Genomic DNA, 114,750 nt, shown 5'->3' on the forward strand with positions numbered 1-114,750 from the left:
AGTTTTCCAACAAGAACTACCAGTTCTCCGGCGGTTTGCACGGGGTGGGTATTTCCGTGGTCAACGCCTTGTCCACCGAAGTGCGGGTACGGGTCAAGCGTGACGGCAACGAGTACCAGATGACCTTCAAGGATGGCTACAAGGCCACCGAGCTGGAAATCATCGGCACTGTCGGCAAGCGCAACACCGGCACCAGCGTGTTCTTCGCGCCGGATCCGAAATACTTCGACTCCCCTAAATTCTCCATCAGCCGCCTCAAGCACGTGCTCAAGGCCAAGGCCGTACTGTGCCCGGGGCTGCTGGTCAGTTTTGAAGACAAGGCCACCGGCGAGAAAGTCGAATGGCATTACGAAGACGGCCTGCGTTCCTATCTTGTGGACGCGGTCACCGAATTCGAACGCCTGCCGGACGAGCCGTTCTGCGGCGCCTTCGCCGGGAACAAGGAAGCGGTCGACTGGGCACTGCTGTGGCTACCCGAAGGTGGCGACGCGGTGCAGGAAAGCTACGTCAACCTGATCCCGACAGCCCAGGGCGGCACTCACGTCAACGGTCTGCGCCAGGGCTTGCTCGATGCGATGCGCGAATTCTGCGAATTCCGCAGCCTGTTGCCGCGCGGCGTGAAGCTGGCGCCGGAGGACGTCTGGGAACGCATTGCCTTCGTGTTGTCGATGAAGATGCAGGAGCCGCAATTCTCCGGCCAGACCAAGGAGCGCCTGTCGTCCCGTGAAGCGGCGGCGTTCGTCTCCGGTGTGGTCAAGGATGCGTTCAGCCTGTGGCTCAACGCCAACCCGGAAACCGGCATGCTGCTGGCGGAGCTGGCGATCAACAATGCCGGTCGTCGCCTCAAGGCCAGCAAGAAGGTCGAGCGCAAACGCATTACCCAGGGCCCGGCGCTACCGGGCAAACTGGCCGACTGTGCCGGGCAGGACCCGATGCGTTCCGAACTGTTCCTGGTGGAAGGTGATTCCGCCGGCGGCTCGGCCAAACAGGCGCGGGACAAAGAGTTCCAGGCGATCCTGCCGTTGCGCGGCAAGATCCTCAACACCTGGGAAGTCGACGGAAGCGAAGTGCTGGCCAGCCAGGAAGTGCACAACATCGCCGTGGCCATCGGTGTCGATCCGGGCGCGGCGGACATGAGCCAGCTGCGCTACGGCAAGATCTGCATCCTCGCCGACGCCGACTCCGACGGCCTGCACATCGCGACATTGCTGTGCGCCTTGTTCGTCCAGCATTTCCGTCCGTTGGTGGATGCCGGTCACGTCTATGTCGCCATGCCGCCGCTGTACCGCATCGACCTGGGCAAAGAGATCTACTACGCCCTCGATGAAGCCGAACGCGATGGCATCCTCGATCGCCTGGTGGCCGAGAAGAAGCGCGGCAAGCCGCAGGTCACCCGATTCAAGGGTCTGGGTGAAATGAACCCGCCGCAGCTGCGTGAAACCACCATGGACCCGAACACCCGGCGCCTGGTGCAGTTGACCCTGGAAGATTTCGAGGCGACCTCGGAAATGATGGACATGCTGCTGGCGAAGAAGCGCGCCGGTGACCGCAAGACCTGGCTGGAGTCCAAGGGCAACCTGGCCGAGGTGCTGGGCTGATGCGTCTGGGCTTTGCCCTGGCCTGTGGGTTGCTGCTGACGTCGATCACGGTCTGTGCCGAACCGGCGCCAGAGTTGCGCCTGTTGTCCGGGCATGTCGTCAACGGCATGCGCGGCGGCAACCTGTCCGGGCTGGCGCAGTGTGGCAACGATCTGTGGGCGGTTTCCGATCGTGACGATGATCAGATTTATCGACTCGATACCCGCGAACCGGACTGGCAGGCTGAAGAGGTGCGCATTGAGGTGCCACCGGTGCCTGACAGCGGTTTGCCCTGGGGGCTGAAGTCCAGCGTCTGGGGGGCTTCGTTCGTGCGTGGCGGCGATCTGGACTTCGAAGGCATCACCTGCGACAGCGCCGGCAATCGCTACATCGTCAGCGAAGGCCATGCCGCAGTCTTGCAGGTGCCGCCAACGGGGTCGCCCGCTTGGCTGAAGATCTCGCCGATGCTGGTGCGCGAGGCTCGGGCCAGAGGCCTGTTGTTGCAATTCAATGCACTGTTCGAAGGGCTGGTGATCAATCCGGCGGGGGATCAGATGTGGCTCGCCGCCGAGCGTCAAGGCCGGGGGCTGCTGATGATCAAGCGCCAGCAGACGTTATGGGATTGCGACGGTGGCTGCGTGCTGCTGAGCGAGGCCGGCATGGAAATGCAACCCGAGCAGTTTCCCCGCGCCAGAGCCGTCTCGCGGGATTTCTCTGACGTGTCGCTGTTCGACGGCAAGCTGTTCACGCTTGAGCGCAACAGCTATCAGATTTGTCGCCGCGATGCACAGACGGCCAAGGTCGAGCGCTGCTGGTCGTACGCCGCCGAGTTGCTGCAGGAAAACCGTCGTTATCCACAGAACTACGGGTTGGAAGAAGCGTTGATCGTGGATGCCGATGGCGCCTGGATCGGTGTCGACAACAACTTTGGTGCGCGTGCCGATGGTGAAGTGCGTCCAGTGGTCTGGCGCTTCGCGGCACCGGAAGGCGGCTGGAGTGCCAAGCCGTGAAACAACAATCGCCGGGTCAGCGCATCGGCCGAGTGTTCATGGTGCTGGCCTGGTGCGCGGCGCTGTTCCTGGCCACGCGGTTTTTCGGCCAGTGGGAAGCGCGGCAGCAAAATCCGAATGTGGTGGTCAGTTCGGAGCAGGGCGAAGGCTTCATTGAAGTGAAGCTGGTCAGCAATGTGCAGGGGCATTTCGTCGCCAGCGGTCAGATCAACGGCCAGCCGGTGGACTTCATGCTCGATACCGGGGCGACCGATGTATCGATCCCTCTGGACCTGGCCAAGCGTTTGAAGCTCGAAGAAGGATTCGGCGTGACCCTGAGCACGGCCAATGGCCTGAGCCAGGGTTATCGCACCCGTATCGAACGCCTGCAACTGGGCGACATCGTGTTGCACGACGTTCGTGCACTGGTGGCCCCGGGGCTGCATGGCGATCAGGTGTTGCTCGGCATGAGCGCACTGAACAAACTTGAATTTACCCAGCGCGGTGGCACCATGCTGCTGCGCCAGACAACGAACCGATGAGGCCCGCATGAGCGACTCCCTTGATCTCAGCCTGGACGGTGTAGAACGCCGGTCACTGGCTGACTTCACCGAAAATGCCTACCTCAACTACTCCATGTACGTGATCATGGACCGTGCCTTGCCGCATATCGGCGACGGCCTGAAACCGGTACAGCGCCGCATCATTTATGCGATGAGCGAGTTGGGGCTGGACGCCGATTCCAAGCACAAGAAGTCGGCGCGTACCGTCGGTGACGTGCTCGGTAAATTCCACCCCCACGGCGACTCGGCCTGCTACGAAGCCATGGTCCTGATGGCCCAGCCGTTCAGCTATCGCTACACGCTGGTCGATGGCCAGGGCAACTGGGGTGCGCCGGATGATCCCAAGTCATTCGCCGCCATGCGTTACACCGAGGCGCGGCTGTCGCGCTATTCCGAAGTGCTGCTCAGCGAACTGGGCCAGGGCACGGCGGACTGGGGGCCGAACTTCGACGGCACGCTGGACGAGCCGCTGGTCTTGCCGGCCCGTCTGCCGAACATTCTGCTCAACGGCACCACCGGTATCGCCGTGGGTATGGCCACCGATGTGCCGCCGCACAACCTGCGCGAAGTCGCCACGGCGTGCGTGCGTTTGCTCGATGAGCCCAAGGCCACGGTCGAACAGCTCTGCGAGCACATCCAGGGTCCGGACTACCCGACCGAAGCGGAAATCATCACGCCGCGCGCCGACCTGCTGAAAATGTATGAAACCGGCAAGGGCTCGGTGCGCATGCGCGCCGTGTATCACATCGAAGACGGCGACATCATCGTCACCGCGCTGCCGCATCAGGTGTCCGGTGCCAAGGTGCTGGAGCAGATCGCTGCGATGATGCAGGCCAAGCCGTCCAAGGCGCCGCAAATCGCCGACCTGCGTGACGAGTCCGACCACGAGAACCCGTGCCGGATCGTGATCATTCCTGGGGCGCGGAAAAACTTCGACCACGACGCCTTGATGCAGCACCTGTTCGCCAGCACCGAGCTGGAGTCGAGCTACCGGGTCAACATCAACATCATCGGCCTGGACGGCAAGCCGCAGCTGAAAAACCTGCGTGCGCTGCTGGTCGAATGGCTGGAGTTCCGGGTGCAGACCGTGCGTCGTCGCCTGCAATTCCGCCTTGATAAGGTCGAGCGTCGCCTGCACCTGTTGGACGGTTTGTTGATCGCTTACCTCAACCTGGACGAAGTGATCCACATCATCCGTACCGAGGAGCACCCGAAAGCCGCGCTGATCGAGCGATTCGCCCTGAGCGAAATCCAGGCCGACTACATCCTCGACACCCGTCTGCGTCAGTTGGCGCGCCTGGAAGAGATGAAGCTGCGTGCCGAGCAGGATGAACTGCTCAAGGAACAAGCCAAGCTGCAAGCCCTGCTGAGCAGCGAAGCCAAGCTCAAGAAGCTGGTGCGCACCGAGCTGATCAAGGACGCCGAAACCTATGGCGACGACCGTCGTTCGCCAATCGTCGAGCGCGCCGAAGCCAAGGCCCTGACCGAACACGATCTGCTGCCGAACGAGAAAGTGACCGTTGTTCTGTCGGAAAAAGGCTGGATTCGCTCCGCCAAAGGCCACGAGATCGATGCCACCGGCCTCTCCTACAAGGCCGGGGACGGTTTCAAGGCGCTGGCAGCCGGGCGCTCCAACCAGTTCGCGGTGTTTATCGACTCCACCGGCCGCAGTTACTCGGTGGCCGCCCACACCTTGCCGTCGGCCCGTGGCCAGGGCGAACCGTTGACCGGTCGCCTGACGCCGCCGCCGGGAGCGAGTTTCGAATGTGTGCTGATGCCCGAAGACGATGCGTTGTATGTCATCGCTTCCGACGCCGGTTACGGTTTCGTGGTCAAGGGTGAAGACCTGCAAGCCAAGAACAAGGCAGGCAAGGCGCTGTTGAGCCTGCCGAACAATGCCAAGGTCATGTTGCCGCGTCCCGTGGCCGATCGTGAGCAGAACTGGCTGGCATCGGTGACGACCGAAGGTCGCCTGTTGATATTCAAGATCAGCGACCTGCCACAATTAGGTAAGGGCAAAGGCAACAAGATCATCGGGATTCCCGGTGAGCGAGTGGCCAGTCGCGAAGAGTATGTGACGGACATCGCTGTATTGCCGGACGGTGCAACGCTGGTGTTGCAGGCCGGTAAACGGACCTTGTCGCTGAAAGCGGACGACCTCGAACACTACAAGGGTGAACGTGGCCGTCGTGGCAATAAACTGCCGCGGGGCTTCCAGAGGGTCGATGCGCTGCTCGTCGAAAACTCGATCAATTGACCGAAGAAGGCGATTTAGAGCCGCCGATCTACGATTTAACCCGTAGTTCGGCGCTTTGCGCTGGAGTCGGAACGCATATTCACGGATGATATGGCCTTTCAAGCGCCGGCACTGCCGCGCGTTCTTCATATTTATTGAGTATTTTCACTGTGATCAGCCTTTTATTGATCACCTGGATGGGACGATGACTGCTCTGCGCCTTCCTTTTATTCTTATGCTCGCCGGCGTTCTTGGCCTGGCGGGTTGCAGCGTTCACCAACCGGTGTCGTTGTATCAACTGGACGCTGGAAGTCCGGTTCAGCCTGCACAGAACGCGGGCATGGCGGTATTGTTGGGCCCGGTCACCGTGGCCGACTACCTGCAACGCGAAACCCTGTTGCAGCGTCAGCCGGATGGCAGCTTGCAGGCTTCGACCGACGGTCGTTGGGCCGGCAGCCTTTCGTCGGATATCGATCAGTTGTTGCTGCGTCAGGTCGCAGGTCACCTGGATAGCCAGCGCGTAGTGCTGGCCCCGGCGACACTGGGCTTCACCCCGGACGTGCAGGTGCTGCTGACCATCACGCGCCTGGACTCGGGTGCAAAGCAACCGGCGATCCTCGACGCGCAATGGCGCCTGATCGACCGTCGCGGGCAGGTCCGCGACAACCGCATCATCCATTTGCAGGAACAGCATGCCGGTACCACGGCGGCTCAGGTCCAGGCACAGGGTGTGTTGCTGCAACGCCTGGCCGAGCAACTGTCGGTGGCGCTCAAGCCGCTGGCCAATCAGCCGCCGATCGCCGAAGTCCCGCGCAAACCGGCCGCCAAGCCGGCAGCACCGGCGGTAGAGCAGGAAAAGCAGCCGAAAATCCCGATGGCCGCGCCTATTCGTACGGATATGGAAGTGTTCCGCTTCTAAGCCCGGATGGATTTGAAACGAAGCCCGCCTTGTGCGGGCTTTGTTGTTTCTGCAGCCGGGAGATCTTCAGGGCCTGTTCTGGCCTCATCGCGGGCAAGCCCGCTCCCACAGTGTCCGCGCCGTACACAAATGATGTGAACGCCCCTGAACCTGTGGGAGCTGGCTTGCCAGCGATGAGGCCAGAGCAGGCAACAAAAAAGCCCGCAGACGATCACTCATCTGCGGGCTATGTGATTGCTTCTGGCGGTTACGCGCGGCGCTCGTGCATCCGCGCCAGTTGCCGCTCCAGCATCGACGGATATGGCTCCATCAACCGCTCCACGCAGCAAGCACCTTCAGGGCTGGCAATCGGGCGGATCCGTGCGCGCTGGCGAATTAATGCGTCGTCGCTGATCTTGCGCTCCACCAGCAGCAGGTTGCGGCTGTGTTGCGACAGGGCCAGGGCGTCCTGGGCGGGGTCGGTCAGCAGCAGGTCGATCTGGCTCAGGCCGAACAGTTCGTCGCCGAGCGTCAGGCCCAGCTGCAATTGCAGGGTGATGCCGCTGTCCGCGACTTCGATCTGCAACTGGTGGCCCAGGGCCCGCAGCAGTTCGCCACAGCAAATGGCGTTGGTCAGGTAATCGTCGCCGCTGTCTTCGGTGTGGAACAGCATCAACGTGCTGCCATCGTTCAGGGTCTCCACTTCGCCTTGATACAGCGAAGCGGCCTGGTCGAGGCAATCGCGATAGCGTTCGAGCAGTTCTTCAAGGCGCGCCCGCGGCAGGCGTCGAAGTTGCTCCTGGGAACCCAGTTGCACCGCCAGCACCGCGCTGTGTTGCGGCACGCTCGGCGTGGCCTTGCGGATCACCGGTTGCGGGGGGCTGCTCAGCGATTCATCGCGCAGATCGGCGAACGGGTCTTCGTCATCGTCGTCTTCAACGGTGCTGACGATCTGCCGTGGCGCAGGCTTGAGCGCGGCTACCGGGCGGCTCTCGTCGAAACTCGGATCGCGCAGGTTGCGGACTTCGAATTCCGGTTCGTCTTCGACGTCGTCGAGTTCGGGTTCCGGCTCCGGCACAGGGGCGGGCTGCGGGGCGAAGTTGGCGTGCAGCTGGCGCGCCAGGTCGCCGATTTCGTCCTGACGGTCGGTGGCCGGGGTGTATTCGTCGATATTGCGCAGCCACACCCGCAATTGCAGCAGCGGCGTGGAGAGATACCGCCCCATGCGCAGGCTCAATGCCAGGGACAGGGCCAGCAGGATCGCGCTGAGGATGCCCATGCTTTGCAGGCTGATGGTCATCGGCTGCTGGAACTGGTCCATGTCCAGGCTGATGCGCAGTTGCCCGGCCGTCACGTCCTGGAAGGTGATCTTGCTCTGGTACATGCCCTCGGCTTCGCCCAGCAGGCCATGCTTTGGCCGCTGGCCGGATTCGGCGAGGATGCGATTGTCCGGGCTGTAGATGGCGGCGTGGGCCACCAGCTTGTTCTTGGTCAGGTTATTGAGCAGCACGTTGAGGCTGAGGATGTCGTTGGACACCAACAGCTCGGTGGCCGAGGTGGCCGTCTGCGTCGTCAGGCTTTCGCCCAGCGCATCCGCCTGCTCGTGCATGGCCTGCTTGAACTGCAAGCCCATCACACCGGCATAGATGACCAGGGCCAGGGCGACCAGGATCACGTTATGGCTGGCGATGCGCAATGCAATCGGTACACGGCGGTGGCGCAGTGCCCGGAAGATCAGCAGGAAGAAGTTATCGGTTTTTACTGGCGTGGGCCGGTTCACTTGAGCTCGGCTCTTTTGTCCGTGAAGTTGACGCGCAGTATAGCGACAGGCCTAGGACCGTCAAAGCGCTCACGGTGCCCGATGGTCACTGAAAGTGGGTAGAATGCGGTTTTTTTCCACCTGCGGGGGTGCGCCTTGCGCGAAATCGTCCTGATAAACATCACGGGAGTCGACCGTCCGGGTCTGACTGCGGCCATTACCGGCGTTCTGGCCCAGGGTGGTGTGAACATTCTCGACATCGGTCAGGCGGTGATCCACGACACCTTGTCGTTCGGCATCCTGGTTGAAATTCCCGACACCGAACAAGGCAAGTCCGTGCTCAAGGACATCCTGTTCAAGGGCTATGAGCTCGATCAACAGGTGCGTTTCACGCCGGTGTCCGAACAGGATTACCAGCAGTGGGTCGGCAACCAGGGCAAAAAACGCCACATCGTGACCCTGTTGACCCGCAAGGTGACAGCCGGGCAGTTGCAGGCCGTGAGCTCAATCACCGCCAAGTATGGCCTGAACATCGACCACATCGATCGCCTGTCCGGGCGCATGCCGCTGGACACCCCGGCCGACAAGGGCAAGGGCTGCATCGAGTTTTCCGTGCGTGGCGAGGCGGCTGATCCGCAGGCGTTGCGTGCCGAATTCCTCAGCGTCGCCCAGGAACTGAACGTCGACATCGCCTTCCAGGAAGATTCGCTGTTCCGTCGCAACCGTCGCCTGGCGGTGTTCGACATGGACTCGACGCTGATCGAAGCCGAAGTGATCGACGAACTGGCCAAGGCGGCTGGCGTCGGTGACAAGGTCTCGGAAATCACCGAGCGGGCGATGGCCGGCGAGCTGGATTTTCGCGCCAGCTTCAAGGAGCGTCTGGCCTTGCTCAAAGGTCTGGACGTCAATGTGCTGGATTCCATCGGCGCCTCGCTGCGCCTGACCGAAGGTGCCGAAACCCTGTTCGCCGAACTCAAGCGCCTGGGCTACAAGACCGCGATCCTGTCGGGTGGCTTTACCTACTTCGCCAAGCAACTGCAGGCCAAGTTGGGTATCGACTATGTGTTCGCCAACGAACTTGAAGTGGTTGACGGCAAGGTCACCGGCGTCGCGGTCGAGCCGATTGTCGATGCGCAGCGCAAGGCTGATCTGCTGAAGGAACTGGCACACAAGGAAGGCTTGCGCCTGGAGCAGACCATTGCGGTCGGCGATGGCGCCAACGACTTGCCGATGCTGGCGATTGCCGGGTTGGGTGTGGCGTTCCGTGCCAAGCCGCTGGTCAAGCAGTCGGCCAAGCAGGCGATCTCGACCCTGGGGCTGGATGGCGTGCTGTATCTGCTGGGCTTCCGCGATCGCGACGGCCAGCTCTAACACTGCAAGCTACTGTAGGAGCCGGCTTGCTGGCGATGGGGCCCTTGAGGACGCCATCGCCAGCAAGCCGGCTCCTACAGGTTTGCATCGGCGGTGGACCAGGTGAGCGCTTAGGCTTTTGGTGAGCCCATACCCTGACCCATCTGCACCGCCGTGCCGGCGGTCATTTCTTCAGCCCACTTGACCTGATCCGGCCCGAACAGCACGACAGCGGTCGAACCCAGCTTGAAGCGACCCAGTTCCGCACCTTTTTCCAGGTGGATCGGCGCACGTGCGGCTTCGTCGTAGCGGAAGGTTTTCAGCTCGCGTTTCGGCGGGGTGACCAGGCCGGCCCAGACGGTTTCGATCGATGCCACGATCATCGCGCCCACCAGCACCACGGCCATCGGCCCGCGCTCGGTGTCGAAAATGCACGCCACGCGCTCGTTGCGGGCGAACAGTTCCGGAACGTTTTCGGCGGTAGTCTGGTTCACCGAGAACAGGCGGCCCGGGATGTAGACCATTTCGCGCAGAGTACCGGCCAGCGGCATGTGCACGCGGTGGTAGTCCTTCGGCGACAGGTAGATGGTCGCGAAGTCACCGCCCATGAACGGCGCAGCATTCGCCGCATCGCCACCCAGCAGTTCCAGCACGCTGAAACTGTGACCCTTGGCCTGGAACACGCGACCGTGCTCGATCGGGCCGAGTTGGCTGATCGCGCCGTCGGCCGGGCTGAGGATCGCGCCCGGGGTCTCGTCCAGCGGGCGGGCACCGTCTTTCAGTGCGCGGGTGAAGAAGGCGTTGAAGTGCTCGTAGGCGGTCAGGTCTTCGACCAATGCCTGGGACATGTCCACCTGATAGCGCTTGGCGAACCAGGCGGTAAAGGCGTTCTTGAACCAGCGCACGCGGCATTCGGCAACGCAGCCGGCCAGTCGCGAGAGCAGGTTGTGGGGTAGCAGGTACTGGCTGATGATAAACAGACGCTTGTTCATTTACTGTCCTTAAAAACCTTAGATCTCTACGGGCGTATCGGGATGGTTGCCCCATTCGCCCCAGGAGCCGGCGTAGCCCTTGACCCGCGGATAACCGAGAGCCTTGGCCACCAGATAGGTGAAGCCAGAACGATGATGGGTCTGGCAGTGGGTAATCACTTCTTTGTCTTTGCTGATCCCGAGTTGTTCGAGGATCTGCGGCATGTCGGTGCGGATGCGCAGCTGGCGCGACTTGTCCATGCCGGCGGTCCATTCGAAATTGACCGCGCCGGGAATGTGCCCGCCCTTGGCTGCCAGGACCTTTTCACCGGAATACTCCAGTGGCCCGCGTGCATCCCAGATGGCCAGGTCGGCGGCGCCGAGACGGCTTTGCAGGTATTCGCGGGTGGCCGTGGGTTCCTCGTGCAAGGTCAGTGGAACCGGGCCGCCCACGGGTGGCGGGATCTGGATCGACATCGGCAAGCCTTCAGCCAGCCAGGCCGGCAGGCCGCCGTCTATATAGTGGTACTGGCTGTGGCCGATGACATCCAGCAACCAGATGAAGCGCCCGGCCCAACCGCCGCCTTCGTCGTCGTACACCACGTAGACCGCGTCGGGGTTGTGGCCCAACTCGCCAAACAGTGTTTCGAGTGCTGCCGGCGGGGGCATCAGCCCCGGGGCCGGGGCCTGGCCGAGCTGCGTGCGTTTCGGATCGACAAAGCGCGCGCCGGGAATGTGCCCTTCGGTATAGCGGGCGGTACTGGTCAAGTCCACCAGGATCAGTTCGCGGGCATCGAGGCGAGGGAGCAAGTCGCTCGGCTCGATCACCAGCGGCAAGCCAGAGAAGTCAGACATGTGAGGTCTCCAGAGCACAAAAGGGAGGATTGTAGCGCAGCCTTATTGGCCTCGGTTGCTAAAGCTGTGCAGGGCTTTTTCAATGCACTGCGCGGTTTTGCCGAAGGCTTGTACGGAAATTTCCGAAAACGGCCCGCCGCCCTGGTCCGCCACGACGATCATGATCACCCGGCCATTGTTGACCAGCGAGCGCAGCAGCAGGTGTTCGCCACTGAACTGCGAACGCAGGCTGTTGGGCAGCAGGGCCGAGAATTGCGCGTTGTTGGCTGGCGTCAGGCGCACCTGGGCCTGTTGCGTGAGCAGGCGTTGCAACACGTTGCTCTGGCTGACCACGAAATTCAGCCCGGCCGCTTCCTTCGCCAGGCCGGCCGTCTGGTGCACGCGCAGGTTGGCGTGGGTGCGGTCGGCCATCAGGATCATCACCCGACGCATGCCGCAGGCCACGAGGGCGTCCCGTGCGGCGATGGTCAAGTGCATGGCATTGGTGAAGCGGCTCGGCTCGACCAGCAATTCGGCGCATTGCCTGCGCCATTTCGCCAGATCTTCGGCCGTGGGTGCCGCGGCCGGCAGCAGTCCGGCGTGGACACGGTTCATGCCCCACGGCCAGATCAGCGATTCGGCGGGGTGCCAGAGGTCGGGCATGGCGTGATTGCGCGCGCTGTTGGCGGCTTGCTGGTGCAACTGTTGTTGCACATCGTCCATCGGCATTTGCAGGTAAAGGCTGGTCAGGTACTGCCAGCGCTCACTGTGCGGACTGTCCCAGGCGTGTTGCGCCGACAGCGCCAGACCGTTGGCCAGCAGCACTGTGTTGGCTGGCTGGTTGAGCCAGCGGCGCAGGGTCGGATCGTCATCGAGGCGGTTCTGCTGGCGCAATGGGTGCTCGCTGTCGCGGGCGATGCGCAGGACTTTGACCAGTTCCCGCTGTTCCGTGAGCAACAGGCGATAACCCTGCTGCACCCAGATCGGCAAGCGCCAGATATCCACCAGGGCCTGGCCGATGTCCAGCAGGCGTACACCAAACAGTTGTTGTTCGACCTTGCGTGCCGACTCACCTTTATGGATGACCCGCAGTTCCCACTCTTCGAGCAGTTTTGGATGGGTCAGCGCCAGCGGCCACAGAGGCGAAAGAAACAGCAGGCTGCCCCAGTGGATGTCCTGCCACAGGCGCGCCAGGCGACTGGCAAAAAAACCGTTGGCCTGTTGCGTGGCGTGCTGGCTGATCATCTGCAGCTGCCGCAAGGCTTTGGGAATCTCGGCGTGAGGTTCGGCGGGCAGGCGCTCGAGCAGCTCTTCGGTGCGCTTGAGGCCAAGGCGGTTGATCGCGATCTCGAGGTTTTCCGCAGGCTCGGTCATGCCGCCGTGGCTGTGCCGGTTGGCCTCGCGAATCACGCTCAAGGCCAGGGCCGGGCTGCCTTGCATGAGGTCGGCGATATCGCGCAGCGAGCTGCGATTGTCGCGGATGGCCTTGCAGACACGGTCGTGGCTGGCTTGCGGAACGGGAAGACGTACGCCATCGAGCAGCTTGATCCAGCCCTCGAGCGTTGTCGGTTTTGGTGTTGGTACGTTCGTTTCGTTAACCATGGTGGGAGGCGATCATCGTCAACATTACCTGTGCCCGGATTGGGTCGAATTAGCTTTTCGCCTGAACTGGCTATAGTCTGGCGCAGTTTTGCCGATAAGTAGAAGAAGAGATTTTTTAACTTCCGAATATGACCTTGAACCCGACTCAGTAAGTGCTCTCCTACCTATGGCTAAAATTATCGGCATCATCGTCGTATTCGCGAGCGTGCTCGGCGGATACGTGCTTTCCCACGGCAAGATTGCCGCCCTGATCCAGCCTTTCGAGGTCATGATTATCGGCGGCGCGGCCCTCGGCGCATTCTTGCAGGCCAACCCCGGCTACATGACGATGCACGTGCTCAAGAAGTCCCTGAGCATGTTCAGTTCGCGGTTCAACCATGCCTTCTACCTGGAAGTGCTGGGCCTGATCTACGAGATCCTCAACAAGAGCCGCCGCGAAGGCATGATGGCCATCGAGGGCGACATCGAAGACGCCGCCGCGAGCCCGATCTTCGCCAAGTACCCGACAGTGCTCAAGGACGAACGCATGACCGCGTTCATCTGCGATTACCTGCGCATCATGTCCTCCGGCAACATGGCTCCGCATGAGCTTGAAGGCCTGTTCGACATGGAGCTGTTCAGCCTCAAGGAAGACCTGGAACACCCATCCCACGCGGTCAACGGCATCGCCGACGCCATGCCCGGTTTCGGTATCGTCGCGGCGGTACTGGGTATCGTGGTGACCATGGCTTCGCTGGGTGAGGGCGACCAGAAGTCCATCGGCCTGCACGTGGGTGCGGCGCTGGTAGGTACCTTCTTCGGTATTCTCGCCGCCTACGGTTTCTTCGGCCCGCTGGCCCATTCCCTGGCCCACGATGCCAAGGAAGAGCTGAACGTCTATGAAGCCATCAAGGCCTCGCTGGTGGCTTCGGCTTCCGGCATGCCGCCATCGCTGGCCGTGGAGTTCGGGCGCAAGGTTCTGTACCCGGCGCACCGTCCAAGCTTCGCCGAGCTGGAACAAGCGGTTCGCGGTCGTTAAGTCATGGAAAATAATCAGCCGATTATTATCAAGCGCGTCAAGCGCATTGCTGGCGGGCACCACGGGGGCGCCTGGAAAATCGCCTTCGCCGACTTCGCCACGGCGATGATGGCGTTCTTCCTGGTGTTGTGGCTGCTGTCCACCGCCACGCCGGAGCAGAAGATTGCCATCGCCGGTTACTTCAAGGACCCGATCGGCTTTTCCGAAAGCGGCACGCCGTACATCATCGATCTGGGCGGCACGCCGACCCTGGCGCCGGAAAACACCCTCAACCCCGAGGTGAAGTCCCAGCCGCAGCCGGACAAGGTCACCGTCGATACCGACCAGGTCGAAGGCATGGCCGAGCAGGTCGAAAAGGAACGCCTCGAACTGTTGCTGCAAGAACTGCAGAACAAGGTCGAAGAAAACCCGCAGATGCAGAAGTTCAAGGATCAGATCCTGTTCGAGATCACTCAGGACGGCCTGCGCATCCAGATCATGGACGCGGAAAACCGCCCGATGTTCGACTCGGGTTCGGCTCGCTTGAAGCCGTATTTCGAAGACATCCTGCTGGCCATGGCCGACACCATCAAGGCAGTGCCGAACAAGATCAGCATCAGCGGCCACACCGATGCCAAGCCCTACACCGGCACCGGCGATTTCGGCAACTGGGAGCTTTCGGCCAACCGTGCCAACGCCGCCCGTCGTGCGCTGGTGGCGGGCAGTTATCCGGATGCACAGGTGGCACGCGTGGTCGGCTATGCCTCGTCGGCCCTGTTTGACCGCGAGCATCCGTTCAACCCGGTCAACCGTCGTATCGACATCGTCGTGCTGACCAAGAAAGCCCAGCGTGCGATCGAAGGGTCGCAGGGCGCAGAGCCGGCACCTGATGCACCGCAAGGTTCGACCGCGCCGGCTGCACCGGTCGACCCGAATGCGCTGCCGGCGGACAAGCAACCGCTGCCGGCCCACGAACTGCGCGAGCGTCTGAACCTGTTCGAAGACCCGGCACCGAAACCGGGAGAGCCAGCCAAGCAGTGACCAACAAAAAAGCCGACAGCGATGTCGGCTTTTTTGTGCGGCGTTCTCGCCCCCCCTGTAGGAGCCAGCTTGCTGGCGATGGTCGTTAACGATTACGCGTACTGTCTGGAACCACTCGACGAATTTAAATCCATCGCCGGCAAGCCGGCTCCTACAGAGCGTCAGAACCCACGGAGGATTCGCGTCTTGAGCTCGGCGTGAAAGCGATCCGCATTGGATTTGTTAACACTGCGCACCGATTCGCTGCCGGTCACCGATTCCAGCCCCATCGCGCGCTTTTGTGTCGTTTCGTTTCGATAGGCATCGATAAAGAAGTCGATGTCCCGCTCGTTGGTCAGCTTTGGCCACTTGTCCAAGTACAGCGGCAGCTCGGTCGGGCCGGTCTTGAACGAGCAGATGCGCCGGTTGGTGATGGTCGCCTCGCCGATTTCGAACGGGACCCACCACGACCGTGCGGTTCTCTCCGACACCACCGCGAGCAGGTGCGTGCATTCGCTGATGTTGCGGGTGATCACCCCGGTGATGTCGTCGGTGGTCTGGGATTCGGGGTCCAGTACGTCGAGGTAGGTCTTGATATTGGCCTGGATCAGGCGGGTGTTGATGTTGATCGCATAGGCGCGGTCCATGTGGCGGTAGCTGATAAATACTGGCATCAGAAATGTCCCTTGATCGCGAGTTCGCGGTAATAGGCGCCGAGGGCGGTGAGGCGGCAGCCAGTGGAGTGGATGGCGGCGTAGTACATGTGTTCGGCGTCCACCGGTTCGACCAGGCTGTGACGATTGCACTTTTGCAGTTGGGCGAAGACATCGCCGTGTTCCGGGTTGAACTCGGGTTCGGTCGGTTCGAAGCTGGGGGCGAGGGGGTATACCGACTCGGCCTCTGCGAACCACTCGGGGAGTTTGCGCAGGATTTCCTTGGGGATCAGCGGTGACACTTCGCGCAAGGAAATGAACTGCGACACGTTGGTCTTGAACACCGGGCGCTGTTCCCAGGCATCAAGTGCGTTGTCGACAAATGAATAAAGGCTGCCGGGGGTGATCTTGCCCAGGATGTTGGCTGCCCCGCCGTGCAGGGCCTGAAGCAACAGCCCGGTGAACACGCCGTGTTGCGCGCCCTCCATCGCAGGCTCTTCCTTTTTGCAGGCAGTCAGAATGGTCATGCCTTCGCCGACCACGCTGCCCTCGCTGCGCAAGGCGCGCAGTTCGCCGGCCGAGCCGCTCTGGCAACAATCGAGAATGATCACTTTGTTTTTGATCTTCGTGGCCTTGCTCGCCCAGTTGAGGATGTCGCTGAGGCGAATCCCGTCCTTGGCGCTCTTGTAATCCTGCGGGATCAACATGCCTTCGTCGGTGTCGGTGTCGAAGCTGCCGTGCCCGGCGAAATACAGCAGCGCGACATTGCAGTCCCCGGCAAACAGCTCGCGAATCTGGTCTTCGAGTTTTTCCCGGCTAAGGTAGTCCTCGGCGGAGGTCAGCACGATGTTCTTGAAGTTCGGATCGCCGTTGGCGTCAGTCTTGAGCACGGACGCCATGGCCATAGCGTCATTGCTGCAACCGCTCAGTCGCGAAACGTGGGTGTAGTCGTTGATGCCGATAAACAGTCCCTTGCGCATGGCTACACCGCCGTATGCTGGCGAATCGCGCTGATGATGCTGTTGGTGTTCCATGCACATTCGGCGTGTGCCGCATCACGTACCACCGTGGAAATGCGTTCGGCGCCGAACGGCTTCACCGCAATGATCACTTTGCCCATGCGTTTGGCGATCTCGATTTCCTTGTTGATCCACTTGCTGTAGGTGGAATACATCCCGGCCATGATCAACACCGCCGAGCATGGGCGGATCTTGTTTTCGATGGCCTCCTCAAGTTGCTTGTCGGTTTTCGCGCCGACAATCGGGTTGTCCGTGGGGACTGAAAAATTCTTGTAGGTGAAGCCGGGCTTGGCGTTGAGCAGGCGCACGAGATTGTCGTGGGCATGCGGATAGTTCCACGAGTGGCTGATGAACAGATGGTAGGTTTGCATGGGTTTTCCCTCGGTCTCGCGGAGTGCGAAGAGGGTTTGAACTTAGGCGATTGCAGTGCGGCTACAAGAGGCAGCCGCGGAAAGAGAAATTCCCTACAAGCTCGCGGGCGCGCGTCCTACAGAAAGGTCTGACGTGTAAATGAGGGAAGGATTCGGCCGCCGACCGACCTGCTCAAGGCAGGGCGGTCGGTGCATCTGTTTAGTAGCCGTTTTCCGGCAGGCTGGCGATGATCGAGCGGTAGCTGTTCATCCGTTGCTGCTGCACGCGGCCGTCTTCAAGGGCCTTGAGCAGGGCGCAGCCGGGTTCGCGGTCGTGCTTGCAGTCGCGGAAGCGGCAGGTGCCAAGCAGGTCGTTGAACTCGATGAAGCCGGCTTCGACATCGGCACGGCTGACGTGGCCCAGGCCGAATTCACGGATGCCCGGGGAGTCGATCAGCTCACCGCCGCCGGGGAAGTGGAACAACCGCGCGGTGGTGGTGGTGTGGGTGCCCTGGCCGGACAGCTCGGACAGCGGGCCGACGCGGGTTTCGACATCCGGCAGCAGGCTGTTGACCAGCGACGACTTGCCGACACCGGACTGGCCGACGAACACGCTGATGCGCCCGTCCAGTTGCGCCTGCAATTGCTCCATGCCGTTGCCGTGGTGCGCGGACACTTCCAGCACCGGATAGCCGAGGGTGCGGTACACGGCGAGCAAGGCGTTCAGCGCCGGAGCGTTGTTTTCGTCGATGAGGTCGAACTTGTTCAGCAGCAACAGCGGCTTGATGCCCGCATGCTCGGCCGCCACCAGATAGCGGTCGATCAGGTTGGCGTGGGGCTCGGGCAGCGGCGCAAACACGATGACGATCATGTCGACGTTGGCCGCAACAGGCTTGAGCTGGCCGCGGCTGTCCGGACGACACAGTTCGGTGTTGCGCGGCAGTTGCGCCACGATCACGCCGATGCCCTGGTTGCCGGCACGCCACACCACCTGATCGCCGGTCACCAGCGCCGGCAGGTTGGCACGCAGGTGGCAACGGAACACCTGTCCGGCCAGTTCGCCGTCCCGGGCCTCGACCTCGACCTGCACACCGAAGTGCGCGATCACCAGGCCGTGCTGTTCCGGGCCCAGGTCGCCACCTTCGAGTGCCTCGACAGCCGAGGACTCGCGTTTGGCGGCGCGGGCAGCGCGTTCGCCCTGAATCTTTTCGATGCGCCAGTTTTGACGACGATTGAGTTGGCGTTTGGCCATGGGTGTTCCGTATCAAGAATGCAGCGATTAGGTAAAACGGCCGCGAGTTTAGCACGCCCGGCTACCGGCCTAGGCTAAACTGCGCAGCATTGCCTAGGAGCCGAACATGCAAAACCCACAGAACCTGATCTGGATCGACCTGGAAATGACCGGTCTGAACCCGGACACCGACGTCATCATCGAAATGGCCACCATCGTCACCGACAGTGACTTGAACACCCTGGCCGAAGGCCCGGTGATCGCCATTCATCACAGCGACGAAATCCTCGCCGGCATGGACGAGTGGAACACCCGTCAGCACGGCGGTTCCGGGCTGACCCAGCGAGTTCGCGACAGCCGCATCAGCATGGCTGAAGCTGAAGCACAAACCATCGCCTTCCTCGAGAAGTGGGTGCCGAAGGGCAAGTCGCCGATCTGCGGCAACAGCATCTGCCAGGACCGTCGCTTCCTTTATACCCACATGAAATCCCTGGAAAGCTATTTCCACTACCGCAACCTCGACGTGTCCACGCTCAAAGAGCTGGCCGCGCGCTGGGCGCCGGACGTGCGCGACAGCTTCAAGAAGGGCAGCACCCACCTGGCGCTGGACGACATCCGCGAATCGATCGCCGAGTTGCAGCATTACCGCAAGCATTTCATCAAAGCCTGATCTTGAAGCCCGACCTTGTAGGAGCTGGCTTGCCAGCGATGGGGCCCCATGAGGACGCCATCGCCGGCAAGCCGGCTCCTACATGTCGTGATGCCCTCTTTTGGTGCTCAAGCGAACTGAGTAGACTGCGCGCCTTTGTGCAAGGACCGCCACCATGCTACTGATGCTCTACCTGATCGCTATCACCGCCGAAGCCATGACCGGCGCCCTGTCTGCCGGGCGCCGCGGCATGGACTGGTTCGGTGTAGTGTTGATCGCTTGTGTCACGGCACTGGGGGGCGGTTCGGTACGCGATGTGTTGCTCGGGCATTACCCGCTGACCTGGGTCAAGCACCCGGAATACCTGGTGCTGACCACGGCTGCCGCGATGATCACGGTGTTCACGGCGCGCTGGATGCGGCATTTACGCTCGCTGTTCCTGGTGCTCGATGCCATGGGGCTGGTGGCTTTCACCCTGATCGGCTGCATCACCGCCCTGGAAATGGGCCATGGCATGTTGGTCGCCGCCGTCAGCGGCGTGATCACCGGCGTCTTCGGCGGTATCCTGCGGGACATTTTCTGCAACGATATTCCGCTGATCTTTCGGCGTGAGCTCTATGCCAGCGTGTCGTTTGCCGCGGCGTGGACCTACATGCTCTGCATCTATCTGCAATTACCCGATGAGCAATCGATTCTGATCACCTTGTTCGGCGGATTTCTGTTGCGCCTGCTGGCGATCCGTTTTCACTGGGAAATGCCCAAGTTCGTCTATAACGACGAAGCCTGACGTTGGGCATGGTGCCGCAACGCCCACTCGACATGTTCACGCACCAGTGCCGAAGGATGCTCCCGTCGCGCCTTCAGCGCTTCCAGGACCGGGATCGTTGAAGGCGCGTTCCCCAATCCTACCGCCAGGTTGCGCAACCAGTTTTCGTAACCGGTCCGGCGCAATGGCGAGCCTTCGGTGCTGCTCAAGAACTTCTCTTCATCCCACATGAACAATTCCGCCAGCCCGGCATTGTCCAGGTTGTGCCGCGGCTTGAAATCGCTTTCACCGGTCGGGCGGGCGAAGCGGTTCCACGGGCAGACGATCTGGCAGTCATCGCAACCGAACACCCGGTTGCCGATCAGCGGTCGCAGGTCTTCAGGGATGGCGCCTTTGAGTTCGATGGTCAGGTAGGAAATGCAGCGCCGGGCATCCAGCACATAGGGGCCGACGAAGGCGTTGGTCGGACAGATGTCGAGGCAGGCGCTGCAACGGCCGCAATGTTCGCTGGCGTGGGGCGGATCGACCGGCAGCGGCAGGTCGACGAACAGTTCGGCGAGAAAAAAGTAACTGCCGGCCTTGCGATTCAACACCAGGGTATTTTTGCCGATCCAGCCCAGGCCGGCCTGTTCGGCGATGGCTTTTTCCAGCACCGGAGCACTGTCGACAAAGGCACGGAAGCCGAACGGGCCGATTTGCGCCTGAATCTTGTCCGCCAGCTGTTGCACGCGCTTGCGGATCAACTTGTGGTAGTCGCGGCCCAGGGCATAACGCGAGACGTAGGCTTTTTCTGGCTGGGCGAGCATTTTCGCCATGTGGGTATCGCCCGCCAGGTAGTCCATGCGCAGCGAAACCACGCGTAAAGTGCCGGGCACCAGTTCGTCCGGGTGCGAGCGTTTGCTGCCGTGGGCACCCATGTAGTCCATTTCGCCGTGGTAGCCGGCGGCGAGCCAGCGCTCCAGGTGCTGCTCGTGCTCGCCCAGGTCGAGGCCGCTGATGCCGACTTGCTGAAAGCCCAGCTCGCGGCCCCAGTCCTTGATGGATTGGGCGAGGGCAGGCAGGTCTGTGGTAATAGCGGGCATGAGACGAGAGAAACCGGAGCTGAGGTGCGTATAATTCTGCCAGACATCGGAGCCCGAAGACGCATGCCGCACACTAAAGATGAATTACCCGACGCGCTGTACAGCGCCGCGCAGGTGCGGGCACTCGACGCGAGCCTGATCGCGGCCGGCACACCGGGCTTCGAATTGATGCAGCGCGCGGCGCGAGCGACGTGGCGGGCGCTGGTGCGGCAATGGCCGACAGCGAACGAACTGAGTGTACTCGCCGGTCATGGCAATAACGCCGGAGATGGCTATCTGGTGGCCGTGCTGGCCCGGCGCGCCGGATGGTCCGTGCGGATACTGGCGGTCGCAGATCCGCAGCGCCTGCAGGGGGATGCCGCGTTGGCCCACGCCGAAGCGGTGTCCGAAGGCGTCGCCATCGAGTCCTGGGGCGTGCGGCCCGAGTTGCGCGGCATCGTGTTGGATGCGTTGCTGGGCACCGGCCTGACCGGTGAGGTGCGCGAGCCGTACGCCAGCGTTATCGTTGCGATCAATGCCAGTGGGCTGCCAGTGGCGGCGGTGGATATCCCCTCCGGGCTATGCGCCGATACCGGTCGCGTCCTCGGTTGCGCGGTGCGAGCGGATCTGACGGTCACCTTCATCGGCTTGAAAACGGGGTTGTTCACCGGTGATGCGGCGGATGTCGTGGGTGAGCTGGTGTTCAACGACCTGCACGCCGATCCGCAGCTGCTCGAGGGTGCGCCGACCAGTGCCCGTCGCCTCACGGCCGGCAATCTGCCGCGCCTTGCCGCGCGCGCGCCGACTTCCCATAAAGGCAGGTTCGGCCACGTGCTGCTGATCGGTGGTGATCGCGGGTTGGGTGGCGCGATCCTGCTCAGCGCGCAAAGTGCGCTGCGCAGCGGTGCCGGCATGGTGTCCGTGGCGACTCGCAGCGAACATGTTGCGGCTGCACTGGCCAGAACACCCGAGGCCATGGTGCTGGGGACTTCGTCGGCGAATCAGCTGATGGCGTTGCTTCAAAAAGTTTCCGTGCTGGTGGTCGGCCCCGGTCTGGGCCAGGCCGCCTGGGGGCGCAGTCTTTTGTCTGCCGCCGCCAACGCGCCGCTGCCACAGGTCTGGGATGCGGATGCATTGAACCTGTTGGCCGAAGAGCGGGTGAGCCTGCCCCAGGGGTGTGTCATCACTCCGCATCCGGGGGAGGCGGCGCGCTTGCTTGGCATCGGCACCGCCGACGTTCAGGCTGACCGTCCCGCTGCGGCCCTGGCATTGAGTAAAAAATATACAGCGGTCGTCGTCCTCAAAGGTGCCGGCAGCCTGATTGCCCACCCCGATGGGCGTCTGGCGCTGTGTCATCAGGGGCATCCGGCCATGGCCACTGCCGGTTTGGGCGATGTGCTGGCCGGTTTGCTCGGCGCATTGCTGGCCCAGGGCATGGCGCCATTCGACGCGGCCTGCCTGGCGGTCTGGCTGCACGCCAATGCCGGCGAGCAACAAGGAATATCGGGCCGTGGGCTGGCGGCCAGTGATCTGATCCCAGCCATTCGTCAGTTGTTGGAGGAGCAAGCACCGTGTCTGAAGTAACCCTGTACCTGGCCGATGAGCAGGCCATGAGCGACTTTGGCGCACGCATTGCCCGAATCACCGGGGGCCATGGCCTGATCTTTCTCGAGGGCAACCTGGGGATGGGTAAAACCACGTTGTCCCGAGGCATCATCCGCGGCCTGGGGCATGTCGGGGCCGTCAAAAGCCCGACCTTCACCCTGGTCGAACCCTACGAGATCGGCGACATTCGCGCCTTCCATTTCGATTTGTACCGTCTGGTCGATCCGGAAGAACTGGAGTTCCTCGGTATCCGCGACTACTTCGAAGACGATGCCCTGTGTCTGATCGAATGGCCCGATAAAGGTGCAGGCTTTTTGCCAAAGCCTGACCTGACCATTACCATTAGCCCGCAAGACAGCGGGCGTTCGCTGAAAATTTTATCCCAGGGCTCGCGTGGCGAGGCCTGGTGTGCCGCTTTGGCATTGGAATCCAAATAGATGATGGGGTTAGGTATGCGCTTTCGCGCGTTGGTGGCTGCCGTAGGGGTGTTGTTTTTGGCGGTGACCGTCGACGCTGTGGCCGATTCGAAGGTCAACAGCGTTCGCCTGTGGCGGGCGCCGGACAACACGCGACTGGTGTTTGACCTGACAGGTCCCGTGCAACACAGCGTCTTTACCCTGACGGCGCCGGATCGCCTGGTCATCGACATCAATGGCGCGACCCTCGGCGCGCCGCTCAACGTCAACACCTCGAACACCCCGATTACCTCCATGCGCTCGGCTCAGCGCACGCCGACCGACCTGCGGGTGGTCATCGACCTGAAAAAAGCGGTAACGCCGAAGAGCTTCTCCCTGGCGCCGAACGCCCAATATGGCAACCGCCTGGTGGTCGATCTGTTCGATAACGCCGCGGATGCCGCGCCTCCTCCCGCGCCCACGCCTTCGGTCGCCACAGTGCCCGCCGTTCCTGTCACGCCCGTCGAGCCGGCAATCAAGCTGCCACCGGCCCCGGCCGGCAAGCGCGACATCATAGTGGTGATCGACGCCGGCCACGGTGGTGAGGATCCGGGTGCATCGGGTTCTCGCGGTCAGCGCGAGAAAGATGTGGTGTTGCAGATCGCCCGCGAATTGCAGCGCCAGATCAACGGTATGAAAGGCTTCCGCGCCGAACTGACCCGTACCGGCGACTACTTCATTCCATTGCGCGGCCGTACCGAAATTGCCCGCAAGAAAGGCGCCGACCTGTTCGTCTCGATTCACGCCGACGCCGCGCCCTCTGCCGCCGCTTTCGGGGCCTCGGTATTTGCCCTGTCCGATCGCGGTGCCACTTCCGAGACGGCGCGTTGGCTGGCCGACAGCGAAAACCGTTCCGACCTGATCGGCGGTGCCGGCAACGTCAGCCTCGATGACAAGGACCGCATGCTCGCCGGCGTGCTGCTTGACCTGTCGATGACCGCGTCCCTGACGTCCAGCCTGAACGTTGGCCAGAAGGTATTGAGCAACATTGGCCGGGTGACGCCTCTGCACAAGCAGCGGGTCGAGCAGGCCGGGTTCATGGTGCTGAAGTCGCCGGATATTCCGTCGATCCTGGTGGAAACCGGGTTCATCTCCAACGCCAACGAAGCCTCGAAGCTCGCGGCTTCAGGTCATCAGCAGGCGCTGGCGCGTTCGATCAGCAGCGGCGTGCGCCAGTTCTTCCAGCAGAACCCGCCACCGGGCACTTACATTGCCTGGTTGCGCGACTCCGGCAAGATCGTCCAAGGTCCGCGTGACCACCGCGTCAACCCGGGCGAGACCCTGGCGATGATCGCCGTGCGTTATCAGGTGTCGCCAGCTGCGGTGCGCAGCGCCAACAACCTGTCGAGCGATGAGCTCAAGATCGGTCAACACCTGACCATCCCGGGTACTGACCTGGCGGCCAAAGAATGAATGAGGTCCTGAACAGTGGAGCTCGAATCGAGCTGCTCAGCCCGCGCCTGGCGAACCAGATTGCTGCGGGTGAGGTGGTCGAGCGCCCGGCTTCGGTGATCAAGGAGTTGCTGGAAAACAGCCTCGACTCCGGCGCCAGGCGCATCGATGTCGATGTGGAGCAGGGCGGCGTCAAGCTGCTGCGGGTGCGCGACGATGGCAGCGGCATTTCCGCCGATGACCTGCCGCTGGCGCTGGCCCGTCACGCCACCAGCAAGATTCGCAACCTCGAAGACCTGGAACAGGTCATGAGCCTGGGCTTTCGCGGTGAGGCCCTGGCATCGATCAGCTCCGTGGCGCGCCTGACCCTGACTTCCCGCACCCGCGACGCCGATCAGGCCTGGCAGGTCGAGACCGAGGGCCGTGACATGGCGCCCCGCGTGCAGCCTGCGGCCCACCCGGTCGGCACGTCGGTTGAAGTGCGCGACCTGTTCTTCAATACGCCGGCGCGACGCAAGTTTCTCAAAACTGAAAAAACCGAATTCGATCACCTGCAAGAAGTGATCAGGCGCCTGGCCCTGGCGCGCTTCGATGTGGCGTTCCATCTGCGCCACAACGGCAAAACCATCCTCAGCCTGCACGAGGCCCATGATGATGCGGCCCGTGCCCGGCGCGTGGCGGCAATCTGCGGGCCGGGCTTCCTGGAACAGGCGCTGCCGATCGAGATCGAGCGCAACGGCCTGCATCTATGGGGCTGGGTCGGCCTGCCGACCTTCAACCGCAGCCAGGCAGATTTGCAGTATTTCTTCGTCAATGGCCGTGCAGTACGCGACAAGCTGGTAGCCCACGCGGTACGCCAGGCCTATCGCGACGTGCTGTTCAACGGTCGGCACCCGACCTTCGTGCTGTTTTTCGAAGTCGATCCGACTGGCGTCGACGTCAACGTGCACCCGACCAAGCACGAAGTGCGCTTTCGTGAAGGGCGCATGGTTCATGACTTCCTCTACGGCACCTTGCACCGCGCCTTGGGCGATGTGCGGCCGGACGATCACCTGGCGGCGCCGGTTGCCACGGCCATTGTCCGGCCAACCGGCCTCGAAGCCGGTGAATTCGGGCCGCAGGGCGAAATGCGCCTGGCCGCCAATGCGCTGCTTGAACAGCCTCAGGCCCAGCCTTCGTTCAATGCGCCGGCGGGTTCGGGTGCTGGCGCGGGTTATCAATATCAGTACACGCCGCGTCCGCAGTCCGGTGTGCCTGTCGCCGAAGCCCAGGCCGCCTATCGCGAGTTTTTTGCGCCACTGCCCGAGGCCAATGCCGTCGCACTGCCGGCCGGCCAGGACGATATCCCGCCGCTCGGTTATGCACTCGCTCAGCTCAAGGGCATCTACATTCTTTCGGAAAACGCTCAGGGCCTGGTGCTGGTGGACATGCATGCCGCCCACGAGCGGATCATGTATGAGCGTCTGAAGGTGGCGATGGCCAGCGAGGGTCTGAGCGGCCAGCCGTTACTGGTGCCGGAGTCCCTGGCCGTCAGCCAGCGTGAGGCCGATTGCGCCGAAGAGCACGTTGCCTGGTTCCAGCGCCTGGGCTTTGAATTGCAGCGCCTGGGCCCGGAAACCCTGGCGATCCGGCAGATCCCGGCCCTGCTCAAGCAGGCCGAAGCCAATCGGCTGGTCGCCGACGTCCTGGCCGACCTGATGGAGTTCGGCACCAGCGACCGCATTCAGGCGCACCTGAACGAACTGCTCGGGACCATGGCCTGCCACGGTGCGGTCCGGGCGAATCGACGTTTGGCCCTGCCGGAAATGAATGCACTGCTGCGTGACATGGAAAACACCGAGCGCAGCGGTCAATGCAACCATGGCCGACCGACCTGGACCCAATTGGGCCTGGACGATCTGGACAAACTGTTCTTGCGCGGTCGTTGATGAGCCAGCTCCCACCTGCGATTTTCCTGATGGGCCCGACCGCCGCCGGCAAGACCGACCTGGCCATCGAGCTCAGCAAAGTCCTGCCATGCGAGTTGATCAGTGTCGATTCGGCATTGGTTTACCGTGGCATGGACATCGGCACCGCCAAGCCTTCCAAGGAATTGCTGGCGCAGTATCCCCATCGCCTGATCGATATTCTCGACCCGGCCGAGAGCTATTCGGCTGCGGATTTCCGTCGCGACGCCCTCGAAGCCATGGCGGATATCACCGCACGGGGAAAAATTCCGCTGTTGGTAGGCGGCACGATGCTCTACTACAAGGCTTTGCTCGAAGGCCTGGCAGAAATGCCGGCGGCCGACCCCGAGGTCCGTGCGCAAATTGAAGAAGAGGCTGCACGCCTTGGCTGGCAAGCCCTGCATGACCAATTGGCGGTAATCGACCCGGTGTCGGCGGCGCGGATTCACCCGAACGATCCGCAGCGTCTGAGTCGAGCGCTGGAAGTTTATCGCGTAAGCGGTCAAAGCATGACTGACCTGCGTTTGAAACAATCTGTGCAAAGTACTGAAGCAGCCGCTTCGGGACGGCAACAATTGCCCTATACTGTCGCAAACTTGGCTATTGCCCCGGCAAATCGCCAGGTACTGCACGAGCGAATTAAACAAAGATTCACTTTAATGTTGGAACAGGGATTCATTGACGAGGTCGTAGCCCTGCGTAAGAGAAGTGACCTGCATGCCGGGTTGCCGTCTATACGTGCAGTAGGCTACCGCCAAGTCTGGGACTACCTGGATGGCAAGCTGACGTCAGCCGAGATGCAGGAGCGTGGAATCATTGCCACGCGCCAGTTGGCGAAACGCCAGTTCACCTGGCTGCGCAGCTGGACTGACCTGCATTGGCTGGACAGTCTGGATTGCGACAATCTGCCGCGCGCCTTGAAATACCTTGGGACCATCTCCATATTGAGCTGAGTCCTTGCAATTGCCGTCTATCCTTGGGGGTGTGGCGGCTAAAGCCATCTGTTTACCTATTTTTTTATTATTGAATCCTTAAAGGAGTGCGGCACATGTCAAAAGGGCATTCGCTACAAGACCCTTACTTGAATACTTTACGTAAAGAGAAAGTTGGGGTGTCCATCTACCTGGTCAACGGTATCAAACTGCAAGGCACGATCGAGTCGTTCGACCAGTTCGTTATCCTGCTGAAAAACACCGTCAGCCAGATGGTCTACAAGCACGCTATCTCGACAGTGGTGCCGGTTCGTCCAATTCGTCTGCCTAGCGCAACCGAATCCGAAGCGGGTGACACTGAGCCAGGTAACGCCTGATAGGAGTCTCCTTTGTTCTTTGAGCGCCACGGTGGTGGTGAGCGAGTCATCCTCGTTCACTTGGATGGACAGGACCCTGAGGCGCGCGAAGATCCGCAGGAGTTTCAGGAGTTGGCTAATTCGGCCGGCGCCGAGACCGTTGCGTTTTTTAACGTGCCGCGTCATCGGCCAACCGCCAAATACCTGATTGGCAGCGGTAAAGTCGAAGAGCTGCGTGACCTGGTCAAGGCCGAAGAAGCCGATCTGGTGATTTTCAATCACATCCTCACACCCAGTCAGGAACGTAACCTCGAACGTGTTTTCGAGTGTCGCGTGATCGATCGCACCGGTCTGATTCTCGATATTTTCGCCCAACGCGCCCGTACCCATGAGGGCAAGCTCCAGGTTGAACTGGCCCAGCTTGACCACATGAGCACCCGGCTGGTTCGTGGCTGGACTCACCTTGAACGTCAGGGTGGCGGTATCGGCATGCGTGGCCCGGGTGAAACCCAACTGGAAACCGACCGTCGTTTGCTGCGGGTTCGCCTGCGACAGATCAAGGGCCGGCTGGAAAAAGTGCGCAGCCAGCGCGAGCAGTCGCGACGCGGTCGCTCCCGTGCGGATATTCCTACCGTGTCTTTGGTGGGTTACACCAACGCCGGTAAATCCACGCTCTTCAACAACGTGACGAAATCCGACGTCTACGCCGCTGACCAATTGTTCGCCACGCTGGACCCGACCCTGCGTCGTCTGGAAATAGGCGATCTGGGGCCGATCGTCCTGGCGGACACCGTGGGTTTCATTCGTCACTTGCCGCATAAGCTGGTCGAGGCATTTCGGTCTACCCTCGAAGAGTCGAGCAACTCCGACCTGTTGTTGCACGTGATCGATGCGGCCGAACCGGATCGCATGTTGCAGATCGAGCAGGTGATGGTGGTGCTGGGTGAGATTGGTGCCCAGGACTTGCCGATCCTCGAGGTCTATAACAAACTCGATTTGCTTGAAGGCGTTGAGCCACAAATCCAGCGCGACGAAAACGGTAAACCCCAGCGGGTCTGGCTGTCGGCGCGTGATGGCGCTGGTCTGGAGTTGCTTGAGCAAGCCATTGCCGAGTTGCTGGGCAGTGATTTGTTCGTGGGTACCTTGCGCTTGCCGCAACGATTCGCTCGACTGCGTGCGCAGTTCTTCGAACTCGGTGCGGTGCAGAAAGAAGAACACGACGAAGAAGGCATCAGTTTGCTGGCCGTTCGTTTGCCCCGGGCCGAGTTGAATCGACTGGTAAGCCGCGAAGGATTGCAGCCGATGGAATTCATCGAGCAACACACTTTGCAATAAAAGCCTGAGAAAGCGGTTGTGTCGTGGTGACAGGCATTCTGTAGCATTGGTCGGCGCGCCGTGGGTGCGTCTTTGCTTTATCAGATGGAGAGCGCTATGGCTTGGAATGAGCCGGGTGGCAACTCGAATAATCAGGACCCTTGGGGTGGCAAGCGTCGTAACAACGGCGACCGCAAGGGACCACCGGATCTCGACGAGGCCTTCCGAAAGCTGCAGGAAAGCCTGAACGGGTTGTTCGGTGGTGGTAAGAAACGTGGTGGCGACGACGGCGGTGGTTCGGGCAAGAGTGGCGGCTTTGGCGGCCTGCTCGGCATCGGTCTGGTCGTGCTGGCCGCCGTTTGGCTGTACAGCGCGGTTTATGTCGTCGACGAGCAGGAGCAAGCCGTGGTGCTGCGCTTCGGCAAGTACTACGAAACCGTCGGTCCCGGCCTGAATATCTACTTCCCGCCGATCGACAAGAAGTATATGGAAAACGTTACGCGTGAGCGTGCGTACACCAAGCAGGGTCAAATGCTGACTGAAGACGAAAACATCGTCGAAGTGCCGCTGACCGTGCAGTACAAGATCAGCAACCTGCAGGACTTCGTGCTGAGCGTCGATCAGCCGGAAATCAGCCTGCAGCACGCGACCGACAGCGCCTTGCGCCATGTGGTGGGTTCCACCGCAATGGACCAGGTACTGACCGAAGGTCGTGAATTGATGGCCAGCGAGATCAAGGAGCGTCTGCAACGCTTCATGGATACCTATCGCACCGGCATCACTGTCACCCAGGTCAACGTACAGAGCGCAGCGGCACCGCGCGAAGTCCAGGAAGCCTTCGATGACGTGATCCGTGCCCGTGAAGACGAGCAGCGTTCGCGCAACCAGGCTGAAACCTATGCCAACGGCGTCGTGCCGGAAGCCCGTGGTCAGGCCCAGCGCATCCTCGAGGATGCCAATGGTTACCGTGACGAAACCGTCTCGCGCGCCAAGGGTGAGGCCGATCGCTTCACCAAGCTGGTTGCCGAGTACCGCAAGGCACCTGAAGTCACCCGCCAGCGTCTGTACCTGGACACCATGCAGGAAGTCTTCACCAATACCAGCAAGGTACTCGTGACCGGTAACAAGAACGGCCAGAGCAACCTGCTGTACCTGCCGCTGGACAAGATGGTCGAAAGTGGTCGCAGCACCAGCACTCCGGTGACCGGCGCAGCCGCCAGCAGCAATGAAGCGAATGCGCGTGCGGCAGCAGATCTGCAGCAACAGCAAGCACGTACCAGGGAGAGTCGCTGATGAGCAATAAATCGCTGATCGCCCTTATTGTCGGCGTCGTCGTGGCGATCGCTGCCTGGAACTGCTTCTACATCGTGGCTCAGACCGAGCGTGCGGTGTTGCTGCAGTTCGGTCGCGTGGTCCAGACCGATGTTCAGCCAGGCCTGCATGTGAAAGTGCCTTACGTTAACCAGGTGCGTAAATTCGACGCACGCCTGATGACGCTGGATGCACCGACACAGCGCTTCCTGACGCTGGAAAAGAAAGCCGTGATGGTCGATGCCTATGCCAAGTGGCGCGTGAAGGACGCGGAGCGTTACTACACCGCGACTTCCGGCCTCAAGCAGATCGCCGACGAGCGTCTGTCCCGTCGTCTGGAATCGGGGCTGCGTGACCAGTTCGGTAAGCGCACCCTGCACGAAGTGGTGTCGGGTGAACGTGATGCGCTGATGGCGGATATCACGGCTTCGCTGAACAAGATGGCCGAGAAAGAACTGGGCATCGAAGTGGTCGATGTCCGGGTCAAGACCATCGACCTGCCGAAAGAAGTGAACCGCAGCGTGTTCGAACGTATGAGCACCGAGCGTGAGCGTGAAGCTCGCGAGCACCGCGCCAAGGGTAACGAGCTGGCCGAAGGCATTCGTGCCGACGCCGATCGTCAACGCCGCGTGCTGCTGGCTGAAGCCTATCGTGAATCCGAAGAGGTTCGCGGTGACGGCGATGCCCAGGCCGCTGCGATCTACTCCAAGGCCTACGGTCAGGATCAGGAGTTCTACGCGTTCTACCGTAGCCTGCGTGCCTACCGTGAAAGCTTCGCGAACAAATCCGACGTATTGGTCCTCGACCCAAGCAGCGACTTCTTCCACTACCTGGAAAAAGCCAAGCCTTGATACGGCGTTGACCTGAATCCTCCCGCCGGGCGGCTAAAACCTCTGGCGGGGTGATCCTTTGGGAAAACGTGTGTATGATGCGGCAGCCGGGAAATTCCCGGCTTTTTTGCGTCTGCATGTTTGATTGCGGTTTTTAAGCAGATGCCGGGCCGACTGGCTCGACAGTTTTTCGAGGAAAGTGGTCAGCGAAGCCGGTAGAAGGGCTTTTCGCTCCGTCGCTCATGCGCGTGGATTGTGCATGGGCCGATCATTTTCTGCTTCACTCAAGGCTCGCCGACAGGCTGGCTGCCCGGATATAGGGGAAGGCGTAATGGCAACGGTAGACCGCTGGCTTCTGCCAGATGGCATCGAAGAAGTACTGCCACCGGAAGCTGCGCGTATTGAAGTCGCGCGTCGTCAGGTGTTGGATCTGTTCCAGAGCTGGGGTTACGAGTTTGTCGTGACTCCCCATATCGAGTACCTGGAATCCCTGCTGACCGGCGCGGGCCAGGACCTGGATCTGCGCACCTTCAAGGTCATCGATCCGCAATCGGGTCGGCAGATGGGTTTTCGTGCCGACATCACGCCGCAAGTGGCGCGCATCGATGCGCACACCCTGCGCCGCGAAGGTCCGAGCCGCCTGTGCTATGCCGGTAGCGTGCTGCATGCCCAGCCTCGCGCCTTGTCATCCTCGCGCAGTCCGATTCAACTGGGCGCCGAGTTGTATGGCGACGGCAGCCCGAGCAGCGACGTCGAAGTCATCAGCCTGATGCTGGCCATGCTGCAACTGGCCGATGTGCCGGATGTGCACATGGACCTCGGCCATGTCGGCATCTACCGTGGCCTGGCCCGTGCGGCCGGTTTGTCCGGTGAAGTCGAGCAGCAGTTGTTCGATGCCTTGCAACGCAAGGCCATCGATGAGGTCATTACCTTGACCGAAGGCTTGCCTGCCGATCTGTCGGGCATGCTGCGTGCGTTGGTCGATCTGTGTGGCGGTCGTGAAGTATTGAGCGCTGCCCGTGAGCGCCTGGCCAAGGCGCCGGCTCCTGTTCTGGCAGCGCTGGACGACTTGCTGGCGATTGCCGAGCGTCTGTCCGTGCGCTTCCCTGAACTGCCGCTGTACTTCGACCTCGGCGAGCTGCGTGGCTACCACTACCACACCGGCGTGGTGTTTGCCGTGTTCGTGCCGGGTGTCGGCCAGTCCATAGCCCAGGGCGGTCGTTACGACGACATCGGCGCCGACTTCGGTCGTGCCCGTCCGGCAACCGGCTTCTCCACCGATTTGAAAACCCTGGTGACCCTGGGGCGTGCTGAGATCGAGCTACCGTCTGGCGGTATCTGGATGCCTGACAGTACGGATGCGGCACTCTGGCAGCAGGTTTGCCAGTTGCGCAGTGAGGGTCAGCGTGTCGTTCAGGCCTTGCCTGGACAACCTTTGGCCGCCGCCCGTGAAGCGGACTGCGACCGGCAATTGATTCAGCAGAACGGGCTTTGGCAAGTATCGCCACTGGCTTCTTGAGTTTTCCCGCCGGCTGCCGCCGGCACCAAGTTTGCGCGAATGAGGACAAGTGTTATGGGTAAGAATGTCGTAGTCCTGGGCACCCAATGGGGTGATGAGGGCAAAGGCAAGATCGTTGATCTGCTGACCGAACATGCTGCCGCCGTAGTGCGCTACCAAGGTGGCCACAACGCTGGCCACACCCTGGTGATCGACGGCGAAAAAACTGTCTTGCACCTGATCCCGTCGGGCGTGCTGCGCGAAGGCGTGCAGTGCCTGATCGGCAACGGCGTGGTGGTTGCACCTGACGCCCTGCTGCGCGAGATCACCAAGCTGGAAGAGAAAGGCGTACCGGTGCGCGAGCGCCTGCGTATCAGCCCGTCCTGCCCGCTGATCCTGTCTTTCCACGTAGCGCTGGACCAGGCCCGTGAAAAGGCCCGTGGCGAGCTGAAGATCGGTACCACCGGTCGCGGCATCGGCCCGGCGTACGAAGACAAGGTTGCACGTCGTGGCCTGCGTGTGGGCGACCTGCTCAACATGCCGCGCTTTGAAGACAAACTGCGTGAACTGGTGGATTACCACAACTTCATGCTGGTGGGTTACTACAAAGAGCCGGCCATCGACTTCGACAAGACCCTGGCCGAATGCAAGGAATACGCTGAGCTGCTCAAGCCGCTGATGCTGGACGTGACTGCCGAGCTGCACGACCTGCGTCGCGCTGGCAAAGACATCATGTTCGAAGGCGCCCAAGGCTCCCTGCTGGACATCGACCACGGCACCTACCCGTACGTGACCAGCTCCAACACCACCGCTGGCGGCGTTGCTACCGGTTCGGGCGTTGGCCCGATGTTCCTGGACTACATCCTGGGCATCACCAAGGCTTACACCACCCGTGTAGGTTCGGGTCCGTTCCCGACTGAGTTGTTCGACGAAGTCGGCGCGCACCTGGCCAAGCAAGGTCATGAGTTCGGCGCGACCACCGGCCGTGCTCGTCGTTGTGGCTGGTTCGACGCCGTTATCCTGCGTCGCGCTATCGATGTGAACAGCATTTCGGGCATCTGCCTGACCAAGCTGGACGTACTCGACGGTCTGGAAGCCATCAACATCTGCGTCGGCTACAAGGATGCAGAGGGCAATGACGTTGCCCCGACTGACGCCGACAGCTACGTGGGCCTGCAGCCTGTGTACGAAGAAGTGCCGGGCTGGACCGAGTCGACCGTGGGTGCCAAAACCCTGGAGGAGCTGCCAGCTAACGCCCGTGCTTACATCAAGCGCGTCGAAGAGCTGATCGGCGCGCCGATCGACATTATCTCGACGGGCCCGGACCGCAACGAAACCATCGTTCTGCGTCATCCGTTTGCTTGATAAGTCGTTGATGTAAAACACAAAGGCCCCTTAATCGGGGCCTTTGTCGTTTATGCCTGTCGAACGGCATGACCTTTGCTGTAAATATTCTCAAAAGAATGCCATCAAATTAATGGCGTCCAAGTAGAGGGATTCACAGTGTCGGCCGTTCTCTCACTGTTACAAAGCCGTTTGTTGCGGCCCGTGTTCGTTACCTTGGGTATCGCCCTTTTGGTGCAGGTGCTGGTGGCTGTTGCTCTGACCCGGAGCACGGTGACTGCGCTGGAAGCCGATCTCGGCCTGCGTCTGGGGGCGGACAGCCAAAAGCTCTCTGCCGAGCTCGAGCAGGCCGGGCGCGAAGTCACGTCCAGTCTGGACAGCCTCTCTACCAGTACGCGCCAGCGCCTCACGGCCGGTTTGTCCTCGCGCCTTGAAGAAGAACAGGCGCAATTGCGTTCGACCCTGGAAAAGGACCTGAAGGACTCCGCCAATGATATGGCGCAGCTTCTGGCTTCGGTCGCACCCCGCGCCATGTGGGACAACGACGTTCCGACACTGTCCGAATTCGCCCGCCGGGCCCAGCGCAATCCCAATGTGCTGTTCGTGGTGTATGACGACGCCACCGGTCAGCACCTGACGCGCTATCTCAATCGGGAAAACCCGATCAACAAGGCGTTGCTGGAAAAAGGCCAGGGCGAGCGGGCGCTCGACAAGGTGCTGGATGCGGCGAAGAACGATCCTTCGGTTTTCTACATCGAGGCCTCGATCAACCCCAATGGCGTGGAAATCGGCAAAGTCCTGATGGGGGTCTCGACTGCTTCGGTGGAGACTGATCTCGCAGCCCTCGACAAGCGCTTCTCGGCCCTGATCGCCAGCAGCGATCAACTGGTCGGCGACAGCCTCAAGGGCGCAGCAGCCGACAGCGCAACGGCCATGCGTGCGCGCCTGCAGTCAGCGCAGGCCACCGCGGCAGAAATGAAAGCCAACACCACCAGCACCGTCCAGGAAGCCGCCGCGACATTGCGCTGGCGCATCGGCGTGTGCCTGGCCGTGGTGGGGTTTGGTGTCCTGCTGTTGCTGGCGGTGGTGCTCGGTCGTCGAGTGGTCAATCGCTTGAAAATGCTGATTGTTGCCATGGATGACCTGGCGGCGGGCGAGGGCGATCTGACCAAGCGCGTGCAGATCAGCAGCAAGGACGAAATCGGCGACATGGCCTCGGCGGTCAATCGCTTTGTGGATAAGTTGCAGCCGATCGTGCGCGAGGCGGGCGATGTGGCTCAGCGTACCGGTGTGGAGATCGGCGCCATGACCTTGCGCAACGCCGGTGCGGATGCGGCGGCGGGCATGCAGCGCGACGAGGTGGCGGAGAGTTTGCGAGCGCTGTCGCAAATGGCGGATGAGGCGCAGTCGGAAAGCCACGCCATGCAGGCGGCGCTGAAGCAGGTGGTGGACATTCGCCAGGCCACCGATGAAAACACCCGGACCTCGGCGAAGGTCGGCAGCCTGATCGAGGAGCTGGCGGGTCAGGTCAACACCGGGGCTCAAGTCATCGAGCGCCTGGCGCAACAAAGTGAGCAGATCGAGGTGGTGCTGACGGTGATTCACGGCATCGCCGAGCAGACCAACCTGCTGGCGCTCAACGCGGCGATCGAGGCGGCGCGTGCCGGCGAGACCGGGCGCGGCTTTGCCGTGGTGGCGGATGAGGTGCGGGCGCTGGCGAGCAAGACGCAGAGCTCCACCGGTGATATTCAGGCGCACATCGTGGCGCTGCAGCAAGGCGCGCGTGAAGCGGTGGCGGCAATCGGTCAGGCCGGGCGCCAGGCCAATGAGGGGTTGCTGGTGCTGCGTGACAGTGCGCGGTTGCAGCAGTCGGTGCAGGCGTCCGTCGAGCAGGTCCATGCGGCGATCGGTCTGGCTACCCAGGCTGCGGCGCATCAGGCGCAGGGCGCGCAGGCAGTGCGCGGGCGGGTCCAGACCATCCACGCCCAGGCCGAAAAAGCTGCGCAGGCAGTCGTGGAGACCACGGCGAGCGGCAAGGTGCTGGATGGGCTGGCGGCGCAGTTGAAGGCGAGCCTGGGGCAGTTCAGGGCGTAAGGTGTTGGCGCATCTGACGCCATCGCGGGCAAGCCCGCTCCCACAGGGATAACTGTCGTGCACAAATTATGTGTTCACAGAGGAACATTGTGGGAGCGGGCTTGCCCGCGATAGTGATTTCAGCGACTCAGATACATCCGCGTCGTCAGCAAATAGACCGGCAACCCCGACACCACTATCAACAACGCCGCATAGGGCGCCGCCGCCGCAAACTCCACGTTCGCGGTATGCGCCCAGACTTCCGTTGCCAGTGTATTGAGCCCGGTTGGACTCAACAGCAAGGTCGCCGTCAGTTCCTTCATCGCATCCAGGAACACCAGGGCAAAAGCCGCTCCCAGCGCCGGGAAAATAATCGGCAGCGTCACTCGGCAGAAGGCACTGAACGACGAGGCGCCCAGCGTGCGTGCCGCCTCCTCAAGCTGCGGCGCAGCCTTGTTCAGGGCGGTGCGAATCGGCGCCTGGGCCAGCGGCAGAAACAGCAGGGCATAGGCGATCAGCAGCAAGGCAGACGTCTGGTAAAGCATCGGCACGTAATGCAGGGCGAAATACACCAGGGTCAGCGCAATGACCAGTCCCGGCAACGCATGCAACAGATACGGCAGGCGCTCGGCCCAGATCGCCAGTTGACCTTTGTAGCGAACGACCAGCAGGCCGACCGGCACCGCCAGCACCAGGCACAGTGCGGCGCCACCCAGTGACAGTGCGAGGGAGGACAGCAGGGCTTCGCCGATTGCCGCCATGGGAAAGGCTGCTGACGATCCTACAGCCAGCCAGTAGGCCAGCATGCCCAGCGGAATCCCGCTGCCAACGACTGCCAGCAGCAGGCAGTAAAACTGTCCCGCCACGGCCCACGGTCCCAGTTGCACCTGTTCCGCGCGCCGCGCCGCCCCCTGGCCGGTGCGCACGTGCCGACCCTTGCCGCGCACGCGCAACTCCAGCCACAGCAACGACAGGCACAACATCAGCAGTACGGCGGAGAGCATCGCCGCGTTGGCATTGCTGAACTCCAGCTCGAACTGCTGATAGATAGCCGTGGTGAAGGTTTGCAGGCCGATGATCGACAGGGCGCCGAACTCCACCAGCATGTGCAGGGCAATCAGCAACGAACCCGCCAGCAGCGAAGGCCAGAGCAGGGGCAGGGTGACCTTGAAGAATACGCCCCAGCGGTTCTGCCCCAGCGTGCGCGCGGACTCTTCGAGGGACGGGTCAAGGTTGCGCAGCGTTGCCGCCACGGGCAGGAAAATCAGCGGGTATTTGGACAGGCTCATCACCAGGATGGCCCCGCCAAGACCCTCGAAATGAGCGCTGAGCGAAACCCAGGTGAAGCTGCTGACAAAGGCCGGAACGGCGAATGGCAAGCAGAGGATTACGCCCCACAATCGTCGGCCCGGCAGGTTGCTGCGCTCCAGCAGCCAGGCCAGCGACAGACCGATTACCCCACAAGCCACGGTGACGCCAATCATCAATGCGAGTGTGTTGCGCAGCAAGCCGAACACATAAGGTCGCCACAGCAAATGCAGCGCCTCGGCCCAGCCTGCTTGCCAGGCTTTCAGGCCGACATACAGCAGAGGCAGGAGGCTGAGCGCCACCAGCAACAACACGGGCAAGATCAGCCATATGGACGGCCGCTTGCGCCGCGGCGCGTACGTGTGATGCGGGGACGGTGAGGCAGCCATCAATTCAGGCCAACGTCACGTTCCAGGTCCAGCGCTTCTTCGGCGTTGCCGAGGTCGGCAGGCGTGACTTTTGGTGCTTCCAGTTCGCTGAACGGCTTGAGCCCGCGATCAGATGCCATGCCTTTGTGCAGCGGGTATTCGGCGGTGGTCTGGGTGATCACACGCTGGCCTTCTTCGCTGGCCATGTAGGCGAGCAGTTGTTGGGCTTCTTTTGGATGTTTGCTGGATTTCAGGACGGCAGCGCTGGAAACGGTGATCAGCCCGCCGACGTCGCCGCCAGTGAAGTAGTGCAGCTTCGAATCGAGCTGGCCTTTTTCACGCTGCAGGGCGAACCAGTAGTAGTTGTTGACGAGTACCGTAGCCACTTCGCCATTTTCCACGGCTTTCAATGCAACCATGTTGTTGCTGTAGGTCTTGCCGAATGCGCGCAGGCCGGTCAGCCATTCTTCGGCGGCTTCCATGCCGTGGACCTTGATGATCGCCACCGCTTGTTCCTGGAAAGCGCCGCTGGTAGGCACGAAGCCGACCTTGCCTTGCCATTTCGGATCGGCGAACTCCATCACCGAGGTCGGCAGGTCTTTTTCATCGATCAGCTTGGGGTTGAACGCAACGACGCGCACCCGGGCGGTCACGCCAATCCAGGTGCCGTTACTGGCGACGTATTCCTTGGGCAGAACGGCCAGCGTGGCGTCATCCGTCTTGGCCAGCAGGCCTTGCTCGCCCAGTTTATTCAGTGGCGGCGACTCTTCGGTGTAGATCACGTCGGCGGGGGAGCGATCGCCTTCTTCGACGACCTGGCTGGCGAGCTGGTTGCTGCTGCCTTTGCGCACATTGACGTGGATGCCGGTCTTGGCTTCGAAGGCCTTGGCGACTGCGTCACCGACTTCTTTGTGCTGACCGTTGTAGAGGGTCAGGGACACCGGGTCGGCGGCTTGGGTGAGGGGAGTGGCGAGTGCCAGGCCGAGCAGGGTAACGGTCAAGCCACGGCGCAGGGTATTTCGAAACATCATTCGCAGGGTTCCTCACTGTCACATTGCAAAAACTTGCAACAATGATAAACGATATTGTTTCTCAAATGCCTCGATAAATCCTGTAGGAGCGAACCTGCTCGCGATGGGCGCGAACGATGACGCGTGCTGACTGAAAAAATGCGTTGTTTGAAAGTTCTTCGCGAGCAAGCTCGCTCCTACAGAGGGGGGTGTGCTGCTTTTTAGAAGGCAGAAACGCAAAAACCCGCTTTCGCGGGTTTTTGTGAAACTCAAGGTCGTAACCTTGAATTTGAATTGGTGCCCAGAAGAAGACTCGAACTTCCACGACCTTGCGGTCACCAGCACCTGAAGCTGGCGTGTCTACCAATTTCACCATCTGGGCATTCATCGTAAGCGTTGCCGCTGTTGATGTGGCGCACTATACGGAGAGCATTTTGATCTGTAAACCCCTGATTTTAAAAATTAATAAACCAGCGGCCGAAAATGCAAAAACCCGCTTTCGCGGGTTTTTGTGTGAGCCTTGAAATTGATCTAATCTCAAGCTCGAAATTGGTGCCCAGAAGAAGACTCGAACTTCCACGACCTTGCGGTCACCAGCACCTGAAGCTGGCGTGTCTACCAATTTCACCATCTGGGCAGTATCGGCAACGTTGCCGTCGTCGATGGCGCGCACTATACGGAGCGTCTTTTTAACTGTAAACCCCCAGCATCAAAAAAACCTGGAAAATTTCGCCAGTGGTCTTCAAATCAGCTTTGCAGTGTCGATAAAGGGCTTTAGACGGGCTCCCTTAGCCTGAAATTTCCCGTTTCATTACGCCTATGCCAAACTAACCCGCATATAGACAAGGTGAAAACTCTCTAATGGCCGATTGGCAGTCCCTCGATCCCGAGGCCGCTCGTGAAGCGGAAAAATATGAAAACCCCATTCCTAGCCGCGAACTGATCCTTCAGCATCTTGCTGATCGAGGTTCGCCCGCAAACCGCGAGCAACTGGTCGAAGAGTTTGGTCTGAGCACTGAAGACCAGATCGAAGCCCTGCGCCGCCGCCTGCGCGCCATGGAGCGCGATGCTCAACTCATCTACACCCGTCGCGGCACTTATGCGCCGGTGGACAAGCTCGACCTGATCCTGGGCCGCATCAGCGGTCACCGCGACGGTTTCGGCTTCCTGGTTCCGGACGACGGCAGTGACGACCTGTTCATGAGCCCGGCGCAGATGCGTCTGGTGTTCGACGGTGACCGTGCCCTGGCGCGTGTGTCCGGTCTGGATCGTCGTGGTCGCCGTGAAGGCATGATCGTCGAAGTGGTGTCTCGCGCTCACGAAACGATCGTCGGTCGCTACTTCGAAGAGGGCGGCATCGGCTTCGTGGTTGCCGATAACCCGAAAATCCAGCAGGAAGTGCTGGTGACGCCGGGCCGCAATGCCAACGCGCAGATCGGTCAGTTCGTTGAAGTGAAGATCACTCACTGGCCGACGCCACGCTTCCAGCCGCAAGGCGACGTGGTTGAAGTCGTGGGCAACTACATGGCGCCGGGCATGGAAATCGACGTCGCCCTGCGTACCTATGACATTCCTCACGTCTGGCCTGACGCCGTGCTCAAGGAAGCCGGCAAGCTCAAGCCGGAAGTCGAAGAGAAAGACAAAGAGAAGCGCATCGACCTGCGTCATCTGCCGTTCGTCACCATCGACGGCGAAGATGCTCGCGACTTCGATGACGCGGTGTACTGCGAAGCCCGTCCGGGCAAGCTGCGCCTGTTCTCGGGTGGCTGGAAGCTGTACGTGGCGATTGCCGACGTATCCAGTTATGTGAAGCTCGGTTCGGCGCTGGATGCTGAAGCGCAGGTTCGCGGTAACTCGGTGTACTTCCCTGAGCGCGTAATTCCGATGCTGCCTGAGCAGCTGTCCAACGGCCTGTGCTCGCTGAATCCACAAGTCGATCGTCTGGCTATGGTTTGCGAGATGACCATCTCCAAATCCGGCGAAATGACTGACTACTGCTTCTACGAAGCAGTGATTCACTCCCATGCCCGCCTGACCTACAACAAGGTCAGCGCGATGCTGGAAACGCCGAAAGCTACCGAAGGGCGCAAGCTGCGCGGCGAGTACACCGACGTGGTACCGCACCTCAAGCAGCTGTACTCGCTGTACAAGGTGTTGCTGGCGGCACGTCACGTGCGTGGCGCGATCGATTTCGAAACTCAGGAAACCCGGATCATTTTCGGTACCGAGCGCAAAATCGCCGAAATCCGTCCGACCGTGCGCAACGATGCGCACAAGCTGATCGAGGAATGCATGCTGGCGGCCAACGTGGCCACCGCCGAGTTCCTGAAGAAGCACGAAATCCCTGCGCTCTACCGCGTTCACGACGGTCCGCCGCCGGAGCGTCTGGAAAAGCTGCGCGCCTTCCTCGGCGAGCTCGGCCTGTCCCTGCACAAAGGCAAGGACGGTCCGTCGCCGAAGGATTACCAAGCATTGCTGGCCGGTATCAAGGATCGTCCGGATTTCCACCTGATCCAGACCGTCATGCTGCGCTCGTTGAGCCAGGCGGTGTACAGCGCCGATAACCAGGGCCACTTCGGCCTGAATTACGAGGCGTACACGCACTTCACTTCGCCGATCCGCCGCTACCCGGACTTGCTCACGCACCGGGCGATTCGCAGTGTGATCCATTCGAAGCAGAACACCCCGCACGTTCGCCGTGCCGGCGCGATGACCATTCCGAAAGCGCGCATTTATCCGTACGACGAAGCGGCTCTGGAGCAGCTCGGCGAGCAGTGCTCGATGAGCGAGCGCCGTGCCGACGAAGCGACCCGCGACGTGGTGAACTGGCTCAAGTGCGAGTTCATGAAAGATCGCGTGGGCGAGTCGTTCCCCGGCGTGATCACCGCGGTGACCGGTTTTGGCCTGTTCGTCGAGCTGACCGATATCTACGTCGAAGGCCTGGTGCACGTCACCGCGCTGCCGGGCGATTACTACCACTTCGATCCTGTGCACCACCGCCTGGCCGGTGAGCGTACCGGTCGCAGCTTCCGCCTTGGCGACACCGTTGAAGTGCGGGTCATGCGCGTCGATCTCGACGAGCGCAAGATCGACTTCGAGATGGCCGAAACAACCATCAGCGCGCCGATCGGTCGCAAGAAGCGTGGCACTGAAACCGCAGCACCTGCCGCGTCTTCCAAAAAATCGGAAGCAGAGCCGGCCCCGGCGAAAACCGGTCGTCGTCCTGCCAAGGAAAAGGCTGTCGAAGCCTATCGCCCGAGCGATGCGGCGGCGAAAAATGCCGAAGTGCGCAAAAGTCGTGAAATGAAACAGGCGTTGCTGGCCGGTGCGAAAAGCGGCGGTAAAGCGGCGTCTGGGGGAAAGACCAGTCGGTCGACGCCTGAGAAGGCCGTCGGCGGCAAGCCAGCCAAACCGAGCAAACATCGTAAAGGTCCGCCAAAAGCGGGCTCGGCTCCAGCCAAGAGTGGCGGGGCGCGTAAACCTAAGGCCAAGCCATGAGTCAGTTGGAAAAGATCTACGGCGTACATGCTGTAGAGGCGTTGTTGCGTCATCACCCGAAACGCGTGAAGCAGATCTGGCTGGCCGAAGGTCGCAATGACCCTCGGGTCCAGACGCTGATCGAGCTGGCCAACGAAAACCGGGTCCAGGTCGGCCAGGCCGAGCGCCGCGAAATGGACGCCTGGGTTGAAGGCGTGCACCAGGGTGTGGTCGCGGACGTGAGTCCGAGCCAGGTCTGGGGCGAGGCGATGCTCGACGAGTTGCTCGATCGCACCGACGGCGCGCCGTTGTTGCTGGTGCTCGACGGCGTGACCGATCCGCACAACCTCGGCGCTTGCCTGCGTTCGGCTGATGCGGCGGGTGCGTTGGCAGTGATCGTGCCGAAGGACAAGTCGGCGACGCTGACGCCGGTTGTGCGAAAAATCGCCTGCGGCGCGGCGGAAGTGATTCCGCTGGTTGCCGTGACCAACCTGGCGCGCACCCTGGAAAAGCTCCAGCAGCGCGGCTTGTGGGTTGTCGGTACGGCCGGTGAAGCTGAGGTTAGCCTGTATGACCAGGACCTGACCGGCCCGACCATCCTGATCATGGGTGCCGAAGGCAAAGGCATGCGTCGCCTGACCCGCGAACATTGCGACTACCTGGTGAACCTGCCGATGGGGGGGAGCGTCAGCAGTCTCAACGTTTCTGTTGCAACCGGTGTCTGCCTGTTCGAAGCGCAACGCCAGCGCAGTGTCAAAGCCAAGGCTGCTGCCAAGAAGCCCTGATCCAGCCTGTAGGAGCCGGCTTGCTGGCGATCCATGCACCTCGGTGTGTCTGACATACCCAATCGCATCGATCGCCAGCAAGCCGGCTCCAACGGGGTGTGGTAAATGGCGGCTGCTCAATTAATCACCAATTACCTTGCGCCTCCTTCGCCCCTTCTCTACAATTGCGCCCCTTGCTGTGACGGCAGGCATTCATGTGCCTTACCCACGCAAGTCCATAAGTGTCATTCACTCCTTGTCTGACCGCTTTTGAGCGGCAGGCTACAACCCGTAAGGAGCATTCATGCGTCATTACGAAATCATCTTTTTGGTCCACCCGGATCAAAGCGAGCAAGTCGGCGGCATGGTTGAGCGTTACACCAAGCTGATCGAAGAAGACGGCGGCAAAATCCACCGTCTGGAAGATTGGGGCCGTCGTCAACTGGCCTACGCAATCAACAATGTTCACAAGGCTCACTACGTGATGCTGAACGTTGAGTGCACTGGCAAGGCCCTGGCCGAGCTGGAAGACAACTTCCGCTACAACGATGCAGTGATCCGTAACCTGGTCATCCGTCGCGAAGAAGCCGTTACCGGCCAATCCGAGATGCTCAAGGCTGAAGAAAACCGCAGTGAGCGCCGTGAGCGTCGCGACCGTCCTGAGCACGAAGGCGCTGAAAGCGCTGACAGTGATGACAGCGACAACAGCGATAACGCTGACGAGTAATCCACGGACCTTTTAAGGAGCCTATCAAATGGCACGTTTCTTCCGTCGTCGTAAATTCTGCCGCTTCACCGCTGAAGACGTGAAAGAGATCGATTACAAAGATCTCAACACTCTGAAAGCCTACGTATCCGAGACCGGCAAAATCGTTCCAAGCCGCATCACCGGTACCAAAGCTCGTTATCAGCGTCAGCTGGCCACCGCTATCAAGCGCGCCCGCTTCCTGGCCCTGCTGGCCTACACCGACAGCCACGGCCGCTGAGACCGGGCAGTCGACACGTAGCAAAGGATTGAATGTATGCGTGCCTTAGCTGAGTTCATCATGCGGGGCCGTGTGCAGGCCACTCTGGTAGTGGCTGGATGTGCGGCATTGCCGTTGTTGTATTGGTTGGGTGCTGCCGCCGGATGCCTTGTGCTCCTGCGGCGCGGATTGAAGGACGCCCTGGGCGTTCTTGCTCTGGGACTGCTGCCGGCATTGATCTGGTGGCTTTACTCCGACGACCCACGGGCACTTCTGGTGCTGCTGGGGTCTGCGAGCCTTGCGTTGGTTTTGCGCGCAAGCGAGTCCTGGAACCGCGTGCTGCTGGTCAGCATAGCGATGGGAGTGGTGTTTTCAGTGGTGTTGGGGACGGCTTTTGCTCCCCAGATCGAGATGCTGGCGCAGGCTTTGATAAAAGTCATGCCGTCGCTACTCGGTGACGTCTACCAGAAGTTGTCGGTAGACGAACAAGCGCGTTTCGCGTCCCTGATTGCACCGGTCCTGACCGGCCTGATTGCGGCGTTGTTGCAAATCGTCAGCTTGCTGAGCCTGCTTGTCGGGCGCTACTGGCAGGCGTTGTTGTATAACCCGGGCGGTTTTGGTCGCGAGTTTCGCGCCATCCGCTTCCCGCTGTTGCCGGCGATGTTGCTGCTGGCGTGCATGCTTCTGGGGCCGAATCTCGGTTCGCAGATGGCCATGTTGACGCCGTTGTGCAGCGTACCGCTGGTGTTCGCCGGGCTGGCCCTGATTCACGGGCTGGTGGCGCAGAAGCGACTGGCCAGGTTCTGGCTGGTGGGGTTGTACGTGACGCTGTTGCTGTTCATGCAACTGATCTATCCGTTGCTGGTGGTCCTGGCCATCGTCGACAGCCTGATTGATTTTCGCGGTCGTTCGGCACCGAAAGATGCCGATAACGCGAACGGTGAAGGTTAAAAGTTAAGAGGATTTTCACATGCAACTGATCCTTCTGGAAAAAGTCACCAACCTGGGCAACCTGGGTGACAAAGTGAACGTTAAGGCTGGTTACGGTCGTAACTACCTGCTGCCTTACGGCAAAGCTACCGCTGCGACCCCAGCCAACCTGGCTGCGTTCGAAGAGCGTCGTGCAGAGCTGGAAAAAGCAGCAGCAGATCGTAAAACTTCGGCTGAAAGCCGCGCTGCCCAACTGGCCGAGCTGGAAGTGACCATCACTGCCACCGCTGGCGACGAAGGCAAGCTGTTCGGTTCGATCGGTACTCACGACATCGCTGACGCACTGACCGCCTCCGGCGTTGAAGTGCAGAAGAGCGAAGTTCGTCTGCCGAACGGCACCATCCGCAACGTAGGCGAATTCGACGTAGCCGTGCACCTGCACGCCGAAGTTGAAGCCACCGTACGCGTTGTCGTGGTAGCAGCTTAAGCAGCACTTGTCGGCTGGCACCCTCGGGTGCTTGCCGGTAACATCGGGCACGATCCTGTTTACAGGTCGTGCCCTTTGTCTTTCTGGCATCCCCGTTTTTACATCTGATTCCAAGTGGCCATGAACGAAATCTCCGCTCCTGAGCAATACGATCTGCAAACCGCCGCGCTGAAAGTGCCGCCGCATTCCATCGAAGCCGAACAGGCTGTACTCGGTGGTCTGATGCTGGACAACAACGCCTGGGAACGCGTGCTCGATCAAGTCTCCGACGGCGATTTCTATCGACATGACCACCGTCTGATTTTCCGTGCGATCGCCAAGCTGGCGGATCAGAACTCCCCGATTGACGTCGTGACCCTTGCCGAACAACTGGACAAGGAAGGTCAGACGTCGCAAGTGGGTGGCCTCGGTTACCTCGGCGAACTGGCGAAAAACACCCCGTCCGTCGCCAACATCAAGGCTTATGCGCAGATCGTCCGTCAGCGCGCGACGTTGCGCCAACTGATCGGCATCAGCACCGAGATCGCCGACAGCGCCTTCAACCCGGAAGGTCGCACCGCCGAAGAGATTCTCGACGAAGCCGAGCGCCAGATCTTCGCGATTGCCGAGGCCCGGCCGAAAACCGGTGGCCCGGTGGGCGTGAACGATTTGCTGACCAAAGCCATCGATCGCATCGACACGCTGTTCAACACAGACAACGCCATTACCGGCCTGTCCACTGGCTATACCGACCTTGATGAGAAGACCAGCGGTCTGCAGCCGGCTGACTTGATCATCGTCGCCGGTCGTCCGTCGATGGGTAAAACCACCTTCGCGATGAACCTGGTGGAAAACGCCGTACTGCGCAGCGACAAGGCTGTTCTGGTGTATTCCCTCGAGATGCCAGGCGAATCGCTGGTCATGCGTATGCTGTCGTCCCTCGGCCGGATCGACCAGACCAAGGTGCGTTCCGGTCAGTTGGAAGATGACGACTGGCCGCGCCTGACCTCGGCGGTCAACCTGCTCAATGACCGCAAGCTGTTCATCGACGACACCGCCGGTATCAGCCCATCGGAAATGCGTGCGCGTACCCGACGCCTGGCGCGTGAGCACGGTGACATCGGCCTGATCATGATCGACTACCTTCAGTTGATGCAGATTCCAGGTTCCGGCGGTGACAACCGGACCAACGAGATTTCCGAAATCTCGCGTTCCTTGAAAGCCCTGGCGAAGGAATTCAACTGCCCGGTGGTGGCGCTGTCCCAGCTCAACCGTTCCCTGGAGCAGCGGCCGAACAAACGTCCGATCAACTCCGACCTCCGGGAATCCGGAGCGATCGAGCAGGACGCCGACGTGATCATGTTCGTTTACCGAGACGAGGTGTATCACCCGGAAACCGAGCACAAGGGCATTGCCGAGATCATCATCGGCAAGCAGCGGAACGGCCCGATCGGTTTTATCCGCCTGGCGTTCATCGGTAAGTACACCCGTTTCGAGAACCTGGCGCCGGGTAGCTATAACTTCGACGACGACGAGTAAGTTTTTCATCGTCTGACCCGGCCCCATCGCGGGCAAGCCCGCTCCCACAGTGATTTATGGTGTACCTGCTATTTTGGTATCACACAGAACCCTGTGGGAGCGCGCTTGCTCGCGATGGGGTCGACGCAATTTCCGACCACAGTCGTCGGAATTGGTCAAAAAATGTGCTATATTCCGCGCCCGCGAAATTCAATGAAAGCCAACACCGGTTATCGACATGCAAGCAGCCAAGCCGTTATTTGACTATCCCAAGTACTGGGCCGAATGTTTCGGGCCAGCGCCGTTCCTGCCCATGAGCAGGGAGGAGATGGATCAGCTCGGCTGGGATTCCTGCGACATCATCATCGTCACCGGTGATGCCTACGTCGATCACCCGTCGTTCGGCATGGCGATCATCGGCCGGCTGCTGGAGTCCCAGGGCTTCCGCGTCGGGATCATTGCCCAGCCGAACTGGCAGTCCAAAGACGACTTCATGAAGCTCGGCGAGCCGAACCTGTTCTTCGGTGTCGCGGCCGGCAACATGGACTCGATGATCAACCGCTACACCGCGGACAAGAAAATCCGTTCCGACGACGCCTACACGCCGGGTGGCATGGCCGGCAAGCGTCCGGACCGCGCCAGCCTGGTCTACAGCCAGCGCTGCAAGGAAGCCTACAAAAATGTGCCGATCGTACTTGGCGGCATCGAAGCGTCCCTGCGCCGCATCGCGCATTACGATTACTGGCAGGACCGGGTGCGCAACTCGATCCTGATCGACGCCAGCGCCGACATCCTGCTGTACGGCAACGCCGAGCGGGCCATCGTCGAGGTTGCCCAGCGCCTGTCCTACGGTCACAAGATCGAAGACATCACCGACGTGCGCGGCACCGCGTTCATCCGTCGTGACACGCCGCAAGGCTGGTACGAAGTCGACTCCACGCGCATCGACCGTCCGGGCAAGATCGACAAGATCATCAACCCGTACGTCAACACCCAGGACACCCAAGCCTGCGCCATCGAGCAGGAAAAGGGCCCGGTTGAAGACCCGCAGGAAGCCAAGGTCGTACAGATCCTGGCCAGCCCGCGCATGACCCGCGACAAGACCGTGATCCGTTTGCCGTCGGTGGAGAAGGTCCGCAATGACGCGGTGCTCTACGCCCACGCCAACCGCGTGCTGCACCTGGAAACCAACCCGGGCAACGCCCGTGCGCTGGTACAGAAGCATGGCGAAGTCGACGTCTGGTTCAACCCGCCACCGATTCCGATGACCACCGAAGAAATGGACTACGTGTTCGGCATGCCTTATGCGCGCATTCCGCACCCGGCGTACGGCAAGGAGAAGATCCCGGCCTACGACATGATCCGCTTCTCGGTGAACATCATGCGTGGCTGCTTCGGCGGCTGCACCTTCTGCTCGATCACCGAGCACGAAGGCCGGATCATCCAGAACCGTTCCCACGAGTCGATCATTCGCGAAATCGAAGAGATTCGTGACAAAGTCCCGGGTTTTACCGGCGTGATCTCCGACCTCGGCGGCCCGACCGCGAACATGTACCGCATCGCCTGCAAGAGCCCGGAAATCGAATCCGCGTGCCGCAAGCCATCGTGCGTGTTCCCCGGCATCTGCCCGAACCTGAACACTGACCACTCGGCGCTGATCCAGTTGTACCGCAGTGCCCGTGAATTGCCGGGTGTGAAGAAGATTCTGATCGCTTCCGGCTTGCGCTATGACCTCGCGGTCGAGTCGCCGGAGTACGTCAAGGAACTGGTGACCCACCACGTCGGTGGCTACCTGAAGATCGCCCCGGAACACACCGAGGAAGGTCCGCTCAACCAGATGATGAAACCGGGCATCGGCAGCTATGACAAGTTCAAGCGCATGTTCGAGAAGTACTCCAAGGAAGCGGGCAAGGAGCAGTACCTGATTCCTTACTTCATCGCCGCCCACCCGGGCACCACCGATGAAGACATGATGAACCTGGCCTTGTGGCTCAAGGGCAACGGCTTCCGTGCCGACCAGGTGCAGGCGTTCTACCCGTCGCCGATGGCCACCGCCACCGCGATGTACCACTCGGGCAAGAACCCGCTGCGCAAGGTCACTTACAAGTCTGACGCGGTGACCATCGTCAAGAGCGAAGAGCAGCGTCGCCTGCACAAGGCGTTCTTGCGTTATCACGACCCGAAAGGCTGGCCGATGCTGCGTGAAGCGCTGACCCGCATGGGCCGCGCCGACCTGATCGGGCCTGGCAAGAACCAGCTTATCCCGTTGCACCAGCCGTCGACCGACAGCTACCAGAGCGCCCGTCGCAAGAACTCGACGCCGGCCGGCAGCCACAAGGTTGCAGGAGAAAAGACCACCAAGATCCTCACCCAGCACACCGGCCTGCCACCGCGCGCCAGCGATGGCGGCAACCCGTGGGACAAGCGTGAGCAAGCCAAGGCTGCGGCGTTCGCCCGTAACCAGCAGGCGGCCAAGGAGCGCAAGGACGCGGCCAAGGGCAAGGGGCCGAAGCCGGCTCGCAAGCCGGTCGTGCCGCGCTAAACCGCGCTTGAGCTGAACAGAACGCCAACCTTCGGGTTGGCGTTTTGCATTTTCAGGCATAGGAAATGTGTTGAAGCCATAGGCCTCATCGCTGGCAAGCCAGCTCCCACAAGGATCTTCAATGGCCACAGTATTGTGAGCGGCAGATAAACCTGTGGGAGCTGGCTTGCCAGCGATGAGGCCGGCTCATTCAACCTTTCAGCAACTGCTCGCCACATTAAGGCGCAACTACCTCAACCCATTTCCTCGCATCGCCCGATTTTGGTGCTGTACTGCCTCCTGTAACGGGGGAAAGCGCCAGCGCCACTGGATGGCATAAGTCTTGCGCGCTTTCCCATACGCTCAAGGCTCGCAGGAGGCACGCCGTGTCGATTCATGTCGCATTGCACCATGTCACGCATTACCGCTATGACCGCGCTGTCGAGCTCGGCCCGCAGATCGTTCGCCTGCGTCCCGCCGCTCACAGCCGCACGCGGATTCTGTCCTATGCGTTGAAAGTCTCCCCCGAACAGCACTTCATCAACTGGCAGCAGGACCCTCAGGGCAATTACCTGGCGCGGCTGGTGTTCCCGGAGAAAACCGAAGAGCTGCGGATCGAAGTCGATCTGCTGGCAGAAATGGCGATTTTCAATCCGTTCGACTTCTTCCTCGAACCCTACGCGGAACAAATTCCCTTCGCCTATGCCGCCGATGAGCGCAAGGAACTGGCGCCGTACCTGGAAACCCTGCCCCTGACGCCGAAGTTCAAGGCCTATCTCGACGGCATCGACCGCACCCCGTTGCCCGCCGTGGATTTTCTCGTCGCGCTCAACCAGCGCCTGAGCGACGACATCGACTACCTGATCCGCATGGAGCCGGGCGTCCAGACGCCTGAACACACCCTTGAACACGCCTGCGGTTCGTGCCGCGACTCCGCGTGGTTGCTGGTGCAGCTGTTGCGCAATCTGGGCTTGGCGGCACGGTTCGTCTCGGGTTACCTGATCCAGCTGACCGCCGACGTCAAGAGTCTCGACGGTCCGTCCGGCACCGAAGTGGATTTCACCGATCTGCATGCCTGGTGCGAGGTGTACTTGCCCGGTGCCGGCTGGATCGGCCTGGACGCGACGTCCGGGCTGTTTGCCGGTGAAGGACACATTCCGTTGGCCTGTAGTCCCGACCCCTCCTCTGCGGCGCCGATCAGTGGCCTGGTGGAACCGTGCGAGTGTGAATTCAGCCACGAAATGTCGGTTGAGCGGATTTGGGAAGCCCCGCGGGTCACCAAGCCCTACACCGACGATCAGTGGCAGGCGATCCAGGCCCTGGGCCGGCAGATCGATGCCGACCTGCTCGAAGGCGATGTACGCCTGACCATGGGCGGCGAGCCGACCTTTGTGTCCATCGACGATCCGGATGGCGCCGAGTGGAATACCGCGGCACTGGGGCCGGATAAACGGCGCTTGTCCGCCGAACTGTTCCAGCGCATGCGCAAGCACTACGCGCCCAAGGGGCTGGTGCATTTCGGGCAGGGCAAGTGGTACCCCGGCGAGCAACTGCCGCGCTGGTCGCTCAATTGCTACTGGCGCCGTGACGGCGTGCCGATCTGGCACAACAGCGCGCTGATCGCCGACGAACAGCAAGACTACGGCGCCGATGACGCGCTGGCCGGGCGTTTTCTGGCGAGCGTCGCCGAGCGTTTGAAAATTCCGACGCGATTTGTGTTTCCAGCCTACGAAGACAATTTCTATTACCTCTGGCGTGAAGGCATGTTGCCGCAGAACGTCAGCGCCGAAGATTCGCGTCTTGAAGAGCCCATGGAGCGTGCGCGTCTGCGCAAAGTCTTCAGCCAAGGCCTGGACAAGGTCATCGGCCAGGTCCTGCCGCTGGCGCGCACCGCCAAGGGCGATCAATGGCAGAGCGGCCGCTGGTATCTGCGCGACGAGCACTGCCGACTGGTGCCGGGGGACTCGCCGCTGGGTTATCGCTTGCCGCTGGGTTCGCAACCCTGGGTGAAAGCGGCGGAGTATCCGTTCATTCATCCGCAAGACCCGAATCAAGACTTCCCGCCGCTGCCCGACACCGCACAACTGCAAAGCCAGGGCGAGCTCGCCGAGCTGCAAGAGCGCGCACCGAAGGTCGACGAATCCGCCGACTGGCTGACCCGTACGGCGTTCTGTGCCGAGGCGCGGGAAGGCCGGTTGTACCTGTTCATGCCGCCGCTGGAGCGGGCCGAGGACTACCTCGAACTGGTCACGGCCATCGAAGCCACCGCGCAAGAGCTGATGTGTCCGGTGTTGCTGGAGGGCTATGAGCCGCCGAGCGATCCGCGCCTGGGCAATTTCCGCATCACCCCGGACCCGGGGGTGATCGAGGTCAACGTGCAGCCGTCCGCGACCTGGGATGAGCTGGTCGAGCGCACAGAGTTCCTCTACGAAGAAGCGCGCCAGACCCGGCTGACCACCGAGAAATTCATGATCGACGGCCGGCATACCGGCACGGGCGGCGGCAACCATTTCGTGCTGGGTGGCGCGACACCGGGGGACTCGCCGTTTCTGCGTCGCCCGGATCTGCTGCGCAGCCTGATCAGTTACTGGCACAACCATCCGTCGCTGTCCTACCTGTTTTCCGGGTTGTTCATCGGTCCGACATCCCAGGCACCGCGTGTCGACGAAGCGCGCAACGATGCATTGTATGAACTGGAAATCGCCTTCGCACAGATGCCTGAAGTGGGTGAAGAATGTCCGCCATGGCTGGTGGATCGACTGCTGCGCAACCTGCTGATCGATGTCACCGGCAACACCCACCGCGCCGAGTTCTGCATCGACAAGCTCTATTCGCCGGACGGTGCCACCGGGCGCCTCGGGTTGCTGGAGCTGCGTGCATTCGAGATGCCGCCCCATGCGCGCATGAGCCTGGCGCAACAGCTGTTGCTGCGGGCGCTGGTCGCGCGGTTCTGGCGCGAGCCCTACGCACCGCCGAAACTGGCGCGCTGGGGCACGGAGCTGCACGATCGCTTCCTGTTGCCGCATTTTATCGAGCAAGACTTCGCCGATGTCATCGTCGACCTCAATGCCGCCGGTTATCCGGTGCGGGCCGAATGGTTCGCCGCGCACCTGGAGTTCCGTTTTCCCAAGGTGGGCGATTACGCCGTCAGTGGCATTGCGCTGGAACTGCGCCAGGCGCTCGAGCCCTGGCATGTGCTGGGCGAAGAGGGCGGCATGGGCGGCACGGTGCGTTACGTAGACTCGTCGCTGGAGCGCTTGCAGGTCAAGCTCAGTGGCTTGCCGCCTCAGCGTTACCTGTTGACCTGCAACGGCATTCCGGTGCCCTTGCAGCCGACCGGACGTGTAGGGGAATTCGTCGCGGGTGTGCGCTTTCGTGCGTGGCAACCGGCCAACTGTCTGCAACCGACCATTCCGGTCCATGCGCCGCTGGTGTTCGACCTGCTCGACACCTGGATGCAGCGCTCGCTGGGCGGTTGCCAGTACCACGTCGCCCACCCGGGCGGGCGCAACTACGACAGCTTGCCGGTGAACGCCAATGAAGCGGAGAGCCGGCGTATGGCGCGGTTCTTCCGTATCGGACACACGCCGGGGAAAATTCCTGTACCGATTGCGGACATTAACGACGAGTTGCCGATGACGCTCGATTTGCGACGTTTCTAGACCGTCCGCGACGCCCGGGTTTTTCGTCTATCCGGGCGTCACGAGCCTGCGCTAGTCTGACCGTTCATTGCTGTCTGCCGAGCTTTCCATGCCTGACCTGCTAGACCGCTACCCGCTCACGGCGGGCACCTATCACGAACTGCTCGACGACAGTGGCGCCGTGCGCGCGCACTGGCGCCGACTGTTCGAGCAGTTGCAACGCAGCACGCCGGCGCAGTTGGTGCAGCGTCAGGCGTTGCTGACCCGGCAAATCCAGGAAAACGGCGTTACCTATAACGTCTATGCCGACCCCAAGGGCGCGGACCGGCCATGGGAGCTGGACCTATTGCCCCATGTCATCGCGGCTGACGAGTGGCAGCAGTTGTCGGCCGGCATCGCTCAGCGGGCGCGCTTGCTCAATGCCGTGCTCGCTGACCTTTACGGTCCGCAACGATTGATTGCCGAGGGGCTGCTGCCGGCGGAGCTGGTATTCGGCCATAACAACTTCCTATGGCCCTGCCAGGGCATCAGTCCGCCCGACGGAGCCTTTCTGCATCTGTATGCCGTGGATCTGGCGCGCACACCCGATGGCCGCTGGTGGGTCACGGCGGATCGTACCCAGGCGCCTTCGGGGGCCGGGTATGCGCTGGAAAACCGCACGATTGTGTCCCGGGCCTTTCCCGAGCTGTACCGCGATCTGAAAGTGCAGCACCTGGCCGGGTTCTTCCGCACCTTGCAGGAAACCCTGGCCCGGCAGGCCCCGAGTGACGGGGACGCGCCGTTGGTGGTGCTGCTGACGCCGGGACGTTTCAATGAAAGTTATTTCGAGCATCTGTATCTGGCTCGCCAGCTCGGTTATCCGCTGGTGGAGGGCGGCGACCTGACGGTGCGCGACGCCACGGTTTACCTGAAGACCCTGAGTGGCCTGCGTCGGGTCCACGCGATCATGCGTCGGCTCGACGATGATTTCTGCGACCCGCTGGAGCTGCGTACCGACTCGGCCCTCGGCGTGCCGGGGCTGCTTGAAGCCGTGCGGCAGGGGCGGGTGCTGGTGGCCAACGCCCTCGGCAGCGGTGTACTGGAATCACCGGGCTTGTTGGGTTTCCTGCCGAAGATCAATCAATTCCTGTTTGGCGAAGAACTGATCCTGCCGTCCATCGCCACCTGGTGGTGCGGCGAAGCGCCGGTATTGGCCCAGGCCCTGGAAAAGCTGCCGGAGCTGCTGATCAAACCGGCGTTTCCGTCTCAAAGCTTTGCACCGGTATTTGGCCGTGATCTGAGTGAAAAACAGCGCCAGGAACTCGCCGAGCGCATGCAGGCTCGGCCATACGCCTATGTCGCGCAAGAACTCGCGCAATTGTCCCAGGCGCCGATCTGGCAAGCCGAGGACGGTCAGCTGCAACCCCGCGCCATCGGCATGCGCGTGTATGCGGTGGCCAGCCGCGAGGGGTATCGGGTACTGCCCGGTGGCTTGACCCGGGTCGCCGCGCAAGCCGATGCCGAAGTGGTGTCGATGCAACGCGGTGGCGCCAGCAAGGACACCTGGGTGCTGGGCGAGCGTGCGCCCAGCGGCGAACAATGGAAGGCCCAGCGCAACATCGGTGTGCATGACCTGGTGCGGCGCGATCCGTACCTGCCGTCGCGGGTGGTGGAAAACCTGTTCTGGTTCGGTCGTTACTGCGAACGTTGCGATGACAGTGCCCGTTTGCTGCGCATCATGCTGGCGCGCTATGTCGACGGCGACGACCCGCAAGCCCTGCAGGCCGCGGTGGATCTCGGCGAACGGCTGATGTTGCTGCCCGAGGAGGGCGAGTTGCCCGAGCGCCTGTTGGCGGCGTTGCTCGGCGATGACTGGCCGTTCAGCCTGCGTTCCAACCTGCAACGCCTGCAGTGGGCCGCATCCCAGGTGCGCGGCAAGCTCTCGCGGGAAAACTGGCAGGCATTGGTGGAGTTGCAGCGCGAAGCCATGGAGCTGGAAACCGAAGAGCCGGATTTCGGCGAGTTGCTGGACTTCCTCAACCGGCTGGTGATGTCCCTGGCGGCGTTGTCGGGCTTTGCCCTGGACGACATGACCCGGGACGAAGGCTGGCGTTTCCTGATGATTGGCCGGCGGATCGAGCGCCTGCAATTTCTCAGCGGCAGCCTGGCGGCGTTCCTTCGGGGCGCCGGGGCTTTCGACCAGGCCGGGCTGGAATGGCTGCTGGAACTGGGCAACAGCAGCATCACCTACCGGTCTCGATACCTGGCGGTGGCGCAGTTGATCCCGGTGCTCGACCTGCTGTTGCTCGATGAGCAGAACCCTCACGCCGTGTTGTTCCAGTTGAAACTGGTGACCCGCACCCTCAAGCGCCTCAACGATGACTTTGGCGTGCCGCGCGAAGCAGCGCTGCCGCAATTGGTCGAGCGACTGGCGCGATTCGATCTCGGCTGCCTGGAGAACCCGCTGTTCGGCGACGCCAGTGTTCGCGCCGCGATCGGGGGGCTGGCCGCACTGCTGCAAGAGATCGCCGACGCCAGCGGGCAGGTGTCCGATCGCCTGGCGTTGCGGCATTTCGCCCATGTCGACGATGTCAGCCAGCGCACGGTGTCCGTCTGATGAGCGCTCACTACCAGATTTTCCACGACACCCATTATCACTACGACAGCCCGGTGTCCCTGGCTCAGCAACTGGCGCATTTGTGGCCGCGACCTTGTGCCTGGCAGCGCTGCACCGACCGGAAACTGCAGATCAGCCCGCAGCCGACCTCGCGCCGCGATGAGCTGGATGTCTTCGGCAATCCGCTGACCCGGCTGGCATTCGAGCGTCCTCACGATGAATTGCTGGTCAATGCCAGCCTGACCATTGAAGTGCTGCCCCGACCTGCGCTGGACTTCAATCTGTCACCGGCGTGGGAACAGACCCGTGGCGCGCTGACCTACAGCAGCCAAGCGCTGTCACCCGAGTTGCTCGAAGCCTGCCGATACCGGTTTGAATCGCCGTATGTGCATTTGAAGAAAAACTTCGTCGAGTTCTCGCAAAGCTGTTTTCCGCCCGGTCGAGCGTTGTTGCTCGGCGTGCAGGCGCTGATGGAGAAAATCTTCAGCGAGTTCACCTTCGATGCCGAGGCGACCCAAGTGGCGACGCCGCTGGTGGAAGTGCTGGAGCGTCGACGCGGGGTTTGCCAGGACTTTGCTCACCTGATGCTCGCCTGCGTGCGTTCCAGAGGGTTGGCGGCGCGCTACATCAGCGGCTACCTGCTGACCCAGCCACCACCGGGCCAGCCGCGATTGATCGGCGCAGATGCATCGCACGCCTGGGTCTCGGTGTTTTGTCCGGTGCTGGGGTGGGTGGACTTCGATCCGACCAACAATGTGCAGCCGGCACTGGAGCACATCACCCTGGCCTGGGGCCGGGATTTCTCCGATGTTTCGCCGTTGCGGGGGGTGATTCTGGGGGGTGGTAATCACGACCCGGAAGTGCGAGTCACCGTGATGCCACTGGATTAACAACGATCCACTGTAGGAGCGAGCTTGCTCGGGAAAAACGCTAGGGCACCGCGATTCTCCCGGTTTCCCGCGTCATCATTAACGACCATCGCGAGCAGGCTCGCTCCTACAGAGGATCCGGTGGGCCTGATCAGATCATCGGGCCCTGAGGGTCTCAGGCGTCGGGCGCCTGATCTTTCGGTGCTTCAACATCACTTTCTGCGGCCACTTCACCTTCTGCTTCCGGGTTCAGTGCGGCGGCTTCTTCTTCAGCTGTAGCTTTCTTGCGCTGAAGCTTTTCCTCTTTCTTCTGCTCCTTGGCCAAGTCTCTCTGACGTTTGGCGAAGGAATAATTGGGTTTAGCCATGGGCGATCCTCTGGGGTCGAAGGTGAGGTTGAGCGGCGCGTATTCTGCCCTGTATCGGTGCCGAGTCGTTAGTCGGGTTTTTGCTCGACCCACTTCGGCGGTACGCTCGGCTGCCAGCTATCGAGAGCGTCGAGCAGTGTTTGCGGCGATTCGCTCACCTGCAGCATGTCACGGTGCGGCGCGCGAACGAAGCCTTCGCCGACGATGTGATCAAGAAAACCGGTGAGTTTGCTGTAGAAACCGTTCACTTCCAGCAAACCCAGCGGTTTGCCGTGGTAGCCGAGTTGGCCCCAGGTCCAGACTTCGAACAATTCTTCGAGCGTGCCAAGGCCACCGGGCAGGGCGATAAAGGCATCGGCGAGCTCGGCCATCCGCGCCTTGCGCGCATGCATGCCATCGACCACTTCCAGGCGGGTCAGGCCGCTGTGGCCGATTTCCTTGTCCTTGAGGCTTTGCGGAATGATGCCGATCACTTTACCGCCGGCCGCCAGGGCCGCGTCGGCGACGATGCCCATCAAGCCCACGGCGCCGCCGCCATAAACCAGAGTCAGCTTGCGTTCGGCCAGAGCCCGGCCAAGGGCCACGGCGGCTTCGCGGTAAGCCGGGTTGGTGCCGGTGCTGGCGCCACAAAATACACAGACGGATGTTAAAGACATGCCTTGCTCCATGGTCGATCAAGGCCACAGAGTAAAGCCAGGCGCACCGTACTCCAAGGGCTAGACTTGGTGTTCCCGGGTTTCGTACGTACCGCTGGCGCCGCAAGCGTAGGCGGCCAGCAAACTGCACAACAGACTGTTGATCGACATGACAGATGTTCCATTTGAAGGGGGACGGCCTGATGATAGGCCCGGACCAGACACTTGGCCGTTAGATAGTTTGCATCGGGCTCATAGCCCGAAAGTTGTATACAATTTTTGATTCAAGTCATATGAACTTGCGAAGTTTTCAGGCAGTCTTCTGTCCATTCGCGATTTCGTTAACCCTGCCTTGGAGATTCACCATGTTTGCCAAACTTGTTGCGGTATCCCTGTTGACACTGGCCAGCAGCCAACTGATGGCTGCAGAGTGCAAAGTCACTGTCGACTCCACCGACCAGATGTCTTTCGACACGAAGGCCATTGAAATCGACAAGAGCTGCAAGACGTTTACCGTGGAACTCAAGCACTCCGGCAGCTTGCCGAAGAACGTCATGGGCCATAACTGGGTGCTGAGTAAAGAAGCCGACATGCAGCCGATCGCCACCGATGGCCTGAGCGCCGGCATCGACAAGAACTACCTGAAGGAAGGCGACGCCCGCGTGATCGCCCACACCAAGATCATCGGCGCCAACGAAACCGATTCGGTGACCTTCGATGTGTCCAAGCTCGCGGCCGGTGAAAAGTACGGGTTCTTCTGCTCGTTCCCGGGCCACATCTCGATGATGAAAGGCACCGTGACCCTGAAGTAAACAGGCACACCGCGTCATCGTTCATCGCGGGCAAGCCACGCTCCCACAAGGTTCTGTGTCGGACACAATTTTTGTGAACACCTGAAATCCTGTGGGAGCGGGCTTGCCCGCGATGAGGCCAGAAGCATCGACGCATGTTCTGGCCAAAGAAAAAGCCCGCTGAAGCTCAACACTTCAGCGGGCTTTTTCATTCAATCACCAATCAAGGCGCAAACGGCATAACCCGCTTGTGATGGGTCTTGTTGTACGTATCGCAAATGATCTTGAACGCTTCCTCGCGTACCGGGTTGCCGTGCAGGAACGCATCGATCTCGGCATAGGTCACGCCATGGGACGCTTCGTCCGGTTTGCCGGGCGACAGGTCTTCGAGGTCGGCGGTCGGGACTTTTTCCACCAACGACTCCGGCGCGCCGAAGCTGCGGGCGATGGCGCGGACCTGGTTTTTCACCAGGCCACTCAGTGGCGCCAGGTCGCAGGCGCCGTCACCGAACTTGGTGAAGAACCCCATCACCGCTTCCGCCGCGTGATCAGTGCCGATCACCAGGCCATGGGCCGCGCCGGCGATGGTGTACTGGGCGACCATGCGCATGCGCGCCTTGGTGTTGCCGAGCACGAAATCCACCGACACTGCATGTTTGCCTTCGAAGGCCGCCACTTCATTGGCCAGGGCCTTGACCGCCGGGCCGATGTTCACGGTGTGGCGCTCGTCCGGCTTGATGAAGTCCACCGATGCCTGGGCGTCGTGCTCATCGAACTGGGTTTCGTAGGGCAGGCGCACGGCGATGAATTTGTAGGCGGCGTCGCCGCTGCGCTGGCGCAGTTCACGCACGGCGCGCTGGGCCAGCAGGCCGGCGGTCAGGGAGTCGACACCGCCACTGATGCCCAACACCAGGGTCTTGAGCCCGGAGTTGACCAGGCAGTCCTGAATGAAGGTCACCCGCCGGGCGACTTCGGCTTCTAGCGCTGCTTCGTCGGCGAATGGCGGCTGGACCTTGAGCTGTTCAGCAATCTCACGCTGTACGGCTTGCATGAATTCACTCCTTGCTTGATGTACTTGAAAGGGCGGCAGGAACCTGGAAAACGTGTCGCAGGTAAGCGACGAAATTCGGGTCTTTGCAGTGCGTCTTGCCGGGCTCGTCGGAGATCTTCGCCACCGGCTGGCCGTTGCAGGCGGTCATTTTAAGCACGATGCTCATCGGTTCGACACCCGCAATGTCACAGGTCAGGTTGGTGCCGATGCCGAAGCTGACATTGATCCGACCGCGCAGCACCCGGAATATCTCCAGGGCCTTGGGCAGGGTCAGGCTGTCGGAGAAGGTCAGCGTCTTGCTCATCGGGTCGATGCCGAGCCTGTGATAGTGGGCGATGGCTTTTTCCGCCCAAACCACCGGGTCGCCCGAGTCGTGGCGCAAACCGTCGAAAAGCTTGGCGAAAAACAGGTCGAAATCGCCGAGGAAGGCATCCATGGTGATGCAGTCGGTCAGGGCAATCCCCAGCAGGCCCCGGTATTCGCGGACCCAGCAATCGAGTGCGGCGATCTGGCTGTCGATCAGCCGCGGGCCGAGTTGCTGGTGCGCCATGATCCACTCGTGGGCCATGGTCCCCAGGGGTTTCATGTCCAGTTCCCCGGACAGGTGCACGTTGCTGGTGCCGACGAAGCGTCCGGGGAAATCGTGCTTGAGCACATTCACCACTTCTTCCTGCACTCGGTAGGAAAAACGGCGACGGGTGCCGAAATCGGCCACCTGCAATTCGGACAATTCATCACTGCTGGCGTTGGCGCTCAGCCAGTCGAACTTGCGGTAGAGCTGCTCGCGGGCTTGCTCCAGCACGACTTCGCGGTAGCGATAGCGGTTGCGCACCTCGCTGACCAGCGCCAGCAGCGGCACTTCGAACAGGATCACATGCAGCCAGGGGCCACGCAGGCGGATAAACAGCTCACCGTTTTCGATGCCGGTGTGGATGTAGCGCAGGTTGAAGCGAAACAGCCCGAGAAAACGCAGGAAATCCGGCTTCAGGAAGCTGATGCGCTCCAGAAAGCTCAATTGATCGGCGCTCAGGCTCAGTTCGGCCAAGCGCTCGATCTGGAAACGGATTTCCGCCAGATAGGGGCGCAAGTCCTCGCTGTTACGGCAACGAAACTCCCATTCGACTTCGACGTTGGGGTAGTTGTGCAGCACCGCCTGCATCATGGTCAGCTTGTAGAAGTCGGTGTCGAGCAGGTTCTGCACGATGCGATCGGCAAATACACTCTCGCTCATAACGGGAATCTCCAGCGTTGCAGCGGTATTGATCAGTGGCGCTAGTGGCGCATATCAGAGGGCTGGATTGCCAGCGATTTCTTGGATCACTCTAGATCCCTGTGGGAGCGGGCTTGCCCGCGAAGAGGTCGGCACATTCAAAATCAATTTTGACCGGTATTACGCCTTCGCTGGCAAGCCAGCTCCCACAGGTACGGCGTGCACCCCTAAATTTGCGACATCTCAGGGCTATCGATCTGTTCCAGCATCCACTTCACGAAGTCCCGCACCTTGGGCACTTCCGCCGAGTGCTCCGGGTACGCCAGGTAATAGGCGTCGGTGCTGGGCATTGCATGCTGCCAGGGAATGACCAGCTTGCCGTCAGCCAGTTCCTCTTCCACCAGAAAGCGCGGCAACAACGCCACTCCGCAGCCAACCTGGGCGGCGCGGATGCACATATAGAAGGTTTCGAAACGCGGGCCGTGGTAGCTGTGCTCGGTGTGATAACCCTGGTGATCGAACCAGTCATGCCACGCCTGGGGGCGCGAGGCGTTTTGCAGCAGGACCAGGTCGGTCAGTTGCGTCGGGTCGGTGAACGGCGTGTCCGGCAGGCTGCCGGGGGCGCATACGGGCACCAGCTCTTCGCCGAACAGCTTCAGGCACTCGGTGCCGGGCCGCGAACCCTGGCCGAAGTAGAACGCCAGGTCGCTGCGCCCTTGCAGCAGATCGTCGGCTTCCTGCTCGCTGCACAGGTCCAGGTGAATCGATGGATGCCGCAGGCGCCAGCCTTTCAGGCGCGGTACCAGCCAGCGTGCACCGAAAGTAGGAGGCGTCGAAACCCGCAGGACTTCGGTTTCGCCACCGTAGGAACGCAGGTAATGGGTCGACATCTCCACCTGGGTAAGGATTTTTCGCACCTCAACCAGGTACAGATCGCCGGCTGGCGTCATCTGCAGGCGGCGGCGCACCCGACGGAACAGCAGGTGCTGCAACAGCTCTTCGAGTTGCGCGACCTGTTTGCTCACGGCGCTCTGGGTCAGGTTCAGCTCTTCGGCGGCCCGGGTGAAGCTCAAATGCCGGGTGACGGCCTCGAAGCACTGCAACGCAGCGATCGATGGCAAGTAGCGTTTATTCAGCATGGGCGGTCCTTGGTTCTTGTCTCTTTATTGCCAGCAATGCACAGCATGAATAAACGGAATGATATCTCTCTTAATGGTCGTTTGTTGAGTAACCTCCGGGCAGCTAAAACTACAGGTCTGATCAGCCGTGAATTTCCGGCTGCACGTGTTCTGTCTTTTGCTTGAGGAGTGACCCATGGTTGCCGCATTGCTTGATCGTCTAGGTGTGAACCCGGCCCTGTACCAGAACGGCAAAGTGCCGGTGCATTCGCCGATCGATGGCAGCACGATTGCCGCTGTGAACTGGGAAGGCGCGGCTGAAGTCGAGCAGCACATCAGTCGCGCAGATCATGCGTTCGAACTGTGGCGCAAGGTCCCGGCACCGCGCCGTGGTGAGTTGGTGCGTCAATTCGGTGAAGTGCTGCGCGAATACAAGGCAGACCTCGGCGAGCTGGTGTCCTGGGAGGCCGGCAAGATCACCCAGGAAGGCCTGGGTGAAGTTCAGGAAATGATCGACATCTGCGACTTCGCCGTCGGCCTGTCCCGTCAACTGTACGGTTTGACCATCGCCTCCGAGCGTCCTGGCCACCACATGCGCGAAACCTGGCACCCGCTGGGCGTCGTCGGCGTGATCAGTGCCTTCAACTTCCCGGTCGCGGTCTGGGCGTGGAACACCACGCTGGCGCTGGTGTGCGGCAACCCTGTGGTGTGGAAACCGTCGGAAAAGACTCCGCTCACGGCACTTGCCTGCCAGGCACTGTTCGACCGCGTGGTGAAGAATTTCAGCGATGCCCCTGCGCACCTGTGCCAGGTGGTCATCGGTGGCCGCGATGCCGGCGAAGCCCTGGTGGATGACCCGCGCGTTGCGCTGATCAGCGCCACCGGCAGCACCCGCATGGGCCGCGAAGTGGCGCCGAAAGTGGCCGCGCGCTTTGCCCGCAGCATTCTCGAATTGGGCGGCAACAACGCCATGATCCTCGGCCCGAGCGCCGACCTGGACATGGCCGTTCGCGCGATCCTGTTCAGCGCCGTCGGCACCGCCGGTCAGCGCTGCACCACCCTGCGTCGCCTGATCGCCCATGAATCGGTGAAAGAAGAAATCGTCACCCGCCTGAAGGCCGCGTACTCGAAAGTACGTATCGGCCATCCGCTGGAAGGCAACCTGGTCGGCCCGCTGATCGACAAGCAAAGCTTCGACAACATGCAGGATTCGCTGGAGCAGGCCCTGAGCGAAGGCGGCAGGGTCTTCGGCGGCAAGCGTCAGCTCGAGGATCAATTCCCGAACGCCTACTACGTGTCGCCGGCGATCGTCGAAATGCCGGAGCAGAGCGACGTGGTGTGCCACGAAACCTTCGCCCCGATCCTGTACGTGGTCGGTTACAGCGACTTCCAGGAAGCCCTGCGCCTGAACAATGCCGTGCCACAAGGCCTGTCCTCGTGCATCTTCACCACCGACGTGCGTGAAGCCGAGCAGTTCATGTCGGCAGTGGGCAGCGACTGCGGCATCGCCAACGTCAACATCGGCCCGAGCGGCGCGGAAATCGGCGGTGCGTTCGGTGGCGAGAAAGAAACCGGCGGCGGTCGCGAGTCCGGCTCCGATGCATGGCGCGGCTACATGCGCCGCCAGACCAACACCGTGAACTATTCGCTGGAGTTGCCGTTGGCTCAAGGGATCACGTTTGACTGATAGGCCCTCATCGCTGGCAAGCCAGCTCCTACAAGGTGTACACAAACCCTGTGGGAGCTGGCTTGCCAGCGATGCGTTGTTTTTGTTTGTTAGGTTTCTGCCTGGAGTCTGGCAATGCCGTTACGCGAAGAGTGTCTGTGGGAAAAACTGACGCCGCAAAGGCCGGACAATTCGGCCCTCAAGGGTGAGGTCACGGTGGATGTCTGCGTCATCGGCGCCGGGTTTACCGGTCTGTCGGCAGCGGTGCATCTGCTGGAACAAGGCAAAAGTGTTTGTGTGCTCGAGGCCCATCGCGCCGGTCACGGTGGCTCGGGGCGCAACGTCGGGCTGGTCAATGCCGGGATGTGGATTCCCCCGGACGAGATCGAGGCCGGGTTTGGCAGCGAAGTCGGCAGCCAGCTCAACCGCATGCTGGGTGCGGCGCCGTCCCTGGTGTTCAGCCTTGTGGATAAATACAACATCGATTGCCAGTTGCGCCGCGAAGGCACGCTGCACATGGCGCACAACGCCCGTGGCGAAGCCGATCTGCGCAGTAGGGAAGAGCAATGGAAGCGTCGCGGCGCACCGGTGGAATTGCTCACCGGTCAGGCCTGCGAGCAAGCAACCGGCACGAAAAAGATCGCCGCCGCGCTGCTCGATCGCCGCGCCGGCACGCTCAATCCGATGGCCTACACCACGGGGCTGGCCAAGGCAGCCATCGGTCTGGGTGGTCAGTTGTTCGATCATTCCCCGGTTACCCGGCTCGAACGCCAGGGCCAGCGCTGGTCGGTGCAAACCGCCCAGGGTTCGGTCATGGCCGAGAAAGTGGTGATTGCCTCCAATGCCTACACCGAAGGCGACTGGACAGAGCTGCGGCGCAATTTCTTCCCCGGTTATTACTATCAGGTGGCCTCGGTGCCGCTGACCGAGGAGGCTGCGCAGCAAATTCTTCCGGGCGGCCAGGGTTCCTGGGATACCCGTCAGGTCCTGAGCAGTATTCGTCGGGATAAAGACGGGCGCCTGCTGCTGGGCAGCCTCGGCAATGGCAATCAGAAGCCGGCCTGGTTTCTCAAGGCCTGGGCCGACCGGGTGCAGCAGCACTATTTCCCCTACCTCAAACAGGTGGAGTGGGAGTGCACCTGGACCGGTTGCATCGCCTTCACCCCCGATCATTTGATGCGTCTGTTCGAGCCGGCGCCCGGTTTGGTGGCAGTCACCGGCTATAACGGCCGGGGCGTGACCACGGGAACAGTGGTCGGCAAGGCCTTCGCCGATTACCTGTGTAACGGAAATCCTCAAGCGCTACCGATTCCCTTTGCGCCCATGCAGCCATTGGCCGGGGTGGGGTTGCGCAGCTGTCTGTACGAGGCGGGGTTCTCGCTGTATCACGCAGGCCAGTGCCTGCGGATCGTGATCTGAAGGTTGATTTTTGCAGTGGAAAGCGGCGCTTTTTCGATCAGCAGCTAGCCTGTAGTGGTGCGGGTTGTAGCAGTCCCGCACCAGCAGTGTGCACTTCGGTGACGCACGTTGTTACAGGCTGGTTGCACTTCGTTTAAAGGCGCGGTTGCAATGATGGCGCATGCGGGTTGCGCCTCAAAAAAATAATGGTTTTACCTGCCGCGGTTTAGACGGTTGCACGCCCTATGAAAATGGGTCCGAAACAGTCGAAATAACAAGAAAGCAGCGACTTTTTTCAGAATAAAAAACCGATGGCACGGCCCTTGCTCTGAGCATTCAGTGAAGTCGCAGTGCCAATTAAAAAAACCATGGAGCACCACCTCATGTCCCAGACGTTTTACAAGAAAGGTTTTCTGGCCCTCGCAGTGGCAACTGCGTTGGGTGTTTCTGCGTTTGCTCAGGCTGACATCAAGATCGGCGTAGCGGGACCAATGACCGGCGCCAACGCGGCATTTGGCGAACAGTACATGAAGGGTGCACAGGCGGCGGCCGATGCGGTCAACGCGTCGGGCGGCGTGAACGGGGAAAAAATCGTCCTGGTCAAGGGCGATGACGCCTGCGAACCGAAGCAGGCCGTGACGGTCGCCAAAGACCTGACCAACCAGAAAGTCGCCGGCGTGGTCGGTCACTTCTGCTCCTCGTCGACCATCCCGGCCTCCGAGATCTATGACGAAGCGGGCATCATCGCCATCACCCCGGGCTCCACCAACCCGGCCGTTACCGAGCGCGGCCTGAGCGCCATGTTCCGTATGTGCGGTCGTGACGACCAGCAAGGCATCGTGGCCGGCGACTACATCGTTGACGTGCTCAAGGGCAAGAAAGTTGTCGTGCTGCACGACAAGGACACCTACGGCCAAGGCCTGGCGGATGCCACCAAGGCTCAACTGGTCAAGCGCGGTGTAACGCCTGTGCTGTATGAAGGCCTGACCCGTGGCGAGAAAGACTTCAGCACCATCGTGACCAAGATCCGCGGTGCCGGCGCTGACGTCGTCTACTTCGGTGGCCTGCACCCGGAAGCCGGTCCTCTGGTGCGCCAACTGCGTGAGCAAGGCCTCAAGGACGTCAAGTTCATGTCCGACGACGGCATCGTGACCGACGAACTGGTGACCACCGCTGGCGGTCCGCAATTCGTTGACGGCGTGCTGATGACCTTCGGCGCCGACCCACGCCTGCTGCCAGACAGCAAGGCTGTGGTAGACGCCTTCCGCAAGGCTGGTACCGAACCTGAAGGCTACACCCTGTACGCCTACGCTTCGGTGCAGACCCTGGCTGCAGCTTTCAACGGCGCCAAGTCCAACAAGGGCGAAGACGCGGCAGCATGGCTGAAGAAAAACCCGGTCAAGACCGTCATGGGCGAGAAGACCTGGGACAGCAAGGGCGACCTGAAAATCTCCGACTACGTGGTTTACCAGTGGGACAAGGACGGCAAATACCACCAGCTGGAAAAACAGAAGTAAGGGCTGACCCGATCGGCTGAACCCCACAGTTCCCTTGTGGGAGCGGGCTTGCCCGCGATGGCGCCAGATCAGTCGACATCCATGTTGGCTGATACACCGCTATCGCTGGCAAGCCAGCTCCTACAGGGGGGCGGCCTGATCGTGACTGACATTGCTCCGACGTATATCTGTATTTTCCTTAGAAGAACCGCACAGCCACATGTGCAGGTTCTCATTGCGTGAGATTGCGTTATGGATGGTATTTTCCTGCAGCAACTGGTCAATGGCCTGACCCTCGGGTCGGTCTATGGCCTGATCGCCATCGGCTACACAATGGTCTATGGCATCATCGGCATGATCAACTTCGCCCACGGCGAGGTTTACATGATCTCCGCTTACCTCGCGGCGATCAGTCTGGCTCTGCTGGCTTACTTCGGTATCGAATCTTTCCCGCTGCTGATGCTTGGCACACTGATCTTCACCATCGTCGTCACGGCGGTGTATGGCTGGGTGATCGAGCGTGTCGCCTACAAACCCCTGCGTAACTCCACCCGCCTGGCACCGCTGATCAGCGCCATCGGTATTTCCCTGATCCTGCAAAACTACGCACAGATCGCCCAGGGCGCGAAGCAACAAGGCGTTCCGACTTTGCTTACGGGTGCCTGGCGCGTTGAGATCGGTACCGGTTTCGTTCAGCTGACCTACACCAAGGTCTTCATCCTGATCGCCGCGTTTGTCGGGATGGGCCTGCTGACCTACATCATCAAGTACACCAAGCTCGGCCGCATGTGCCGTGCAACCCAGCAAGACCGCAAGATGGCTTCGATCCTGGGGATCAACACCGACCGGGTGATTTCCTACGTGTTCATCATCGGTGCAGCGATGGCGGCCCTGGCCGGCGTGCTGATCACCATGAACTACGGCACATTCGACTTCTATGCCGGCTTCATCATCGGGATCAAGGCGTTCACCGCCGCGGTGCTCGGCGGGATTGGCTCACTGCCCGGCGCGATGCTCGGCGGGATCATTCTCGGCATTTCCGAGTCGCTGTTTTCCGGTCTGGTGAACTCGGACTACAAAGACGTTTTCAGCTTCTCGCTGCTGGTCCTCGTTCTGGTCTTTCGGCCTCAAGGCCTGCTCGGCCGTCCTCTTGTGTCGAAGGTGTAAGCGATGTCTTCAACCACTAAAAAAACCATTGATATCAAAAAAAGTCTGGTTGACGCGATTCTTGCCGGCCTCATTGCCCTGATTGTGTTCGGGCCGATTGTCGGCGTCGTTCTCGATGGCTATGGCTTCAACCTGGAAACCACCCGGGTGGCCTGGATCGTGGCGATCGTCATGGCCGGCCGCTTTGCCTTGAGCATGTTCCTGCAGACACCCAAGGGCCTGAAAATCCTCGAAGGCTTTGAATCGACAGGCTCCGGCGTGCATGTGCTGGCGCCCGACTACAAGTCGCGGCTGCGCTGGATCATCCCGCTGGTCATCGTGATCGCCGTGGTGTTCCCGTTTTTCTCCAACTCCTACCTGTTGGGCGTGGTCATCCTCGGGCTGATCTATGTGCTGCTGGGGCTTGGGCTGAACATCGTGGTCGGCCTGGCCGGCCTGCTCGACCTCGGTTACGTGGCGTTCTACGCCATCGGTGCCTACGGTCTGGCGCTCGGTTATCAATACCTGGGCCTGGGTTTCTGGACGGTGCTGCCGCTGGCGGCGATCACCGCCGGCCTGGCCGGTTGCATCCTCGGTTTCCCGGTGCTGCGACTGCACGGTGACTATCTGGCGATCGTGACCCTGGGCTTCGGTGAAATCATCCGCCTGATCCTCAACAACTGGTTGTCGCTGACTGGCGGCCCGAACGGCATGCCGGCACCGCTGCCGACCTTCTTCGGCCTGGAATTCGGCAAGCGAGCGAAGGATGGTGGCGTGCCCTTCCATGAGTTCTTTGGCCTCACCTACAACCCGGACGTGAAGTACTACTTCATCTACGCGGTGCTGTTCCTGGTGGTACTGGCCGTGCTGTACATCAAGCATCGCCTGACCCGCATGCCTGTAGGCCGCGCCTGGGAAGCCCTGCGTGAAGACGAGATCGCCTGCCGTTCCATGGGCCTGAACCACGTGCTGGTCAAGCTCTCGGCGTTCACCATCGGTGCCTCGACGGCCGGTCTGGCCGGGGTGTTCTTCGCCACCTACCAGGGTTTTGTAAACCCGACCTCGTTCACCTTCTTCGAATCGGCCCTGATCCTCGCCATCGTGGTACTCGGCGGCATGGGCTCGACCATCGGTGTGGTCATCGCGGCCTTCGTATTGACCGTGGCCCCGGAGCTGCTGCGTGGTTTCGCCGAATACCGCGTGCTGCTGTTCGGCATCCTGATGGTGTTGATGATGATCTGGCGACCGCGCGGCCTGATTCGGATCAGCCGTACCGGTGTGACCCCGCGTAAAGGAGTAGCGCCATGAGCGAAGTCGTACTCAGTGTCGAAAAGCTGATGATGCACTTCGGCGGCATCAAGGCGTTGAATGACGTCAGTCTGCAGGTCAAGCGTAACTCGATCTTCGCCCTTATCGGCCCCAATGGCGCCGGCAAGACCACGGTGTTCAACTGCCTGACCGGTTTCTACAAAGCCTCCGGCGGCAAGATCGAACTCAATGTGCGTGGCGAGCAGACCAACGTCATCAAGTTGCTCGGCGAATCGTTCAAACCGACCGATTTCGTCTCGCCCAAAAGCTTCATCAGCCGGCTCCGCTACAAGATGTTCGGCGGCACCCACCTGGTGAACCGTGCCGGGCTGGCGCGGACGTTCCAGAACATTCGCCTGTTCAAGGAAATGTCGGTGCTGGAAAACCTGTTGGTGGCGCAGCACATGTGGGTCAACCGCAACATGCTCGCCGGCATCCTCAATACCAAGGGCTATCGCAAGGCCGAAAGCGATGCGCTCGACCACGCGTTCTACTGGCTGGAAGTGGTGGACCTGGTGGACTGCGCCAACCGCCTGGCCGGCGAGCTGTCCTACGGTCAGCAACGCCGCCTGGAAATCGCCCGTGCCATGTGCACCCGTCCGCAGATCATCTGCCTGGACGAACCGGCCGCCGGCCTCAACCCTCAGGAAACCGAAGCGCTGAGCGCGATGATCCGGCTGCTGCGCGACGAGCACGATCTGACCGTGGTGCTGATCGAACACGACATGGGCATGGTGATGAGTATTTCCGACCACATCGTGGTGCTGGACCACGGCATCGTCATCGCCGAGGGCGGACCCGATGCGATTCGCAACGACCCGAAAGTGATTGCGGCCTACCTGGGCGCCGATGAAGAGGAAGTGGTGCTATGAGCCAACCCATCCTCGAACTCAAGAACCTGGACGTGTTCTACGGGCCGATCCAGGCCCTGAAAAAAGTCTCGCTGCACATCAACGAAGGGGAAACCGTCAGCCTGATCGGCTCCAACGGCGCCGGCAAGTCGACCCTGCTGATGTCGATCTTCGGTCAGCCAAGGGCGGCGGACGGGCAGATCCTCTACCAGGGCGTGGACATTACCCACAAGTCGTCCCACTACATCGCCTCCAACGGCATCGCGCAATCGCCGGAAGGGCGGCGGGTGTTCCCCGACATGACCGTCGAGGAAAACCTGCTGATGGGCACCATCCCGATCGGTGACAAGTACGCCAAGGAGGACATGCAGCGCATGTTCGAGCTGTTCCCGCGGCTCGAAGAGCGGCGTACCCAGCGGGCGATGACCATGTCCGGCGGCGAGCAGCAGATGCTCGCCATCGCCCGCGCCCTGATGAGCCGGCCGAAGTTGTTGCTGCTCGATGAGCCGAGCCTGGGCCTGGCGCCAATCGTGGTGAAACAGATCTTCGCGACCCTGCGGGAACTGGCCAAGACCGGCATGACCATCTTCCTGGTGGAGCAGAACGCCAACCACGCCTTGCGGTTGTCGGACCGGGCGTACGTGATGGTCAACGGCGAAATCCGCATGACCGGTAGCGGCAAGGAGCTGCTGGTCAACGAGGATGTGCGTAACGCCTATCTTGGCGGGCACTGAGTTTTAGTGGTTATACACAAGCCCCGGTGCGCAAGCGTCGGGGCTTTTTTACATCCCCCCAAACACCGCAAATCCCCTGTAGGAGCGAGCCTGCTCGCGAAGATCCCCAGGACAACGCATTTATCCAGAATGTTCGCGTTATCGTTGACGCCCATCGCGAGCAGGCTCGCTCCCACAGGAAATTGTGGAAAACAATATTCCCAAGCTCCTGAACCGCGACATAAAGCCGCTGCAAATAATTGTTTTGTCACGGTTTTGACTTGTCCCCGTTTGCTGTGGAACCGGCTGTGAATAACGTGGGAGTAGCTGGCTGCAGGCCTTTAAACCCGTGGCGTGCAGAGTGATGGTTGTTTTTTGATCAGGCGCTTTTACGCAACTTGAGGGACGCTTTGTCAACCTTTTTATTGGTGATGAAAGTGAGTGAAATCGGCGTGGACAAGCCTGTGGATAAGTCTGTGGTTAAACTCTGGAAAGACCCGGCTGAAGGCCGTGGTTACTGGCTTGGCGCCATCGTCGGTTTGACCCGTCAGTCATGAAAATCGCGAGGGGCTACACGGCAGGCTATCGAGGGTCAAGCAAAAAAGTTTCAAAAAACCGCGCAAAGCCTTGTGGATAGCGGCTTGCAGCTTTTCCACTTGCCCCCAAAGACTGTGGACCGGCCTGTGGATAACGTGCGCGCACATGGCTGTAGGCCAAGCGGGTAAAGGGTTTGCGAGGATTGGTTGTTTTTTATACAGAAAGTGCGGTTGCCGCTATGGGCAAGGCCGGGCATGCTGCCTGCTGATTTTCTATTCCAATGGCTGGCGATCAGCCGAAGCAAGGAGAACACGATGTCCAACACCCTGTTTATTACCGGCGCGACCTCCGGTTTTGGTGAAGCCTGTGCCCGTCGTTTTGCCGAGGCCGGCTGGAAACTGGTGCTGACAGGCCGTCGTGAAGAGCGCCTCAATGCGCTGTGCGCCGAGCTGTCGAAGCAGACCGAAGTCCATGGCCTGGTGCTCGATGTGCGTGATCGCAAGGCCATGGAGGAGGCGATTGCCAATCTGCCGCCGTCCTTTGCCAAGCTGCGCGGGCTGATCAACAACGCCGGGCTGGCCCTGGGTGTCGATCCGGCGCCCAAGTGCGACCTGGACGATTGGGACACCATGGTCGATACCAACGTCAAGGGCCTGATGTACAGCACCCGCCTGCTGTTGCCACGCCTGATCGCCCATGGGCGTGGGGCCGGTATCGTCAACCTGGGTTCCATCGCCGGCAACTATCCGTACCCGGGCAGCCACATCTATGGCGCGACCAAGGCGTTCGTCAAACAGTTCTCCCTGAACCTGCGCTGCGACCTGCAAGGCACGGGCGTACGGGTCAGCAACATCGAGCCGGGCCTGTGCGAGAGCGAGTTCTCGCTGGTGCGTTTTGCCGGTGACCAGGAGCGCTACAACGCCACTTACGCCGGCGCCGAGCCGATTCAGCCGCAGGACATCGCTGACACCATCTTCTGGGTGCTCAATGCGCCTGCGCACATCAATATCAACAGCCTGGAGCTGATGCCCGTGAGCCAGACCTGGGCCGGGTTTGCTATCGAGCGTAAGTCTTAAGACCGAGTCACGGCCAATCGCGAGCAAGCTCGCTCCCACAGGATTTTGTGTCGTCCACACAATTTGTGTGCACCTTGACCCACTGTGGGAGCGAGCTTGCTCGCGATGGCGTCGGCGCAGCCGGTGCAGGACATCAGCTAGACTCCTCCCTCAAGCAGCCCGCCACACCCGGCGGTCTAGAGGTATTAGAGGAGATCCAGTGAGTAATCGAGGCGAGCAGTCGCTGCTCAAGCAATCGACCTTCCTGATGCTCGCCGTGACATTCGCCGGGATCATCACCGGGTTTGTTTCGGGCGCTCAATCCATCCTGTTCGATGGCTTCTTTTCGTTGATCGCGGCGTTCATCAAGGTGCTGATGCTGATCACCGCCCGACTGATCGCCAAGGAAAGCAATCAACGCTTCCAGTTCGGTTCCTGGCATCTGGAACCCATGGTGCTGGTGATCGAAGGCTGTTTCATATTCCTGGTCGCCATTTATGCCTTTCTCAACGGTGTGTTCGGCATCATCAGCGGTGGCCGCGAGGTCGAACTCGGTCTGGTGATCTTCTACGCGGCGTTCTTCACTGTCGTTGAGTTCATTTATTTCTTCTACGTCCGCCATCGCAATCGCACGCTCAATTCATCGCTGATCCGGTTCGACAACATCAGTTGGCTGGTGGACGCGATGCTGTCGGCGGGGCTGCTGGTGAGTTTCCTCATCGCGTTGCTGCTCAGGACTCAGGGTTACGACAAGTGGGCGGTGTATGTCGATCCGATGATCCTGATCCTGCTGGCCTTGGGCATGCTTCCTCCGGCGTTCAAAATCCTCGGGCCGGCCTTGCGCGATGTGTTGGGGATCGTCCCGGACCAGTTGGACGACAAGGTGCGTCAGGTGATGGAGGTGGCGAAGGTCGAGCATGGTTTCGACGATTACATCTCCTACGTGCAGAAACACGGCAGGGCCTGCTTCATCGAGATTCACATCGTATTGCCGAAGGATTACTGGCTGGACGGTGTGGGGCAACTGGACAGCCTGCGCGAGGAAATATCCGCAAAGCTCGGCGAACCGGACGCTGCGCGATGGCTGACCATCAGCTTTACCGGGGATCGCAAGTGGATTGAGTGATGGGAGTGCACCTCGACATCAGTCGAGGTACTCCGCCAACCCGCGGTAACAGGTCGCCAGGTGATAAGGCGTGGTCGACGGCATGTCGCGGCGGCTGACTTCACCGTGCTCATCACGGCATTCGTACCACCCGCCTGCGTGCAGCGAACGTTGCTGCAACGCCTGCAACTGGCGCAAAACATCGGCTTCGCTGTCCGGTCGCAGCGTCAGTGCGCGCAGGTATTCGGCCTGCGCCCAGATGCGCTGCGTGGCGTCCCGCACGCTGCCATCCGCGGCGAAGTCGAGCATCGCCCGCACGGCGCCAGTCTGTTGATCGACGCCCATTTGCTCGGTAAAGGCGAAAGCCCGCTCCAGATCGGCATGCAGCGTCGACTGGCGTAACAGCGCCGAGGATTCCAGCAGGAAATACCATTCGAACTGATGGCCTGGTTCGAACCAGTTGTCCACAGATCCCAACGGCTTCTCCATCAACACGCCACGTTGCGGATCGATGAAGCGCGCGTGCATGGCTGTGCATAACTCGACGAGCGCCTGCTGCACGTCGAGGTCTTCACGCACCGACAGGGTGGCGAGGAACGCTTCGGCCAGGTGCATCAACGGGTTTTGCAACGGGCCGCTGCCCAGCGATGCCCAGTCGCGGTCGAGCGTGGCTTCGTACAGACCGTCGTCCGTGGCGAAACGCTGCGCAATCACTTCCAGCGAGGCGTTGAGTACCGACTCGACCAATGGCTCGCGGACCTTGTCCCAGTAATGGGCGCAGGCGAACAGGATGAAGGCGTGGGTATAGAGGTCCTTGCGCTGATCCAGCGGCGCGCCCTGTGCATCGACGCTGTAGAACCAGCCGCCATGCTCGGCGTCGTGGAAGTGTCGCTGCAAGGAACGGAACAACGCGGCGGCCCGCTCTTCGGCGCCCGGCACCTGACCGATCAGGCTGGCGAACAGGTACAACTGCCGTGCACAGGCCATGGCCCGGTAGCGTTGCGGTGGCAGCGGCCGGTGTTCGGCATCCAGCGCCTCATAGGGCAGCGCCATGTCGGCATTCCAGCCCGGACCTTGCCAGAGCGGCACGATGACGTTCAGGAAGTGCTGTTGCACCGAGGTGAACAGGGCGGTCAATTGAGGCTGGGAAGCGGAGCGGGAAACAGGCGGCATTGGCTGGCGTCGTCACGGCAGGGGCGATTGCGCGACATGTTAGCAGGCCTGAGAGTTGTGGTGTTTGTCCGGCCGCCATCGCTGGCAAGCCAGCTCCCACAATGGTCCCGTGCACAAAGATCCATTGTAGGAGCTGGCTTGCCAGCGATGAGGCCAATTCAGGCACTGGAGAATTAACCCGCCAGCAACCACACCCCGGTCGCCGCCGAAGCCGCGCCCGCCAGTCGCACAAGAGGCGCTGCGGCCTGCGGCAACACCCGCACCAGCACATAACCCGCCACATGCAACACCGCTGTCGCCGCGACAAACCCTGCGGCATACGCCCATGGACTCGACATGTCCGGCAGCTCAAGACCATGCGCCACGCCATGGAACAACGCAAACAACGCCGTCGCACCCACCGCCAACACCAACGGTGGACGCACTGCCAACGCAACCGCCAGGCCCAAAGCCAGGACGGAAGCAGCAATCCCACTTTCCAGCGCCGGCAGGTTCAACCCTTCAAAACCCAACATCCCGCCGATCAACATGGTGCCAACGAACGTGCACGGCAGCGCCCAACGTGCAGCGCCTTGCTGTTGCGCCGCCCACAGACCGACCGCGAGCATCGCCAGCAAATGATCGAGACCACCGATCGGATGGCTGATACCGGCGATCAAACCATTGTCGCCGTGCCCCGGATGGGCGAAGGCGAGGGCCGGCGTCAGCAGCAGGGCCAGGGCGCCCAGAATGCGTTTGAGTGTCATGGATAAGCTTCCTTGTTGAAGTCGTGATCAGGCCGCGGTCAGCAAGCCCTGGCGTTCGATGAAGGCGATGATCTGTTCCAGACCCTGGCCGGTTTTCTGGTTGCTGAACACGAACGGCTTGCCGTTGCGCATGCGCGTGGTGTCACTGTCCATCAGCGTCAGCGACGCCCCTACCAGAGGCGCGAGGTCGATCTTGTTGATCACCAGCAGGTCGGACTTGCAGATCCCCGGCCCGCCCTTGCGCGGCAGCTTGTCGCCGGCCGAAACGTCGATCACGTAGATGGTCAGGTCGGACAGTTCCGGGCTGAAGGTCGCGGAGAGGTTGTCGCCACCGGACTCCACCAGGATCAAGTCCAGTCCCGGAAAACGGCGATTGAGTTGATCCACGGCCTCGAGGTTGATCGAGGCGTCTTCGCGGATGGCCGTGTGCGGGCAGCCGCCGGTTTCCACGCCGATGATGCGTTCCGGCGCCAGGGCTTGGTTGCGCACCAGAAAGTCGGCGTCTTCGCGGGTGTAGATGTCGTTGGTGACGACGGCCAGGTTGTAGCGCTCGCGCAGGGCCAGGCACAGGGCCAGGGTTAGCGCGGTTTTGCCGGAGCCGACCGGGCCGCCGATGCCGACGCGCAGGGGTTGTGTGTTCATGTGATTCTCCAAAACAAGGGGCCCTAGGAACGGAACAGACGGCTGTATTGGCGCTCATGGGCCATACACGCCAGGGACAGGCCGAAAGCGGCGCTGCCGTAATGGTCGGGATCGATTTGCGTGGCGTTGTGTTGGGCTTGTTGAAGCAGCGGCAACAGTTCGCTGGTCAGGCGCTGGGCGGCTTGCTGGCCCAATGGCAAGGTTTTCATCAACACCGCCAACTGGTTTTCCAGCCAGCTCCATAGCCACGCGGCCAGGGCGTCCTGCGGGTTGATCTGCCAGGCGCGCGCGGCCAACGCCCAACCCAGGGCCAGATGGGGCTCGGCGCGTTGTTGGAGAAATGCGCGAGCAGGAGCGTCGAGTTCCGGCAAGCCATTGAGCAATTGCTGCAACGAGTAGCCCATCTGCCGGCTCTCCTGATGCAGTTCGCGGGTTTCGCGGCTGGCGCGGTGTTCTTCGCAGCGTTGCAGCAGTTCGTCCCAGTTTTCTGCCGTTGCAGCCACGCAATGAGCCAGCAGCAATGGCGCTTCGAAACGCGCCAGGTTCAACAGCAGTTGATCGCTGATCCAGCGTCGGGCGCTGTCGGGGTCATGAACGCGGCCGTTATCCACGGCCATTTCCAGCCCTTGGGAGTAGCTGTAGCCGCCAATCGGCAATTGCGGACTGGCCAGGCGCAACAGCGCCCAGGCCGGGTTCATGGGCGTACGCCGAACTGGTGCAGTTTCGGCGCGTAGTTGAAGTCTTCATCACCGTGGCGCGAATGATGGTGGCCGCCGCCATAGGCACCGTGTTCCGGCTGGAACGGCGCTTCGATGTTCACGGCAACGGCACCGAGTTGTTCGAGCATGGCCTTGAGCACGTAGTCGTCGAGCAGGCGCAACCAGCCGTCGCCAACTTGCAGGGCGACATGGCGGTTGCCCAGGTGATAGGCCGCACGGGTCAGTTCGAAAGCGTTGGCGCAGGTCACGTGCAGCAATTGTTCGGGACGGGCGCAGACACGCACGATCCGCCCGTCTTCGGCTCGCAGGCATTCGCCGTCAGACAACGGCGGCTGGCCGCGCTCCAAAAACATTCCGACGTCTTCGCCCTCGGCACTGAAACAGCGCAAACGGCTTTTGCTGCGGGCTTCGAACGTCAGGTGCAGTTCGGCGGCCCAAACGGGTTGAGGGTCGATTCTGCGGTGAATCACCAGCATCGGAAGGCTCCAGCAATGGACATTGCTCAGGCTAGAGCAAGGGGCTTGCCAATCGACGCGATGTGTAGGAAATGGCTGTGGGATGGGTCGGATTAGTTGCGAGGGGAAGGGGTTTTGGATGAAGTTGGTGCGCTGTTTCTGATTTGCGCACCAAGTTGAGGCGATGAAGCTCCCGCAGGTTTATTCGGTGCTGCCAAGCCCTTGCCAATGTTTGAGGCCGATAAAGATAAACCGCAACTGCTGGGTGATTTTAGCCTGGGGCGTCAGGTGTTCGGGCAAGGCCTCGGCGGGCGGATCGATGATGTCCGGCAGGGTGGCGAACACGCTTTTGACGATCAGGTCCGCCATGACGCTCAGGTCGGCGATGCCCAGATGCTGCAGCTTGGGCATCAATGACAAATCCGCCGCGAGGTCCGAACTGATGCCTTCACGCAAGCGGCCGATGGCCTTGCGCACCGGCAGCGAACCGCCGTATTGCTCGCGGGCGAGAAACAGGAACTGCGAACGGTTGGCACTGACCACGTCGAGAAAGATCCGCACCGAGGCATCGATGATGCCGCCCATCACGAATTCGTTGTGTCGTACCAGGCGAATGGTTTCGCGGAAGGTCTGGCCGACTTCGCTGACCAGCACCAGGCCCAGTTCATCCATATCGGCGAAATGACGGTAGAAACCGGTCGGTACGATACCGGCGGTTTTCGCGACTTCACGCAGGCTCAGGCTGCCGAATCCTCGGCCGCCATCCATCAGGCGCCGGGCAGCGTCAATCAGGGCGTTACGGGTCTGTTGTTTCTGTTCGGCGCGGGGCAGCATCGCAAGGGTGTTTTTCTGGACGGGACGCGGCGCACTCTAGCAAATCGGCTTTGCCGGCGTCGAACGCCTGTGGGGGATCAAGCGGGGAAATGTGATATCGATCAAGCGGACCGCTGAAAAGTCAAAAGCCCAATCCGGGGATTGGGCTTTTTTTCTGGGCGGCCATGGGGCTTAGCTCAGGGCGCTGTTGCGTTCGATCACACGGTCACCACCGCCTTCAGCGAGGGTCTGACCTTGTGGAGTGCGGTCGGAACCGTCGGCAGCCAGGGTTTGACCTTGTGGAGTGCGGTCGGAACCGTCGGCAGCCAGGGTCTGACCTTGTGGGGTGCGGTCGGAACCGTCAGCAGCCAGGGTCTGACCTTGTGGAGTACGGTCCGAGCCATCCTGAGTGATCAGGCCTTTTTCTTTCAGGCGATCGTTACCGCCTTCGGCAAGGGTCTGGCCTTGAGGAGTGCGGTCGGAACCATCGGCGGCGATGGTCTGGCTGAACACGGAGCGGCTGTCTTTCACTTGAGGAGTCGCCTGGTCAGCGGCAGGCAGTGCAAAAGCAGTGCTGGCCAGCATTGAGAGGGTAAGGCTAAGCAGTAATTGGCGTTTCATGATTGTTTGCTCCTTGGGGGGGCGAAAAAGTGGGTACGAGGGCAATGCTACTCTCGATAAGTCGATATAAAAGTTCATAAACGCAATGGTAATAATCAACGGAATTGATTGTTTGCTGCGCGGGCTCTAGATCGGGCGTTTCCGGCGAGTTGCCTTGCACCGGTTTGGGTATTTTCGACTCACCTGTGCCATGCAAAAGTGCGGGGCCGGTAACGCTGGATGACTGATGGGTCAGTATTGGACTGGCTGAATTCGGCGAAATCGGTCTTTCGATTAAACCTGCCGGTGTTTTATCAGTCGTAGACTTCATGGCGAGCCGCTTCCGGTTCACCGTTTCACATGTGCGCCGCAGTCGGGGCGCTCAGTCGTATCAGGAGCCCTGTGCAATGACGCGCACCCAAAAGACGTTTGTCTGGACCCTTTCCACTTTTCTGACCTTGCTGGTGGTGCTGGTATTGATCCTCGTGTTCTTCGACTGGAACCGGATCAAGCCGCCGCTCAATGCCAAAGTTTCCGAAGAGCTGCACCGTGCTTTTGCCATCAACGGCAATCTGTCGGTGGTCTGGCAGTCCGAGCCCGATGAAAGCGGCTGGCGCGCCTGGGTGCCGTGGCCCCACGTGGTGGCCGAGGATCTCAGCCTGGGCAACCCGGACTGGTCGAAACAGCCGCAGATGGTCACCCTCAAGCGGGTAGAACTGCGTATTTCACCCTTGGCATTGCTGGCGCAGCGGGTGGTGATTCCGCGTATCGACCTCACCGAACCGAATGCCCGGCTGCAACGCCTTGCGGACGGGCGCGCCAACTGGACGTTCAAGTTCGACCCGATAGATCCGAACGCCGAGCCTTCCAGTTGGGTGGTGGATATCGGCGCGATCGGTTTCGACAAGGGCCACGTCATGCTCGACGACCAGAACCTGAAGACTCAACTCGATGTGCTGATCGATCCGTTGGGCAAGCCGATTCCGTTCAGCGACATCGTCGGCGACAAAGCGGCGAAAACCGCTCAGGAAAAGGGCTCGTCCCCCCAGGATTACGCGTTCGCCCTCAAGGTCAACGGCCAGTACCACGGCCAGAAACTTGCGGGCCAGGGCAAGATTGGCGGGCTGTTGGCGCTGCAGGACTCGGCGCGGCCGTTTCCGCTGCAGGCCCAGGTGAAGATCGCTGATTCCAGCGTCGAACTGGCGGGCACCCTGACTGATCCGCTGAATCTCGGCGCTCTGGACCTGCGCCTGAAACTGGCCGGCACCAGCCTGGGCAACCTCTACCCGCTGACCGGCGTGATCCTGCCGGATACACCCCCCTATGCCACCGACGGCCACCTGGTCGCCAAGCTGCATGACACCGGTGGCGCGCAGTTTCGCTATGAAGACTTCAACGGCAAGATCGGCGAGAGCGACATCCACGGCAATCTGACTTATGTGGCCAGTCAGCCACGGCCAAAACTCAGCGGCTCATTGCTGTCCAATCAATTGCTGTTCGCGGACCTCGCGCCGCTGATTGGCGCCGACTCCAACGCCGAGCAGAAGGCCCGTGGTGGTGAAAGTAAACAACCGACGGACAAAGTGCTGCCGGTCGAAGAGTTCAAGACCGATCGCTGGCGCGATATGGACGCCGATGTCGAGTTCACCGGCAAGCGCATCGTGCACAGTGAAAAACTGCCGTTCAACGACCTTTATACCCATCTGGTGCTCACCGATGGCGTGCTCAGCCTCGAGCCGCTGCGCTTCGGCGTGGCCGGCGGCAAGCTGGATGCGCAGATTCGCCTGAATGGCCATACCGATCCCCTGGAAGGCAAGGCCAGGCTCACGGCGCGAGGTTTCAAGCTCAAACAGCTGTTCCCCGGTTTTGAGCCGATGAAAACCAGTTTTGGCGAACTCAATGGCGACGCGGATATCACCGGGCGCGGCAACTCGGTGGCCAAGCTGCTGGGCAGCGCCAATGGCAATTTGAAGATGATCATCAACGATGGCGCCATCAGTCGCGAACTGATGGAACTGGCGGGGCTGAACGTCGGCAACTATGTGGTCGGCAAGATCTTTGGCGACAAAGAAGTGAAGATCAACTGCGCGGCGGCCGACTTCGGTATCCAGTCCGGCCTGGCAACTACTCGCCTGTTTGTGTTCGACACCGAGAACGCCATCGTCTACATCGACGGCACCGCGAACATGGCGACCGAACAACTGGACCTGACCATCACCCCGGAATCCAAGGGCTGGCGCCTGATTTCATTGCGCTCGCCGCTGTATGTGCGCGGCAAGTTCATCAAGCCCGATGCCGGGGTCAAGGCCGTGCCGCTGATACTGCGCGGCGCCGGGATGGTGGCGCTGGGCGTGATCGCCGCACCAGCGGCAGGGTTGCTGGCGCTGGTGGCTCCGAGTGGGGGCGAGCCGAATCAATGTGCGCCATTGTTGGAGCAGATGAAGGCGGGCAAGGCGCCGAAGACTGTGGAGTACTGACGCCAATTCTATGATCCTACAGCACTTCACTAAGTATCTCGAAGTGCTGTGCTGCCTGTATAAGGTTTCTTTTTGTCGGTGCCAAAAAATTACCGAGAATCTTGGATTCGAATTATTTCGGCAGTAATACTGTTATCGAGATATGCGTCAACGTCAACTCTGAGGTCTTCGTACGTGGACTCGTCAAAAGTGCTGGATAATAGCCAGGTATTAAAGTCATCTTTGTTGGTTGTATCGAGCACAGGGTTGTTCAAAATGCCGATATCGAGATATTGACCGCTCTCGATAGTAATTCTCAGTGTGTGCACGGTTTTTTCGTGGTTGATAAAGGTCAATAGGATGCCAGTGCTCGTCTTTTTTTCTGAAGTGTCGCCTTTTTTGTTATCCTGGTAGCTTGTAGTTGTGTGAGCGTTAAAGCGGGTAGTTAGGGCCAATATTGATGGCGAATCCTTGGGCTGCTCCTTCAGTACGGAAAACGCATGGTCAAGTGTTTGTCGATCGTTCTCTGAAAGTACATCGCCATAAGCTTGCAGCGAGATAGTGTACAAACTTTCTTCGCTGGAGCGAGTGTTGGTTTGATCCAGGCTGCAGGTCACCCAGCTCAGGTCTGCGACAGTTTTTGTATAGGTGGACCACACCTCATCGCTGTTGGTGCTATTAGTGTCGGCTACTAAATGGCCGGTGAGGCTTGAATGTAAAATGTCATTTTTGAATTTTTCGGAGTGCTCTCCAGAAAAAATAACAATATTGCCGCTGACAATGTAGAGGTCTAAATTGGAGGTGGGCATTTTGGACTCCAGATATATTCGATTGTTAAAGTCGACAAGTTTCGTCGACTTTAACATGGCCTGTATGTGGCATTAGGCCGGTTTTAGTTTTGGGAGCTTCCTGATCTTCGATTTAGCGTCGTTCAAAAAGACTTCGCGTAGCTCTCCGCGCAAGCCGTCAAAAATGGCGTTGTCCAGATAAGTGTGCATTGCTCCTGATTTTATGGTGGTGGATTGTTTGGTGGTCTTCCAGAACAGGAAGCTTGTTGTACTTTCCTGATTGTCCAGTGCGATGGTGTTCAAAACCATATTTGCTTGCCCGTTGCTATCAAGCCATGCCGGGGCAATGTCGAACTTTGATTGTTTTCCAAGCTTTTTATTTGATTCAAATAACGTGGTCAATTTTTCATCACCCTGGATGGCGGTGATGGCTTGTTTTGCGAGGTTTGTCAGTAAGTTTGCATTGTTGCCAATTAGTCCTTTTATTACATCTATGGCGACTTGGTCCATTGTCAGGTTTATGCCCTTGATAGTCACGTCCTGAAGATTTTTGGCTTGAATTACCCAGCCCAGATCACTTAATCCTTTTGTGTAGTATTTATACCATTCAAACTGTTGTGTGGTATCCGGGTACTCTATGTCGGCTGCATTCTGCATAACCAGTTTGCAGAGGTTGACATCTGATATGAGGCTTTCAGAGAACCCCGGGAGAAATATGTTCACACTGTCGGGAGTTACAAATCCATTTGGGCCATTGTTATCGTGTGGAGGTGTGGGTGTTTCATTGAGAGATAAAAGAGATCGAATGGCTTCTGGTTTAAGAGGGGGGAGCGTATTGATAAATTCCAAGCGTTGTTCAATGTTCATATAGAATCCTTTCTAACGAGTTTTGGTGATCGTTTGGTCGCGGCTCAAGATTAAGCTGAATAAAGATAAAGTCTATTTTGATGTTGTTACTTTTAATGTTTTGGTTGGTTTGTATTCTGGCTTGCAGGGCTGCGGTGTGTAATGAGGTTTAAAGTTGAGGGCGTCTCTAGAAGTTTGAGTTGCGGGGGCGGCGCAGAGGTTTTTTATAAGTACACTCTCTGCTTAGTTGTCGAAGGTTCCTATCTTTGAAATAGGCGGGATAATTGAGTCTCCTCCTGCAACCACGCAAAAAACGCTCGAACCGGCGGATGCCGCTCGCGCCCCGGTACGCACAGTGCGCTGTAGCCGGCGCCATCGACCTGGATGTCCCTGCGGTATGGCAACAACAGGCCACTGGCCACGCTCTCCGACACAAGAATATTGCTTGCCAACACCAGGCCCTGCCCGGCAATCGCGGCTTGCAGGGCGTAGTGTTCTTCGTCGTATTCACGCACGGCGGGCTGGCCGTTCAGCCATGTTTCACCGGATCGCGCGCACCAGGCCTCCCAGCCGTGGGCATAGAGCTTGGAATTGTGCCAGCGCACGCTGATCAGCACCGGTGTGCGACTCGACGCCAGGGCCACTTGCTCGGGGGAGCCATAGACACCGAAGGACTCATCGAACAGGCACTGGCCATACAGGTTGGGGTAATTGTCGAGGCTGTAGCGCAGCACCAGGTCGACACTGGCGTCCTGATGCAGGTCGATGACTTCGCAGTGGGTATCGAGGCGCACGCTGATGTTCGGGTGCCGGGCGTAGAAACGTCCCAGCCGTGGCACCAGCCACAGCGCGGCGAAGGCGGCGGTGGTGGAGACCGTCAGGTTCGCGCTGCTGCGTTGCGGGCGCAGGGTATCGACACTTTGCGCCACTTCGAGAAAGGCCCCGTGCAGGCTCTGGAACAGCCGTTCGCCGCAATCAGTCAGGCGCACCTGGCGGGGCAGCCGCTCGAACAACGGCACGCCGAGCCAACTCTCCAGGGAGCGGATCTGATGGGACACCGCGGTCGGCGTGACGGACAGTTCTTCGGCGGCGGCCTTGAAGCTCAGCAGGCGTGAGGCGGATTCGAAGGCGCGCAGGGCGGTCAAGGGCAGCGAGGCGAACATTGAAAACTCCACGGATGAAATGAATTCATCCTGACTGATTTTTACTCATTTGAGGCCGCGCAGCTGAGCGCTTCAAGCTGCAAGCCACAAGCCGTTTGAGTTTAGTCCCTGAGGAGATTCAGATGAGTAAAATTCTTGCCGTTCATGCCAGCCCCCGTGGTGACCGTTCGCACTCCCGGCGTTTGGCCGAAGTGTTTCTGTCAGCCTGGCAGGCCCGTCATCCACACTCGCAGTTGACCCGGCGCGAAGTCGGTCGGGCGCTGATTCCGCCCGTGAACGAGGCCTTCGTGGCCGCCGCGTTCTACCCGCAGCCCGACGCTCGACCACTGTCGATGCAGGCGGATCTTGCGCTCAGTGACGAACTGGTCGGCGAACTGCTCGGTCACGATGTGTTGCTGATTTCCACGCCGATGCACAATTTCAGCGTGCCGAGTGGCCTCAAGGCCTGGATCGATCAGATCGTCCGGGTCGGGGTGACCTTCGATCACACCCTGGACAATGGCGTGGCCCAGTACCAACCGTTGGTGCAGGGTAAAAAAGCCCTGATCATCACCAGTCGTGGCGGCTTCGGTTTCGGCCCGGGAGGTGAACTGGAAGCGATGAACCATGCCGACAAGCTACTGCGCACGGTGCTCGGGTTCATCGGCATCACGGATGTCACCGTGGTGGCTGCCGAGGGTGAGGAGTCCGCCGAGCGCACCTTCGAAATATCCTCCGCCGAGGCCGAGCAGCGCTTGCTGGCGCTGGCCGGGGAGTTCTAGATGGCCTGGCTGTTTCTGCTGGTCGCCGCCGGATTCGAAGTGACCTTCGCCATGGGCATGAAGTACGCCGAGGGCTTCACCCGGCCCTGGCCTTCGTTGATCACGGTGGTGGCCGCAGTGGGCGGGATCTACTTCCTGACCCTGGCCATGCGCGAGTTGCCGGTGAGCATCGCGTACCCGATCTGGACCGCCATCGGTTCGCTGGGCACGGTGTTTCTCGGGTTCGCGCTGTTGGGTGAAAGCCTCAGCGTGATCAAGCTGGTATCGGTCGGGCTGATCGTCGCGGGGGTGGCGGGGTTGAAGTAGGGTGGATGACATAGACTTGTCATCTTCACTGGCGATGCTTGGCGGATGTCTTGCATGCCGCCTTGCGTCACCCCTGACCACAAGGATGTCCGCCCATGTCGCAAGGTTCTGCCCCGCGTTACCCGCTGGTGCTGGTCCCCGGAATGCTCGGGTTCATCCGGTTGGTGCTTTATCCATACTGGTACGGGATCGTCGAGGCGCTGCGCCACGGCGGTGCGGTGGTGTTCGCCGTGCAGGTCTCGCCGCTCAATTCGAACGAAGTGCGCGGCGAGCAATTGCTGGCACGTATCGACGAAATCCTGCGGCAGACCGGGGCCGCCAAGGTCAACCTGATCGGTCATAGCCAGGGCTCGCTGACCGCCCGTTATGCGGCGGCCAAGCGCCCGGACCTGATCGCTTCGGTCACGTCGGTGGCGGGGCCGAATCACGGCTCGGAGCTTGCCGATTACCTGCACGAGCATTATCCCCATGACAGCGTGCGTGGTCGTCTGCTGAGCTTTTTGCTGCGGGTGATCGGCGCGCTGATGGGGTGGCTGGATACCGGTTACCGCGGGCCGAAGCTGCCGGTGGATATCCATGCGTCACACCACTCCCTCACCACCGCCGGCGTGGCGTTGTTCAACCAGCGTTATCCACAGGGCTTGCCTGAAACCTGGGGCGGTCACGGGCCGGAAGAGGTCAATGGCGTGCGCTATTACTCCTGGTCCGGCACCTTGCAGCCGGGCATTACCGATCGTGGACGCAATCTGCTGGACGGCACCAACCGCAGTTGCCGGCTGTTCGCCAGATCCTTCGTCCGTGAAGCCGGGCATTGCGACGGCATGGTCGGGCGCTACAGTTCGCACCTGGGGACGGTGATTGGCGATGAGTATCCGCTGGATCACTTCGATATCGTCAATCAGTCGCTGGGGCTGGTGGGCAAGGGGGCCGAGCCGATCCGGTTGTTTGTCGAGCATGCGGCGCGACTGAACGCGGCAGGGCTTTAGGCCGCGTTATCGTTCATCGCGGGCAAGCCACGCTCCCACAATGGAATGCGATCCACTGTGGGAGCGAGCCTGCTCGCGAAGGCGCCGGATCAGGCAACATTGACCTTACGACCCAACACCGTCGTCCAGCGCTCGGAAACAATCACCCCGCCCAGGGTCAGTACCCCACCCACCAGGTGATACATCGCCAATTGTTCATGCAGCACCACCGCCGCAATCAGCGCAGTAATCAACGGCAGCAGATTGAAGAACTGCGTGGTCCGACTTGGCCCCAGACGCACCACGGCCTGCATCCACGCCAGTGGCGCGACCATCGAAGCCAGCAGGCAGGCGTACAACACCAGCGGAATGTTGTGCAGGGTCGGGCCGACTTTCGGTGACGCGAGGAACAGTGGAAACAGCACCGCCACCGCCACCAGCACTTGCAGATACAGGAGCACCAGCGGCGGCAGTTTCAGCTGCCATTTCTTCAACAGGGTGCTGTAGACCGCGTAGGCCAGGGTGGCGATCAGCATCATCGCATCGCCCAGGTTGACCCCGTGTTCGAGCAACGCGCCAAGGCTGCCGGACGACACCACCACCAGGACACCGGTGAAGGACAGCACCGCACCGGCCAGCGCGCCCATGGTCAGACGCTGGCCGAGGCTGATGATCGCCATGGCGAGCGACATCAGCGGCATCAGCGACAGGATGATGCCCATGTTGGTGGCCGAGGTCAGGCTGGCGGCGAAGTACGCCAGGCTTTGATAGACCGCCATGCCGAGAACGCCGAGGACAAACACCTTGCCCAGGTTCGGGCGGATCAGTGGCCAATGGGCGAGCACCGGTTTGAGCATGAAGGGCGTGAACAGCAACCCGGCCAGCAGCCAGCGGTAGAAACCGATCTCGGCGGGGAAGATCGCCCCGGCCGACATTTTGGTGATCACGGTGTTGCCGGCCCAGATGAAAATGGCCAGCAGGGGATAAGCGTATTGCATCGGGAAAAACCAGAACGTTAATGAAGGGCAATTATCCGCTTGTCTGGATGCAAGCCTATACTTCGATCCAGACAACCGGCCCCTGATGACGGACAGCATGAGCAATAAACACATCGACCTGCTGGAATTCAGCGAACTGCCTTCGGCGGTGTACTTCCGCTACGCCGATTTCGACGCCCACGAATACGCCGCACCCCACCGGCATCCCTGGGGGACGCTGGAGTATGCCGCACATGGCGTGCTGCACATGGACGTCGAGGGCAGTCGCTTCATGTCGCCACCGCAATACGCGGTGTGGGTGCCGCCGCAGATCGAGCACAGTTTCTATAGCCACCAACCGGTGAACTACCGCGCGGTCTGCCTGGCACCCAAGGTCTGCGCCGATCTGCCGCCGCGCGCCTGCACCCTGGCCATCAGCGACATCCTCAAGGCGATCCTCAAGGACTTCGCCGCCCGCGACGTGAAAATCCCCGAGCAGGTTGCCGACCAGCGTCTGGCCCAGGTACTGGTGGACCAGTTGCAACAGGCGCCGGTGCACGAGTGCTACCTGCCCTATGCCAGCAGCCCCGGGCTGTTGGGGATCCTGGAGGCGTTGCAGGCCGAGCCCGGGGATAACCGGCCCCTGTCGCAATGGGCTGCACGCATCCATGTCAGTGAACGCACCCTGGCGCGTCAGTTCGTGCGGGAGTTGGGCATGAGTTTCGGCGAGTGGCGCCAGCGTCTGCGGTTTCTGGCGGCGATCGAAGCGCTGGACAGCCAGCGCAGCATTCAGGAAATCGCCTTCGACATGGGCTATAGCACCGGCTCGGCGTTTATCGCGATGTTCCAGCGCCAGGCCGGGTGCACGCCGGAGCAATATCGACGCAGTCACCTGGAGAACAGGAAGGTGTAACAGGGGTTGTCTACACTCCAGTGCAAGGCCGTACCCCTCGGTGTGGCGACCAGGAGAAAACTCCATGAAGTTAATGCGCGTCCCTTTGTTGATGATCGGTTTGCTGCTCTGTTCCCAGGGCTTTGCCGCCAACACGGCCCAGCAAGAGAAGATGACCACCTGCAACGCCGACGCCACGGCCAAAAGCCTCAAGGGCGACGAGCGCAAAGCCTTCATGAGCACCTGCCTGAAAGCCACTCCGGCGGCAAACGATGCCGGCAAGGTCTTGACCCCACAGCAAGAGAAGATGAAGACCTGCAACGCCGACGCCGCTACCAAGGCCCTCAAGGGGGACGAGCGCAAGGCGTTCATGAGCGATTGCCTGAAGAAAAAATAATTCGCACTTGTAGGAGTCGGCTTGCCGGCGATGAAGATGACGCGGAGTATCAGGACACCGTGGTGAACCCATCGCTGCGATGCGGCGACCCGACGAGCCAGCTCCCACAGGTCGCCCCACACAATCCCTAGTGCTCGCACCGGATCGCTGGCAGACTGCCAATCCTTTTTATGCCGTTCGTTGTTGAGGCTGTATGCCAACGTTTTCTCAGCGTCAAGTCTTGCTGGTCATCAGCTGGGTCATCATTTTTGGCGGGCTGCTGCTGGTCCTGCCGCTGCGGTTGCTGCCCAGCCTGCTCGCCGGGTTGCTGGTGTTCGAACTGGTCAACATGCTCACTCCGCAACTGCAGCGACTGATCGAGGGGCGACGTGCGCGCTGGCTGGCAGTGGCCTTGCTGGGGACCCTGATTGTCAGCGTGCTGTCGCTGATCTTTGCCGGCGCCATCAGCTTCCTGCTGCACGAAGCGGAAAACCCCGGCGCTTCCCTCGACAAGTTCATGGGCGTGGTCGACCGCGCACGCGGGCAGTTGCCACCGTTCATCGACGCCTATCTGCCGGCGAGTGCAGCCGAGTTTCGCGTGGCGATCGGCGAATGGGTCAGCAAGCACCTCAGCGATTTGCAACTGGTGGGCAAGGACGCAGCGCACATGTTCGTGACGTTGCTGATCGGCATGGTGCTGGGCGCGATCATTGCCTTGCAGCGTGTGCCCGACCTGACCAAACGCAAACCGCTGGCCGCCGCATTGTTCGATCGCTTGCACCTGCTGGTCCAGGCGTTTCGCAACATCGTGTTCGCGCAGATCAAGATCTCCCTGCTCAACACGTTTTTCACCGGGATTTTCCTGGCGGTGATCCTGCCGATGTTCGGCATCAAGCTGCCGCTGACCAAAACCCTGATCGTGCTGACATTCCTGCTCGGCCTGCTGCCGGTAATCGGCAACCTGATGTCCAATACCCTGATCACCATCGTCGGTATGTCGCTGTCGATCTGGGTGGCCATGGCGGCGCTGGGTTACCTGATTTTCATCCACAAGCTCGAATACTTCCTCAACGCGCGCATCGTTGGCGGGCAGATCAGTGCCAAGTCGTGGGAGTTGCTGCTGGCGATGCTGGTGTTCGAGGCAGCGTTCGGCCTGCCGGGGGTGGTGGCGGGGCCGATTTACTACGCGTACCTGAAGAGTGAGTTGAAGCAGGTGGGGATGGTTTGATAGGCATCTGTTGCCTGGCAGGCCCCCATCGCGAGCAAGCTCGCTCCCACAGGGACAGCGCATGACCTGTGGGAGCGTGGCTTGCCCGCGATGAAGGCACCTCGGTTCTGGATCAGTCCATCGAGCCGTAGCGCTTGGCGGCCTCGATCGCCAGACCGCTGCCGATACTGCCAAAGATGTTCCCTTCCACATGCCGCGCATTCGGCAGCATCGCCGAGACGCTGTTGCGCAGCGCCGGAATCCCGCTCGAACCACCGGTAAAGAACACCGTATCGACCTGATCGACCCGTACATCGGCATCTGTCAGCAATTGGGTGACGCTGTTGCGCACCCGCTCGAGCAGGTTGTCGATGGCCGACTCGAACAGCGCACGGCTCAAGTCCACGCTCAGGCCTGCTTCAATGCGGTCCAGCGGCACGTGGCGGTTGTCGGCGTGGGTCAGCTGGATCTTGGTTTCTTCCACTTCCATCGCCAGCCAGTGCCCGGCGCGTTGCTCGATCAGCTTGAACAGGCGATCGATGCCGCCGGTGTCTTCGATGTCGTAGCGCATGCTGCCCAGGGCCAGCTGGGATTTCTGCGAGTACACCGAGTTGATCGTGTGCCAGGTGGCCAGGTTCATGTGGTGGCTGGTGGGCATGTAGGCGCCGCTCTTCATCCGGCTGCCGTAGCCGAACAGGGGCATCAGGCCTTGCAAGCTCAACTGTTTGTCGAAGTCGGTCCCGCCGATGTGCACGCCGCCGGTGGCGAGGATGTCGTCCTGGCGGTTATCCAGGCCACGACGCTCTGGCGACAGGCGCACCAGGGAGAAGTCGGACGTACCACCGCCGATGTCGACGATCAGTACCAGCTCTTCTTTCTCGATGGTCGACTCGTAGTCGAATGCCGCGGCGATCGGTTCGAACTGGAAGGAGACTTCCTTGAAGCCGATCTTGCGCGCCACGTCGACCAGGGTGTCTTCGGCTTCCTTGTCGGCCATCGGATCGTCATCGACAAAGAACACCGGGCGGCCCAGCACCACTTCTTCGAATTCCCGACCGGCGGCGGCTTCGGCGCGGTTCTTGAGCTGGCCGATGAACAGCCCGAGCAGGTCCTTGAACGGCATCGCCGTGCCCAGGACGCTGGTGTCGTGCTTGATCAGCTTGGAACCCAGCAGGCTCTTGAGCGAGCGCATCAGGCGACCTTCGTAGCCTTCCAGGTACTCGTGCAGCGCCAGCCGGCCGTACACCGGGCGGCGCTCTTCGATATTGAAGAAGACCACCGACGGCAGGGTGATCTTGTCGTCCTCCAGCGCGATCAGCGTTTCCACGCCGGGGCGCAGCCAGCCGACAGTGGAGTTGGACGTGCCAAAGTCGATACCCACGGCACGGGCTGGAGATGCGTTGTTCATGTCTTTCAGGTTCCGGTTAAAAAACGGCCGCGCAGTGTATGTCAGTGCGCGCCAGATTCGAAGGCCGGTTATCTGCTAATTCTTCGCAGGCAATGCCTTGAAAGATGGCACATCCTCCCCAAACTACCCTGCATCAACCGGACAGCCGCGGGAGTGCTCGCAAGAAGCCCCGCCTGCTGCCGATAAACTTCTGCTGCGCCGCCCGGTCACAAACTTGAGATCGGCAAGACCAATGGCTGCAAACAAGCGCATGCTGTGGCCTGTGGCGCGACTTGATAACGGATGGTGATTCCCGCGATGGACTTCAAAGACTATTACAAGATTCTCGGTGTGGAACCGACCGCAGACGACAAGGCGATCAAGGCCGCTTATCGCAAGCTGGCGCGCAAATACCACCCCGATGTCAGCAAGGAAAAGGACGCCGAGTCCAGGTTCAAGGACGCCTCGGAAGCCTATGAAGCGCTGAAAAGCGCCGACAAGCGCGCCGAGTACGATGATTTGCGCCGATATGGCCAGCATGGCCAGCCGTTCCAGGGGCCGCCGGGCTGGCAGAGCCGTGGCGGTTTCGGTGGTGGCGGCCAGGACACGGGCGATTTCTCGGACTTTTTCAGTTCGATATTCGGCAACCGTGGGCCAGGCTTTGGTGGTGGAGAACAGTCGCGTCGCAGCACCGGGCGTCGAGGGCAGGACGTGGAAATGGAGCTCGGGGTTTTTCTCGAAGAAACACTGTCGACCGAATCGAAGAAGGTCACCTTCCAGGTGCCGCAGTACAACGCGGCCGGGCAGCATGTGAGCAACACCAGCAAAAGCCTGAACGTGAAGATTCCCGCCGGCGTGACCGACGGCGAGCGCATTCGCCTCAAGGGCCAGGGCGCTCCGGGTGTGGGTGGCGGGGCCAATGGCGACCTGTACCTGACGATCCGTTTCGCACCGCACCCGAAATTCGACGTCGAAGGCGAGAACCTGATCATCACCTTGCCATTGGCACCGTGGGAGTTGGCGCTGGGCGCCGAGGTCGCCGTGCCGACCCTGACCGGCAAGATCAACCTCAAGGTGCCGGCCGGCAGCCAGAACGGCCAGCGCATGCGCGCCAAGGGCCATGGGCTGATGAACAAGGCCGGTGAGCGCGGCTACCTGTTCGTGCAACTGAAGGCCGTGATGCCGAAGAAGTCGGACGATGACATCAAGGCCCTGTGGCAGGAACTGGCGAAAAAAGCCGCGTTCGATCCGCGTGAGCATTTTTGATCCCTTAGAACCAAGGAGTCACTGACTATGAGCAGTCCCCTGATCGTTCAACTGGACATGGCAGAATTCTGTGAGGCGGCCGAGCTGTCGGACGTCTACGTGATCGAAATCGTCGAACACGGCATCCTCGAACCTCAGGGCGCTCAGCCCGGGGACTGGGTTTTCAACGACTACGAGCTGACCCTGGCCAAGCGCGCCGCCAAGCTGCGGCGCGACCTTGACCTGGAATGGGAGGGCGTCGCCCTGGCGCTGGACCTGCTCGAAGAAGTCCAGCAACTGCGGGCGGAGAACCGCATGCTCAAGCAGCGGTTGGGGCGGCTGGTGGTTGAATGAATTGTAGGAGCCGGCTTGCCGGCGATGGCGGTCTTGCGGGCACCATCGCCGGCAAGCCGGCGCCTACAGATGTCACACCTTCCTGGGTAGCACCACGGTAAACGTCGTGCCATCCCTCTCGCTGGAACTGACTTCAATCGTCCCCTGATGGGCATCCACCACTTCCTTGACGATAAACAGCCCCAATCCAAGACTGGTAGTGGGCTCACCGAGTTCTTCGCTGGCACTGCGCACCAGCGGGTCGAAAATGGTCGGGATCGCATCGGTGGGGATCGGGATGCCGTCGTTGTGCACGGTCAGTCGAACGCTGTCGGTCTCGCCCTTGAGGCACAGCTTCACTTCACGTTTGCTTGAGCCATGCTGCAAGGCATTGCCGATCAGGTTTTGCAGCATCTGATCGAGCCGGCGCGGGTCCCAGGTGCCGCGGGTGTCACCCTGTACATCCAGCGTCGGATCGCACTCCGGTTGACCGGCGCAGGCCCGGGCAATCGCTTCCCGTGCCGCGTCGGCCATGTCCATGGGCGCAGGTTCGACCGGCAGGCGCTTGCCCAGGCGACTGCGCACCAGTTCCAGCAAATCCCCGACCATCACTGCCAGGTGCCCGGTACTGCGCTGGATATTGATCGCGCACTTAAGTGCATCGCCATCGAGGGCGGCTTTGCGCAGCAGCAGTTCGGTGGACATGCTCACCGCTTGCAACGGCGCACGCAGGTCATGACCGAGGATCGCCAGGAAAATGTCCCGCGAGCGGTTGACCCCTTCAGCGTAAGTGGCGGTGGACTCGGCGAGGGCCTCGTCGATGGCTTCGTTGAAGCGGATCATGTCCTGGAAGTAGGCGAGGTCAGGCGATTGCAGGCTGTTGACCCACAGGCGGATGACGCAGGCGCGCAAATGACGGAACTCACTGGTCATCTGCACCAGGTCAAAACCCACGGTATGGCGCAATTCGCCATGGCTGGCCCCGGCCTCGTTGAGGCTCGGGGTTTTCTCCGGTCCGTCGCCGCGTGCCTTGGCCGCTTGTTCGGAGGGTGTCTGGGGCTTGCACATGTCCCGGGCCGCGGCCAGCAGGATCGACCGGGCATGATCGCGCAAGGCGACACTGTCCATGGCCTCGGCGGCCGGGGTGATGGTTTTGGCAAACTGCTCCCACTCATCGACGATGCGATCAACGTGCAACACGATGAATTCGGAAAGACGCATGGCGGTTACCTGGGCATGAATCGGAGGGCAGCGAATCGAATAGTAGCCCCTTTGCCGGAAAAAACACGACCACTCATGCCGTGGCATAAGCCAACGTCTCTATGGCGGTACTTATGTGTTGAACACTCTTTGATTTTCGAACGGAGGGAGCCCTTTTCGAGGGCCGGTCCAACCGTTTTTTGCCCTTTTGTTTGAGGGGGAAGTTGTTGAACCTGTGGGTTCCCATCCAGTCATCAAGGTGATGAAACAGTGTCTCAATTGCATGGAAGCCATTCACAGCAAACGATTGAAACCGCGGGCGTCGAACACAACGGCGTGCATTATCGCCGTGTGATCGACGCGATACCGGACGCCCTGAGAAATGCCCCGCTTGCCAGGCTGAAATCCCTCGAAACCCGCAAGCCCGCGACTCCCGATTGGTACAGCGGCGCACGGGCCATCGACCGCCAGTTCCTGAAGCAATTGATCGACGAGCGCTGGCGTGCACAAGGCGTACTGGACAAGACCCTGGGTAACTTGCAGGACGACATCCAGGCCTTCGCCGAACCGCTGGTCAGTGAGAAATTACAGGCGAATTACCCATCGGTCGAACGAGTCAGCGAACTGACTGTACAGCTCGAAGTACCCAGCACGATCGGCTTTGTCATCGACACCGGCGCCAGCCGCGTCCGGCAGTCCACATTGCTGGAGGCGGCGCTGCATAACTTTGAGGAAGCTGAAACCGCCGAAGGTGCGTTTCGAAACAGTTCCGGTATTTACCGCAAGGACAGCCAGGGCAGTCTCAACCTTGAGCCGGCCATCACCCTGCCGGCGTTTGCGACCCTGTGCCGAAGCCTCGACATCGGCGGGCAATATCAACGGCACATCAAGTCCGTCCTGTTGCCCGATGCCCCGCAGGCACAGCGAAACTTGCAACGGCAATCGGTGGCCAGTGAAAAGGCCGCCTTTCATGTGGCCGCACTGATTGCCCGGTTGAAGGGAGAGATCAGTGATCATGCCTACGGCAAACTGGGGCAGATGCGTGAAGGGCACGCAAACATCACGCTGTACGAGCGACCGTTGCAGTGTCATCGGTTGTCGCTGATGGGCTTTCGATTGACCGGCATCGTGTTGTTCAGTGCGGTCAGCGATCCATCGCAAATAGAGCGCGAAGTTAAAGCGTTGACGCCGACCCTGTTGAGCTTCTGGATAGACTGGTCGCGGCGCATTCCTGTTCTGCCAGGCCAGGAGTACGACAAATTCAAACTGCTGCAGTCCTTCTTTGCCAATGGACCGCAGGGTTTGAGCGATGAGCTGTTGCGCCGCGAGGATATATATCAACAGAGCCGTTTAACCGGTCCATTGATCGCTTATGTCCCGGATGATCCGGACCATCCCTTGAAGGAGTACCCCTCGCTCACCGCGTTCATGAAGGCGCTCCTCGGTCAGTTGAGACGTACCGATTACCAGTCCTTTTTCAGTCGCTTTGTGGCGCAAAAGGACCAAGGGCTGTTTTTCACCCGGGTCAAAGAGCGTCTCACGACCGTCACCTGGCATGAGCGCGAACCGCTGGACATGGGCCCGTGGTGGCGTGAAACGGCGGTCGAAAATCCCGATGCGGAACCGGTCACTAACCAGATCGCGGATGATCTGTGGGTCACGCTGTTTCTGGAGCGGCGCGACAAGGCCATCGCCGATGCCCGGCTGATTGCCGTACCAACCGACGACGAGGATGCCAACGCCCGCTTCAAGCGCCTGACCAGTTACCTTTCAATCGGCTGGAACGTGTTCAATTTCGCCGCCATGCTGGTGCCCGGGCTGGGCGAAGCCATGCTCGGCATCATGGTCGCGCAGATGCTCGCCGAGGTCGCCGAAGGGATCGAGGACTGGAGCAAGGGTGACAAAGAAGAAGCCTCTGCCTACTTCAACGGCGTGTTGATCAACTTCGCGCAATTGGCGCTGATGGGGGCCGGCCATGTGTTGCCTGGCGCCAATGTCGCGCCAGTCAGGGTTTCGTCATTTGTCGAGGGTCTCAAGCCCGTAGAGGTTGGCGGGAAGACGCGATTATGGAACCCGGACCTCAGCCCATATGAGCAACCGATCGTCTTGCCCGAAAAGGCGAAGGCCGGCGATCAGGGGCTGTATCGACATCAGGATCAGGACCTGCTGCGCCTCGATGGCAAGTGCTATGGGGTCAAGCAAGACCCGGCCACCGGCGGGCATCGCTTGCAACACCCGACCCGCGCCGACGCTTATCAGCCGCTGCTGGAACACAATGGCGCCGGTACCTGGAAGAGCGAACTCGATCAGCCGCTCGAATGGGACAAGCGCCAGTTGCTCAGGCGCCTGGGTGCTTCGGTGGACGGGATCTCCGATGAGGCTCTGGAGCAGATCCTGACCGCCAGTGGCGTGCACGAAAATGCCCTGCGCAGGCTGCATGTCGAGCATGAAACCCCGCCCGCGCTGCTTCGCGACACACTCACGCGCTACAGGGCCGATGTCGATGCGGCGGGCTGTGTGGACGAAATCCTGGCCAACCGGGTGGGCGAGGAGTGGGCCGATTGCGCCGTGCGTTTCATGACGGAGTTGCCGGGGTGGCCAGGCGACAAAGCCATAGAGGTCTTCGAGAAGCCAGGGCTGCAAGGTGCAAGGATCAAGGAAGGCTTTGCCGATGCGACACCAGTGAATGCGTTGCAGTTGAGCTGGGAGGAACTGCTTGGCGGCAAGCTGCCCGAGCATGTGGTCGAGTTTCTTGATGAACAGGCGCTGCGTGAAATGCTCGGGGAATGGTATTCCGGTGACCGGGACGCGCGGATCGAGGCCCTGCGCGATCGTTTCGCCGACCACGCACGAGGCCAGAAAAAACGCCTGTTCGATTTGCTTTACTTGCGCCGTACGCGCTCGGCAGACTCGTCGGTGAGCCTGCTCAAGAACGACTGGGCCGAACTCTCGACCAGCCAGGCGCAAGAACTTCTACAGCGCGCAGACCCGTCGGATGTGAAGTATCTGGCGGAGAAAAAGCGCGTGCCCCTGAGGCTCGCCCAACAAGCTCGACAAGCCGCAGAGCAACTGCGTGTGACGCGGGCCTATGAGGGCCTTTACCTCGATGCGCTGCACAGCAGCGATACCCTGCACCTGCAATTGCACTCACTGCAAACCCTGCCGGGTTGGCCGTCGGACCTGCGCCTGGAAGTTCGCGAGTACGGTTTCAACGGCGTCTTGAAGGACAGTATCGGCGCCGAGGATGCATCGGTGCGCAAGGTCCTGGTGCTGACTGAAGACGGACGCTACGAGGCGCGGGACGCGGATGATCAACAACTGCACGGCGCCGACGATTTTTATGCGTCGGTCCTGCACGCCTTGCCCGACTCGCCGCGCAAGGCCCTGGGCTTCGAGATCCACGAGGGCTCAAGGCTTGAGCAAGCGATCAGGTCCTGGCCACTGGAGCGTTCGCTGTTCGAGCCCGTCCTGCGGGACAACCCCAGCGTCAAGCCGGCCTTCGACCCCAAGGTCATGCGCTTGCGTGGCGGCATGCCCGGATACGCACGACAGGTGCCGCGAGGACAGGGTTATCGACATCGGCTGCGTGCGTTGCATCCGGGTTTTACCGCTGAAGAGATAGAAGCGCGGTTGACGCAATTCAGTCATAACGGTGGGTCGGTGGAGGCCAACCTGACCGCTTGGGAGAACGCGTTCAATCAATTCAACCGTGCCATGCAACGCTGGATGAACTCATCGACGGATTCCTTTCGGTTCTCCCCGGCGGGTGTCGCGCAATGGGCTTCGCGAAACAGGTTTTACGCGGCGCTCAGGCAGTGCTTGCAGCGAACGGGACCGGAAGGGGTGCAGGTGGCGGGGATTATGCGCCCGCAAGCCCTGGTGCTGGACGACATTGCTCACTTGGGCCGTCATCTGGAGTCATTGCCCAATCTGGACGCTGACTTCAGTCACGTTACCAGCCTGACCATGCGCAACTGCGGCCTCGGTGTCGAGCACATGCCTTTTCTCGATTCGTTCCGCCAGGTGCGTTATCTCAACCTGCAAGACAATCTGCTGACGGCCGCTCCGCAGGCGCTGAGGGGCATGCGTCATCTCACCGACCTGTCCCTCAGCGACAACCACATTGAACTGGATGTACTGGCGGTGGATCGCCTGAAAAATCTGACACGCCTGAGGATGTTGGCGCTGCGCGGCAATCCGCTGAAGCTCATGCCGGATGTCAGCCGGATGCCGCATTTGCAGGTGCTGATGTTGGGTGATGCCGGCCTGGAAACCTGGCCTGTCGGGCTGTTTTCCCAATCGCGGCCACGCAGTATTTTCATTGATCTGAGCCGCAATCCCATCAGCCGGATACCGGAAGTGGCACCAGGATCGTTTCGCGCCGAGTTGCTGGCGCGCACGGTGATCAGCCGTGAGCCGAACTGGATCTCAGCGGAAAATCTCGACATCCTGAAGTCTTACATCGAGTCGGTCGGCATGGACCCGGAGCGTCCTTATCCGCCCCGCGGCGTGCTCGACAGTTCGGAATGGGCGGCAGGCATGACCGAGCCGCAATGGCAGGAAAGTCAGCAAGCCTGGAACGCCGTCGAGGATGAATTCGATTCGGTGCCGTTTTTCAACGAAGTCCGCAAACTCACCCAATCCGCCGACTTCAAGGCCGGCGGCACCTATCAGACGGAACTGACGGCCAAGGTCTGGCGCATGCTTGAGGCCATGGCCAGCGACACTGAGCTGCGCATCAAGCTGTTCAATGAAGCCGCAACCCCCACCGAATGCGTAGACGGCGGGACGCAACTGTTCAATGCCATGGGCGTGCAGGTGATGGTTCACGAAGCCTACGCACTGATGCGCGAGGACTTGATCGAAACTCAGTTGCTGGAATTGGCCCTGGGCAAGTCCCGGCTCGATGAACTCGGCGCCATCGCCCGTCACCGGGTGTCCGAGCGATTGACGAAGGGAGAGCAGTTGCGTCGGACCGGCGCCGATGGCGACGTGACCGGCACTATCGATGAAGTGGAAGTGCACCTCGCCTACATGACCGATCTGGCAGAGCGCCTGGATTTGCCTTGGCAGGCCAGGGGCATGCAGTTTCGCGCCATCGCCGACGTCAGCACAGAAATGATCGAGGCAGCGTTCCAGCGGATCAAGGCGTTGGAAGAGGGTGATCTGCTGATCGAGCGGATCTTCGAGCAACCGCTGTGGAAAACCTGGCTGGAGTCGACTTACCGCGAGCAATTGGATGGCTTGAAACGCGAAATCGATGCCACCACCGATTTGCAGGATGCGTTGCAGCGCAGGGCCGAAGGAGCACGGCTCACGGCCAGGGAAAAAGCGCAGGTGGAGGTAGAAATAACAGCGCTTTGCCGCGAACTGGGCAAAAGTGAAAGTGATTTCGCGGATGGCCAGGTCATGACGGACGAGGCGTATTTTCAAGCCTTGAATGACATCGATCGGCGAATCACGGAGCAACTGAAAACACTGACCCGAGAAGCGATGATTCGCGCCAAACTCGACCGGCTGCGGATTTCATCCCCTCAATAACCCCCAACAAGGCAAAGGCCTCGACACACTGTGTGCGAGGCCTTTGTGTATGGCGCAACAACGGCTTCAGAACAGGAAGTAACGCTGGGCCATCGGCAAGGTTTCTGCCGGCTCGCACCACAGCAACACGCCGTCGGCCTTGACCTGATAGGTCTGCGGGTCGACGTCGATTTTCGGCAGATAGTCGTTGTGGATCAGGTCGGTTTTCTGCACGTCGCGGCAACCTTTGGCCACGGCGATTTTCTTCTTCAAACCCAGTGCCTCGGGCAAGCCTGCATCCTGCGCCGCCTGACTGATGAAGGTCATGCTGGTGGCGTGCAGCGAGCCGCCGAAGCTGGCGAACATTGGACGGTAGTGCACCGGTTGTGGTGTCGGAATCGAGGCGTTGGCATCGCCCATCAGGCTGGCCGCAATGGCTCCGCCCTTGAGAATCAACGTCGGTTTCACGCCGAAAAACGCCGGGCGCCAAAGCACCAGATCGGCCCACTTGCCCACTTCGACCGAACCCACTTCATGGCTGATGCCGTGGGTGATTGCCGGGTTGATGGTGTACTTGGCGATGTAGCGCTTGGCGCGGAAGTTGTCGTTGCCTTGACCATCAAGCGGCAGCGGCCCACGTTGTTTTTTCATCTTGTCGGCGGTCTGCCAGGTGCGGGTGATGACCTCGCCGACCCGCCCCATGGCCTGGCTGTCGGAGCTGATCATCGAGAACGCGCCGAGGTCGTGGAGGATGTCTTCGGCGGCAATCGTCTCGCGACGGATACGGCTTTCGGCGAAGGCCACGTCTTCGGCAATGCTCGGGTCGAGGTGGTGGCAGACCATCAGCATGTCGAGGTGTTCGTCGATGGTGTTGCGGGTGAACGGCCGGGTCGGGTTGGTCGAACTCGGCAGTACGTTGGCAAACCCGCAGGCCTTGATGATGTCCGGCGCGTGCCCGCCACCGGCCCCTTCGGTGTGATAGGTGTGAATGGTGCGGCCCTTGAAGGCGGCGAGGGTGGTTTCGACGAAACCGGATTCGTTGAGGGTGTCGGTGTGGATCGCCACCTGCACGTCGAAGCGGTCGGCCACGTTCAGGCAGTTGTCGATGCTTGCCGGGGTGGTGCCCCAGTCTTCGTGGAGCTTGAGGCCGATGGCGCCGGCCTTGACCTGTTCGATCAACGGCTCTGGCAGGCTGGCGTTACCCTTGCCGGTCAGGCCGATGTTCATCGGGAACGCATCGGCGGCCTGGAGCATGCGCGCCAGGTGCCACGGCCCGGAGGTGCAGGTCGTGGCATTGGTGCCGGTGGCCGGTCCGGTGCCGCCGCCGATCATGGTGGTGACGCCGCTCATCAACGCCTCTTCGATCTGCTGCGGGCAGATGAAGTGGATGTGAGTGTCGATGCCACCGGCGGTGAGAATCATGCCTTCGCCGGCGATGACTTCGGTGCTGGCGCCGATGGCGATGGTGACGTTCGGCTGGATGTCCGGGTTGCCGGCCTTGCCGATGGCGGCGATGCGCCCGTCCTTGAGACCGACGTCGGCCTTGACGATGCCCCAGTGGTCGATGATCAGGGCGTTGGTGATCAGCGTGTCGACCACCTCGGCGGCGAGCAACTGGCTCTGACCCTGGCCGTCACGGATGACTTTACCGCCACCGAACTTCACTTCTTCGCCGTAGGTGGTGAAGTCCTGTTCCACTTCGATCCACAACTCGGTATCGGCCAGGCGCACCTTGTCACCGACGGTGGGACCGAACATGTCGGCGTAGGCTTGACGGGAAATCTTCATGTGTTCGCCTTGGAATTCAATTGATTTTGAGATCGCTCGCATTACTCGCTATCGCGAGCAGGCTCGCTCCCACAGTTGATCGCATTCCCCCTGTGGGAGCGGGCTTGCCCGCGATGAGGCCAGTGCATGCACAACATGAATCACAGGTCACCCATGATCCGCCCGGCAAAGCCGAACACCCGACGATGCCCCGCCAGGTCCACCAACTCCACCTCGCGACTCTGGCCGGGTTCGAAGCGCACGGCGGTGCCGGCCGGGATGTTCAGGCGCATGCCGCGACTGGCGGCGCGGTCGAATGCCAGGGCGTCGTTGGTTTCGAAAAAGTGGTAATGCGAGCCGACCTGGATCGGCCGGTCGCCACTGTTGGCCACCTTCAGGCTGATCGTGCGCCGGCCGACGTTGAGCTCGATTTCGCCGGGCTCGATCTGGTATTCACCGGGAATCATCAGTGGGCCCCCTGGAGGATCTTGTAGTAGAGAGCGGTCGGCTTGTAGCGGCCGCTCGGGTCGCAGGCGTAGTCGGGGATTTCACCGGCGCGGGTATAGCCCAGCGATTGATAGAAATCTTCGGCGGGCGAGCCGGCCTCGGTGTCGAGGAAAAGCATGCCGCGCTTGTGCTGCAGGGCGGCCGCCTCCAGGGCGTTCATCAGTTGCTGGCCCAGGCCACGACGCCGGGCGTGTTCGCGCACCAGCAGCTTCTGCACTTCGGCGCGGTTCAGGCCGTTGGCTTTCTGGCACAGGCCCAGTTGCACGCTGGCCTGCACCTGCTCGTCCTTGACCACCACCCACAGCAACACGTTGCCTTTGTTGAGGTTGTCCTGGACCTCATCGAAATAGGCGTGGGCCTGGGTCGCATCGAGGTCGGCCATGAAGCCGACGCTGGCGCCGTAGCCGACGGCATCGAGCAGCAGGTCGATCAGGCCCTGACGATAATGCGCAAAGCTTTCAACGTTGACGCGGCGCAGTTGGGCGGCGTTCATCGGACATTACTCCTTGTGGGCGCTTGGCGGCTCGGCGCCTGGGTTGAGGGTCAGTTGCATGAAGGTCAGGTCCAGCCAGCGGCCAAACTTGGTGCCCACCTGGGGCATCTGCCCGGTGGTGATGAAACCGACGCGTTCATGCAGACGGATCGAGGCCGCGTTACCGCTTTCGATGGCCGCGACCATCACGTGTTTGCCGCAGCCCCTGGCGCGTTCGATCAGCACGTCCATCAGTTTCGGGCCGAGACCGTTGCCGCGTTGGTCGCTGCGCACATAAACCGAATGTTCGACGGTGTGACGGAAACCGTCGAACGGCCGCCAGTCGCCGAACGAGGCATAGCCCAGTACGGTGTTGTCGGCGTCGACGATCACCAGGATCGGATAGGCCTGGGCCTGCCGGGCGCTGAACCAGGCCTGACGGTTGCCGAGGTCGACCGCCTGTTCATTCCAGATCGCCGTGGTGTTGAGCACCGCGTCGTTGTAGATGTCACGGATGGCCGGCAGGTCGGCATGCGCTGCATCGCGGATGTGGTAAGTCATGGCGCTGCCTCAGGCGATGGGTTGGTGGACGGTGACCAGTTTGGTGCCGTCGGGAAAGGTGGCCTCGACCTGGATTTCCGGGATCATTTCCGGGATGCCTTCCATCACTTGTTCGCGGGTCAGCAGGGTGGTGCCAAAGTGCATCAGGTCGGCCACGGTCTGGCCATCGCGGGCGCCCTCAAGCAGCGCCGCGGAGATGTAGGCCATGGCCTCCGGGTAGTTGAGTTTCACGCCGCGAGCCAAACGCCGCTCGGCCACCAGGCCGGCGGTGAAGATCAGCAGCTTGTCTTTTTCGCGTGGGGTCAGGTCCATCGTAGACATCCATCCGGGCAGATTAAAAAGTGTTGGATCTGTTAATACCGACCCGACAAGCCAGCTCCTACAGTGAGCGGTGTCAGGTGTTCCATATTCTTGGAGGTATTGCTTCGCGGCCAAGCAGCGCGGGCCTGAGCAATCGCCACAAGTCAATCAGCCAACCGCGCGCCAACAGCGCTTCACTCGCCAGGCACCGTGCAACCAGCAAGCCCGGCAACTGAGTCAGATCCCCGCGCACATCGTTGGACAGCGTGCGGCAGGTTTCCAGCAGTTCGCTATCGATTTCACCCGTCACCAGCAACGTGGCAAACACCGGTTGCCCGTCCAGCCCGATGGGCGAGTCCAGTAAGCCGTCCGCCCCGACAATGCGCTGGCGTTCATGCCAGAGCAACTGACCGTCGCGGCGGATATCCAGTCGGGCCTGGAAGTGCCCGAGATCGAAGCGCTCGCCGCTGGCCGGACGGCCCAGGGCCACGACGTCCCAGTAGAACAGCAGTGCATCGCCTTCAAGGTCGATGGACGTGCTGAGTTCAGCCTGGGCCGCGCTGAAAATGATCGTCTCCTGGGGCAGCCATTCCAGTGTTGCACCGGCCGCCACCTGCAACTTCAAATGCTGATAGGCGGGGCCGGCGGCGCGATACCACTTGGCTGCGCCAGGGCTGGTGATTTGTGCCCAGGCATCGCGCTCGACGCTGGCCGAGATGTCCAGCCGATCACCGCCGGCAATGCCGCCGGGCGGGTGGACGATGATGTGTTGGCAGACTTGCGGCCCTTCGGCATACAGGTGTTTTTGCACCCGCAACGGACCTTTGTGCCGGCGCTGGACCGGGCGCGTGCAGCCACCGAAGCGGGCATAACCCAACTCCAGTTCGGCGTGCCAGCTGGGGGTAAACAAGGCGCCAGAAGCGGGAAGAGTCATAGTCAGTGCTTATCATGAGGTCGTTATGAAGGTTGCAAAGGCTGTGCCGCAAGGATTTCGCAGGTAAGAGGCGGCTATTGCCTGGTTTTGCGCACCAACAGGGGGCGCGGTATGAAATATGGCGCAACAAAATGGTGCTCCGCGCCTTTCGCGGCATACATATCTACCGCCATCGGTGGTCGTGAAAAACCGAGGATGCAAGCGTACGCCCCACATCCGGAGGGGCGATTGAATGCCTTGGAGTCTCTCGATGACCACTTCCAATGATCCTGCACTACCTGCAACTTCGACCGCGCCTGTGTTGCCCCCCGTCAGCCAACCCTTCATTTGTGTGGACGATGCAGCGCTTTGGCTGCACCAACATGAACGCGTGAGCGACAGAGAGTACGGTGCGCTCCTGTTACAGCGCCCGGACGGTAACTATGTCGCCACAACCCCTTTGACGGGAGAGACAAATACATTTGATCTTGAGCGTTTGCTGGCTTACGACCGACAGACCCGGACGATCACTCATCCTGCGGGATACCTTTGCGTGGGCCGTTATCACAGCCATCCGGAATATGCAGAACAGACTGCCCGGGCTCATCCGCGCTACAGCGAAGACCAGGTCAAGTTGTTTCAAGCGCTCCCTTCGACGGTCGATCTCGGTTCAGCTTTCAGGCATGTCGACGTTTTTAGAACCAATTACATTTCAAGCCACGATGGTTCTCTGGTGGCCTATTCCATCAATCCGCAGAACGCCGCTGGCAACCCTCAATTCGGACTGGGCTCCACGCCCGAAAGTCGGATCAAGAGGATCGTGACCATCGGCCAGATGCGTGTCCTTGACCCAGGCACAGTCTGGGGTGGATTTCGCGGTCCGATCACTACCCAATGGACTCCCAACCAGCCGGTCATACCCGGGCCTCCCACCCTCCAACCGTTCCATACGTCGGTTTTTGACGATCCGGCGTCGGCGTTGAACGCTGCCTTGAGTCGCGTGCCCACCATCGCAGCGCATCTGCGCATGGGACTGATCCTCAAGCATCGCGATCGTGACGAATATGTCGCGACCTTGCCGTTCCACCGACCTGATGGATTGCTGGCAATCGAGCAGGTATTCCCCGCGATGCCAGCCGGTTTTCTGTTGCCGGAAAATCAGACGCTGGCAGGTGTGTACCTGGGACCCGAGTTGCTGGCGACGCAACTACCCGAAGAACAGGCTGACATTTACCAGCAGTTTTTCTCGCCCCGGTCATTGTTGTTCAGCCTCCACTAGGGCAGAACATCTGGGTTGGTAGACGCCTCCCGAGGCTTTTCCGTATTCCGCCAGACTCAGGACGGCGCGCTGCTGAAGTATCACAGTACCTTTTCGGACGCCGAGTCCCTGATGCTCGAGGCGGACGGCAAGATGGGCGTCAACATCGACAGGTTCTTGCTTACCGGGCGCATGAGTGCGAGGTTTTTTGTCAGGCGTGTGGCGGCAATGGGTGTACTGACGGTCGAACAAACCAGTCCGTTCTGGGATGTTTCGGGCGCGGTAGACGCTCGGTGGCGCCCCTATGGAAGGGCGTGACGAGTCGGCCCGGTTTCTGAATGAGCGCTGACGATTAACCGCTCAGATCGTAACCAACCCGCGCACGCCCTCGGCTTCCATGTTTTCGCCGCGACCCTGTTGCACGATTTCGCCCCGGGACATCACCAGGTATTGATCGGCCAGTTCGGCGGCGAAATCGTAAAACTGCTCCACCAGCAAAATCGCCATGTCGCCCCGGGCCGCGAGTTTTTTGATCACGGCGCCGATCTCTTTGATCACCGACGGCTGGATGCCTTCGGTGGGTTCGTCGAGGATCAGCAGGCGAGGGCGGCTGGCCAGCGCACGGCCGATGGCCAGTTGTTGTTGCTGCCCTCCGGACAGGTCACCGCCGCGGCGTTGCTTCATCTGCAGCAACACCGGGAACAGCTCGTAGATGAACGCCGGCACTTCCTTCGCTTCGCTGCCGGGAAAGCGCGACAGCCCCATCAGCAGGTTCTCTTCCACGGTCAGGCGGCCGAAGATTTCCCGGCCTTGGGGCACATAGGCGATGCCGGCATGCACACGCTGGTGTGGCTTGAACGTGGTGATCGGTTTGCCTTCCCAGTTCACCGCGCCTTCCTTCGCAGGCAGCAGGCCCATCAGGCATTTGAGCAGGGTGGTCTTGCCCACGCCGTTGCGGCCGAGCAGGCAGGTGACTTCGCCGACCTTCACGTCAAACGTCAGGCCGCGCAGGATGTGGCTTCCGCCGTAGTACTGGTGCAGTTTTTCGACTTGCAGCATGTTCGAATTCCTCTCAGCCTCTGTAGGAGCCGGCTTGCTGGCGATAGCGGCGGGTCAGGCAATATTGATGTTGGCCGGTACACCGCTATCGCCAGCAAGCCGGCTCCTACAGGGGAGTATGTATTTGCAGATTAACGACCGAGATAAACCTCGATCACCCGCTCGTTGTCCTGCACCTGTTCCAGTGACCCCTCGGCCAGCACGCTGCCCTGATGCAACACGGTGACGTGGTCGGCAATCGAGCCGACGAAGCCCATGTCGTGTTCCACCACCATCAGCGAGTGCTTGCCGGCCAGGCTTTTGAACAGCTCGGCGGTGAACTCGGTTTCGGCGTCGGTCATGCCGGCGACCGGTTCGTCGAGCAGCAACAGTTGCGGGTCCTGCATCAGCAACATGCCGATCTCCAGGAACTGCTTCTGGCCATGGGACAACAGGCCGGCCGGGCGATTGACCGACGAGGTCAGGCGGATGGTGTCGAGCACTTCGGCGATACGGTCCTTTTGTTCACCATTGAGGCGCGCCCGCAGGCTGGCCCACACCGACTTGTCGGTTTTCTGCGCCAGCTCAAGGTTCTCGAACACACTCAAGGCTTCGAACACCGTCGGCTTCTGGAACTTGCGACCGATGCCGGCCTGGGCGATCTGCACTTCGCTCATCTGTGTCAGGTCCAGGGTTTCGCCGAACCAGGCCTTGCCGTGACTGGGACGGGTCTTGCCGGTGATCACGTCCATCAGCGTGGTCTTGCCTGCGCCGTTGGGACCGATGATGCAGCGCAGTTCACCGACACCGATGTACAGGTTCAGATTGTTCAGTGCGCGGAAGCCGTCGAAACTGACGCTGATGTCTTCCAGGGTCAGGATGGTGCCGTGGCGCGTGTTCAGGCCTTTGCCGGCACGTTGACCGAGACCGATGGCATCGCGGCTGCTGCCGGCGTCCTTGTTCGGTTCCACAGGAAAAAACGCCGGTTCGAGCATGAATTCAGCCGTTGCAGTCACTCTCATTGCTCACCTCTTTTCTTCAGCAGGCCGATCACGCCTTTGGGCAAATACAGGGTCACGACAATGAACAGCGCGCCGAGGAAGAACAGCCAGTACTCGGGGAACGCCACGGTGAACCAGCTCTTCATGCCGTTGACCACACCAGCACCTAGCAATGGCCCGATCAAGGTGCCGCGACCGCCGAGCGCGACCCAGACGGCCGCTTCGATCGAGTTGGTCGGCGACATCTCGCTCGGGTTGATGATCCCCACTTGCGGCACGTACAACGCACCGGCCAGGCCGCACAACACAGCGCTCAATACCCAGACGAACAACTTGAACCCGCGCGGGTCGTAGCCGCAGAACATCAGGCGGTTTTCCGCATCGCGCAGCGCGGTCAGTACCCGGCCGAACTTGCTCTGCGCCAGGCGCCAGCCGATGTACAGGCTCGCCACCAGCAACAGCACCGTGGCGAAAAACAGCACCGCGCGGGTGCCCGGTTCGGTGATGCCAAAACCGAGGATCGTGCGGAAGTTGGTGAAGCCGTTGTTGCCGCCGAAGCCGGTTTCGTTGCGGAAAAACAGGAGCATGCCGGCGAAGGTCAGGGCCTGGGTCATGATCGAGAAATACACGCCCTTGATCCGCGAGCGGAAGGCGAAGAACCCGAACACCAACGCCAGCAACCCCGGCGCCAGCACCACCAGGCACAAGGTCCAGAGGAAGCTGCTGGTGCCGGTCCAGAACCACGGCAGTTCGGTCCACGACAGGAACGTCATGAACGCCGGCAAGCCATCGCCCGAGGCCTGGCGCATCAGGTACATGCCCATGGCATAGCCGCCGAGGGCGAAGAACAGGCCGTGGCCGAGGGACAGCAGGCCGGCGTAACCCCACACCAGATCCAGCGCGAGCGCGACGATGGCATAGCAGAGAATCTTGCCCACCAGCGTCAGTGTGTAAGCCGACACGTGCAGCGTGCTGTCCGGCGATAACAGCGACAGCAGCGGCAACGCCAGCAGCAGAACGAGGATCACCGCGCCGACGGCAATCGTGACTTTCGGGCCGGCCTTTTGCGTGGCCGTGAGCGTCAGGGGCTGGTTCATCAGTCGATCACCCGTCCTTTGAGCGCGAAGAGGCCTTGCGGACGTTTCTGGATGAACAGAATGATCAGCGCGAGGATGAGGATCTTGCCGAGCACTGCACCGATCTGCGGCTCGAGAATCTTGTTGGCGATGCCTAAGCCAAATGCCGCCAGAACGCTACCGGCCAACTGGCCGACGCCGCCGAGCACTACCACCAGGAACGAGTCGATGATGTAGCTCTGGCCGAGGTCCGGGCCGACGTTGCCGATCTGGCTGAGGGCCACGCCGCCGAGGCCGGCGATGCCCGAGCCAAGGCCGAAGGCGAGCATGTCCACGCGCCCGGTGGGCACGCCGCAGCAGGCGGCCATGTTGCGGTTCTGGGTGACTGCACGCACGTTCAGGCCCAGGCGGGTCTTGTTCAGCAGCAGCCACGTGAGCACGACGACGAACAACGCAAAGGCGATGATGACGATGCGGTTGTACGGCAGCACGAGGTTGGGCAGCACTTGAATTCCTCCCGACAGCCAGGCCGGGTTGGCCACTTCGACGTTCTGCGCGCCGAACACCAGGCGAACCAGTTGAATCAGCATCAGGCTGATGCCCCAGGTGGCGAGCAGGGTTTCCAGCGGACGGCCGTAGAGGTGGCGAATCACCGTGCGTTCCAGCGCCATGCCGATGGCCGCCGTAACGAAAAACGCCACGGGCAGCGCGATCAGCGGATAGAACTCGATGGCCTGCGGGGCGAAGCGCTGGAACATCAGTTGCACCACATAGGTCGAGTAGGCGCCGAGCATCAGCATCTCGCCGTGGGCCATGTTGATCACGCCGAGCAGGCCGAAGGTGATCGCAAGACCCAGGGCGGCGAGCAGCAGTATCGAGCCCAGCGACATGCCGCTGAAGGCCTGGCCGAGCATCTCGCCAACCAGCAGTTTGCGTTTGACCTGGGCGAGGCTGGTTTCGGCCGCCGTGCGTACATTGGCATCGGCTTCAACGCCAGGCTCGAGCAAGCCTTCGAGGCGGGTGCGGGCCAGCGGATCACCGGTTTCGCCGAGCAGGCGCACAGCGGCGAGGCGCACGGCCGGATCACTGTCGACCAGTTGCAGGTTGGCCAGGGCCAGGCTCAAGGCCGTGTGGACGCCTTCGTCCTGTTCACCTGCGAGCTGCTGATCGAGGAATTTCAACTGCGCCGGCTTGGCGCTTTTCTGCAGTTGCTGCGCAGCGGCCAGACGGATCTTGCCGTCGGCGGCGAGCAACTGATGACTGGCCAGGGCCGTGTCGATCAGACCCCGCAGACGGTTGTTGAGGCGCAGGGTTTTCGGTTGGCCGTCGATGGTCAGTTCGCCTTGTTGCAGGGCGTTGATCAACTCGATGCGTGCCGGATCGGGCTGCGCGGCCCAGGTTTCCAGCAGTTTGGCTTGCTGCGCGGGATTGGCTGCGACGAAGTCTTCGGCGTCGCCGGCATGGGTAGCCATCGGCAACAGCAGGGCGATGGCAAAAATGAAGCGGTAAAGGGCGGTGGGCATGTCTAACGTCCTGGTCATGCGCGGACCCTGTAGGAGCCGGCTTGCTGGCGAAGGCATCAGCTCGGTGCATCAGATGCACCGAGTCGTTTGCATCGCCGGCAAGCCAGCTCCTACAGGTGTTGTGTCGGGCTCGGGCCCGGCATCGCGGGGCTTAGTTGCTCTTCATCGCGTAGTCAGGCTTCTTGTCGTTGCCCGGAATGAACGGGCTCCACGGCTGGGCGCGGATCGGGCCTTCGGTCTGCCACACGACGTTGAACTGGCCGTCGGCCTGGATCTCGCCGATCATCACCGGCTTGTGCAGGTGGTGGTTGGTCTTGTCCATGGTCAGCGTGTAGCCGGACGGCGCGGCAAAGGTCTGGCCGCCGAGCGCTTCGCGGACTTTGTCGACGTCGGTGGACTTGGCTTTTTCCGCCGCTTGCGCCCACATGTGGATGCCGACATAAGTGGCTTCCATCGGGTCGTTGGTCACCGCTTTGTCAGCGCCTGGCAGGTTGTGTTTCTTGGCGTAGGCCTTCCAGTCAGCGACGAACTTCTTGTTCGCCGGGTTCTCGACCGATTCGAAGTAGTTCCACGCCGCCAGGTTGCCCACCAGTGGCTTGGTGTCGATGCCGCGCAGTTCTTCTTCACCGACCGAGAACGCCACGACCGGAACGTCGGTGGCCTTCAGGCCCTGGTTGGCCAGTTCCTTATAGAACGGTACGTTGGAGTCGCCGTTGACCGTGGAGATAACGGCCGTCTTGCCGCCGGCCGAGAACTTCTTGATGTTGGCGACGATGGTCTGGTAGTCGCTGTGACCGAACGGGGTGTAGACCTCTTCGATGTCCTTGTCGGCCACGCCTTTGGAGTGCAGGAACGAGCGCAGGATCTTGTTGGTGGTGCGCGGGTAGACGTAGTCGGTGCCGAGCAGGAAGTAGCGCTTGGCGCTGCCGCCTTCTTCACTCATCAGGTATTCAACGGCGGGGATCGCTTGCTGGTTCGGCGCGGCGCCGGTGTAGAACACGTTCGGCGACATTTCTTCGCCTTCATATTGCACTGGGTAGAACAGCAGGCCATTGAGTTCTTCGAACACCGGCAGCACCGATTTGCGCGACACCGAAGTCCAGCAGCCGAACACCACGGCGACCTTGTCCTGGGTCAGCAACTGACGGCCCTTCTCGGCGAACAGCGGCCAGTTCGATGCCGGGTCGACCACCACCGGCTCGAGCATCTTGCCGTTCACGCCGCCCTTGGCGTTGATCTCGTCGATGGTCATCAACGCCATGTCTTTCAACGATGTTTCAGAGATCGCCATGGTCCCGGACAACGAATGCAGAATACCGACCTTGATGGTCTCGGCGGCCTGGACAGTCCAGGTCATGCCCATGGCGGCAATGGATGCCGAGAGAGTGAAAGCCTTGATCAAACTGCGACGCTTCATTGTGCGATCTCCATGAACTTATGAGTTTTCTTGGTTGGCAGATGCGGACTACTGAAGGTGTGTTTTGCAAGGGCTGTGCCTGGTCGGCAAAAGGCAGGGAAGTGTCGTTCTAGAGCGGTTGAGCGGTTTGCTGGCGCACCATGAAGGATCGCGTCTGGCGCGTTGGTGCGAAGAGGTGCGCCAGATTGGGGCGAGCAAGCTCGCTCCCACAGGATTCAATGATGGCTGTCAGCTTTTGATGCAAGTTTCAAAACCATGACCGCCCCCTTCGTACTCCGGGCCGTAATAGTATTTGGTGAATGAAATTTTTCCGTCAGAAGTTGTAGCAATTTTCGCAATCCCGACGCCGTAATCCTTGAGCGTCGGATCCGTATGGGCAAAGTAGATTGCCAGTGAACTCATGTTGGCGGCAGCAAACCCGTCATACCGGGAGTTGTCGAGCAGCGTCAGGGTAAAACCGTAGGCGCCGTGTTCGCCGGTACTTTGTTCGGCATTGAGCTCCATGTCGACGACACCTTCGAACGCACCGATGTGGCTGTCCATGCCGGTGCATTGATACCGGCCACTGTAATCAACGCCGGTAAAGGGTGGCTGCACTGCCCACGCGGGCGCTGAAACAAGTGCAATGGATGCAATGAGTTTCTTGAACATGCTTACCTCTTTTCGTTCTTGTAAGAATTGTGGCGATTAGGTTGTAGGAATAATCGTCATTGAAGTGCGCGAGTGTTTTATAGTTTAACTCGCGAGTGCGGAGTATGAACATGATGGTTAACTTTTTAAGTGTTAACTCAATGCGAGGTTTTTCCAGGCGTAAATGCAGTCTTGAAACTTTTTGATTACAAGTGGCGTTAACGTCGTCGCTCGACCGATTCGAAGCAGTTCCAAGCCGCAAGGTTGCCCATCAATGACTTGGTATCGATGCCGCGCAGTTCTTCCTCGTCCACCGAGAACGCCACGACCGGCACGTCGGTGGCTTTCAGCCCCTGGTTCGCCAGCTCCTTATAGAACGGCAGAGTTTTGCAAGGGCTGTGCCCGGTCGGAAAAAGGCAGGGAAGTATCGTTCTAGAGCGGTTGTGCAGTTTGCTGGCGCACCATGAAGGATCGCGTCTGGCGCGTTGGTGTGAAGAGGTGCGCCAGATTGGGGCGAGTAACATCGATCAATTGTGGGAGCGGGTGTGTCAGACAACATAAGTGGCAACTGAAACACCGCGTTCGCGAGCAAACCTGCTCCCACAAGGTCAGCGGCGCATTAGCTTAGCTTTTAATGCAGGTTTGAAAACCATGGCCGCGACCTTCGTACTCCGGGGTGTAATAGTATTGGGTAAATGAAATTTTCCCGTCAGAAGTTGTACCAATTTTCGCAATTCCGACGCCGTAATCCTTGATCGACGGATCCGAATGGGCAAAGTAAGTTGCCATCGTACTCAAGTTGGCGGCAGCAAACCCGTTAAACCAGGCGTTGTTGGGCAGCGTCAGGGTAAAATCATAGGCGCCATGATGGCCGGTACTTTGTTCGGCATTGAGCTTCATGTCGAGGACAGCACCGATGTCGCTGTCTTGTCCGGTGCATTGATATCGGCCGCTGTAGTCAACGCCAATAAAGGGTGGCTGCACTGCCCATGCGGGCGCTGAAACAAGTGCAAGGGATACGATGAGTTTCTTGAGCATAGTTACCTCTTTCCGCTTTTGTGGGAGTTATGACGATTTAAGTGTAGGAATAATCGTCATTGAAGTATGTGAGTGTTTTTATTGTTCAAACTCGCGGAGGCAGAGTATGGCCGTGGCAGTGAGTTTGTTAAGCGCTAACTCAATACGAGGTTTTTCCAGTCTTAACTACAGTTCTGGAGTTTGTTTAAATTAAACATTGCGTTAACGACGCCGCATCAAACCAATGAAAAACAACCCGCCAATCGCAGCGGTGGCCACACCGATGGGCAGGTCTTCGGGGGCGATCAGCGTCCGGGCTGCGACGTCGACCCAGACCAGAAACAGACTGCCGAGCACCACGCACACCGGCAGCACTCTTCGGTGTTCGGCCCCGACCAGGCGCCGTGCGATATGCGGCACCATCAACCCGACAAAACCGATCGAGCCGCTGATCGACACGAGCACGCCGGTCATCAATGACGCGATCAAAAACACTCGCAGGCGCACGGTGCGCGCATTCAGGCCGAGGGTCACCGCCGTCTGCTCTCCGGCCATCAGCGCATTCAACGGTCGCGCCATGCCCAGCAGTAAAACCAGCCCGAACAACACACTGGCCGTCGGTACCGCCAGCAATTCCCAGCGTGCCAGCCCGAGCCCGCCGAGCATCCAGAACATCACCGCGGAACTGGCTCGATGGTCGCCCAGGAACAGCAGCAGATTGGCCATCGCCATCATCACGAACGACACCGCCACGCCGCACAGCAACAAACGATCGCTGTCCAGGCGCCCGTGGCGGCTGGCGATCATCAGCACCGCCAGCATGCTCAGCAATGCGCCGATGAATGCCGCGATCGGCAAAGTCAGCAGGCCGGCGATTTCTCCGACATGCAGCACGACGATCACCGCACCGAGAGTGGCGCCGGACGTCACGCCGAGCAGGTGCGGGTCAGCCAGCGGGTTACGCGTCACCGCTTGCAGCACCGCACCGATCAGCGCCAGTCCGGCGCCTACGAGCGCGCCGAGCAGCACGCGCGGGACGCGGATCAGCCAGACGATATGTTCTTGCCCGGGGCTCCAGTCCGCCACACCGAAACCGAACAGCTTGTGCAGCAGGATGCGCCACACGATGTCCAGCGGTATCCGCGCCGGACCGAAACCCAGGGACACCACGCACGAAACCAGCAACAGCGCACCGAGGACGATCAGCAACAGGGCGTAGCGACGGTTGATCATTCGCCGTGGAAACCCTTGGCCAGCGTTGCGACCGCCAGCACGTTATCGATCCCCGGCGTGGCCTGCACATACGGGATGACGATGAAGTGCCGGTGCTTGATCGCGTCCACCGATTGCAGGGCCTTGTTGCTCAGCAGGAATTGAATCTTCTGTTCGGCAGTGATTTCGCTGTAGTCGACGATCACGATCACCTGCGGATTGTGCTCGACCACGCTCTCCCAGTTGACCCGGGTCCAGCTGGCGTCGACATCCTCCAGGATATTGCGCCCGCCAGCGGCGTCGATCAGCGCTTGTGGCATGCCCAGGCGGCCTGAGGTCATGGCCCGGTCTTCACCGCTGTCGTAGAGAAACACCCGTGGTTTGTCCGCAGGCAGGTCTTTGCGAATGTCCGCCACTTGCGCCTGCATGTCGGCGATCAGGGCGTTGGCGCGGTCCTGCACGTCGAAGATCCTGCCGAGGTTGCGCAGGTCGTTGTAGGTGTCTTCGAGACTGGCCGGCGGACGCTTCATCACAAAGGCGCAGGACTCGCTCAGCTCATACACGTTGATGCCCAGCGGTTGCAGGGTTTGCGGCGTGAGGTCGCCGCCGACGCGCATGCCGTAGTCCCAACCGGCAAAGAGGAAGTCGACGTTGGCATTGAGCAGGGTTTCCACCGACGGGTACTTGGCCGCCAGTTCCGGCAGGCCTTCGAGGATGTTCTGCATCTCGGGCGTGACGGCCTTCCAGCCACTGATGCCGCTGTAGCCGGCCATCCGTGGCTTGAGGCCGAGGGCGAGCATCATCTGGGTCATGTTGATGTCGTGGCTGAGCGCGCGTTGCGGTGCCTGCTTGAAGGTCACTTCGCGGTTGCAGCTTTTGATCGTCAGCGGGTATCGGGTGGTTTCGGCCAGTGCCTGGACGCTACCGAGCAGCATCGCGAGAGGGAGGCAGGAGCGCAGCAGGGAACGAAAATTCATGCTTGGGTTATCCAGGTGATTCGGGGGTAGCCGTGTAGCGGATGGTCATCGACCAGCGCCTGGACGCCAAACACATCGCGCAGCAGCGCAGCGCTCAGGACTTCCTTCGGCGTGCCGCTGGCGACGATGCGGCCATGGTCGATCACGTACAGCCGATCACAAAAAGCCGCCGCCAGGTTGAGGTCGTGGATGCTCGCCAGGGTGCCGATGTTCAAGTGCTTGACCAGTTTCAAAAGCTCAAGCTGATAGCGTGGGTCGAGGTGGTTGGTCGGTTCGTCGAGGATCAGCAGTTGCGGTTGCTGGGCCAGGGCGCGGGCGAGGATCACCCGCTGTTTTTCACCGCCGGAGAGGGTGGCGAAACCATGGTCTTCGAAGCCCTTGAGGCCGACCGACTCCAGTGCCTGCATGATGAGATTCGAGTCTTCGAGCGAATCGCCCTCGAACAGGCCTTTGTGCGGCGTGCGCCCCATGGCGATCACTTCCTCGACGGTCAGGCCGAAGGTGTCGGGGAATTCTTGCAAGACCACGGCGATGCGTTGCGCACACCAGCGTGAAGACTGTTGCCAGACGTTGTGGTGATCGAGCCTGACCTCGCCGCTGTGCGGTTTGCTGAAGCGCCAGGCACAACGCAGCAGGCTGGTCTTGCCACTGCCGTTGGGGCCGATCAGCCCGACGAACTCACCGGCGGCCACGTGCAGCGAGGCGTCACGCAGCTGGAATTGGTGATGGCAATGGCCGTGGCCCAGTGGGGCCCAGGTGAGGTTTGTGAGGTTCAGCGAGGACATGCAGTGACTCTTGAGGTGATGCTGATGGCCCCATCGCTGGCTTGCCAGCGATGGGGCCCAAAGGGTGATGCGCGGGGGAAGTCTACATTGCTGATCCCCTCGCGCATCTCGCTTGTTTCATGATGAAGATGAGGCGCTCTCAGTCTGCCGGGTAAAACGCGACAACAGCACGCGATCCAGCACCCACACCACCACCAGCGAAGCACCCACCAACGGGAAGGCCACCGCCAGGGCGAACATGATCACCATGGCGGTTTTCCATTTC

General features: G+C 60.8%; 100 protein-coding genes, 2 tRNA genes and 1 pseudogene (2 of these 103 only partly in view). 54 read left to right on the top strand and 49 right to left on the bottom strand.

The genetic code is table 11. The features are described from left to right. The 5 genes from parE to AB4O16_RS18890 all read left to right on the top strand — a co-directional run. Positions 1-1,598 carry the 3' portion of a DNA topoisomerase IV subunit B gene (gene parE, locus AB4O16_RS18870; protein ID WP_150714639.1) on the top strand. Its footprint begins 307 nt before the window's first position, so 1,598 of the gene's 1,905 nt are visible here — the last part of the coding sequence; its start codon lies beyond the left edge, outside the window; its stop codon occupies positions 1,596-1,598. Next, positions 1,598-2,587 carry an esterase-like activity of phytase family protein gene (locus AB4O16_RS18875; protein ID WP_460155535.1) on the top strand — a complete coding sequence of 330 codons (990 nt, stop codon included), beginning with the start codon at positions 1,598-1,600 and terminating at the stop codon, positions 2,585-2,587. Before parE ends, AB4O16_RS18875 begins: the two co-directional genes overlap by 1 nt. Next, positions 2,584-3,108, top strand: coding sequence for a retropepsin-like aspartic protease family protein (locus AB4O16_RS18880; RefSeq protein ID WP_160390537.1), 525 nt, complete (start codon positions 2,584-2,586; stop codon positions 3,106-3,108). The genes AB4O16_RS18875 and AB4O16_RS18880 overlap by 4 nt, the downstream gene beginning before the upstream one ends. A 7-nt stretch (positions 3,109-3,115) precedes the next feature. Next, complete coding sequence (parC, locus tag AB4O16_RS18885) at positions 3,116-5,386, top strand: DNA topoisomerase IV subunit A (protein WP_160390536.1); 2,271 nt, start codon at positions 3,116-3,118, stop codon at positions 5,384-5,386. 184 nt (positions 5,387-5,570) lie between these two features. Continuing rightward, positions 5,571-6,284 (top strand): PqiC family protein, encoded by a 714-nt coding sequence (locus AB4O16_RS18890; RefSeq protein WP_160390535.1) that lies wholly within the window; start codon positions 5,571-5,573, stop codon positions 6,282-6,284. A 247-nt stretch (positions 6,285-6,531) separates the two neighbouring features. Here AB4O16_RS18890 and AB4O16_RS18895 read toward each other — a convergent pair whose 3' ends face one another. Continuing rightward, on the bottom strand, positions 6,532-8,043 hold the full coding sequence (locus AB4O16_RS18895) for an AhpA/YtjB family protein (RefSeq protein WP_460155536.1): 1,512 nt from the start codon (positions 8,041-8,043) through the stop codon (positions 6,532-6,534). Positions 8,044-8,178: 135 nt separating this feature from the next. Here AB4O16_RS18895 and serB point away from each other — a divergent pair, with 135 nt between their 5' ends. Further along, positions 8,179-9,393, top strand: a complete 1,215-nt coding sequence (gene serB, locus AB4O16_RS18900) for a phosphoserine phosphatase SerB (protein ID WP_057395688.1) — start codon at positions 8,179-8,181, stop codon at positions 9,391-9,393. Positions 9,394-9,503: 110 nt separating this feature from the next. On the opposite strand, the gene asd is transcribed toward serB, so the two are convergent. The 3 genes from asd to AB4O16_RS18915 are packed head-to-tail and all read right to left on the bottom strand — an operon-like array spanning position 9,504 to position 12,779. Then, complete coding sequence (gene asd, locus AB4O16_RS18905) at positions 9,504-10,364, bottom strand: archaetidylserine decarboxylase (RefSeq protein ID WP_160390533.1); 861 nt, start codon at positions 10,362-10,364, stop codon at positions 9,504-9,506. A gap of 18 nt (positions 10,365-10,382) precedes the next feature. After that, on the bottom strand, positions 10,383-11,198 hold the full coding sequence (locus AB4O16_RS18910) for a rhodanese-like domain-containing protein (RefSeq protein WP_160390532.1): 816 nt from the start codon (positions 11,196-11,198) through the stop codon (positions 10,383-10,385). Between the two features lie 42 nt (positions 11,199-11,240). Next, on the bottom strand, positions 11,241-12,779 hold the full coding sequence (locus AB4O16_RS18915) for an HDOD domain-containing protein (RefSeq protein WP_460155537.1): 1,539 nt from the start codon (positions 12,777-12,779) through the stop codon (positions 11,241-11,243). A gap of 166 nt (positions 12,780-12,945) precedes the next feature. On the opposite strand from AB4O16_RS18915, the gene motA reads away from it, so the two are divergent. Together motA and motB are read left to right on the top strand one after the other, a co-directional pair. Further along, entirely contained in the window at positions 12,946-13,797 is an 852-nt protein-coding gene (gene motA / locus AB4O16_RS18920; protein WP_015093220.1) for a flagellar motor stator protein MotA, read from the top strand. Positions 13,798-13,800: 3 nt separating this feature from the next. Beyond that, complete coding sequence (gene motB / locus AB4O16_RS18925) at positions 13,801-14,817, top strand: flagellar motor protein MotB (protein ID WP_160390530.1); 1,017 nt, start codon at positions 13,801-13,803, stop codon at positions 14,815-14,817. Positions 14,818-14,978: 161 nt separating this feature from the next. On the opposite strand, the gene AB4O16_RS18930 is transcribed toward motB, so the two are convergent. From AB4O16_RS18930 to rsgA, 4 genes are all read right to left on the bottom strand, one after another. Continuing rightward, positions 14,979-15,470 carry a toll/interleukin-1 receptor domain-containing protein gene (locus AB4O16_RS18930; protein ID WP_160390529.1) on the bottom strand — a complete coding sequence of 164 codons (492 nt, stop codon included), beginning with the start codon at positions 15,468-15,470 and terminating at the stop codon, positions 14,979-14,981. Further along, on the bottom strand, positions 15,470-16,429 hold the full coding sequence (locus AB4O16_RS18935; RefSeq protein ID WP_008048055.1) for a caspase family protein: 960 nt from the start codon (positions 16,427-16,429) through the stop codon (positions 15,470-15,472). Before AB4O16_RS18935 ends, AB4O16_RS18930 begins: the two co-directional genes overlap by 1 nt. Positions 16,430-16,431: 2 nt before the next feature. Next, positions 16,432-16,839: a TIR domain-containing protein gene (locus tag AB4O16_RS18940; protein ID WP_160390528.1), complete on the bottom strand. Its 408-nt coding sequence runs from the start codon at positions 16,837-16,839 to the stop codon at positions 16,432-16,434. 199 nt (positions 16,840-17,038) lie between these two features. Next, a complete protein-coding gene (rsgA, locus tag AB4O16_RS18945) occupies positions 17,039-18,070 on the bottom strand; it encodes a small ribosomal subunit biogenesis GTPase RsgA (protein WP_015093224.1) in 1,032 nt (343 codons plus the stop codon). A gap of 106 nt (positions 18,071-18,176) precedes the next feature. Between rsgA and orn the strand changes: the two genes are divergently transcribed. Beyond that, the gene (gene orn / locus AB4O16_RS18950) at positions 18,177-18,719 is read left to right on the top strand and encodes an oligoribonuclease (RefSeq protein ID WP_110658016.1); all 543 of its coding nucleotides are present in this window, start codon (positions 18,177-18,179) and stop codon (positions 18,717-18,719) included. A 154-nt stretch (positions 18,720-18,873) separates the two neighbouring features. Next, positions 18,874-19,485, top strand: coding sequence for a trimeric intracellular cation channel family protein (locus AB4O16_RS18955; protein ID WP_160390527.1), 612 nt, complete (start codon positions 18,874-18,876; stop codon positions 19,483-19,485). On the opposite strand, the gene queG is transcribed toward AB4O16_RS18955, so the two are convergent. Beyond that, the gene (gene queG / locus AB4O16_RS18960) at positions 19,467-20,546 is read right to left on the bottom strand and encodes a tRNA epoxyqueuosine(34) reductase QueG (protein ID WP_460155538.1); all 1,080 of its coding nucleotides are present in this window, start codon (positions 20,544-20,546) and stop codon (positions 19,467-19,469) included. The genes AB4O16_RS18955 and queG overlap by 19 nt on opposite strands. A 63-nt stretch (positions 20,547-20,609) precedes the next feature. On the opposite strand from queG, the gene AB4O16_RS18965 reads away from it, so the two are divergent. From AB4O16_RS18965 to AB4O16_RS19020, 12 genes are all read left to right on the top strand, one after another. Next, entirely contained in the window at positions 20,610-22,109 is a 1,500-nt protein-coding gene (locus tag AB4O16_RS18965) for an NAD(P)H-hydrate dehydratase (protein ID WP_460155539.1), read from the top strand. Further along, positions 22,097-22,567: a tRNA (adenosine(37)-N6)-threonylcarbamoyltransferase complex ATPase subunit type 1 TsaE gene (gene tsaE, locus AB4O16_RS18970; protein WP_046819842.1), complete on the top strand. Its 471-nt coding sequence runs from the start codon at positions 22,097-22,099 to the stop codon at positions 22,565-22,567. Before AB4O16_RS18965 ends, tsaE begins: the two co-directional genes overlap by 13 nt. Then, the gene (locus AB4O16_RS18975) at positions 22,568-23,998 is read left to right on the top strand and encodes an N-acetylmuramoyl-L-alanine amidase (RefSeq protein WP_160390524.1); all 1,431 of its coding nucleotides are present in this window, start codon (positions 22,568-22,570) and stop codon (positions 23,996-23,998) included. It abuts the gene before it with no gap. Then, positions 23,995-25,905: a DNA mismatch repair endonuclease MutL gene (gene mutL, locus AB4O16_RS18980; RefSeq protein ID WP_160390523.1), complete on the top strand. Its 1,911-nt coding sequence runs from the start codon at positions 23,995-23,997 to the stop codon at positions 25,903-25,905. Before AB4O16_RS18975 ends, mutL begins: the two co-directional genes overlap by 4 nt. Beyond that, positions 25,905-26,876 (top strand): tRNA (adenosine(37)-N6)-dimethylallyltransferase MiaA, encoded by a 972-nt coding sequence (gene miaA, locus AB4O16_RS18985; protein ID WP_160390820.1) that lies wholly within the window; start codon positions 25,905-25,907, stop codon positions 26,874-26,876. The genes mutL and miaA overlap by 1 nt, the downstream gene beginning before the upstream one ends. Before the next feature lie 95 nt (positions 26,877-26,971). Continuing rightward, positions 26,972-27,232, top strand: coding sequence for an RNA chaperone Hfq (gene hfq, locus AB4O16_RS18990; RefSeq protein WP_057397732.1), 261 nt, complete (start codon positions 26,972-26,974; stop codon positions 27,230-27,232). A gap of 12 nt (positions 27,233-27,244) precedes the next feature. Then, a complete protein-coding gene (gene hflX, locus AB4O16_RS18995) occupies positions 27,245-28,546 on the top strand; it encodes a ribosome rescue GTPase HflX (RefSeq protein ID WP_160390522.1) in 1,302 nt (433 codons plus the stop codon). A 96-nt stretch (positions 28,547-28,642) separates the two neighbouring features. Then, on the top strand, positions 28,643-29,818 hold the full coding sequence (gene hflK, locus AB4O16_RS19000; RefSeq protein WP_160390521.1) for an FtsH protease activity modulator HflK: 1,176 nt from the start codon (positions 28,643-28,645) through the stop codon (positions 29,816-29,818). After that, positions 29,818-30,687, top strand: coding sequence for a protease modulator HflC (gene hflC / locus AB4O16_RS19005; RefSeq protein WP_056725458.1), 870 nt, complete (start codon positions 29,818-29,820; stop codon positions 30,685-30,687). The genes hflK and hflC overlap by 1 nt, the downstream gene beginning before the upstream one ends. A 310-nt stretch (positions 30,688-30,997) precedes the next feature. Further along, complete coding sequence (locus AB4O16_RS19010) at positions 30,998-32,185, top strand: ATP phosphoribosyltransferase regulatory subunit (RefSeq protein ID WP_008048076.1); 1,188 nt, start codon at positions 30,998-31,000, stop codon at positions 32,183-32,185. A gap of 54 nt (positions 32,186-32,239) precedes the next feature. Further along, entirely contained in the window at positions 32,240-33,529 is a 1,290-nt protein-coding gene (locus AB4O16_RS19015) for an adenylosuccinate synthase (RefSeq protein ID WP_160390520.1), read from the top strand. 138 nt (positions 33,530-33,667) lie between these two features. Next, a complete protein-coding gene (locus tag AB4O16_RS19020) occupies positions 33,668-35,602 on the top strand; it encodes a methyl-accepting chemotaxis protein (protein ID WP_160390519.1) in 1,935 nt (644 codons plus the stop codon). 119 nt (positions 35,603-35,721) lie between these two features. On the opposite strand, the gene AB4O16_RS19025 is transcribed toward AB4O16_RS19020, so the two are convergent. The 4 genes from AB4O16_RS19025 to AB4O16_RS19040 all read right to left on the bottom strand — a co-directional run bounded on the left by AB4O16_RS19025 (position 35,722) and on the right by AB4O16_RS19040 (position 38,904). Further along, positions 35,722-37,278, bottom strand: coding sequence for an ABC transporter permease (locus AB4O16_RS19025; protein WP_460155540.1), 1,557 nt, complete (start codon positions 37,276-37,278; stop codon positions 35,722-35,724). Continuing rightward, a complete protein-coding gene (locus AB4O16_RS19030) occupies positions 37,278-38,288 on the bottom strand; it encodes an iron ABC transporter substrate-binding protein (protein ID WP_460155541.1) in 1,011 nt (336 codons plus the stop codon). Before AB4O16_RS19030 ends, AB4O16_RS19025 begins: the two co-directional genes overlap by 1 nt. Before the next feature lie 274 nt (positions 38,289-38,562). Next, positions 38,563-38,649: transfer RNA gene (locus AB4O16_RS19035), tRNA-Leu, on the bottom strand. Between the two features lie 168 nt (positions 38,650-38,817). Then, positions 38,818-38,904: transfer RNA gene (locus tag AB4O16_RS19040), tRNA-Leu, on the bottom strand. A gap of 224 nt (positions 38,905-39,128) precedes the next feature. Here AB4O16_RS19040 and rnr point away from each other — a divergent pair. The 11 genes from rnr to AB4O16_RS19095 all read left to right on the top strand — a co-directional run bounded on the left by rnr (position 39,129) and on the right by AB4O16_RS19095 (position 56,035). Then, positions 39,129-41,765 carry a ribonuclease R gene (gene rnr, locus AB4O16_RS19045; protein ID WP_460155542.1) on the top strand — a complete coding sequence of 879 codons (2,637 nt, stop codon included), beginning with the start codon at positions 39,129-39,131 and terminating at the stop codon, positions 41,763-41,765. Further along, on the top strand, positions 41,762-42,529 hold the full coding sequence (gene rlmB / locus AB4O16_RS19050; RefSeq protein WP_160390515.1) for a 23S rRNA (guanosine(2251)-2'-O)-methyltransferase RlmB: 768 nt from the start codon (positions 41,762-41,764) through the stop codon (positions 42,527-42,529). Before rnr ends, rlmB begins: the two co-directional genes overlap by 4 nt. Before the next feature lie 283 nt (positions 42,530-42,812). After that, on the top strand, positions 42,813-43,235 hold the full coding sequence (gene rpsF, locus AB4O16_RS19055; RefSeq protein ID WP_003217491.1) for a 30S ribosomal protein S6: 423 nt from the start codon (positions 42,813-42,815) through the stop codon (positions 43,233-43,235). Between the two features lie 28 nt (positions 43,236-43,263). Further along, positions 43,264-43,494 (top strand): 30S ribosomal protein S18, encoded by a 231-nt coding sequence (gene rpsR, locus AB4O16_RS19060; RefSeq protein WP_002551829.1) that lies wholly within the window; start codon positions 43,264-43,266, stop codon positions 43,492-43,494. A gap of 36 nt (positions 43,495-43,530) precedes the next feature. Then, positions 43,531-44,424 (top strand): YybS family protein, encoded by an 894-nt coding sequence (locus tag AB4O16_RS19065; protein WP_160390514.1) that lies wholly within the window; start codon positions 43,531-43,533, stop codon positions 44,422-44,424. Between the two features lie 19 nt (positions 44,425-44,443). Beyond that, positions 44,444-44,890 carry a 50S ribosomal protein L9 gene (gene rplI, locus AB4O16_RS19070; protein ID WP_046039839.1) on the top strand — a complete coding sequence of 149 codons (447 nt, stop codon included), beginning with the start codon at positions 44,444-44,446 and terminating at the stop codon, positions 44,888-44,890. Positions 44,891-45,010: 120 nt separating this feature from the next. Beyond that, complete coding sequence (dnaB, locus tag AB4O16_RS19075; protein WP_034149637.1) at positions 45,011-46,408, top strand: replicative DNA helicase; 1,398 nt, start codon at positions 45,011-45,013, stop codon at positions 46,406-46,408. Between the two features lie 217 nt (positions 46,409-46,625). Continuing rightward, a complete protein-coding gene (locus tag AB4O16_RS19080; protein ID WP_160390513.1) occupies positions 46,626-48,929 on the top strand; it encodes a YgiQ family radical SAM protein in 2,304 nt (767 codons plus the stop codon). Between the two features lie 365 nt (positions 48,930-49,294). Continuing rightward, on the top strand, positions 49,295-52,570 hold the full coding sequence (locus tag AB4O16_RS19085; protein WP_460155543.1) for a transglutaminase family protein: 3,276 nt from the start codon (positions 49,295-49,297) through the stop codon (positions 52,568-52,570). Positions 52,571-52,658: 88 nt separating this feature from the next. Continuing rightward, the gene (locus AB4O16_RS19090) at positions 52,659-55,145 is read left to right on the top strand and encodes a circularly permuted type 2 ATP-grasp protein (RefSeq protein ID WP_160390511.1); all 2,487 of its coding nucleotides are present in this window, start codon (positions 52,659-52,661) and stop codon (positions 55,143-55,145) included. Then, positions 55,145-56,035: a transglutaminase family protein gene (locus AB4O16_RS19095; RefSeq protein ID WP_460155544.1), complete on the top strand. Its 891-nt coding sequence runs from the start codon at positions 55,145-55,147 to the stop codon at positions 56,033-56,035. Before AB4O16_RS19090 ends, AB4O16_RS19095 begins: the two co-directional genes overlap by 1 nt. Before the next feature lie 154 nt (positions 56,036-56,189). On the opposite strand, the gene AB4O16_RS19100 is transcribed toward AB4O16_RS19095, so the two are convergent. Both AB4O16_RS19100 and AB4O16_RS19105 read right to left on the bottom strand, forming a co-directional pair. After that, the gene (locus tag AB4O16_RS19100; protein WP_110660080.1) at positions 56,190-56,381 is read right to left on the bottom strand and encodes a hypothetical protein; all 192 of its coding nucleotides are present in this window, start codon (positions 56,379-56,381) and stop codon (positions 56,190-56,192) included. Between the two features lie 68 nt (positions 56,382-56,449). Further along, positions 56,450-57,037, bottom strand: a complete 588-nt coding sequence (locus tag AB4O16_RS19105; protein ID WP_460155545.1) for an LOG family protein — start codon at positions 57,035-57,037, stop codon at positions 56,450-56,452. A gap of 344 nt (positions 57,038-57,381) precedes the next feature. On the opposite strand from AB4O16_RS19105, the gene azu reads away from it, so the two are divergent. Beyond that, on the top strand, positions 57,382-57,828 hold the full coding sequence (gene azu, locus AB4O16_RS19110) for an azurin (RefSeq protein WP_007973294.1): 447 nt from the start codon (positions 57,382-57,384) through the stop codon (positions 57,826-57,828). 202 nt (positions 57,829-58,030) lie between these two features. Here azu and nadE read toward each other — a convergent pair whose 3' ends face one another. The 3 genes from nadE to AB4O16_RS19125 all read right to left on the bottom strand — a co-directional run bounded on the left by nadE (position 58,031) and on the right by AB4O16_RS19125 (position 61,207). Further along, positions 58,031-58,858, bottom strand: a complete 828-nt coding sequence (nadE, locus tag AB4O16_RS19115; RefSeq protein ID WP_160390508.1) for an ammonia-dependent NAD(+) synthetase — start codon at positions 58,856-58,858, stop codon at positions 58,031-58,033. Positions 58,859-58,862: 4 nt separating this feature from the next. Then, positions 58,863-60,089 (bottom strand): nicotinate phosphoribosyltransferase, encoded by a 1,227-nt coding sequence (pncB, locus tag AB4O16_RS19120; protein ID WP_460155546.1) that lies wholly within the window; start codon positions 60,087-60,089, stop codon positions 58,863-58,865. Between the two features lie 206 nt (positions 60,090-60,295). Beyond that, entirely contained in the window at positions 60,296-61,207 is a 912-nt protein-coding gene (locus tag AB4O16_RS19125; protein ID WP_150813606.1) for a LysR family transcriptional regulator, read from the bottom strand. A 175-nt stretch (positions 61,208-61,382) separates the two neighbouring features. On the opposite strand from AB4O16_RS19125, the gene amaB reads away from it, so the two are divergent. From amaB to AB4O16_RS19170, 9 genes are all read left to right on the top strand, one after another. Further along, positions 61,383-62,873: an L-piperidine-6-carboxylate dehydrogenase gene (amaB, locus tag AB4O16_RS19130; protein WP_160390506.1), complete on the top strand. Its 1,491-nt coding sequence runs from the start codon at positions 61,383-61,385 to the stop codon at positions 62,871-62,873. A gap of 114 nt (positions 62,874-62,987) precedes the next feature. Beyond that, the gene (gene amaA, locus AB4O16_RS19135) at positions 62,988-64,271 is read left to right on the top strand and encodes an L-pipecolate oxidase (RefSeq protein WP_150714595.1); all 1,284 of its coding nucleotides are present in this window, start codon (positions 62,988-62,990) and stop codon (positions 64,269-64,271) included. A gap of 362 nt (positions 64,272-64,633) precedes the next feature. Further along, positions 64,634-65,767, top strand: coding sequence for an ABC transporter substrate-binding protein (locus AB4O16_RS19140; RefSeq protein WP_150714594.1), 1,134 nt, complete (start codon positions 64,634-64,636; stop codon positions 65,765-65,767). Positions 65,768-65,998: 231 nt separating this feature from the next. Continuing rightward, positions 65,999-66,913, top strand: a complete 915-nt coding sequence (locus AB4O16_RS19145; protein WP_160390504.1) for an ABC transporter permease subunit — start codon at positions 65,999-66,001, stop codon at positions 66,911-66,913. Positions 66,914-66,916: 3 nt separating this feature from the next. Further along, positions 66,917-68,200 carry a high-affinity branched-chain amino acid ABC transporter permease LivM gene (gene livM / locus AB4O16_RS19150; RefSeq protein WP_110660053.1) on the top strand — a complete coding sequence of 428 codons (1,284 nt, stop codon included), beginning with the start codon at positions 66,917-66,919 and terminating at the stop codon, positions 68,198-68,200. Then, on the top strand, positions 68,197-69,072 hold the full coding sequence (locus tag AB4O16_RS19155) for an ABC transporter ATP-binding protein (protein ID WP_160390503.1): 876 nt from the start codon (positions 68,197-68,199) through the stop codon (positions 69,070-69,072). Before livM ends, AB4O16_RS19155 begins: the two co-directional genes overlap by 4 nt. Beyond that, a complete protein-coding gene (locus AB4O16_RS19160; protein WP_160390502.1) occupies positions 69,069-69,785 on the top strand; it encodes an ABC transporter ATP-binding protein in 717 nt (238 codons plus the stop codon). The genes AB4O16_RS19155 and AB4O16_RS19160 overlap by 4 nt, the downstream gene beginning before the upstream one ends. 830 nt (positions 69,786-70,615) lie before the next feature. Beyond that, positions 70,616-71,377: an SDR family oxidoreductase gene (locus AB4O16_RS19165; protein WP_160390501.1), complete on the top strand. Its 762-nt coding sequence runs from the start codon at positions 70,616-70,618 to the stop codon at positions 71,375-71,377. A gap of 199 nt (positions 71,378-71,576) precedes the next feature. Beyond that, complete coding sequence (locus AB4O16_RS19170) at positions 71,577-72,482, top strand: cation diffusion facilitator family transporter (protein WP_460155547.1); 906 nt, start codon at positions 71,577-71,579, stop codon at positions 72,480-72,482. A gap of 18 nt (positions 72,483-72,500) precedes the next feature. Here the strand turns inward: AB4O16_RS19170 and AB4O16_RS19175 are convergent, their stop codons facing one another. The 7 genes from AB4O16_RS19175 to AB4O16_RS19205 form a co-directional block, all read right to left on the bottom strand. Next, positions 72,501-73,634, bottom strand: a complete 1,134-nt coding sequence (locus tag AB4O16_RS19175) for an AGE family epimerase/isomerase (protein WP_160390499.1) — start codon at positions 73,632-73,634, stop codon at positions 72,501-72,503. A gap of 173 nt (positions 73,635-73,807) precedes the next feature. Next, positions 73,808-74,380, bottom strand: coding sequence for a HupE/UreJ family protein (locus tag AB4O16_RS19180; protein ID WP_460155548.1), 573 nt, complete (start codon positions 74,378-74,380; stop codon positions 73,808-73,810). A gap of 27 nt (positions 74,381-74,407) precedes the next feature. Next, positions 74,408-75,022, bottom strand: coding sequence for an urease accessory protein UreG (gene ureG / locus AB4O16_RS19185; RefSeq protein WP_160390497.1), 615 nt, complete (start codon positions 75,020-75,022; stop codon positions 74,408-74,410). Positions 75,023-75,045: 23 nt separating this feature from the next. After that, entirely contained in the window at positions 75,046-75,720 is a 675-nt protein-coding gene (locus tag AB4O16_RS19190) for an urease accessory protein UreF (RefSeq protein WP_160390496.1), read from the bottom strand. Then, positions 75,717-76,217 carry an urease accessory protein UreE gene (gene ureE, locus AB4O16_RS19195; protein WP_460155549.1) on the bottom strand — a complete coding sequence of 167 codons (501 nt, stop codon included), beginning with the start codon at positions 76,215-76,217 and terminating at the stop codon, positions 75,717-75,719. The genes AB4O16_RS19190 and ureE overlap by 4 nt, the downstream gene beginning before the upstream one ends. Positions 76,218-76,397: 180 nt before the next feature. Beyond that, complete coding sequence (locus tag AB4O16_RS19200; RefSeq protein WP_460155550.1) at positions 76,398-77,030, bottom strand: TetR family transcriptional regulator; 633 nt, start codon at positions 77,028-77,030, stop codon at positions 76,398-76,400. Between the two features lie 171 nt (positions 77,031-77,201). Further along, positions 77,202-77,630 (bottom strand): hypothetical protein, encoded by a 429-nt coding sequence (locus AB4O16_RS19205; RefSeq protein WP_160390493.1) that lies wholly within the window; start codon positions 77,628-77,630, stop codon positions 77,202-77,204. 386 nt (positions 77,631-78,016) lie between these two features. Between AB4O16_RS19205 and AB4O16_RS19210 the strand changes: the two genes are divergently transcribed. Beyond that, the gene (locus tag AB4O16_RS19210; RefSeq protein WP_460155551.1) at positions 78,017-80,086 is read left to right on the top strand and encodes an AsmA family protein; all 2,070 of its coding nucleotides are present in this window, start codon (positions 78,017-78,019) and stop codon (positions 80,084-80,086) included. Between the two features lie 89 nt (positions 80,087-80,175). On the opposite strand, the gene AB4O16_RS19215 is transcribed toward AB4O16_RS19210, so the two are convergent. The 3 genes from AB4O16_RS19215 to AB4O16_RS19225 all read right to left on the bottom strand — a co-directional run bounded on the left by AB4O16_RS19215 (position 80,176) and on the right by AB4O16_RS19225 (position 82,874). After that, complete coding sequence (locus AB4O16_RS19215) at positions 80,176-80,874, bottom strand: hypothetical protein (protein WP_160390491.1); 699 nt, start codon at positions 80,872-80,874, stop codon at positions 80,176-80,178. 72 nt (positions 80,875-80,946) lie between these two features. Beyond that, complete coding sequence (locus AB4O16_RS19220) at positions 80,947-81,720, bottom strand: hypothetical protein (RefSeq protein ID WP_178120859.1); 774 nt, start codon at positions 81,718-81,720, stop codon at positions 80,947-80,949. A gap of 239 nt (positions 81,721-81,959) precedes the next feature. Continuing rightward, complete coding sequence (locus AB4O16_RS19225) at positions 81,960-82,874, bottom strand: LysR substrate-binding domain-containing protein (RefSeq protein ID WP_460155552.1); 915 nt, start codon at positions 82,872-82,874, stop codon at positions 81,960-81,962. 110 nt (positions 82,875-82,984) lie between these two features. Here AB4O16_RS19225 and AB4O16_RS19230 point away from each other — a divergent pair, with 110 nt between their 5' ends. The 3 genes from AB4O16_RS19230 (at position 82,985) to AB4O16_RS19240 (ending at position 84,915) form a co-directional block, all read left to right on the top strand. Continuing rightward, positions 82,985-83,623 (top strand): FMN-dependent NADH-azoreductase, encoded by a 639-nt coding sequence (locus AB4O16_RS19230; RefSeq protein ID WP_460155553.1) that lies wholly within the window; start codon positions 82,985-82,987, stop codon positions 83,621-83,623. Continuing rightward, on the top strand, positions 83,624-83,929 hold the full coding sequence (locus AB4O16_RS19235) for a DMT family transporter (protein ID WP_160390488.1): 306 nt from the start codon (positions 83,624-83,626) through the stop codon (positions 83,927-83,929). Positions 83,930-84,024: 95 nt separating this feature from the next. Next, positions 84,025-84,915: an alpha/beta fold hydrolase gene (locus tag AB4O16_RS19240; protein ID WP_460155554.1), complete on the top strand. Its 891-nt coding sequence runs from the start codon at positions 84,025-84,027 to the stop codon at positions 84,913-84,915. 89 nt (positions 84,916-85,004) lie between these two features. Here the strand turns inward: AB4O16_RS19240 and AB4O16_RS19245 are convergent, their stop codons facing one another. Next, entirely contained in the window at positions 85,005-85,892 is an 888-nt protein-coding gene (locus AB4O16_RS19245; RefSeq protein ID WP_460155555.1) for a DMT family transporter, read from the bottom strand. Between the two features lie 97 nt (positions 85,893-85,989). On the opposite strand from AB4O16_RS19245, the gene AB4O16_RS19250 reads away from it, so the two are divergent. The 3 genes from AB4O16_RS19250 (at position 85,990) to AB4O16_RS19260 (ending at position 88,367) form a co-directional block, all read left to right on the top strand. Beyond that, the gene (locus tag AB4O16_RS19250; RefSeq protein WP_460155556.1) at positions 85,990-86,784 is read left to right on the top strand and encodes an AraC family transcriptional regulator; all 795 of its coding nucleotides are present in this window, start codon (positions 85,990-85,992) and stop codon (positions 86,782-86,784) included. Between the two features lie 64 nt (positions 86,785-86,848). Then, entirely contained in the window at positions 86,849-87,160 is a 312-nt protein-coding gene (locus AB4O16_RS19255) for a PsiF family protein (RefSeq protein ID WP_160390484.1), read from the top strand. Positions 87,161-87,353: 193 nt separating this feature from the next. After that, the gene (locus tag AB4O16_RS19260; protein ID WP_160390483.1) at positions 87,354-88,367 is read left to right on the top strand and encodes an AI-2E family transporter; all 1,014 of its coding nucleotides are present in this window, start codon (positions 87,354-87,356) and stop codon (positions 88,365-88,367) included. Positions 88,368-88,479: 112 nt separating this feature from the next. On the opposite strand, the gene AB4O16_RS19265 is transcribed toward AB4O16_RS19260, so the two are convergent. Then, positions 88,480-89,754, bottom strand: a complete 1,275-nt coding sequence (locus AB4O16_RS19265) for an Hsp70 family protein (RefSeq protein WP_160390482.1) — start codon at positions 89,752-89,754, stop codon at positions 88,480-88,482. A 297-nt stretch (positions 89,755-90,051) separates the two neighbouring features. Here AB4O16_RS19265 and AB4O16_RS19270 point away from each other — a divergent pair, with 297 nt between their 5' ends. Then, complete coding sequence (locus AB4O16_RS19270; RefSeq protein WP_160390481.1) at positions 90,052-90,999, top strand: DnaJ C-terminal domain-containing protein; 948 nt, start codon at positions 90,052-90,054, stop codon at positions 90,997-90,999. A 27-nt stretch (positions 91,000-91,026) separates the two neighbouring features. Further along, the gene (locus AB4O16_RS19275) at positions 91,027-91,332 is read left to right on the top strand and encodes a chaperone modulator CbpM (RefSeq protein WP_160390480.1); all 306 of its coding nucleotides are present in this window, start codon (positions 91,027-91,029) and stop codon (positions 91,330-91,332) included. A 72-nt stretch (positions 91,333-91,404) separates the two neighbouring features. Here AB4O16_RS19275 and AB4O16_RS19280 read toward each other — a convergent pair whose 3' ends face one another. Further along, positions 91,405-92,532 (bottom strand): sensor histidine kinase, encoded by a 1,128-nt coding sequence (locus tag AB4O16_RS19280; RefSeq protein WP_460155557.1) that lies wholly within the window; start codon positions 92,530-92,532, stop codon positions 91,405-91,407. Positions 92,533-92,781: 249 nt separating this feature from the next. Between AB4O16_RS19280 and AB4O16_RS19285 the strand changes: the two genes are divergently transcribed. Next, positions 92,782-98,052 (top strand): dermonecrotic toxin domain-containing protein, encoded by a 5,271-nt coding sequence (locus AB4O16_RS19285; protein WP_460155558.1) that lies wholly within the window; start codon positions 92,782-92,784, stop codon positions 98,050-98,052. Between the two features lie 66 nt (positions 98,053-98,118). Here the strand turns inward: AB4O16_RS19285 and ureC are convergent, their stop codons facing one another. The 6 genes from ureC to AB4O16_RS19315 all read right to left on the bottom strand — a co-directional run bounded on the left by ureC (position 98,119) and on the right by AB4O16_RS19315 (position 102,572). Continuing rightward, positions 98,119-99,819 carry an urease subunit alpha gene (ureC, locus tag AB4O16_RS19290; RefSeq protein ID WP_460155559.1) on the bottom strand — a complete coding sequence of 567 codons (1,701 nt, stop codon included), beginning with the start codon at positions 99,817-99,819 and terminating at the stop codon, positions 98,119-98,121. Positions 99,820-99,959: 140 nt separating this feature from the next. Then, positions 99,960-100,265, bottom strand: coding sequence for an urease subunit beta (locus tag AB4O16_RS19295; protein WP_110658145.1), 306 nt, complete (start codon positions 100,263-100,265; stop codon positions 99,960-99,962). Continuing rightward, positions 100,265-100,798: a GNAT family N-acetyltransferase gene (locus tag AB4O16_RS19300; protein WP_160389598.1), complete on the bottom strand. Its 534-nt coding sequence runs from the start codon at positions 100,796-100,798 to the stop codon at positions 100,265-100,267. Before AB4O16_RS19300 ends, AB4O16_RS19295 begins: the two co-directional genes overlap by 1 nt. Positions 100,799-100,804: 6 nt before the next feature. Beyond that, on the bottom strand, positions 100,805-101,338 hold the full coding sequence (locus AB4O16_RS19305; protein WP_160389597.1) for a GNAT family N-acetyltransferase: 534 nt from the start codon (positions 101,336-101,338) through the stop codon (positions 100,805-100,807). Positions 101,339-101,347: 9 nt separating this feature from the next. Next, positions 101,348-101,650: an urease subunit gamma gene (locus AB4O16_RS19310; RefSeq protein WP_007945249.1), complete on the bottom strand. Its 303-nt coding sequence runs from the start codon at positions 101,648-101,650 to the stop codon at positions 101,348-101,350. Positions 101,651-101,732: 82 nt separating this feature from the next. Next, complete coding sequence (locus tag AB4O16_RS19315) at positions 101,733-102,572, bottom strand: urease accessory protein UreD (RefSeq protein ID WP_460155560.1); 840 nt, start codon at positions 102,570-102,572, stop codon at positions 101,733-101,735. A gap of 250 nt (positions 102,573-102,822) precedes the next feature. Here AB4O16_RS19315 and AB4O16_RS19320 point away from each other — a divergent pair, with 250 nt between their 5' ends. Beyond that, positions 102,823-103,830: a DUF4329 domain-containing protein gene (locus tag AB4O16_RS19320; protein ID WP_460155561.1), complete on the top strand. Its 1,008-nt coding sequence runs from the start codon at positions 102,823-102,825 to the stop codon at positions 103,828-103,830. Between the two features lie 339 nt (positions 103,831-104,169). Here the strand turns inward: AB4O16_RS19320 and urtE are convergent, their stop codons facing one another. From urtE to AB4O16_RS19380, 12 genes and pseudogenes are all read right to left on the bottom strand, one after another. Continuing rightward, complete coding sequence (gene urtE / locus AB4O16_RS19325) at positions 104,170-104,868, bottom strand: urea ABC transporter ATP-binding subunit UrtE (protein ID WP_007979642.1); 699 nt, start codon at positions 104,866-104,868, stop codon at positions 104,170-104,172. 131 nt (positions 104,869-104,999) lie between these two features. Continuing rightward, positions 105,000-105,869: an urea ABC transporter ATP-binding protein UrtD gene (urtD, locus tag AB4O16_RS19330; RefSeq protein WP_160389595.1), complete on the bottom strand. Its 870-nt coding sequence runs from the start codon at positions 105,867-105,869 to the stop codon at positions 105,000-105,002. Continuing rightward, positions 105,866-106,945 (bottom strand): urea ABC transporter permease subunit UrtC, encoded by a 1,080-nt coding sequence (gene urtC, locus AB4O16_RS19335; RefSeq protein WP_460155562.1) that lies wholly within the window; start codon positions 106,943-106,945, stop codon positions 105,866-105,868. Before urtC ends, urtD begins: the two co-directional genes overlap by 4 nt. Continuing rightward, a complete protein-coding gene (urtB, locus tag AB4O16_RS19340; RefSeq protein WP_460155563.1) occupies positions 106,945-108,447 on the bottom strand; it encodes an urea ABC transporter permease subunit UrtB in 1,503 nt (500 codons plus the stop codon). Before urtB ends, urtC begins: the two co-directional genes overlap by 1 nt. 151 nt (positions 108,448-108,598) lie before the next feature. After that, a complete protein-coding gene (gene urtA, locus AB4O16_RS19345) occupies positions 108,599-109,864 on the bottom strand; it encodes an urea ABC transporter substrate-binding protein (protein WP_057712186.1) in 1,266 nt (421 codons plus the stop codon). 228 nt (positions 109,865-110,092) lie between these two features. After that, the gene (locus tag AB4O16_RS19350) at positions 110,093-110,515 is read right to left on the bottom strand and encodes a hypothetical protein (RefSeq protein ID WP_460155564.1); all 423 of its coding nucleotides are present in this window, start codon (positions 110,513-110,515) and stop codon (positions 110,093-110,095) included. Positions 110,516-110,727: 212 nt separating this feature from the next. Continuing rightward, positions 110,728-110,877, bottom strand: a pseudogene (locus tag AB4O16_RS19355) (transporter substrate-binding protein); the annotation flags it as partial. A 241-nt stretch (positions 110,878-111,118) separates the two neighbouring features. Then, the gene (locus AB4O16_RS19360; protein WP_460155565.1) at positions 111,119-111,532 is read right to left on the bottom strand and encodes a hypothetical protein; all 414 of its coding nucleotides are present in this window, start codon (positions 111,530-111,532) and stop codon (positions 111,119-111,121) included. Positions 111,533-111,733: 201 nt separating this feature from the next. Further along, on the bottom strand, positions 111,734-112,744 hold the full coding sequence (locus tag AB4O16_RS19365) for a FecCD family ABC transporter permease (protein ID WP_160389591.1): 1,011 nt from the start codon (positions 112,742-112,744) through the stop codon (positions 111,734-111,736). Further along, positions 112,741-113,700, bottom strand: coding sequence for an ABC transporter substrate-binding protein (locus AB4O16_RS19370; RefSeq protein WP_460155566.1), 960 nt, complete (start codon positions 113,698-113,700; stop codon positions 112,741-112,743). Before AB4O16_RS19370 ends, AB4O16_RS19365 begins: the two co-directional genes overlap by 4 nt. Next, entirely contained in the window at positions 113,697-114,485 is a 789-nt protein-coding gene (locus AB4O16_RS19375) for an ABC transporter ATP-binding protein (RefSeq protein WP_460155567.1), read from the bottom strand. Before AB4O16_RS19375 ends, AB4O16_RS19370 begins: the two co-directional genes overlap by 4 nt. A gap of 117 nt (positions 114,486-114,602) precedes the next feature. Beyond that, positions 114,603-114,750 carry the final stretch of a PepSY-associated TM helix domain-containing protein gene (locus AB4O16_RS19380; protein ID WP_460155568.1) on the bottom strand. It continues 1,232 nt past the right edge of the window, so the window shows 148 of its 1,380 coding nt (coding positions 1,233-1,380); its start codon lies beyond the right edge, outside the window; its stop codon occupies positions 114,603-114,605.

The organism is Pseudomonas sp. S2_H10 (assembly GCF_054668285.1).

What these genes read in the sequence shown, in the direction of transcription:
- AB4O16_RS19100 (WP_110660080.1), bottom strand. Translation starts at nt 56,381, where the DNA reads ATGGCTAAACCCAATTATTCCTTCGCCAAACGTCAGAGAGACTTGGCC.
- AB4O16_RS19305 (WP_160389597.1), bottom strand. Translation starts at nt 101,338, where the DNA reads ATGACTTACCACATCCGCGATGCAGCGCATGCCGACCTGCCGGCCATC.
- AB4O16_RS19095 (WP_460155544.1), top strand. Translation starts at nt 55,145, where the DNA reads ATGAGCGCTCACTACCAGATTTTCCACGACACCCATTATCACTACGAC.
- AB4O16_RS19240 (WP_460155554.1), top strand. Translation starts at nt 84,025, where the DNA reads ATGTCGCAAGGTTCTGCCCCGCGTTACCCGCTGGTGCTGGTCCCCGGA.
- AB4O16_RS19015 (WP_160390520.1), top strand. Translation starts at nt 32,240, where the DNA reads ATGGGTAAGAATGTCGTAGTCCTGGGCACCCAATGGGGTGATGAGGGC.
- AB4O16_RS18955 (WP_160390527.1), top strand. Translation starts at nt 18,874, where the DNA reads ATGCTACTGATGCTCTACCTGATCGCTATCACCGCCGAAGCCATGACC.
- AB4O16_RS19375 (WP_460155567.1), bottom strand. Translation starts at nt 114,485, where the DNA reads ATGTCCTCGCTGAACCTCACAAACCTCACCTGGGCCCCACTGGGCCAC.
- AB4O16_RS19310 (WP_007945249.1), bottom strand. Translation starts at nt 101,650, where the DNA reads ATGGACCTGACCCCACGCGAAAAAGACAAGCTGCTGATCTTCACCGCC.
- miaA (WP_160390820.1), top strand. Translation starts at nt 25,905, where the DNA reads ATGAGCCAGCTCCCACCTGCGATTTTCCTGATGGGCCCGACCGCCGCC.
- AB4O16_RS19315 (WP_460155560.1), bottom strand. Translation starts at nt 102,572, where the DNA reads ATGACTCTTCCCGCTTCTGGCGCCTTGTTTACCCCCAGCTGGCACGCC.
- AB4O16_RS19300 (WP_160389598.1), bottom strand. Translation starts at nt 100,798, where the DNA reads ATGAACGCCGCCCAACTGCGCCGCGTCAACGTTGAAAGCTTTGCGCAT.
- AB4O16_RS19215 (WP_160390491.1), bottom strand. Translation starts at nt 80,874, where the DNA reads ATGCCCACCTCCAATTTAGACCTCTACATTGTCAGCGGCAATATTGTT.
- livM (WP_110660053.1), top strand. Translation starts at nt 66,917, where the DNA reads ATGTCTTCAACCACTAAAAAAACCATTGATATCAAAAAAAGTCTGGTT.
- AB4O16_RS19175 (WP_160390499.1), bottom strand. Translation starts at nt 73,634, where the DNA reads ATGCCGCCTGTTTCCCGCTCCGCTTCCCAGCCTCAATTGACCGCCCTG.
- AB4O16_RS19160 (WP_160390502.1), top strand. Translation starts at nt 69,069, where the DNA reads ATGAGCCAACCCATCCTCGAACTCAAGAACCTGGACGTGTTCTACGGG.
- AB4O16_RS19360 (WP_460155565.1), bottom strand. Translation starts at nt 111,532, where the DNA reads ATGCTCAAGAAACTCATCGTATCCCTTGCACTTGTTTCAGCGCCCGCA.
- rplI (WP_046039839.1), top strand. Translation starts at nt 44,444, where the DNA reads ATGCAACTGATCCTTCTGGAAAAAGTCACCAACCTGGGCAACCTGGGT.
- AB4O16_RS19350 (WP_460155564.1), bottom strand. Translation starts at nt 110,515, where the DNA reads ATGTTCAAGAAACTCATTGCATCCATTGCACTTGTTTCAGCGCCCGCG.
- AB4O16_RS19370 (WP_460155566.1), bottom strand. Translation starts at nt 113,700, where the DNA reads ATGAATTTTCGTTCCCTGCTGCGCTCCTGCCTCCCTCTCGCGATGCTG.
- AB4O16_RS19220 (WP_178120859.1), bottom strand. Translation starts at nt 81,720, where the DNA reads ATGAACATTGAACAACGCTTGGAATTTATCAATACGCTCCCCCCTCTT.
- urtA (WP_057712186.1), bottom strand. Translation starts at nt 109,864, where the DNA reads ATGAAGCGTCGCAGTTTGATCAAGGCTTTCACTCTCTCGGCATCCATT.
- AB4O16_RS19145 (WP_160390504.1), top strand. Translation starts at nt 65,999, where the DNA reads ATGGATGGTATTTTCCTGCAGCAACTGGTCAATGGCCTGACCCTCGGG.
- AB4O16_RS19320 (WP_460155561.1), top strand. Translation starts at nt 102,823, where the DNA reads ATGACCACTTCCAATGATCCTGCACTACCTGCAACTTCGACCGCGCCT.
- urtD (WP_160389595.1), bottom strand. Translation starts at nt 105,869, where the DNA reads ATGAGAGTGACTGCAACGGCTGAATTCATGCTCGAACCGGCGTTTTTT.
- AB4O16_RS19235 (WP_160390488.1), top strand. Translation starts at nt 83,624, where the DNA reads ATGGCCTGGCTGTTTCTGCTGGTCGCCGCCGGATTCGAAGTGACCTTC.
- AB4O16_RS19275 (WP_160390480.1), top strand. Translation starts at nt 91,027, where the DNA reads ATGAGCAGTCCCCTGATCGTTCAACTGGACATGGCAGAATTCTGTGAG.
- AB4O16_RS19365 (WP_160389591.1), bottom strand. Translation starts at nt 112,744, where the DNA reads ATGATCAACCGTCGCTACGCCCTGTTGCTGATCGTCCTCGGTGCGCTG.
- AB4O16_RS19280 (WP_460155557.1), bottom strand. Translation starts at nt 92,532, where the DNA reads ATGCGTCTTTCCGAATTCATCGTGTTGCACGTTGATCGCATCGTCGAT.
- AB4O16_RS19230 (WP_460155553.1), top strand. Translation starts at nt 82,985, where the DNA reads ATGAGTAAAATTCTTGCCGTTCATGCCAGCCCCCGTGGTGACCGTTCG.
- AB4O16_RS19255 (WP_160390484.1), top strand. Translation starts at nt 86,849, where the DNA reads ATGAAGTTAATGCGCGTCCCTTTGTTGATGATCGGTTTGCTGCTCTGT.
- AB4O16_RS19200 (WP_460155550.1), bottom strand. Translation starts at nt 77,030, where the DNA reads ATGCTGCCCCGCGCCGAACAGAAACAACAGACCCGTAACGCCCTGATT.
- rsgA (WP_015093224.1), bottom strand. Translation starts at nt 18,070, where the DNA reads ATGGCCAAACGCCAACTCAATCGTCGTCAAAACTGGCGCATCGAAAAG.
- AB4O16_RS18940 (WP_160390528.1), bottom strand. Translation starts at nt 16,839, where the DNA reads ATGCAAACCTACCATCTGTTCATCAGCCACTCGTGGAACTATCCGCAT.
- motB (WP_160390530.1), top strand. Translation starts at nt 13,801, where the DNA reads ATGGAAAATAATCAGCCGATTATTATCAAGCGCGTCAAGCGCATTGCT.
- AB4O16_RS19270 (WP_160390481.1), top strand. Translation starts at nt 90,052, where the DNA reads ATGGACTTCAAAGACTATTACAAGATTCTCGGTGTGGAACCGACCGCA.
- queG (WP_460155538.1), bottom strand. Translation starts at nt 20,546, where the DNA reads ATGCCCGCTATTACCACAGACCTGCCTGCCCTCGCCCAATCCATCAAG.
- AB4O16_RS19025 (WP_460155540.1), bottom strand. Translation starts at nt 37,278, where the DNA reads ATGGCTGCCTCACCGTCCCCGCATCACACGTACGCGCCGCGGCGCAAG.
- AB4O16_RS19105 (WP_460155545.1), bottom strand. Translation starts at nt 57,037, where the DNA reads ATGTCTTTAACATCCGTCTGTGTATTTTGTGGCGCCAGCACCGGCACC.
- AB4O16_RS19065 (WP_160390514.1), top strand. Translation starts at nt 43,531, where the DNA reads ATGCGTGCCTTAGCTGAGTTCATCATGCGGGGCCGTGTGCAGGCCACT.
- AB4O16_RS18935 (WP_008048055.1), bottom strand. Translation starts at nt 16,429, where the DNA reads ATGCGCAAGGGACTGTTTATCGGCATCAACGACTACACCCACGTTTCG.
- ureC (WP_460155559.1), bottom strand. Translation starts at nt 99,819, where the DNA reads ATGAAGATTTCCCGTCAAGCCTACGCCGACATGTTCGGTCCCACCGTC.
- AB4O16_RS19245 (WP_460155555.1), bottom strand. Translation starts at nt 85,892, where the DNA reads ATGCAATACGCTTATCCCCTGCTGGCCATTTTCATCTGGGCCGGCAAC.
- AB4O16_RS19080 (WP_160390513.1), top strand. Translation starts at nt 46,626, where the DNA reads ATGCAAGCAGCCAAGCCGTTATTTGACTATCCCAAGTACTGGGCCGAA.
- urtC (WP_460155562.1), bottom strand. Translation starts at nt 106,945, where the DNA reads ATGAACCAGCCCCTGACGCTCACGGCCACGCAAAAGGCCGGCCCGAAA.
- mutL (WP_160390523.1), top strand. Translation starts at nt 23,995, where the DNA reads ATGAATGAGGTCCTGAACAGTGGAGCTCGAATCGAGCTGCTCAGCCCG.
- AB4O16_RS19010 (WP_008048076.1), top strand. Translation starts at nt 30,998, where the DNA reads ATGGCAACGGTAGACCGCTGGCTTCTGCCAGATGGCATCGAAGAAGTA.
- AB4O16_RS19210 (WP_460155551.1), top strand. Translation starts at nt 78,017, where the DNA reads ATGACGCGCACCCAAAAGACGTTTGTCTGGACCCTTTCCACTTTTCTG.
- AB4O16_RS18930 (WP_160390529.1), bottom strand. Translation starts at nt 15,470, where the DNA reads ATGCCAGTATTTATCAGCTACCGCCACATGGACCGCGCCTATGCGATC.
- urtE (WP_007979642.1), bottom strand. Translation starts at nt 104,868, where the DNA reads ATGCTGCAAGTCGAAAAACTGCACCAGTACTACGGCGGAAGCCACATC.
- rnr (WP_460155542.1), top strand. Translation starts at nt 39,129, where the DNA reads ATGGCCGATTGGCAGTCCCTCGATCCCGAGGCCGCTCGTGAAGCGGAA.
- nadE (WP_160390508.1), bottom strand. Translation starts at nt 58,858, where the DNA reads ATGCAAGCCGTACAGCGTGAGATTGCTGAACAGCTCAAGGTCCAGCCG.
- AB4O16_RS19090 (WP_160390511.1), top strand. Translation starts at nt 52,659, where the DNA reads ATGCCTGACCTGCTAGACCGCTACCCGCTCACGGCGGGCACCTATCAC.
- AB4O16_RS19155 (WP_160390503.1), top strand. Translation starts at nt 68,197, where the DNA reads ATGAGCGAAGTCGTACTCAGTGTCGAAAAGCTGATGATGCACTTCGGC.
- AB4O16_RS19205 (WP_160390493.1), bottom strand. Translation starts at nt 77,630, where the DNA reads ATGAAACGCCAATTACTGCTTAGCCTTACCCTCTCAATGCTGGCCAGC.
- rpsF (WP_003217491.1), top strand. Translation starts at nt 42,813, where the DNA reads ATGCGTCATTACGAAATCATCTTTTTGGTCCACCCGGATCAAAGCGAG.
- rpsR (WP_002551829.1), top strand. Translation starts at nt 43,264, where the DNA reads ATGGCACGTTTCTTCCGTCGTCGTAAATTCTGCCGCTTCACCGCTGAA.
- asd (WP_160390533.1), bottom strand. Translation starts at nt 10,364, where the DNA reads ATGAACAAGCGTCTGTTTATCATCAGCCAGTACCTGCTACCCCACAAC.
- orn (WP_110658016.1), top strand. Translation starts at nt 18,177, where the DNA reads ATGCAAAACCCACAGAACCTGATCTGGATCGACCTGGAAATGACCGGT.
- AB4O16_RS19030 (WP_460155541.1), bottom strand. Translation starts at nt 38,288, where the DNA reads ATGATGTTTCGAAATACCCTGCGCCGTGGCTTGACCGTTACCCTGCTC.
- AB4O16_RS18975 (WP_160390524.1), top strand. Translation starts at nt 22,568, where the DNA reads ATGATGGGGTTAGGTATGCGCTTTCGCGCGTTGGTGGCTGCCGTAGGG.
- azu (WP_007973294.1), top strand. Translation starts at nt 57,382, where the DNA reads ATGTTTGCCAAACTTGTTGCGGTATCCCTGTTGACACTGGCCAGCAGC.
- AB4O16_RS19180 (WP_460155548.1), bottom strand. Translation starts at nt 74,380, where the DNA reads ATGACACTCAAACGCATTCTGGGCGCCCTGGCCCTGCTGCTGACGCCG.
- hflC (WP_056725458.1), top strand. Translation starts at nt 29,818, where the DNA reads ATGAGCAATAAATCGCTGATCGCCCTTATTGTCGGCGTCGTCGTGGCG.
- AB4O16_RS18915 (WP_460155537.1), bottom strand. Translation starts at nt 12,779, where the DNA reads ATGGTTAACGAAACGAACGTACCAACACCAAAACCGACAACGCTCGAG.
- ureG (WP_160390497.1), bottom strand. Translation starts at nt 75,022, where the DNA reads ATGAACACACAACCCCTGCGCGTCGGCATCGGCGGCCCGGTCGGCTCC.
- AB4O16_RS19250 (WP_460155556.1), top strand. Translation starts at nt 85,990, where the DNA reads ATGAGCAATAAACACATCGACCTGCTGGAATTCAGCGAACTGCCTTCG.
- AB4O16_RS19165 (WP_160390501.1), top strand. Translation starts at nt 70,616, where the DNA reads ATGTCCAACACCCTGTTTATTACCGGCGCGACCTCCGGTTTTGGTGAA.
- AB4O16_RS18965 (WP_460155539.1), top strand. Translation starts at nt 20,610, where the DNA reads ATGCCGCACACTAAAGATGAATTACCCGACGCGCTGTACAGCGCCGCG.
- AB4O16_RS18890 (WP_160390535.1), top strand. Translation starts at nt 5,571, where the DNA reads ATGACTGCTCTGCGCCTTCCTTTTATTCTTATGCTCGCCGGCGTTCTT.
- hfq (WP_057397732.1), top strand. Translation starts at nt 26,972, where the DNA reads ATGTCAAAAGGGCATTCGCTACAAGACCCTTACTTGAATACTTTACGT.
- AB4O16_RS18910 (WP_160390532.1), bottom strand. Translation starts at nt 11,198, where the DNA reads ATGTCTGACTTCTCTGGCTTGCCGCTGGTGATCGAGCCGAGCGACTTG.
- AB4O16_RS18875 (WP_460155535.1), top strand. Translation starts at nt 1,598, where the DNA reads ATGCGTCTGGGCTTTGCCCTGGCCTGTGGGTTGCTGCTGACGTCGATC.
- AB4O16_RS19190 (WP_160390496.1), bottom strand. Translation starts at nt 75,720, where the DNA reads ATGAACCCGGCCTGGGCGCTGTTGCGCCTGGCCAGTCCGCAATTGCCG.
- motA (WP_015093220.1), top strand. Translation starts at nt 12,946, where the DNA reads ATGGCTAAAATTATCGGCATCATCGTCGTATTCGCGAGCGTGCTCGGC.
- pncB (WP_460155546.1), bottom strand. Translation starts at nt 60,089, where the DNA reads ATGAGCGAGAGTGTATTTGCCGATCGCATCGTGCAGAACCTGCTCGAC.
- hflK (WP_160390521.1), top strand. Translation starts at nt 28,643, where the DNA reads ATGGCTTGGAATGAGCCGGGTGGCAACTCGAATAATCAGGACCCTTGG.
- amaB (WP_160390506.1), top strand. Translation starts at nt 61,383, where the DNA reads ATGGTTGCCGCATTGCTTGATCGTCTAGGTGTGAACCCGGCCCTGTAC.
- urtB (WP_460155563.1), bottom strand. Translation starts at nt 108,447, where the DNA reads ATGCCCACCGCCCTTTACCGCTTCATTTTTGCCATCGCCCTGCTGTTG.
- parC (WP_160390536.1), top strand. Translation starts at nt 3,116, where the DNA reads ATGAGCGACTCCCTTGATCTCAGCCTGGACGGTGTAGAACGCCGGTCA.
- amaA (WP_150714595.1), top strand. Translation starts at nt 62,988, where the DNA reads ATGCCGTTACGCGAAGAGTGTCTGTGGGAAAAACTGACGCCGCAAAGG.
- AB4O16_RS19260 (WP_160390483.1), top strand. Translation starts at nt 87,354, where the DNA reads ATGCCAACGTTTTCTCAGCGTCAAGTCTTGCTGGTCATCAGCTGGGTC.
- rlmB (WP_160390515.1), top strand. Translation starts at nt 41,762, where the DNA reads ATGAGTCAGTTGGAAAAGATCTACGGCGTACATGCTGTAGAGGCGTTG.
- AB4O16_RS19295 (WP_110658145.1), bottom strand. Translation starts at nt 100,265, where the DNA reads ATGATTCCCGGTGAATACCAGATCGAGCCCGGCGAAATCGAGCTCAAC.
- ureE (WP_460155549.1), bottom strand. Translation starts at nt 76,217, where the DNA reads ATGCTGGTGATTCACCGCAGAATCGACCCTCAACCCGTTTGGGCCGCC.
- dnaB (WP_034149637.1), top strand. Translation starts at nt 45,011, where the DNA reads ATGAACGAAATCTCCGCTCCTGAGCAATACGATCTGCAAACCGCCGCG.
- AB4O16_RS19265 (WP_160390482.1), bottom strand. Translation starts at nt 89,754, where the DNA reads ATGAACAACGCATCTCCAGCCCGTGCCGTGGGTATCGACTTTGGCACG.
- AB4O16_RS19125 (WP_150813606.1), bottom strand. Translation starts at nt 61,207, where the DNA reads ATGCTGAATAAACGCTACTTGCCATCGATCGCTGCGTTGCAGTGCTTC.
- AB4O16_RS19140 (WP_150714594.1), top strand. Translation starts at nt 64,634, where the DNA reads ATGTCCCAGACGTTTTACAAGAAAGGTTTTCTGGCCCTCGCAGTGGCA.